The sequence below is a fragment of the Bradyrhizobium sp. B097 genome, assembly GCF_038957035.1.
Lineage (GTDB): Bacteria > Pseudomonadota > Alphaproteobacteria > Rhizobiales > Xanthobacteraceae > Bradyrhizobium.
Window position 1 is genome coordinate 6478825 of record NZ_CP152412.1, and the last position, 115343, is coordinate 6594167.

Consider the following 115343-nt stretch of genomic DNA (forward strand, 5'->3'; position numbering starts at 1 on the left):
GCACGAAGGCGGTCAAGTCAGGCAGATGGCTGCCGCCCTGATAGGGATCGTTGAGCAGGATGACGTCGCCGGGCGCGACATCCTTGAAGCGTTCCTCGACCGCGAGCGTCGCCCAGGGCAAGGCGCCGACATGGACCGGGATGTGATCGGCCTGCGCGATCAGCCGCCCGCTGGTGTCGCAGATCGCCAGCGAAAAATCGCGGCTGGAATTGAGGATCTGCGAATAGGAGGTGCGAAGCATGGCTTCGCCCATCTCCTTCACGATCGACGACAGGCGGTGCTGGACCACGGAGCGGGTGATTGGATCGATCTTGGCGGACATCTTGGCCTTGTTGGCGCGTGGGATTGCGCAGCGAGGATCGAGGAACCGGCCGAACGGAACCGGAATTCCCTCTTATAGCCAGTGGCTTGCCGATCGCAAATCGGCCGGTTCGGCCGGAACGGACCATTCGGCCGATCAGCAAGTCGTGATCGAGAAGAGACCACCCTGCGACGGAATAGAACTCACACTGCTGCGTCCCACCCATGCAAGCCACTGGATCGCGGAGGCCCTCCGCGACAACCTTCAGGGTGAAACATGATGATCCTGCGATTCCTCAGACCCGGCTTCAGTGCCGCGGTGTTCGGCATGCGTGTCCTGTTCACCGTCGCCGTTTCCCCGGTGGTCCTCGCCCAGGAAGCGCATCACCCGGCCGACACTGCGCAGACGGCCGAGGAGAGCGCCTTCCTCGCGGAAAACGATGCCGCGATGACCAAGATGATGAACGACATGGCCGCCAAGCCGAGCGGCGATATCGACCGCGACTTCGTCGCGATGATGACGCCGCATCATCAGGGCGCGATCGACATGGCCGTGATCGAGCTCCGCTACGGCAAGAACGAGCGCCTGCGCCGGATCGCGCAGGAGATCATCGTCGAGCAACGCCAGGAGATCGACGCCATGAAGCTCGCACTCGGCGAACAGGTCACGGACACGACGCCGGCCCCGACACAACAACCCGGCGCGAAACCCGGCCCGGCGGCGACCACCCACGATCACATGAACATGCACCACGACATGATGAAGCAGGAGACCAAGTAATGACGAGCCAATTCATGAAGGGCCTGTTGGCGACCAGCATGATCGCGCTGTCGACGTCGGCGTTTGCGGGACAGGCGCCGGGCGCTGTGTCCGCGCCCGACATTCCGATCAGCCATCACGACCGCGTCTACGCCGCCGAGCAGTTCTCGAACACGGTGTCGGTCACCGATCCCGTCGACAACAAGCTGCTCGGCGTGATCCGGCTCGGCGACCCGCAGCCCGGTAATTTCAGCCCGCTCTACAAGGGGCAGGTGCTGGTCCACGGCATGGGCTATTCGCCCGACCACCACACCCTCGCCATCGTCTCGATCGGCTCGAATTCGGTGACCTTCATTGACACGGCAACGAACGCGGTCAAGCATGTTACCTATGTCGGGCGGTCTCCGCACGAGGCGTTCTTCACGCCGGACGGCAAGGAGGTCTGGGTCACCGTGCGCGGCGAGAACTACATTTCGGTGATCGACGCGCAGAGCTTCAAGGAAACGATGCGGATCGAGGTGCCGGCGGGACCGGGAATGCAGATCTTCTCGCCCGACGGCAAGTACGGCTACATCTGCTCGTCGTTCAATCCGGAGACCGACGTGGTCTCGGTGGCCGACCATCAGATCGTGGCGAAGGTGAAGCAGGAAAGCCCGTTCTGCCCGAACATCGCAGCTACGCCGGACGGCGAGCAGGTGTGGTTCACGCTGAAGGATGTCGGCAGGACGCAGGTCTTCAACGCCAAGCCGCCGTTCAACCTGATCAAGACCATCGACACCGGCCCGATTACCAACCATGTCAATTTCGCGAAGACGGCCAAGGGGACCTTCGCCTATGTGACCATCGGCGGCACCAACGAGGTCAAGGTGTTTCGCACCGACGACTTCTCGCAAGTCGCGACCATTCCCGTCGGCAACCTCCCGCACGGCATCTGGCCGTCCGGCGACGGCACGCGGGTCTATGTCGGCCTGGAAAATGCCGATGCGCTGGCCGCGATCGACACCGCGACCAACAAGGTGATCGCCAACATCCCGATCGGCCAGGCGCCGCAGGCCATCGCCTACGTGCCGAACGCCGCGCCGAATCCCGATGATCGCCAGAACCTGCAGGCGCTTGGCGCTGCCGGCCAAGTCGCCCACCTCGCGCTCGCGCCGAAGAAGCAGGCCAAGGGCGACAAGCCGCCGACCGGCGTCTCGCTGTTCGATCAGGGGCTGATCCAAGTGCTGCAGGCATCGGTCACCGGGCTCGAACCCAAGCAGCACTATGTGCTAGGATTGGCCGAACGTGCCGACGGAACAGGCTCCGTGGAGCCTCTGGCAGCCTTCATGACCAATCCCGCCGGCTCCGCCATCGTCAACACCACCGGGCCGATCCGGCAGATCGTGCAGAGCGCGGCCAAGGCCGAACGACGCTATCTCGTCATCACGTCAGGCGACCCGGCCAAACTCGGTGCGGTCATTCAGGTGCAAACGCCATGAACGACATGCTGCGCCTCGTCGAACCGCTGATACCCGCCTTGCGGCGGTACGCGCGGGCCCTGGTCCGCGACCACGCGGCCGCCGACGATTTGGTGCAGGACTGCCTGGAGCGCGCCGTGATTCATTGGGAGCAGCGGCGGTCGGACAATCCGCGGCCGTGGCTGTTCGCTATCCTTCATAATCTCGCCATCAACCAGTTTCGTCGCGCAACGACGCGCGGCGTCCATGTCGCGATCGACGAAACCAACGAGGATGCATTCGGCCAGGACGCAGAGCAGGAGCACAAGGTGATGTATCGCGACGTCATGGCGAAGCTCGCAAGGCTTCCGCATGACCAGCGTGCGGTCCTCCTGCTCGTCGGCGTCGAGGACTTGTCCTATGCCGACGCCGCGAAGGTGCTCGGCGTGCCCATTGGCACGGTGATGTCGCGCCTGGCGCGCGCCCGCGAGCGGCTCCATCAAGAGTTGGAGGGCACTGCCGGCCAACTGGATAACAATGTCGTGCAATTGCGGAACAAGACATGAGCAATCGACCCATTACCGAAGACGATCTGCATGCCTATGTGGATCGCGCGCTGGAGCCGGAGCGCGAAGCGGAAATCACCGCCTATCTGGGAAAGCATCCGGACGTGGCCAAACGCATCGCCGCCTATTCCGATGAGCGTAACTTGCTGCGATCGGCATTGCTGCCGATTGCCGAGGAACCGCTGCCGCCGCAGCTCAACCTCGCCCGGATGATCGAGCGCCCGCGCCGCCGCCCCTCGTCTTTCCGCTGGGCGATCGCAGCGATGCTGATGCTCTCGATCGGCGGCCTCGGCGGATGGATGATCCGCGGCGCGGCACTGGCGCCGGCCGGCGGGATTGCGGCGCTGGCCGAGGAAGCAAGCGATTCCTACAAGGTCTACGCCTCGGATCACACCCGGCCGGTCGAGCTGCGCGACAGCACCGAGCTTGTGCAATGGGTCTCGAACCGGCTGCGTCAGCCGGTCAAGCTGCCGGATCTGAGCAAGTCGGGATATCGCTTGATGGGCGGACGGGTGGTGCCGACGCCGCACGGTCCCGCGGCCATGTTCATGTACGACGATGATCACGGCGAGCGGCTCGTGGTCCTCACCCGTCCGATGACGTCGGATCAGAACGCGCCGATGGCCGCGCATTCGGGCGGCGACGTCGCCGGCTTCTCCTGGGCGGACGGCGGCACGGGCTATAGCCTCGTCGGGCCGCGCGGGGTCGATTCCTTGCGGCCGCTTGCCAACGAAATCCGCAAGCAGGCGCAGGCGATCTAGGCGGCGAAAGGCCTGGTATAGATCAGGAACAGCACGATCCCGATCACCAGGGCGCCGGCGATGAACAGCAGCACCGCGGGCAGCCCGAACAGCGCCGCAACGCCGGCGGTGCTGAATTGCAGCAGCGCCGCGCCGAGGAAGAACGCGAGATTGACCGACGACAGCGCCTTGCCGGTGTTCTGGGCGTCGACGAGCTGCCGCGTCATGCCGTAGATCAGCGGTTGCGCCGAGGTCGCAAACCCGATCAGGATCAGCAGCACCAGATCATACTGCACCGGCATCACGGCGGCGCCGAGCAGGTTCGAGACCGCCAAATGCGGCGCGCCGGCCGCCATCAGCACCAGCAGCAGCGCGGCGACGGCATGGGTCGACGCCACCATGGTGCGGCGATGCCCGAACTTGCGATCGATCGCGCCGATACAGGCCGGGCCGATGATCATCGCCAGCGTGAACAGGCCGAGCACATTGCCGGCCTCGATGCGGCTCAGACCCTTCACATCCATCAGCCACGGCCCGCCCCACAGGCCGCGCAGCACCAGCGAGGCGCCGAGCGACACCAGCGACAGCGCGATCAATCCACGCAGGCCGCGCGACAGGCCGAGCCGCAGCACCTCGGCCATCTGCTGCAACGGCGAGGAATCGTCCGCATGCGCCGCCGGTTGCCGCGGCACCAGCGCGAACACCGCGATCAGGACGACAACACCGAAGCCGGCCGAGCCCCAGAAGCCGGCGCGCCAGCCGAACTGATCGACCACGAAGGCCAGCGGGCTTGCCGACAGCAACATGCCGATATTGCCGATCGAGAGGATCAGGCCGGACCACAGGCCGAACTTCGCCGCCGACATCTGCTTGGCCGCCAGCGTCATCGGGCACATCAGCATGCCCGAGGTGGCGATGCCGAGCATCAGTTGCCCGAGCACGAAGCTCGCGGGACCCGTGGCGAGCGCCGAGACCAGCGTCCCGACCACGGTACCTCCGAGCAGGCTCAGCGACACCGGCCGCACGCCGAAACGGTCCATCGCGGCGCCGACCGGGATTTGCGAGGCGGCAAAGGAGAAGTGATAGATCGAGGTGAGGCTCGCCAGCGCCTGCGGCGAGGTGCCGAAATCGCGCGCCATCAGATCGAGGCTGATCGCCGGGATCGTGCGCAGCAGCGTCGACAGCATGTGACCAGAGGCCAATGCCAGAAGCGCAAGAACCAGGGCGCGGAACCCGATCCCCGCTGCTTCCTTCGTCACCACGCCGTCCATGAATCGCCCTTTCCCCGAGCAGTTGGGGAACGGGCGTAACATTATTGAGCTGACGGTGCCAAGTTTGAGGGCAGAGCCGATGGTTCAGCCTATCCGCGGGCTCACCTTACCTCTCCCGCTTGCGGGGGAGGTCGGATCGCATCGAAGATACGATCCGGGTGGGGGCTCTCTCCACGATACGATTCGCGGAGAGAGCCCCCACCCGTAGCCGATGCGTTGCATCGGCGTGTTCTCAAGAACGGCGGCCGAGGGCCGCCTATGCCTCCCCCGCAAGCGGGAGAGGGAGCGCACCTACGACGCAGGAACGTTCTTCACCCTTACTGCTTGTGGAACACCAGCGTGCGCAGCTCGATGCTCTCGCGCGGCGCGGCATCCGCCGGCGTGGTCGGATCGATGAAGGCGGTATGCGGTCCAAAGCGGGTCCGGCCGTCGGTCGCCGAGTCGTAGCATTTCAGCAGGATCGCCTCGTCCGGCGTCATCTCGGGAATGTAGAACCAGCGATGGTTCGGATTGTACTTCACCGAATAGGTCTCGCCGCTGCGGTTCGGGTAGATCAGGTCGGAGGCGATCAGATCCTCAGGCGCAACCGTGGTGCCGTCGGCCATCGCAAGCGGCGAATCGCGCAGTGGACCGCGGATCGGGCGCCACAGATTGATCACCTGGACGCGGCCCTTGACGAGTTGCTCGGCTTCGTTTGGCAAGTGCTCGAACACCCGGTTGTGGCCGGAGACGGCGGTCTGGTCGACATGGACGCGAGTCGCGGGCTGGCGCGGACCGCCGCCGCGAATGTCCGCCGCACCCTCGACACGCTTGCGCACGGTGTGGTCGAAGATGAAAACGCGATCCGCCTTCAGCGTCGCCTTGAGGAAGGCTTCGACGGCCGGGTAGTAAACGTTGCGGACTTCGTTGTCGTCGTAATAGTCCTTCACGAAAGTCGGATGCTTGACCAGCGCAAAGCCCTCGCGGTCGAGCGAGAAGCTGTCGGCGATCAGACGCCCGTCAAAGATCGGGACATTGTGAGCTTCGGGCAGTGCGGTGGATTTGGGTTCGCCGGGCGGCGGATCGAAAGCGTAAGTCCGGGGCTTGCCCGGCGTCGGCGCGAGATAATTCAGTTCAGCGGTCACAAACGGCAGCGACTCGATGCGAGTTTCTTGAAGGCCCACGGTGATCTCCCGGACTCGATTGTTGGTGTGTTTGATCTTGGCAGCGCCCTTGGGTGCGGCAAGGCCGCGGCGAAAATAGCAACGTTGTGGTTTTGGAATGCGCGGAACGGGGAAAATCCTTGCCGCGCGGCAGCCTGCGGACGAATGGATGTTTTCGAGATCACGGGTTCGTTAGCGATGCAATCGCGCGACGTTGAACCGCTTCCGCGCAGATGGTCCACATCTCCCGCTTGCAGCGGTCGCCTCTTCAGAAGTTGTGTAAGCCCTCGACGCCCGTCGTCCTGGCGAAAGCCAGGACCCATTACCACCGAATTTGATGGTGAGCAGGATCGCGGCCCAAGCGTCGTACAACAACTGCCATCCGGGGTAATGGGTCCTGGCTTTCGCCAGGACGACGCTGAATGCTTGGCGTCGTTTGCAAATTGCCTACAGCCCCGCGCCCTTCTCCACCGCCGCGCCAAACGATCGGTCGACGATCTCGGCGGCGTTGATCTTCTGCCGGATCAGGCCCCAGCGGTCGTAGAGATCGATGGTCTTCTGCTCGTCGGCCACCACGCTGTCGTCGATCGGTGCGATGCGGATCCTGGCCCGCGTCAGCCAGTTCAGCGGCACCGCGGGCGGGACGTTCATCAGCCTGCCCCAGGTCGCAGCGTAGCCTTCGACATTGTTCTGCGACCAGGCGCGCGCGGCCGCGAGGCGACGCACGAAATCCTCGAGCTCGGCACGCTTGTCCTTGATCGCGTCGGGCGTCGCGACCTGGAAGCCGAGGCCGGGCGTGATGCCGTCGGCCGTGATGACGCGACGCGACTTGAACAGCACCTCCTCCTGGCTGACATAGGGCTCCCAGGTCGACCAGGCATCGACCGCGCCTTGCGTGTAGGCGACCTTGGCATCCGACGGCGCGAGGAACACGATCTGGACGTCGCTCGCCTGCCAGCCTTTCGATTCCAGCGCCGCCAGGATCAGCTGATGGCCGATCGAGCCGCGGCCGGTTGCGATCTTCTTGCCGCGCAGATCGTCAAAGCTCTTGATGGCGGAATTCTCCGGCACGACGATCGCGAGCCCGTCGCGCGACCGCCGCACGGCCGCGATCGCCTTCACCGGAATTTTGGCGGCGGCCGCGAACGTGAATGGCGCATCGCCGACCAGGCCGGTGTCGATAGCACCCGCGCCCAAGGCCTCCAGCAGCGGCGCTGCGGCGGCGAATTCCTTCCATTCGATCTTGTAGGGAACGTCCTTGAGCACGCCCGCCGCTTCCATCACGGCCTGCGAATTGCCCTTCTGGTCGCCGACGCGCAGCGTGGTCTGCGCGACGGCCGCGTCGATGGCGGCGAGCGCAAGCGCCGCCGCAACAATGAGACGGATCATTCGGCAGCGATCCCCCGCTGCTGGTCGCGTGCTTCGATCAGCTTGCGGGTCAGCGGGATCAGCTCACGGCCATAGTCGATGGCATCGACCAGCGGATCGAAGCCGCGGATCAGGAAATGGCTGACGCCGAGATCGTAGTAATCGGCGAACACTTCGGCGACCTGCTCGGGCGTGCCGACCAGCGCGGTGGTGTTGCTGTTGGCGCCGGTGAGCTTTGCGATCTCGGTCCACAGCCGCTTGTCGATGCGCGTGCCCTGATCGGCTAGCGCCAACAGCCGCTTGGCGCCGTCGGTCGCGTGATTGGGCCGCCGGTACCCGGTCTGGTCCTGCAACGCGGTGGCACGCGCGAGGATATGCTCCGCCTTCGCCCACGCCTTCTCCTCGGTGTCGGCCAGGATCGGCCGCACCGAGAGGCTGAAACGCGGCGTCGGCCGGCCGTGCTTCGCCGCTGCCGCGCGCACCCGCGCGGTGACGTCGCGCACCTGGGTATAGGATTCACCCCACAGCGCGAAGGTATCGGCGTGCTTGCCGGCGACCTCGACCGCGGCATCCGAGCCGCCGCCGACAAAGGTGTAGATGCCGCCCTTCTGCAACGGCTTCACCTGCGAGAAGCCGTTCTCGACGTTGTAATACTTGCCGCTGTAGTTGAACGGCTTCTCACTGGTCCATTCCAGCCGCACCACGTCGAGGAATTCGCTGGTACGGGCGTAGCGCTCGTCCTTGTCGTCGAGCGTGTTGCCGTCCTGGCGCAGCTCGATGGCGTTGCCGCCGGTGATGACATGCAGCGAGACCCGCCCGCCATAGAACTGGTCGAGCGTCGCAAGCTGGCGCGCCAGCAGCGTCGGCGCGGTGAAGCCCGGCCGCTGCGCGATCATCACCTTGAGCTGCTTGGTAATGGTCAGGACATGCTGCGCGACCTGCAGCGCGTCCGGCGTGGTCGAGTGGAACGCCAGCAGCGCGCGATCGAAGCCGGCCAGCTCATGGGCCTTGGCGACGGTCTCGATATAGGGCGGATCGAGCACCGGGCCTGAGCGGACGATGGTCTCGGAGGCATTGTTGTTGGTGATGAAGCCGATGAACTCGACCGGCATGACTGACAACTCCGTTGTTGTTGGCTGTTGTTTTCAGACGCCCAGCGCGGAGCGTCCGGCGGAGACACGGGTGGCATCGTCTTGCGGGGTATGGACGCGGCCGCACAGAACGTCGCGATAATGCCGCTCCAGGGGATTGGTTCGCGACAGGCCGTGGTTGCTGGTCAGCGACAAGGCATCCTCCACCACTGCTGCGGCGTTATTGGTCACCGTCAGCTTGATGATGTTAGACTCGATCGCGGACAGCGGGAAGCCGTTATCGAAATCGGCGGCGAAGCTGTCGATCAGGCGGGCATTGACCGCAAGCCGGGCCTCGATGCCGCCGACGACCTCCTGCATGCGCGGCAGCGTCGCCAGTGGCGCGCCGAGATTGGCGGGCACCCGCTCCTTCAGGAACTTGATCAGCCAGTCGCGCGCAGCGCGGGCGATGCCGTCGTAAATCGCGGCGACGAAGATCGCGTGCACGGTCGCCTGGGTGACGTCAGGAACCTTCCAGTCGTCGGGCCTGCGGACGTCGATCTCATAGTCCAGCGGAAACACCACGTCGTCGAAGATCACGGTGTGGCTGCCGCTGGCGCGCAGGCCGAGATGATCCCAGGTCTCCTCGATCCGCGTTCCCGGCAGACCGGCGGGAACCAGAAACAAACCGACACGGGTCTCCGGCTCGTCGGTTTTCGCCCAGACCGAATACCATCTCAGGATCGGCGCACCGGTCGAATAGATCTTGCGGCCGGTCAGCCGCCAGCCGGTTTCGGTGCGCCGCGCCGTGGTCGCCGGCAGGCCGCCGCGCGCGGGCGAGCCGAGCTCGGGTTCGACACGCAACGCGTTGATCAGCGCCACGCCCTCGACCGTCTCCTTCGCGAGCTTGCGCGCCAGACGGCCGGGCCAGCGCGTGCTGCGCGCCATCACCAGATGCTGGATGTAATGCATCGACAGCACCAGCGCGGTCGATGGATCGGCCTTGCCGATGATGCCGAGCACGCGCGTGGCATCGCGGGCGCCGGCGCCGCCACCGCCAAGCGCCACGGGCACGGTCAGCGCCAGCAGGCCTTCGCGCGACAGGTCAGCGAAATTCTCGAAGGGAAAGCTGGCGTCGCGATCATGCGCGGGCGCACGCGCGGCAAACACCTCGGCAAGCCGCAACGCGCGCGCGATGTGCTCGGGCCCGTTCGCTTGCGGCAGCTCCCTCGCCGCGGTCGTCACCATGTCGCCTCCAGTCCGAGCAGGCCGAGGATCTGCTTGCGCAGCTCGGCCAAATAAGGATCGCCGCGATGCCGCGGGTATGGCCGCCCGACTGCGATATCGGCCGTGATCCGCGCCGGCCGGTCGGAGAGCACGATGACGCGGTTGGCCAGCACCAGCGCCTCCTCGACGTCATGGGTGACGAGCAGCGTGGTGAAGCCTTTGCGCTGCCACAGCGCCACGAGCTCGGCCTGCATCGCGATCCGCGTCAGCGAGTCGAGCTTGCCGAGCGGCTCGTCGAGCACCAGGATCTTCGGATCGTTGACCAGCGCGCGCGCCAGCGCCACGCGCTGCGCCATTCCGCCGGAGAGCTGGTGCGGATAGGCATTGCGGAACGAGGACAGGCCGACCAGCTCGATCACCGCATCGACCCGGTGCCGCTGCGCCTTCAGGACGCCCTGCGCTTCCAGCCCGAGCGCGACATTGTCCCACACCGAGCGCCAGGGAAACAGCGTCGGGTCCTGGAACACGACGACACGCGACGGATGTGGGCCACTGATGCGGACTTCATCCTCGCGCAGTGCGCCGGTGCGCGGCTTCTCCAGCCCAGCGACCAGCCGCAGCAGGGTCGACTTGCCGCAGCCGGACGGGCCGAGCAGCGCGACGAACTCGCCGGGTGCGATCGAAAGGTTGACATTGTCGAGCACCGGAAGCACCGCGCCGTCGATATCGAAGGCGTGGCTGACGCCTTCGATGTCGAGCTCGGCGCCGACGGCGGGATAGGTGATCGCCTCGGCGGCGGACTGCACTACCATTTGACGACACCCTTCTGCCAGACCAGCAGGCGGTCACGGGTCCGGAACAGCAGCGTGATCGCGCCGGAGCAGAGCAGCGACATCACGATCAGCGCCGCATACATGTTGGCATAGGCTGCCCAGCCCTGCGCCCATTGCAGATACCAGCCGAGCCCCGCCTTGACGCCGATCATCTCGGCGACCACGAGCACCGCAAAAGACGAACCAAGCCCCATGAACAGGCCGACGAACACGTGCGGCAGCGCGGCGGGAATCGCGACCTTCAGCACCAGGAATGACGGCTTGGCGCCGAGCGTGCGCGCGACGTCGTAATAGGCGGTGCTGACGCTCGCCACGCCCGACCAGGTCAAGACCGTCACCGGGAAGCCGGTGGCAAGCGCGATCAGGAAGGTCGAGGCGCTCCAGCTCGAGGGAAAGGTGAAGAACGCGATCGGCAGCCAGGCCGTGGCCGGCAGCGGGCCGATGAAGCGCAGCACCGGGTGCACCCAGTAGCCGATCTTCTGCGACCAGCCGATCGAGACGCCGGTGATGAAGCCGATCGTCGCGCCGATGATGTAGCCGCCGAGTTGCAGCTTGATCGAGGCGAACACGCTGTCGAGCAGTTTTGGCAGGTCGTCGGTATAGACCTCCAGGATCGACTGCGGCGGCGGGAAGAACGGCAGCGGCAGCCAGGCGAATTTCGCGGTGGCGACCTCCCACAGCGTGACGAAGGCGCCGAACGCCACCAGCCAAGGCGCACGCTTGCGCAACGCCTGCCCGGCACTGCCGAGATAATCCGCGCTGAACGTACCGAACAGGATGAAGGCCGCGATGACGATCGCGCCGATGCCGAGCGATTCCGTCCGCGACCAGTCGCCGACATCGGGCCAATAGAGGCATGACAGCCCGAACGCGAGCCAGGCAAAGGTTGCCGCGAGGCCAACGCCATAGCTGCCGGAGAGGTTCGAGAACGTGACCGCGGCGCGCGGCGCAGCCGCGGCCGTCGTATCAGACACTGAATACGTCGACATAGATCCGCTCCGCGAATTTGGCCGTGTCGGTGCTCTGCTTGAACACCTGCACCGATTTCAGGTCGTCGGCGTAGCCCTTGAGCTCGCGCTTCAGCGCTTCGCCGGTGGGGTGATGGTGATGGGTGTGGTACCGCGCCATCGCCTCGAGATCGGCGAGGCTCGCCGCCTTCGGCGCGTAGGGCTGGAACGACTTCGCCGCCTTGTCCGGATTCTGCGAGGTGAACATCGCGGCATCGAGCAGCGCCTGGGTGATGGCGCGCGCGACGTGAGGCTCTTCCCGTACCAAACTGCCGCGCAGGCCGACGATGCAGCAGCTCTTGTCGCGGTATTCGCCGTCGAGATTGGAGGCGACCTCCTTGTACTGCGCATCCTTCAGCCAGAGATAGGCCAGCGGATCCGACGACAGGAAGGCCTGCACCTCGCCCTTCTCGACCGCAACGTTCAGGAGATTGCCGGGATAGGCGCGCCAGTCGACGTCCTTGACTGGGTCGATGCCGAGCTTGGAGAGCTGGATCGAGAAGAAGTTCTTGTCGGGACCTGCGAGATCGCCGACCGCGACGATCTTGCCCTTGAGATCGGCGAGCTTGCCGACGCCGGAATTGGTGCGGGTCAAGACGCGCATGCAGCCGCCATGGGTGCCGGCGGCGATCTTGACGTCGAACCCCTGCTCCAAGGGCTTGAGCCAGCGCAGCGCCATGCCGAGCCCGGCGTCGCTCTTGCCGGTGGCAATCGCCTCCAGCAGCTGGTCGGTCGAACCTGAATAGTTGACAAGCTCGACGTCGAGATTCTGCTTCTGGAAGAAACCGTGGTCGATGGCGACCGGCAGCGGCGCGAGGCAGACCGCGCCGGCGTTCCAGGACAGTTTCAGCTTGCGCGGGCTGCCTGCCAGCGGCGGCGCATCGGAGGCGGTCTTGCAGATCGGGAACTCAGAGAAGTCGATCGCCGATGCGACCGGGCGCGGCGCGAAGGCCTGCGCGCTATAGCCGCCGATCGGCGCGGCAAAGGCTGCGGCGGCGCCCGCGCGCAGCAAGGTGCGGCGATCCATCACCGTCTTCTTGTTATCCGTCGACATCATCACTCCTGCATTTCGGCAAGGCTCCGCCCCGCGCGCAAAACGTCTCCGTCTGCACGCCCCGTCGTTCGAAGCTCATGGTTTAGAAAAAGCGGATTTCTCCGGCGCTATTGCCCTCAAAGCAACGCGCAAATGATGCGGCGCGACAAGTTCACCGTCAATGAAATGGAATTTCGAATGTAGTCGGCGCCGCAGCTGAACTCTCCACGATCGCAGCGCGCGACGATGAAAGGATTTTCGCTGCCGTCGCGGCGCAGACGTGCGACAGCACGGCATCGATTGCACCAAATTTGAGCGAAACATCGCCGCTTGCGCGATGTCTTCTACGCACAGGGGCTCGGTGAGATCATCCTTGCTGCGCGCGGGCTGATTTCAGTTTTCCGTTTCGTTGACGGCGAACGGCTTGCTCATAGACTTGGTCGAACGCTGCCGCGCTTCCCGACGAGCAGCGAATGAATCAGAAAGAAAATGCATATGCGCAAACTGACCCGCTCGGGTTCTCCCTATACCTTCACGCGTCGCACCGCGGCCGTGCTGATCACGGCCGTGATCACGCTGTCGACATCGGCAGCGGCTTTCGCCGCCGATGCGATCGTGCTGCGCGTCGGCGACCAGAAGGGCGGCAACCGCTCGCTGCTCGAGATCTCCGGCCTCGCCAAGGACCTGCCCTACAAGATCGAATGGTCGGAATTTCCGGCCGCAGCGCCGATCCTGGAGGCGATCAATGCCGGCGCGCTCGATGTCGGCTACACCGGCGACCTGTCCTTCCTCACGGTCTATGCGTCGGGCGCGCCGATCAAGGCGATCGGCGGCACACGTTCCGACGCGCGGACCCAGGCAATCCTGGTGCGCGGGGATTCGCCGATCAAGACGGCGGCCGATCTGAAGGGCAAGCGCCTCGCCGGCACGCGGGGCGGCTGGGGCCAGTTCCTGATCAATGCGACATTGGAAAAAGCCGGCAGCAGGATCGAGGACGCGACCTTCGCCCCGCTCGGCCCGGTCGACGCCAAGATCGCGCTGCTCGCCGGCTCGATCGACGCCTGGGCGGTGTGGGAGCCGTACATCTCCTACGCCAAGCTGAAGGACAATGCGCGCGTCGTCGCCGATGGCGAGGGCTTGACGCCGACCATCACCTTCATCGTCGCCTCCGACAACGCGATCGCGACCAAGCGCGCCGCGGTGCAGGATCTGGTGCAGCGGTTGAACAAGGCGCGGCTGTGGTCGCTCGACCATCTCGCGGAGTATGCCAAGAACACGGCCGAGCTGACCAAGCTGCCGGAAGACGTGCTGCTCGCCGCCTACACCGCGCAGAAGACGAGCCCGATCGCGATCGACGAGGCCGTGGTGAAGGAGGTGCAGGCCGCCTCCGACCGCGCCACGCGCTACGGCATCCTCGGCAAGACGCTGGACGTCGGCAAGGCCGTCGACCGCAGTTTTACGGCGAGCGCGAGCTTGAACTAGCAGTGCTCTTCCACCTCCCCTTGAAAAGGGGAGGTCGGTTTGCGCGCAAGCGCAAATCGGGTGGGGATCCTGCCTCCGCAGACGCCGGCGTCCGCGGAGAGCAACCCCCGCCCTCCCCCTTTCAGGGGGAGGGCGACAGACGGCGGTGCTCGCCTCACGGGATGCGTGCCGCGCACCACAATGGAGACATCCGATGTCCGGCCCGCTCCATCTAGCACTGATTGTCACAGCACACCTGCTCTGCATGACCTTGTTGGTCGCGCTGTCGGTTTGATAGCGTTCTCTCAGGGCGAGCCCCAGGGAGAACAACAATGAACCTATCCATGAAAGACCGCGTCGCGGTGGTCACCGGCGGCAGCAAGGGCATCGGGATCGCGGTGGCGCGGCGGTTTGCGGAATCCGGCGCCAAGGTCGCGATCCTCGCCCGCGGCGCGGCCGACCTCGCGGCGGCGCGCGAGGCGCTCGCCAGGGACGGCCTCGTGGTGCGCGACTACGTCTGCGACGTCGCGAAGGCCGCCGACATCGCCAAGGCCCACGACCAGATCGTCGCGGATCTCGGCAAGATCGACGTGCTGGTCAACAACGCGGGCACCGCGCGCACGCTGGCCTTCGAGAACATCAGCGACGAGGCCTGGCAGGAGGACCTCGACCTGAAACTGTTCGCCGCGATCCGCTTCAGCCGGCTGGTGTGGCCGGGCATGAAGCAGCGCAAATGGGGCCGCATTATCAACGTGCTCAACACCTTTGCGAAGGCGCCGGCCGGCAATTCCGCGCCGACCTCGGTGTCGCGCGCCGCCGGCATGGCGCTGACCAAGGTGATGGCCAATGAAGGCGGCGAGCACAACATCCTGGTGAATGCGCTCCTGGTCGGCCTGATCATGAGCGATCAATGGGTCAAGCGGCACGCGGCCCAGGCGCCGAACACGGATTTCGGGGAATTCGCCAAAGGCCTTGCCAAGGGCACGCCGCTCGGCCGCATCGGCACGGCGGAGGAGTTCGCGAACCTCGCCTGCTTCCTGGCCTCGGAGCAAGGCTCCTACATCACCGGGACCGCCATCAATGTCGATGGTGGCCGGTCGCCGGTGGTCTAGAGCCCCGGTCCCGGTTCAACCGGGCCGGAGCTCGAGACTTTGCATTGGCGCGTTTTCTTCACGCGAACCGGTGTCCACTGCGCTCGAAAACGCTCAAGCGGGCAACCAACGGCAGGAAGCGACGGCTCAAAAGCAAAAGGCCTCCGTCACCGGAGGCCTTCTATTCTTAAACCGCGTCCTTGGCGGCCTTCACCGGCCGTGCGCGGACGATCTTCCGGGCCGGCTTGGCCTTGAACATCATCTCTTCGCCGGTGAAGGGGTTGGTGCCCTTGCGCGCCTTGGTCGCCGGCTTCTTGACCACAACGAACTTGGCGAAGCCGGGGACGAGGAACACCCCGGCCTTCTTCAGCTCCTTGTGGCCGACATCGACGAGCGAGTCCAAAACGTTCTTGACGTCGCGCTTGGAGAGTTCGGTGGTGGTCGCGATCTTCTCGATCACTTGCGACTTCGACAGTTGGGTAGCCATGGTTGCTCCATTGATTCTGGAGTGGGCACGATATGGCGGAAAACGCCGAGAAAAACAGTGTTTTCTGCACTCACCACAGCAATATCGCTGTGGACAGCCCCCGAATCAGGGTTTTTTCCAGTGTTTTTTCCGGTCAAGTCGCTTCCGACCCCTAAAATTACAGCGTTTGCGCGGCTTCGGGGCTCCCGAAGCCGGCCAGAAAGAGAATCACTCGACGCATCGCGCGCCGCCTGTGTGCGACAATGTTGCCCGCAATTCGGGTTGCGATGCGCTGCGGCGCGCCACTTCAGGTTTCGGAAACGATCCTCCAAAAGGCCGAGGCATTAGAAAATGACTCGGGTTCCCATTCCATCGTAACATCGCAAACGGGCGCCACGGCCGATCGGCTGGCCGCCCGATGCAAGCCTTTATGTATGTTCCGGAGACCCCGCGTATGGATTTGTCCCGCCTTGAGATCAACCGCCGCACGGCCCTTCTGACCTCGGCCGCGATTGCGGCCAACGTCATCAATCCGATGCGGGCATTCGCGCAGGAAACCCCGCGCAAGGGCGGCGTGTTCAACGTCCATTACGGCGCCGAGCAGCGCCAGCTCAACCCGAGCATCCAGGCCTCGACCGGCGTCTACATCATCGGCGGCAAAATCCAGGAGAATCTGGTCGACCTCGACGCCCAGGGACAGCCGGTCGGCGTGCTCGCCGAGAGTTGGGAAGCGACGCCGGACGGCAAGACCGTCACCTTCAAGCTGCGCAAGGGCGTCACCTGGCACGACGGCAAGCCGTTCACCTCGGAGGACGTCGCCTTCACCGCGATGAACATGTGGAAGAAGATCCTCAACTACGGATCGACGCTGCAGCTGTTCCTGACATCGGTCGATACGCCCGATCCGCAGACCGCGATCTTCCGCTACGAGCGGCCGATGCCGCTGAACCTGTTGCTCCGCGCCCTGCCCGACCTCGGCTACGTCTCCGCCAAGCATCTCTATGAGAGCGGCGACATCAGGCAGAACCCAACCAATCTGGCGCCGGTCGGCACTGGCCCGTTCAAATTCGTCAAATACGAGCGCGGGCAATACATCATCGCCGACCGCAATCCGGATTACTGGCGGCCGAACGCGCCCTATCTCGACCGCATCGTCTGGAAGGTGATCACCGACCGCGCCGCCGCGGCCGCCCAGATGGAGGCCGGCGAGCTGCACTACAGCCCGTTCTCGGGGCTGACAATCTCGGACATGGCGCGGCTCGGCAAGGACAAGCGCTTCATCGTCCAGACCAAAGGCAATGAAGGCAACGCCCGCACCAACACCATCGAGTTCAACTTCCGCCGCAAGGAATTGTCCGACATCCGAGTCCGCCGCGCCATCGCGCATGCGATCAACGTGCCGTTCTTCATCGACAACTTTTTGGGCGATTTCGCCAAGCTCGGCACCGGCCCGATCCCCTCAACCTCGACCGACTTCTATCCCGGGCCGAACACGCCGCAATACGCTTACGACAAGGCCAAGGCGATCGCACTGCTCGACGAGGCCGGCTTCAAGGCCTCCGGCGGCAACCGCTTCTCGCTGAAACTGCTGCCGGCGCCGTGGGGCGAGGACATCTCGCTGTGGTCGACCTTCATCCAGCAGTCGCTGGGAGAGGTCGGCATCCAGGTCGACATCGTGCGCAACGATGGCGGCGGCTTCCTCAAGCAGGTCTATGACGACCACGCCTTCGATCTCGCCACCGGCTGGCACCAGTATCGCAACGACCCCGCGGTCTCGACCACGGTGTGGTACCGCTCCGGCCAGCCCAAGGGCGCGCCGTGGACCAACCAGTGGGGCTGGGAGGACAAGACCGTCGACAAGACCATCGACGATGCCGCGACCGAGGTCGATCCCGCCAAGCGGAAGGCGCTCTATGCCGATTTCGTCAAGGAGGTGAACACCGAGCTGCCGGTCTGGATGCCGATCGAGCAGATCTTCGTCACCGTGATCACGGCCAAGGCGCGCAACCACTCCAACACGCCGCGCTGGGGCTCGGCGAGCTGGCACGATCTTTGGCTTTCGGCTTGAGGCGGCGCGCCTTGCTTCTCCCTCGCCCCGCTCTTGCGGGGAGAGGGCTGGGGTGAGGGGCTCTCTCCGCCGGATTAATCTGTCGATGGACCCGTCCCCCCTCCCCCGGATCGCATCTCGCGATGCGATCCGACCTCTCCCCGCAAGCGGGGCGAGGTAAGAAGAGGCCGGTGTCCACTTCGTTCGAAAACGCTATAGATAACCGATGCGTATCCTGAGCCTTGCGGGGCGGCGGCTGGCCGCCTCGATCCCGACCCTGTTCCTGATCCTGATCGGCGTGTTCCTGCTGTTGCAGCTCGCGCCGGGCGACACCGTCGATGCGCTGATGGCGCAGATGGGCGGCGGCGATGCCGCGACCGCCCAACAGCTGCGCAAGTTCTACGGGCTCGACCTCTCGGTTCCGGCGCAACTCGGCAACTATCTGTGGCACCTGGTGCGGCTCGATCTCGGCTTCTCCTCGATCTACGGCAAGCCGGTGGCGACCGTGATCCTGGAACGGCTGCCGCCGACCATCCTGCTGATGACCGCGTCGCTGTCGTTCGCATTCTTCTTCGGCCTCGTGTTCGGCGTGATCGCCGCGCGCGGCGTCAACCGCTGGCCGGACACGTTGATCTCGACGCTTGGCCTGATCTTCTACGCCACCCCTTCGTTCTGGTTCGGGCTGATGGCGATCGTGGTGTTCTCGGTCTATCTGCAATGGCTGCCATCCGGCGGTTTCCAGGACATCGGAACGGTGCAGACCGGCATCCGGGGCGTGCTCGATATCGCGGCCCACCTCGTGCTGCCGACGCTGACGCTTGGGCTGATCTTCCTTGCGATCTATCTGCGCATCATGCGCGCCTCGATGCTCGAGGTCTTGAACCTCGATTTCGTCCGCACCGCCCGCGCCAAGGGGCTGGACGAGACCCGTGTCATCACCCGCCACGTGCTGCGCAACGCGCTGCTGCCGATGGTGACGCTGATCGGCTTGCAGGCCGGCACCATGCTCGGCGGCTCGGTGGTGGTCGAGAGCGTGTTCTCGCTGCCCGGCCTCGGCCGCCTCGCCTATGAATCGGTGGTGCAGCGCGACCTCAACACCCTGCTCGGCATCGTGTTCGTGTCCGCCCTGCTCGTCATTGTCGTGAACTTCGTCGTCGACCTGCTCTACGCACGGCTCGATCCGCGCATCGCGGCGGAGGGCTGACCATGGACGCGGTGAAACGCTATTTCCGCAGCCCGGCGGCGGTGATCGGCCTGATCCTGCTGCTGCTGGTGATCGCGATGGCTGTTAGCGCCGGCTTCCTCTATCCGCGCGATCCGCTGGCGCTGGCCGGACGGCCGCTGGTCTGGCCGTTCTCCAATCCGCGCTTCCTGCTCGGCACCGACAATTCCGGCCGCGACATCGCCGCCCAGATCTTCTACGGCGCGCGGATCTCGCTTCTGATCGGCGGCGTCGCCACCGTGATCGCGATCCTGATCGGCATCCTGGTCGGTGCCTTCGCCGGCTATTACGGCGGCTGGGTCGACAATGTGCTGATGCGGATCACCGAGGCGTTCCAGACGCTGCCGAACTTCGTGCTGCTGCTGGTTTTGGTCGCGGTGTTCGGCTCGACCCTGACCACGGTGACGATTGCGGTCGGCGTGGTGTCATGGCCCGCGCCGGCGCGGCTGACCCGCGCCGAGTTCCTGTCGCTGCGCAACCGCGAATTCGTGCAAGCCGGCAAGACGCTCGGCATGAAGGACGTCCAGCTGATCCTCGGCGAGATCCTGCCCAACGCGCTGCCGCCGGTGATCGTCTATGCCAGCGTGGTGATGGCGGTCGCGATCCTCTTGGAAAGCGCGCTCGCATTCCTGCGGCTGTCCGATCCCAACGTCGCCTCCTGGGGCAATCTGATCGGGCTCGGCCGCGATGTGCTCCGGGTGCAATGGTACGTCTCGGCAATCCCCGGCATTGCGATCCTCGTCACCGTGCTCGCGGTGTCGCTGGTCGGCCAGGGCCTCAACGATGCGCTCAATCCGAGGCTGAAGAGCCGATGAGCGACACCGTCCTTTCGCTCGACGCCCTGACGGTGCGCCTGCCCAAGGGCGCCGACCGGCCGCATGCGCTGTCCGATGTCTCCCTGTCAGTCGCCTCGAACGAGATCCTCTGCGTGGTCGGCGAATCCGGCTCCGGCAAGTCGATGATGGCGAACGCCATCATGCGGCTGCTGCCGAACGAGGTGACCATCGAACAGGGCCGCATGATGTTCGACGGCCGCGACCTCTGCGCCGCCGATCCGGCCGAAATGCGCGAGGTGCGCGGCGCCGGGATCGCGATGATCTTCCAGGAGCCGATGACCGCGCTCAATCCGCTGCGCACCATCGGCGACCAGATCGGCGAGATGTTTGCGATCCACACCTCGCTCTCGAAGGTCGAGATCGACGCACGGGTGCTCGCGCTGCTCGAGGACGTCCGCATCCCCGATCCGAAGGCCGCCGCAAAAGCCTATCCGCACGAACTCTCCGGCGGCCAGCGCCAGCGCGCCATGATCGCGATGGCGCTCGCGCTCGACCCGAAGCTTTTGATCGCGGACGAGCCGACCACCGCGCTCGACGTCACGACGCAGGCGCAGATCCTGAAGCTGATCCGCGATCTGCAGCAGCGCAAGAAGACCGCAGTGCTGTTCATCACCCATGATTTCGGCGTGGTCGCCGAGATCGCCGACCGCGTCGTGGTGATGCAGCACGGCACGATCGTCGAACAAGGCGCGGCCGACAAGGTGCTGAACGACCCGCAGCATGCCTACACCAGGCAGCTGATCGCGGCGGTCCCGCCGCTGAAGGCACCGCCGCCGCGCATCCTCTCCGGCAAGGACATTCTGACCATCGACGGCGTGTCCAAGACCTACCGCACCGGCGGCTTCCTCGGACGCGGCGCGCGAGTGACCGAGGCGGTCAAGAACGTCTCGCTGCGGCTGCCGCGCGGCGCGACGCTCGGCATCGTCGGCGAATCCGGCTCAGGCAAATCGACGCTCGCGCGCTGCATTGTCCGGCTGATCGATCCCGACAGCGGATCGATCGTGCTCGACGGCAAGGACTGGGCGAAGCTCGGCCGCGAGGAGATCAGGCGCGAGACCCGCCACATCCAGATGGTGTTCCAGGATCCCTTCGCCTCGCTCAACCCGCGCCGCAAGGCGGCCGAGTTGGTGGCGCAGGGACCGATCGTGCACGGCACCGACCGCGCCACCGCGATTGCGGAAGCGCGAAAACTGTTCGAGCTGGTCGGCCTCGATCCGTCCGCCGGCGACCGCTTTCCGCATGAATTCTCCGGCGGCCAGCGCCAGCGCATTGGGCTGGCGCGCGCACTGGCGCTGAAGCCGGATGTGCTGGTCGCCGACGAGCCGGTCTCGGCGCTCGACGTCTCGGTGCAGGCCCAAGTGCTGAAGCTGCTCGCTGCCTTACGTCAACAACTCGGCCTCTCCATCATCTTCATCACCCACGATCTGCGCGTCGCCGCCCAGATCTGCGACCTCGTCGCCGTGATGAAGGATGGCGCCGTGGTCGAGCAAGGGCTGACCGCCGAGGTGTTCGGCAGGCCGCAGCATCCCTATACACAGGCGCTGCTCGCAGCGATCCCCGGCGGCGCATTCGCGCGCGAGCACGACACCGCAACCGTGTAGCCGGGCACGCGCGGCTCTACTCCGCCGCTTGTGGCTTGGATTCCTCGCGCAGCCGGAAGCGCTTCAGCAATCCGGATACCGTGTCGCGGAAGCCGCCATATTCCAGCTCGGAATAGGGTAGCATCGCAGCGCCGGACCAACCCTGGCTGCGCATCTCGATCGCCTTGCGCTGGGCGCGCTGGCGGACCTCGTCCCACGCAAGGTTGTCAAAGAAATCGGTGTAGGACTCCGAAAACTTCCCGTCCCGGTCGATCGAGAAGCCGACGCAGGAAACGATCGGCAGGCAGTACATCCCCGTCACCGGGGTGTTGAGCGGCACCGGCATGAGCGGCATCACATGCGAGCCGCGCGCATCGCCGCCCACGAAGTGCGCCTTGACGAAGGGCGAGATGATTTCTTCGGGCGCCGCGAAAATGCCCTGGTTCCTGACGATCGCGACCGGATCATCCTTGCCGGTGTACTTGCCTGCGATGGAGTGAAGGCGCTGCGCCGAAACGGCGACGGCGACCTCGCCATAGGTTTTCGAGACGATGCGATCAATGCCGAAGCGCTCGTTGTCGCGAAGCAGCGCCGCAATGTGGTAGCCGTCCGCGGGCGCATCGAGTTCGATCACGCTGTCGCCGGCCGTGTTGTCCATATCGATGATATGGAAACGGAAGCCCTTGATCATCGGGGGCAGCATCAGCCCGGCGCAATACATGGGATCGGCAAAGGCCAGATAGAGCGGCAGATTGTAGGCGCCGGGACCGCATTTGTCGGCGGCGAACACCATGAAGGACTCCGCGGGTCTCGCGCCCGAGAGGCTGTGGTCAAAGCTGAGTTCGGCGACGGCCGGACCCGCGCCGCGAACGTTTCCGGAGGGGGCGTCGACGAGAAGATCCTGGCCGGCGCCGTAGAGCCCGCAGGTCTTCGCAACCGCGGTGGCCGCCAGAAACGTCTTCCAGGCGAATTGGTGGACCTCGAAGCTCCCTTCGCCCCGCGTGTGCGTCATGATGATCGCAATATCGTCGCCCGTATGGCGGACGAAACCGTCGATCAGGAGACCGTTGTCGATCGCTTTCGCGACCTCCCCTTCGACAGCCGCCATCATGCGCGCAGATGGCTTCGTATGGCCCCCAACGGAGCCAATGTCAGCCTTGATGACCGAAATGGTGAGTTTCATAAGCATCCCTCCGACCCACAGCTCAGCACCTTCGCCTCGGCGCTCGCTGCGCCAGGGGCGACGGCGCGCTCATTCTCGAAAAGAACGTTGTGTGATACGATGGGTTCCCTGTGTAGGATCCACGCGGAATTATGGCCCCGCTACCGGCTCGTGTCGATACGCGCCAACGACACATTCGGAATGGCCAGCCAGGCTCGATGGGGTTACCACCTCCCGCGCTAGAAGGCGCGGTTGAGAAAGATCGGCAAGCCCCGCTTGTTGGAATAGAGAGGACGGTAGCGCTCCTTGTTGTACGCGCTTGCGACGTCCAACTTGCGCGGCCCGAGCTTGGCGTCGGGGATCGGCACGAGGTCGTAGCGACCCTCGACCAGCGCCGACATTAGCCCGGTTTTGCCTTCCAGGATTGCATCGTAGGCCAAGTTGCCGAACGTCAACGCCACAAGCTTGTCGATGAAGTCCGGATCGCCTGACCGCAGGTCGTAGGTGAGGTCAGAGACGATGGTCTCCTCGCCGGTGCGCCGCTTGATCTCGTCCGCGAACGCTTCGGCCACGCTCGCCTTCCTGCGGTGACCGTAGGCGTCAGGCTCGCCGAATTCCTGCACCTTGTAGCCCTCCCACTCGGCGCCCTCGCTGAGCACGATCAGCGCGTAGTTGCTTGGGTTGCCGTGCTTATCATCGAGGAGAAGCTGGATCAGCTTGTCGAGATTGACCTTGTGCTCCGGTATGGCGCATCGGATCGAGGTTGCGTATGCGGTATAGAGTGCCGTAAAGCCGGCATCGCGACCAAAGACGCGGAAAATGCCAATTCGCTCGTGCGAGCCGACGGTGGTGCGCTGGCGCTGGATGGCATCGCTGGCACGGGTGATCGCGGTCGAGAAGCCGATGCAGTATTCGGTGTTGCGAACGTCGTTGTCCATCGTCTTCGGGATGGCAATGATCTTGACGCCTCGCCTGTTGAGCTTGTCCGCGTAGCTGAGAGTATCGTCACCGCCGATGGCGATCAGATGTTCGATACCGAGCCCTGCGAGGTTCGCCATCACCTCGCTGGTGAGGTCCCACGTCGTGGTTGCGATGCCCCCCTTGGTGCTCTGGGAAACCGGAAAGTCGTGGCCGGCGAGATGATCAGGCAACTTCTTCATTTTGGAGGGATTGGTGCGGCTCGAGTGCAGCACGGTGCCGCCGCGCCGATCGATGACGCGCGTGTTTTCGCGGTTCAGCGGGATGATGTAATGGGACTTGCTGGCCGGATCGTCGAGGTTCAGGTGTGTGAGGGCCTCCCAGCCGCGGCGGAGACCGACAACCTCGATGTCATCCTCGCTGCCGCGATAAGTCACGCTCTTGATCACCGCGTTGAGGCCGGGGACGTCGCCGCCGCCCGTGAGAATACCAATGCGCTTCCTCGCCATGCCCACCTCCCAGGATTGCTATGTGGCAATAACGCCTGCGTCCCGTCGGGGTTTCCTCGACAACACTATCCGCCAACGGCGGCATCCTCGTGACCGCGGCGCTCCACCGGACCAGTTTGGGCTCCCACTCTTCGGAGCACGACGTTGCCTGACCAGTCCTCATCTCGGGCGGCTGGCCCCTCCACGCTCTATATCTCGCGTGCGCGGCGCGAGGTTGCGCCGCGTTCACCGTGAGCGGCGCGACGCGAGCAAATGCTCCGCCCAGCGCAGCAACTCGAAGCGATCGCCCTTGACCAGCTCCTGTGCATCGCGGCGGCGATAGAGCACCAGCATCCAGGGCGCGAGCTTGCGCAGCAATCCATGCGCCATGTACTGCACCGGCTCGGTGAACGGCAGCGCCAGCTCGCTTTCCGGCACGCCCTGCACTGCCTTTGCCAATTCGCCGCCGAGCGGGATGGTCAGCGCGACGGCGCGGCCGTTGCAGCCGGTCCAGCCGTAGGCGTTCGGTCCGAGGCGATGCATGCGCGGCAGGAAATCCGCGGTCATCCCGACATAACCGTTCCAGACATAGTCGAAGGAGACGTCGCCGATCTGCGGCCATATCAGCTGCAACCGCTCGGTCACCCGCGCCTTCAGCCGCGCGGTCTTGTCGCCCGGGCCGAGCACGGCGCCGCCGGTGACGAGGCGATTGCGGGCGTCATAGCGCGCGAAATACAGCTCGCCATGGGTGTCCGACATCGCCTGCCGGCCGGGAATGATGGTCTTGCGGACATTGTCCGACAGCGGCTGCGTCGCCATCTGCCACGACAGCACCGGCATCACCTCGGTCGCGATCTCTGGCACCAGCGATTTCGCGAACTCGCCGCTATAGGCATTGGTCGCGACCACCAGCGCGCGGCCGGAGATCTCGCCCTTCTCGGTCTTCACCACCCAGCGATCGCCGCGGCGCTCGAAGCACAGCGCGGGGGAACGGGCATAGATCCGCGCGCCGAGGCCGAGCACGGTCCGCGCCAGGCCTCGCGCCAGCGCCAGCGGATTGACGTGGCCGCCGGTCCTGTTCCAGAAGCCGCCGTACCACGCGTCCGAGCCGAGCATGTCCCGGGTCTGGTCGCGCGACAGCAATTCGACCGACGCGCCGAATTTCGACCATTGCTGCACCCGCCGCTCCGCGATCTTGATCCGGCCGGGCGAATGCACCGGCTGCACCCAGCCGGCCTGCTCCTGCTCGGCCTCGATGTTGTAGCGCTTGACGACGTCGAACAGCATTGCCGCGCTGTCGCGCAGCATCGCGACGAAGCGCTCGCCGGCCGCGCCGTGCCTCTTGATGATGTCCTCGGGATCGGGGCGCGACAGCGTCGGGATCACCTGGCCGTTGTTGCGGCCCGAGGCGCCCCAGCCCGGCTCGGCGGCCTCGACGATCGCGACGTCGACATCGGCCTCGCGCAGATGCAGCGCGGTCGACAGACCGGTGAAGCCGCCGCCGATGATGACGACATCGGCCTGCTGCGCGCCCGTCAATTCGGGACAATCGGGGCCGGGTGGCGTCACTGCTGCCCAGAGCGAATCGGGCCAGCGCACGGCATTGCTGCTCATCATGATCCTTTCTTGCGGGGGCCTGCGCGTTCTGGTTAGCTTTACTCTACTCTCTCATTCCAGCCGGGAAGACAAGAAGTGGCACTCAAGAACGTCATCGGAATCGATCACGCCGTGGTCATGGTGAAAGACCTCGACAAGGCGGCCGAGAATTACAAGCGGCTCGGCTTCACCGTGTCGCCGCGCGGCACCCACAGCGCGCATATGGGATCGGGCAATTACACCATCATGTTCGACCCCGACTACATGGAATTGCTCGGCGTGCTGACGCCGACCGAACACAATGCGCCGGCGCGCGCCTTCCTCGAGAAGCGCGGCGAAGGCATCGAACGGATCGCGTTCACCGCCGTCGATTCCACCGCCGGCGCAGAGGAGATCCGCGCGCGCGGCTATCCGCCGATCGGGCCGACCGATTTCGAACGCCCGGTGACCTTGCCGAACGGCACGGTCTCCGCCGCAAAATTCCGCACCTTCCAGTGGCCAACCGCTGAGGCGCCCGGCGGCGTCCGCATCTTCGCCTGCCAACACAAGACCCGCGAGACGGTGTGGATCCCTGAATTGATGACGCACGCCAATGGGGCAAAACGTCTCAAGCAGGTGCTGATCGTCTCGCCCGATCCCGCGATCGATGCCGCGCATCTCTCCAGGATGATCGATATCGCCATTAGAAACGATCCCGACGGTGCGGTTGCTGTGCCGTCCGGCGGCGATCGCGCCGACTTCGTGTTCTTGACCAGGGATCAGCTCGGCAAGCGTTATCCCGGCGTATCGCTGGATGGCCTGTCCGATCGCGGTGGCGCCGGCCTCGTGATCGCGGCCGACCTCGCCGCAACCGAGAAGGTGCTCGGCACGACCGGCGTCAAGAGCGGCAGCGGAATCACCGTGCCGCCGGCTGCTGCGAACGGCACCCTGCTCGCCTTCGTCAAGGCATAACTGCCATACCATGCGCGGCGCGGCGTTATGTGGCGGTGCCGCGCATGTGGGACTAGGCAGATCGAGTTGAGACGCTAGTATCTCTCCCAAACAAGAACCGTCCCAGGGAGAGAAACATGTCGCATCACCTGATCTCGCGCCGGCAGATGCTGGCCGGCACCGCTGCCGCCGGCGCGGTTGGATTGATCGGATTTCCGGCCCGCGCCGAGGTCAACTGGAAGAAATACTCCGGCACCACGCTCGAGGTGATCCTCGCCAAGGGGCCGCGCGGCGACAATCTGCAGAAGTACATCAAGGAATTCACCGAGCTCTCCGGCATCAAGGTCGAATCGGAGCAGATTCCCGAGCAGCAGCAGCGCCAGAAATGCGTGATCGAGCTGTCGTCGGGCAAGCCGAGCTTCGACGTCGTGCATCTCAGCTATCACGTGCAAAAGCGGCAATTCGAGAAGGCCGGCTGGCTCGCCGACATGTCGGGCTTCCTCAAGGACCCGAGCCTGACGCCGCCCGACCTCGTCGAGAGCGATTTTTCGGCCGCCGGTCTGCAATATGCGCGCAACGACAAGGGCCAGATGCTGTCGCTCCCGTGGTCGGTCGACTATTTCATCCTCTACTACAACAAGGAGTTGTTCCAGAAGAAGGGCGTCGAGGTCCCGAAGACGCTAGAGGAGATGGCGGTCGCCGCCGAGAAGCTGACCGATCCGAAGGAAGGCATCTACGGCTTCGTCGGCCGTGGCCTGCGCAACGCCAACATGGCGATGTGGACCAACTTCTATCTGAACTATGGCGGCGAATTCCTCGATGCCAAGGGCAACATCCTGACCGACGGCCCTGAGGCGATCGAGGCCACCAAGCTCTATCAGCGGCTGCTGACGAAATGCGCGCCTCCCGGCGTCGCCGGCTTCAACTGGATGGAGTCGATGGCCTCGTTCACGCAAGGCCGCGCCGCGATGTGGATCGACGCCGACGGCTGGGCGCCGCCGCTGGAGGATCCCGCCGCCTCGCGCGTGGTCGGCAAGGTCGGCTACACGCTGGTGCCGGCCGGACCCAAGGGCAAATTCTCGTCGACCTATGGCGACGGCGTCGGCATTCCCGCCGCGAGCAAGAACAAGGAAGCCGCCTACCTGCTCTGCCAATGGGTGGTCTCGCGGGGACAGGGCGCCCGCCTGCTGCAGGCCGGCGGCGGCGTGCCGTTCCGCAACTCCATCGTCGACGACCCCGAGGTCGCCAAGGGCGTGAAGACCAAGGAATGGCTGCAATCGGTGGTCGACTCCGCCAAGATCTCGAAGCTCGGCCTGCCGGTCATCATCCCGGTCGCCGAATTCCGCGACATCGTCGGTGCGGCGCTGACCGCGACGCTGTCGGGCGCCGATCCCGCCACCGAATTGAAGAAGGCGCACGAGCAATTCCGCCCCATCCTGGAGCGTAGTGAAAAAGCGTGAGCGTGGTGACACAGGCTTCGCCGGCGGCGGCCGAGAACAACGCCGCGCCGGCGCGTGAATGGCGGCCGCCGTCCTACTGGCCGTTCGTGATCCCGGCGCTCGTCGTGGTGCTGGCGGTGATCGTCTTTCCATGGGTGTTCACGATCTGGATGAGCATGCAGGAATGGAAGGTCGGCTCGCCGACCGTCTTCGTCGGGCTCGCCAACTATCTGCGGCTGCCGACCGATCCGCGCTTCGTCGAGGCGGTCGGGCACACGCTGTCCTACACCGCGCTGTCGGTGGTGCTGCCGCTGGTGTTCGGCACGCTGGCGGCGGTGGTGTTTCACCAGAAATTCGCCGCACGCGGTTTTCTGCGCGGCATCTTCATCATGCCGATGATGGCGACGCCGGTGGCGATCGCGCTGGTGTGGACCATGATGTTCCACCCGCAGCTTGGCGTGCTGAACTATCTGCTGTCGCTGGTCGGCCTGCCGCCGCAGCTCTGGGTGTTCAACCCGACCACGGTGATCCCGTCGCTGGTGCTGGTCGAGACCTGGCAATGGACGCCGCTGGTGATGCTGATCGTGCTCGGCGGCCTCGCCGCGATCCCGACCGAGCCCTATGAGAGCGCGCAGATCGACGGCGCCAATTTCTGGCAGGTGTTCCGCTTCATCACGCTCCCCCTGATCATGCCGTTCCTGTTCATCGCCGGAATGATCCGCATGATCGACGCGGTGAAGAGCTTCGACATCATCTTCGCGATCACGCAAGGCGGGCCGGGCTCGGCGTCGGAGACCATCAACGTCTATCTCTACAGCGTCGCCTTCGTCTATTACGACCTCGGCTACGGCTCGGCGATCGCGGTGGTGTTCTTCCTCTTGATCGTGGCGCTGGCGGCGCTGTTGCTTTACTTGCGCAAGCGCCTGCTGTGGACGTCTCAGCTTGGGAGCGAGGCATGAGCCCGCGTCAGATTCTGGGCCGGATCGGGCTGTGGCTGTCGGTGTTCGTCATCGTCTCGCCGGCGATCCTGTTCTTCCTCTGGATGGCCTCGCTGTCGCTGAAGTTCGAGATCGACAACGCCTCCTATCCGCCGGTGTTCATCCCGGAGCATTTCGCCTGGAAGAACTATGCCGACGTGTTCGCCTCCAACCGCTTCCTGACCTATTTCAGCAACAGCCTTGTCGTCACCGGCTGCGCAACGGGGCTTGCGATGCTGGTCGGCGTGCCCGCCGGCTACGGCATTGCGCGGATGGCCGCGCATAAATCGGCGATCGTGATCCTGATCGCGCGCATCACGCCGGGCCTGTCGTATCTGATCCCGCTGTTCCTGCTGTTCCAGTGGCTCGGCCTGCTCGGCACGCTGGTGCCGCAGATCATCATCCACCTCGTGGTCACAGTGCCGATCGTGATCTGGATCATGATCGGCTATTTCGAGACCACGCCGCTGGAGCTCGAGGAAGCCGCGCTGATCGACGGCGCCACCCGCTGGCAGGTATTCCGCCATGTCGCGCTGCCGATCGCGAGGCCCGGGCTCGCGGTCGCCTTCATCCTCGCGGTGATCTTCTCCTGGAACAACTTCGTGTTCGGCATCGTGCTGGCCGGGCGCGAGACGCGCACGCTGCCGGTCGCGGTCTACAACATGATCTCGTTCGACCAGCTGAGCTGGGGCCCGCTCGCCGCCGCCGCGCTGATCGTGACCGCACCAGTGCTGCTGCTCACCGTGCTGGCGCAGCGGCAGATCGTGGCGGGGCTGACGGCGGGCGCGGTGAAGGGCGGCTAGGGCAACATGAGGTGATGGGGGCCGTCGCAGGCGCGCTGCCAAAATATCGAAAACAACCCCATGCAAAGTAGCCGGCGGCGGCCGGCGTTCGACCAAGCAACTTGACACGTCGGGCAACTCAGGGATATTCTTCTAATATTCCGAAATTGTGCAAACGTCCTCTCGCCCGTTCGTGTGAGGCATTAGAATTTCCAGTTGATCTCGCCCTTGGCGGTGTGATTGCGCGAATCACGCGCAAGCTGTCCCGAATAGATGAGGCCAACGCTGGCGCTGCGCGCCAGGTTGAAGCCGAGACCCGCTTCGACCAGCAACGCATCGCGCGCGATCGGTACGCCGGCAACCGTGAACGGTGTCCCGTCGCCGGAAAACGCCAGCAGCGTTTCCGGCCTCACATCGCCGAACGCGTGCCGCCAGCCGAGCGTGCCGCGCACCGTCAGCGGCTTGCCGTCAGCCAGCGCTACCGCGCCCTCGCTGCGCAGCCCGAGCGTGGTGAAGGCGGTAGCCAAGGTATCGCCGCCGCCGCTGAGCGCCGCGCTGCCGGTCTCGGCAAAATGGCCGGTGTCGAGATGCACGTAGGCAAGCCCCGCGAACGGTTCGAGCGCGACTGGGCCGAGTGCGAAACCGCGGCCGATCTCGCCGAACACCTGGGCGGTGTGGGCATCGTAGCTCGCCTTGGCGGCGTCGAAGAAGCCGGGAAACACGATCGCGCGATTGGTATCGATGCTGTGCGCGGTGAAGGCGGCGCCGCCGCGCAGAGCCCAGGCGTCGAGCTGACCACCACCATAGAGCGCGAGGTGATAATTGTTGATGGTGGCGCCGGAGCGGCGGTCATCGACATGCAGCAAGGACTGGGTGTAGCCGCCGGCAAAGCCGGCCCGCCAGCGCGCGTCGAAGGTGGCGTCGACGCCGGATATGACGCCGCCGGTCTCGCGCCTGAGCGCGGCGGCATTGCCGTCGCTGCCCGTGTGTCCCCAATCGCCGACGGCTTGCGCCCAGGCGGTCATCACCCGCTCCTGCGGCAGAAATTTCGGCGCGGCCTTGAAGGCCGGTTCGGCCGCGTAGGCCAAAGCGCCGCTGCCGTCGATCGCGACGGCCTGAGGACCGATGCCGGCGAGCGCCGCAGACGGTCCGTCCGCGCTGCCGAAAGGCTGCCGCAGTCGGCCGATCACGGCGTCACGGACGTCACGCGACTCATCGAGCATTGCGCCCGCCGCGCTCGCGTGCAGCTCGCCGGAGAGCTGGTCGAACGCAAAGCGCGCCTGCGCCGGCGTCGTACTGGCGGCGAGCGCGTTGAACGCCGGCCCGCGGCCGAGGCCGTCTAACCCGGTCCCCGTCGCGATCTGGTTGCGCGTTTGCGCTGCGCTCGCAAAGCGCACATTGTTGCGCGCAAACGTCAGGAACACGTCGTTTGCATCATAGGTCAGGCTGGGCGCGATGAAGGCAAAGCTGCTGGTGCCGGACATTAAGCCCGAGAACGTGCCGGTCCTTCCTCCCGCTGCTGTCAGAATCATGTAGGGCGTGTTGAGGAGGAAACCGTTCAGCGACGTCAACCGGACGGTTCCGCCGGAAAGATTGGCTGCTCCACTCGCAACGATCCTGTCGCTCCGTCCGGCCGCGTTAACGTCGAGGGCGTAGACGGCGCCCGGCAGCATAGCCATGCTGCCGGCAATATGGAGCGCGCCGATCGCGCCAATCGCGCCACTGCCAGGCGAGACCGTGCCGCCGCCGGCGATCGTGGTCGCGCCGACGGTGCCGGCGCCGGCGAGCGTGCCGCCGCTGTTGACGCTCACCGCGGATTGCGCGATCGAGCCGTTGACGGCGAGCGTTCCGGCATTGATCGTGGTGGCGCCCGTGAACGTGTTGACGCCGGAGAGCGTCAGCGTGCCGGTGCCGACCTTGACCAGGCCGCCGCCGGTGCCGCTGATGACGCCGGACACCTCGGTGGAGAGATTGTTGGAGCCGACCGTCAGCGTTTTTGCGCCGAACACGTAAGACCCCGCTCCCTCGATCGAGCCCGCCGTCGTGCCGGCGCTTGTCAAATGCGACATATCGAACACGCCGCCGGCGTTGTTGATGAAACGCGCATTCCCGCCGGTGGCTTGAGCACTAAAGAATGTCTGCCCACCGGCGTTGTTGATGATCGTCGCATTTCCGGCGCTGCTGGCATCACTAAAAGAGAGCTTGCTGTTGCCGAAGTTCGTGATGCTGGCGTTGGCGGCGGTACTGGAAAATTCAAAATTCACAATACTGTTGTTCGTGATGTTTGCGTTGGCAGCCGTGCTGCTGCCGGCGAAAATCACGTCACCGCCAGGGTTGGCAATGACCGCGTTAGCCGCCGTGCTGATGTCCTGAAAGGTCAGAGAGAAGCCGTTGGTGATACGGGCGTTGCCAGCCGCGCTGGTGTTGAAAAAAAATATCTCGGAAATAGTAGAATTGAGACTGTTGATGGTGGCGTTGCCGGCCGAGCTGCTGTCCGCAAAGTGAACTGTGCTGCCGTTGTTGATCGTGGCATTGCCCGCGGTGCTGGTGTTGCTGAAGAATGCCCCGCCAGAAGTCGTGTTGATGATGGCGTTGCCGGCCGAACTGGCGTTACTAAAACTGACCCCGCTATCGAAAACCGGAGCAAAGTTTGAATTGTTGACGATTCCCCGGTCGGTAAAATTCAAGCCCACACTGAATCTGTAGGCCGGCGCATCGCGGTTCAGCTGGATCGTCCCGATCGAGGTTATTCCCACGGACCTGATCGCGGTCTGGCTGGAGGCGCCGAAAATAGCGGTCCCCGTCGGCGGGAAGTTGGAATTCCAGTTGGCGGAATCGGTCCAGTCATTCGAGACAGGATGGGCGCTCCATGTCGCGTCCTGCGCCTCGCCCGTCCGCGGCATCAGGATTGCGCCGAGCAGCAACGCCCAGACCGTGACGCGCGCCATCGAACCCGCGCGCGCGCCGAACCGGCATGGACCAGCCGCGCCGGTCGGCGCCCTGTCCTGTTCCGAGACCCGCATCCCAAACTCCCTCGTCGACTCCTAGGGATACGACGTGTAGGGATGGCCGGATGAGCCCGCTTGGGCTGCCGCGTCACGGACTTGGGACTGAGACGCCAGCCTTGATTTTTGAACCTGGTGCTACAACAGAGCAACACAGATCAGAGCACATACGCCGACGAGCCCATGATGTCAGAGTCCCCAGAACCCACGACGCTCCGATTCTCGACCGCCGAATGGCCGGCGCAGAACCGGCTCGCGATATGGCGCGAAGCGATCGGACGCCGCGTCTTTCAGTTCGACACGATGCCGTTGCATGACGGGCCGTTCCATGCCGAGGCGACGGCGCAGGCCCTGCCCGAGCTGTGCTTTGGATCCTGGACCCTCGGCAATCTACGCACTGCCGTGACGCACGACCTGCTCGACGGCACCGACCACCTCATGCTCCGCATCTCGCTGAGCGGCACGCCCGTCCTATCGCACCGGGGTCGCGAAGTCATCGGCGCTGCCGGCGATGCCATCCTGATGTCGACCACGGAGCCGTGGGTGAGCATCTCTCCGTCGCTGACGCGATTCCTCAGCCTGCGGCTGCGGCGCAACGCGCTAACGCCGCTCGTGTCGTATCCCGAAGATGCGCTGATGCGCCCGGTGCCGCGCGATACCGCAGCCTTAAAACTGCTGACCTTCTATCTCCAAAAGCTGATCCGCATGGAGCCGATGTCGACGCCCGAACTGCGGCAGGCCGTCGTCACCCATATCTACGACCTCGCGGCGTTGGTGATCGGCGCCACCCGCGACGGGGCGGCTATGGCGAAGGACCGAGGCTTGCGCGCCGCGCGGCTTGCCGCCGCCAAAGCCGACATCCATGCGCATTTCTCTGATCTCGACCTCACGCTGATCACCGTCGCGGCGCGTCAGAATCTCTCGCCGCGCAGTCTTCAGCGCCTGTTCGCCGACGAAGGAACGACCTTCACCGAATTCGTCCTCAACGCCCGCCTGACGCAGAGCCATCGGCGGCTGACCGATCCGCGCTGGGGCGATCGCAACATCAGCAGCCTCGCATTCGAAGCCGGCTTCGGCGATCTGTCCTACTTCAACCGCGCGTTCCGCCGCCGCTACGGCGCGTCCCCCTCCGACATCCGCGCCACGATGCGGCGTCGAGCGCGCTAGGCACGTGAGGCCCACTCTTATGCGAACTTGGGGATCATGGAGCGCTAACTAGCCAGCGAGCGCCGTCAGCACCGCGGCGATCGGCGGCATCGTGCTGGCCGGGCGCGAGACCCGCACCTGCCAGTCGCGGTCTACAACATGATCTCGTTCGACCAGCTGAGCTGGGGCCCCGCTCGCCGCCGCCGCGCTGATCGTGACCGCGCCGGTGCTGCTGCTCACCGTGCTGGCACAGCGGCAGATCGTGGCGGGGCTGACGGCCGGCGCGGTGAAGGGCGGCTAGAGCGTGTACCCATAATCCGCCCGCCAAACGACGCCCGCATTACCGTTAAAAGCGGACAAAAGAGGCGCGCTTGGCCATGTCGGCTAAGGGCCAAGGGAGACAGCACGACGTCTTCTATGTAGAATACTCTGGATGTCCAAGTTTCGGGTAACCGATGCCTTCGCTCTTGAGCGTCGCCGACTGTTTGTTCTGGCCGGCGCCATAGCAGAAGGGCAGATTCAAGTCGGCATGATTGTGAACGTGCCGCTAAACTCTTCGCTGTCTGTCTCTGGACAAATTCACAGCATCGAATACTGCCGGCGAACCAATGGTCGAGAGGACGTCTGCCTCTGCATTGCGTACGAAAGCTCGGATGATCTCGACACATGGAATGGCCTAGATCTCCGAAACGAGACGTTGGACGTAGTGCCAGCGACGTAGCATCCATCTAACCTTCTTGCTGGCGGTTCTTGAGTGACCGCTTCCAATCACAAGGCGATATCCTCGACGTTGGGTCGCGTACATCGCGGAAGCCCGGGTCGGGCCAATAGACGACATCGCCCCTTTTCCAAGTTTCAACTAGATCAGCGAATGCAAGGCCCTGACCGCAGCCTCGCGGCTCTCCGTCGGAACAAAGAAACTCACCGAATGCGATGACAAGATATACTTGTCGGCGATGATCCCGTGACGTTGCAGAATCTGAACCGCCTTGTATGGCAGATCCGAAGAAATACCGCCGAAGCAAGTGAGGCTCACCGAACTGAGAGTCTCGCGCTGTTTGCGGAGGTCTTTGCTCCTCTCCAGCGTACGCAGCAACGCGTCGAGCGTCTCCGAATCGGAAGTCATCATGATGCGGGTTTTTTCGGCGGCGAAAGCCGAGGCGAGGAGTTGCGGCCAAGGCAAGGCGTTTTGCTCGAGATGCTGCGCGAACTTCTCGAAGCCTTGATTGAGGTCCGCCGAATCGATTTCCACATGCTCAATGCGAGTCATCGAGTTGACGGCCAGGATTCTTCCGTTCTCCATGTCCGCGACCTCCTTCATCACTTGCGTGCTATGTCGAGCGCCGCCCCACTTTCTCAAGACCAAGGGCACGTTTCGGCTGTGGGCCAGCTCCACGCTGCGAAAATGCAGCACCTTGGCGCCCCAGAAGCACATTTCGGATAGGGATGCGAAATCCAGCTGAGGCAAGGTTTTTGCATTTGCGACGATGCGCGGATCAGCCGAGCAAACTCCGTCGACCTCCTTGATAATCTCGCAGCACTCCGCTTGGAGTGCCGCAGCCATGGCGACCGCGGTAGTATCGCTGCCACCCCGGCCAAGCGTCGTGATTTCCTTGGTGAGCGGATTCACGCCCTGAAAGCCCGCCAGAACCACGATGCGTCCGCGATCGAGCTCTTCACGCACGCGAATCGGCCGCACATCCAGAATGCGTGCGGAGGAATGGGATCCATCGGTCATCACGCCGGCCTGACTGCCGGTAAAGCTGATCGCCGGCACGCCGAGATCAGACAGCGCCATGCTCATCAGGGACATGCTGATGCGCTCGCCGGTGGTCAATAACATATCGAGTTCGCGGCGATTGGGATGCGGGCTGATCTGATAGGCCATCCTGACGAGTTCGTCGGTGGTCTTGCCCATCGCTGAAACGATCGCCACGACACGATGGCCACGGCCATGCAAGTCGGCGACGCTGCTCGCGACTGCGCGGATCTTTGCCGGTGTTTCGAGACAGGCGCCGCCGTATTTTTGCACGATGGTGGTATTGCTAGGCATTCTTGCCCGCGTCGTGTTGAAAGGCGCAGCTGAACCGGATCAGATCGTTCTCCCCTTCGACGCTTTTGCGGTTTTTGATCGTTTCGCCACGACCTGCAGAGCGCCCCGGTTGCGCTTCTTGATATCCGCTTCCGCGCGCTGAGCTTTCGTCCCGCCGCGGTGAGCGGCGTATTCCTTGCCGTCTATCGGCGCGACATGCGGCGGATCTCGATCGAGATACGGTCGCCCGATTCCAAAATCCGGTCCGCGCGCATCGATCCATTTCCAAAGGGCCTCGGTGGAGACCCAACGCTCCGCTCGCGTCGCGCCTTTGACGCTCACGACATCAGCGGCAAGCCCGTGGCCATAGCCGCCGCGGAAGCTCCCTCCGTGGTATGACTTGTCGGACGCCGCCTTCAGGCCGCTCGCGATCGATTGACGGTAGTCATCGCGGAACGCGCTGGTTATCCCGGGCGACAACCCGGCCTGCTCGGCCGCGTAAAGCGCGTGAAACAGCTTGAGCCTGAAGCTCCGGTCCACCCCTCCAATCACGTAGTCGATCAACGGCATGGACATTCTTTCCGCCGCCTTCGGATCCTTCCACGTGAAATCGTTATCGACGCGCCTGGTGAACGTCCTGGTGACGGTCACCATCTTGCGCTTCCTTTTGACCGTCACTTTCCGCTGCTCTTGTACGCTGATGGTGTCTTCCTTGGGCGTCCGCTCGTAGAGGGCCCACAAGTACTGGTCGATGCACACATCAACGACGAGGCACTCTTCGAAAATATCCAGGGGTCTCGTGGCCTCCTTGGTGTCGCTCGACACTGGAGCCGTGCTCGCTATCGCCGTTTGCTCCGGCGATGTTTCGACCGGCAGCATCTGCGACGAATCCGGCAACGCAGCCACGACGATTGATTTCGGTTCGCTCAAGGTCGCTGTCGCGTCAGGGGCCGGCGGCGCCGGCATCGATTCAACCGCCATCGCCGCATCGGCGTCAGCGACAGCGCTGCCCATGACGCCTGCCTGCGGCGTGACCGTCGCGTCGGAGGCCGGCCGCGTCACGGGTTCGGCAGCCATCGCCACATCGGCGTTCACGTTGGCGACTGCAGCTGCCTGTCGCGTATCAGCCGGTTCGGCATTGGCGGCGAGAGATGATGCGAGTCCCTCGACGGGCACTGCTCCGGTGTTCCCGATGCCGGCAGAGCCGGCAAGCCAGGCAAAGAGCCAACCTGCGAGAACGACCGTCCCGCACAACTCCGGCGTCACCGTCGCAATTCGCCGCGGGTTCATCATCCCGAAGCCTCCAAAGGCTCGATCCGAGCCCTGTTGCACAGCCAAGCACCTGACGGCTTCGATCATTCGGATCAAATGGAAACGCGCAATGGGCGGAAGCCGTTAGGCCAACGCTTTTCCAAGAAGTGTTGCTCGGCCGCAACGCGCGGTCGCTAGCAATCTGGCACGGAGGGAACGCGCCTTATTCGCGGCCGCAGCCCAGGTCGTGTACCCATAAAATGGGAAGCCGAGAAAGGCGCGGATGATGTCTCATCCAGCTGCCCAAGAGCGCACTTCGCGGAAGGTCCGAGCCGAGCCATGAGCGGACATCTGGGCCAAGGTCATCCGGCAACTGCTGCTTCCTGAACGTCCCCTTGCCTTCCTCCGCCATCAGATCGTCGAGCCGCTCGGTACCGGCCAGGCGATAGGCCGTGATGCCGGTGGAACAGTTTCGAAAACGCCGCCGCGGTCTCGTAACCGACCCGGCTTGCAATTCGTGCGATCGGCTCGTCGCTGGTTTCGAGCAGGAACGCCGCCTCTGCCATCCGGCGTTCGATCACATAACGATGCATGGACTGGCCGACGAGCTTGGTAAAGCGCGCCGAAAATACCGAGCGGCCGAGCCCCACGCGCTGGCCGAGGTCGCTCAGGGCCCAGGGCCGCTCCGGGTTTTCGTGGATCAGCTTGAGTGCGGGCCCGATGTGCGGGTCCGATATCGCCCCGAGCCACCCGCCTTCTCCGGGACCGAGGGACTTGATCCAGTTTCGCAATACCTCGACAAAGAGCACTTCCGTCAGTCGTGAGAGCGCGACGCGTTGGCCAGGACGCTCGAGCGCGGACTCGCTGACCATGCGACGCAGGATCGCTTCAAGCCACTCACTGTCCGCCGTTGGCTTCAGCAGGAGCACGGGCGGAAGTAGCTCCAGCACGCTGCCGAACAGCGGCCGCGAGACGGTGAAATTGCCGCAGATCATGGTCGAGAGCGGCTTGGCACGGCCGCCGTGACGAACGACGCCAAGACGCGGCGAAGATCGATCGATATCGATGATCTGCAAAGGCTTGGCTCGGCGATCCGAATAGAACACATGCGGCTCGCCGCGGGTGATCACGACAAGATCGCCCTCCGTCATCTGGATTTCCTGTCCCTGTCCGAGCGCAAGGGTCGCCGAGCCGCGGCTGAGATAGTGAAACAGGGCGTAGGGGCGCGCCGGCAACTCCAGATTCCAGGGATGGCCGAGCTCGAAGTGAAAGAGCAGCGTCCCGCCGAGACGAACGCGATCGAGCACCTGGGCGAGAATATCCATGCCGCCGAGATTAGACCGGCGGACGATCCGACACAACATACGGACGATTGATCCCTATCGTCCGAAAGACCGGCGGAATAGGTCACGTCGCGGCGGGCCGACGGCACGTACGGCAACCATTTCGCCGATGGCAGATGGAAGAACCGCGACCTTGCTGGAAACGCCTGTCCATTCCTCCGGACCGTGCTCGTCCGTTACGCCAACAGGAACAATCAATGCGAAATATCTTCCTCTCAGCCGCCGCCCTACTTCTGGCCGGAACGACATTGGTCGGCTCCGTCCATTCCGCCGAGCTGCCCAAGGGAGCAGCCCACAACATCGTACTCGTGCACGGCGCTTTCGTGGACCAGACGAGCTGGCAGCCCGTTGCCGATATTCTCACGAAGAAAGGCTACAACGTCACGCTCGTCGAAAATCCGCTCACCTCCCTTGCCGCTGACGTCGATGCCACCAAGCAGGCGCTCGCGAAGCAGGACGGCAAGACCGTCCTCGTCGGCCATTCCTGGGGTGGCGTGGTCATCACGCAGGCCGGTAACGATCCGAAGGTCTCGGCGCTCGTCTACGTCTCCGCTTTCGCGCCAGAGGTCGGTGAATCCCTGGCGTCGCTGGCAAAGGCCGGCCCGCCGACCGAAGGCGGCAACGCGATCCATCCCGATGCGAAGGGCAATTTGTACATCGATCCCAAGGTGTTTCCGTCAGCCGTGGCGGCCGACCTTCCTCCGGAAATCGCTGCGCACCTGGCCAACACGCAGCTTCCGTTGAACCACGTTGCGTTCGAAGCCCCCGTCGACATTGCAGCCTGGCATGACAAGCCGACGTTCTACGTCATCAGCACCAAGGACAAGGTCCTCGCGCCCGAGGCCCAGAAGTCGTTCGCAGCCAGGATGAAGGCGCAGACGACGGAAGTCGCCGGCAGCCATGCCTCGCTCGTCGTCCATGCGAAGCAAGTTGCCGGGGTGATCGAAAAGGCAACGCTCGTGAAGTGACGGTACCGCTCCCGGCGCGTTCGCGGCGGGAGCCCGCACCTCGCTCGGAGCAGTGCAGAACGCATCGGACCGCGATGGCGAAAACCAGGCAAAGCCGCAGAACGTCGCCCAAGATCTTGATGCGCAAATCACAGCCTTGCTACGCGAATGCGCAAGCTAAAGCGTCCTGATAACGCCTTCGGCCGATGGAAGTCGCAACTCATACCAATCGTAGAACGCAACGGGCATTGTCATGACGCGAGCCAGGCGTTCGAAGGGAAATTCCTGCATGTACAAGACACTTCTTGTCACTATCGCTGCCTCAGCTCTTGCCGCCGAGGCTGTCGCGTCTACTCCTGCCGTCAGGAAAGAGCCGCTGGATGCTGCGACCCTCATTGCGATAAAATCGAAGTTCGGCAAGCTGATGGAATTGGCCAACAACCACGATTTCAAGGCTCTGCATGGGATGTTCTGGCAATCGCCCTCGACCCTGTTGGTGGCCAAGAGCGCGATCCAGTCCGAAGGGAATTGGGCCGGTTTTTGGGGTAACGAGGCGATTGATCAAAAGCTGCACGATATCGGTAGCTCCGGTCCGGTCGTGCTCGAGCCAGATTATTCGAAGCTCAGGGTTGTCGGCCTGACGCGCGACGTCGCCGAGTCCTACGTGCCGATGAACATCACGGTCTCTTATGCTGGGCAGGATGGAACAGCCAGGCCGTTTCTCATGATCATCAATTGGCTTCGCGTCGGGAAGGACTGGAAGATTGCTTCCGAAATCATTCTGCCGGTGCCGCCCGTCCCCGCCGCGAAGGGCTAGGCGCTTCGATCCGGCTATGGCTGCGCGTTGATGAGTGTGCGTCCTGATCTCATCACGCTCTACGCAGCGAGCGCCTCCAGTACCGCGGCTGAATCGGTAACCCAACCAAAGATGCCGCCCTGGGCCTTGATCATCTTCAGGCCCATCTCGTGGAATTCCGGAAAATACGACGCGCAGCCGTCTGATATCACGACGCAGCGATAGCCGCGGTCGTTGGCCTCGCGCACCGTGGTGTTGACGCAGACTTCGGTGGTGACGCCGCAGACCAAGAGATTCTCGATGCCGTATTTCTGCAGGATGTCACCGAATTCGGTGGCGTAGAACGCGCCCTTGCCGGGTTTGTCGATCACGATCTCGCTGCCCAGCGGATAAAGCTCGGGGATGATGTCGTGCCCTGCTTCGCCGCGGATCAGGATCCGACCCATCGGCCCGGGATCGCCGATCCGCAATGACGGCGCACCGCGCTCGAGCTTCGCTGGCGGCGCGTCGGAGAGATCGGGCAGATGGCCCTCGCGGGTATGGACCACGAGCAGCCCGGCATCGCGCACCGCGGCGAGGACGGCGGCGATCGGTTGCACCGCGCGGGCGAGCTGGCTGACGTCGTTGCCGAGCGTCTCGCCGAAGCCCCCTCGCTCCATGAAATCGCGCTGCATGTCGATGATGACGAGCGCGGTCTTGCTCCAGTCGAGCGTGATCGGCGCCGGCTCCGCCGCGATTGTCCCGCTTGAATTCGCCATGACGCACGCCCCGAATGCGAGAAGACCTGCACCTGATCAAGCAAACCGCGTGCCATTGCGCAATGATGCGGCTTGTGCCCTCAACCGCCCGAAACGTCCGGCATCTCAATCTGTTGGGACACGCTCGGCCGTTCTCCGCGCCATCGTCCCCGGTTCTCACCGGCACCTGATTTGCCGGTCGTTCGATCTTGCTGGCATGATCGTTGCTAGCTAAGGGCCGGACGGGAGCCGGACCGAACGACGACAATCGTTCGCGAAATGACAGCCCAATTCAAACAGGCGGGAGGACAGGCATGAATGGACTTGGCGGTCTCAACAAGTCACCCAATGGCGTCGTGATCGGACTGGTGCAGCTGCAGCTGCCCGTGGTGGCGACCAAGGCCGATCTGGCGCGGCAGACCGAGCGCATCGTCTGGATGGTCGGCAAGGCACGGCGCAATCTCGGCACCATGGATCTGGTCGTATTCCCGGAATATTCGCTGCACGGTCTCTCGATGGATACCAATCCGGAGATCATGTGCCGGCTCGACGGCCCCGAAGTCGCGGCCTTCAAGCAGGCCTGCATCGACAACAAGATCTGGGGCTGCTTCTCCATCATGGAGTTCAACCCGCACGGCAACCCCTACAATTCAGGGCTGATCATCGACGATCACGGCGAGATCAAGCTCTATTACCGCAAATTCCATCCCTGGATTCCGGTCGAGCCGTGGGAGCCGGGCGATGTCGGCATTCCCGTGATCGACGGACCGAAAGGCGCGAAGATCGCACTGATCATCTGCCATGACGGCATGTTCCCGGAGATGGCGCGCGAATGTGCCTACAAGGGCGCGGAGATCATGATCCGCACCGCAGGCTACACTGCGCCGATCCGCGACAGCTGGCGCTTCACCAACCAGGCCAACGCCTTCCAGAACCTGATGGTGACGGCCAATGTCTGCATGTGCGGCTCGGACGGGTCGTTCGACTCGATGGGCGAAGGCATGATCGTCAATTTCGACGGCAGCATCATCGCGCACGGCACCACGGGGCGCGCCGACGAGATCATCACCGCCGAGGTGCGGCCCGACCTCGTGCGCGAGGCGCGGATCAACTGGGGCGTCGAGAACAACATCTATCAGCTCTGGCACCGCGGCTATGTCGCGGTGAAGGGCGGCGCGATGGATTGCCCCTACACCTTCATGCAGGACATGGTGTCCGGCCGCTTCCGCCTGCCCTGGGAAGATCAGGTCAAGATCACCGACGGCACGTCCTGCGGTTTTCCCGCACCGACACGGATGTTCGGCAAGACCGCGAAGGCCGCCGAGTAGCCGCTAGAGCGGTATGAGTTTTGGTTGACTCGCCTTGCCGCGCTTTCGGTTCACCTCTTCCCATCGGGGAGAGGTGAACTTTCGATGCCGGTCCGGCTCAACCCAATCTCATCATGCTCTAGTTGAAGAAGTGCACGAGGCCGATGCTCAAGCCCAGGAGCAGCATCAGCGACAGCGTGACCGCTGCCGTCACGCGGCCGCCGACGGTCGAGAGCACGCGAACATCGACGCCGAGCCCAAGTGCTGCCATCGACACCACGGTGAGGATCGCCGCCGTCCTGGTCACCGGCGCGATCGCGATGTCAGGCACGAGCTGGAACGAGCGCAGCGCGGCCAGCACCAGGAAGCCGATGATGAACCAGGGTACCAGCTTGAACGGGCTGATCGAGGCACCTGCTTTGGCGGTGCCGGCGGCCTTGCGCCGCCGCGCGACCAACAACGAAAGGGCGACCACGATCGGGCCCAACATCAGGACCCGCACCAGCTTCACCAGCGTGCCGATCTGGGTGCTCACAATGCCGGCCGGCACGGTCGCCGCCAGCACCTGCGGCACGGCATAGACCGTGAGGCCGGCGAGGATGCCGTATTGCGTCGCCGTCAGCTTCAAGAGCGGGATCAGCAGCGGCAGGCCGAGCACCATCAGCACGCCGAGAATGGCGGTGAACGAGATCGACGAGGCGATGTCGTCGCCATCGGCCTCGATCACGGGCGCCACCGCGGCAATCGCGGAGTTGCCGCAGATCGAATTGCCGCAGGCGATCAGGATCGCGAGTTTGGTCTTGAGCCCGAGGATCCGGCTGAGACCATAGGTCACCGCCAGCATGATCACGACGGTGACAGCGATCGCGCCGATCAGGAGCCCGCCCGACGCCACGATGGCGGCGAAGCTGATGGACGCGCCCAGCAGCATCACCGCAACCTCGAGCAGCTGCTTGGCGCTGAAGGCAATGCCCGAGCGCCAGCGCTCCGGCGGCTCCCAGGCGGTACGGACCGCCATGCCGAGCAGGATCGCGACGACCAGGGCCTCGATATAGGGGTGGTCGAAGACCCGCTCTTCGGCGGCCTGGATACCGAGCGAGATGACCGTGACCACCCCGCAGAGCAGAATGCCCGGAATGAGCAGGAAAATGCGCTTCAGCGCGCCCTGCTTCTGCCCCTGATCTTGCTCTTGTTGCGGCACGACATCCTCTTTTCGGAGAAGATTTTATGCGCCAGGGCGCCGCGCTTGGCTAATATCTTTTCGGACTGCCCCGATAGAGAGAAGTTATGTCCCTTAACCTGCATCTGCTCCGCCTGTTCGCGGCCGTGGCGAGAACCGGAAGTTTCTCGCGCGCCGCCGACCTCCTGCACATCAGCCAGCCCGCGATCTCCAAGGGCGTGCGGGATTTCGAGCTGCAGGTCGGCTGCCGGCTGCTCGACCGCACGCCGAAGGGGGTGCGGCCGACCCGGGAGGGCGCGGCGCTGGCTCGCCATGCCGAGACGCTGTTCGCGGCCGAGCGCGCCGCCGAGGACGAGTTGCAGTCATTGCGCAACCTCGACAGCGGCTCGCTGCGCATCGGCGCCAGCACGACGATCGCGACCTACATGATCCCGGAATATCTCGGCGTGTTTCACCGCGCCTTTCCCGGCATCGACCTGCATGTGGTGAGCGCCAACACCTCTGATATCGCCGCGCTGATGCTGGGGCACGAGATCGAAATCGCGCTGGTCGAGGGGCCAGTCGAGGACGAGAATTTGATCAGCGCAGCCTGGCGTACCGACGTGATGGTGCTGATCGCGGCTCCGGATCATCGCTTCGCAGCCGCCGCGGGCGCGATCGACGTCCGCCTGCTCAACGACGAGATCCTGATCGTGCGCGAGCCCGGCTCAGGCACGCGCGAGGTGGTTGCACAGGCACTCGCCGCCCACCGCGTCGAGCCGCAGCGCACGCTCGAGATCGGCAGCACCGAGGCGATCAAGCAGGCGGTGGCGGCCGGTGTCGGCGTCGCCATCGTGTCGGTCGCGACGATCGACGATCAGGTGAAGCTGGGGAAACTCAAGGTGATCCCGATCAAGGGCGTCCATATCGAGCGCACGCTGTGGCAATTGAAGTCGCCCGGCCGGCTCGACGTGCCGGCAGCGGTCGCGTTCGAGGGGATCATTCGGGAGACAAAGGGCGCGAAGACGGTGCCGCGCACGCCGTCGGTTAAAGCGCGGCGAACAGACCCTGCGCCCACGCAACGGCATGCTCGAAGCTGAACACGCCGGGCTCGAAATAGACCGCGCGCGCCAGCACGATGCCGACCACCAGCACCCAGAACACGCTGGTGCCCGCGGTCTTCAGCCATTTCGACACGCCTTCGCTCGCGGCCGAAGAATCGACCGCGGGGACCGGCTCGCCGAAGGGATCGAATGCGGATTGGCTCATCGTCTTGACCATCTGGAATACCCTGACAATGTCGCGATGACGGGGGCGGAAGCAAGGGTCGTGGAATGCCTTTTGCGGCGCCGACCTGGAAGGACGTTTCGTTCGAGTGGGGGCGAGGAGAGTTTTCTTCTCCAGCGGCTAAAAATAGCCTCGCGGCCACCTTGCCGAGATCGCACGCCACAAACTCCGTGTCGTCCCTGCGAAAGCAGGGACCCATACTCCGCGGCGGATGTTGTGAGCGGAATTCGTCGTTCCGGCGTCAGCTACAATCGGCATTCGTGGTTATGGGTCCCTGCTTTCGCAGGGACGACAATCTTGGCAATCAACTATCGGTTCCGCGCTGCGGCGCCAGGCGCGGCAGCGTGATCCGCACGTTGGTCCCGATGCCCGGGGCACTGTCCAGATGGAGCTCTCCGCCCAGCCGGTTCGTGACGATGTTGTGAACGATGTGAAGGCCGAGCCCGATACGGCCGATGTCGCGGCGCGTGGTGAAAAATGGATCAAAGGCCTGCCGCAGCACGTCGCGGCTCATCCCGCAGCCATCGTCGGCGAACAGGATTTCCACCTGGTCCGCGCCCGAGGCGCGCAGCCGGATCGTGATGGTGCCGCCCTTGCCGTCCGGAAACGCATGCGCGACCGAATTGACGAAGAGATTGGTCAGCGCCTGGCCGTAGGGACCGGGATAGCTGTTCATCGCAAGACCGGACGGGCAATCGACCTCGAGCGCCAGATTGTTCTTCGGCAACGCCGGACGCAGGTTCGAGAGCACCTGCTCGGTCACCTCGCCGAGATCGAACTGGCTGCGGTCGAAATAGCTGCGATCGACGGCGACCTGCTTGAATGATTGCACCAGATCGGCTGCGCGCTTGAGGTTGCCGACCAGCAGCGACGAGGCACTCTCGACGACCTCGATGAAATCGCTGAGGCTCGAGCGCTTCAGCTTGCCGCGCGCCGCCTCGGCGGCGAAGTCGGCGCATTTCTGCTCCAGCACCGAGGCGACCGTGAGGCTGGTGCCGACCGGACTGTTGATCTCATGTGCGACGCCGGCCACCAGCCGGCCCAGCGCCGCAAGCTTCTCCGCCTCGATCAGCGACGCCTGGGTCTCCTGCAGATGATGCAAGGCCTTCTCGGCCGCATCGCGCGCGGCGCGGATCTCGCGTTCGCTGCGCTTGCGATCGGTGATCTCTTCGGCGGCAACGTTGACGCCGACGATGCTCCCGTTCGGCTCGCGCTGCGGGTGCCAATGCGTGATCCAGCATCGCTCGTCATTGTGGCCCGGGCGCTGGCCGTAAACCTCCACGCCGGTGACAGGCTCTCCGGTCTCCATGATCGAGCGAACGATGCCTTCGACCGCCGTGGCGAGTCCGGGCACGCAATCATGCACCGTTCGTCCGAGATGGCCCTCGACCGAGATGCCGCAGATTTCGGTGAGGCGCTGATTGATCTGAAGGTAACGGCAATCGGGAGAGAGGTAGGCAAGACCGATCGGTGCAGTGTCATAGATCAGCTGCAGCGCCGGTTGTTTTGGGAACTGAACGTCCTCGACGACGGACGAGCGCATGTCCTTCCCCCCGATGGGTAAGTCTAACGCTTCACGGGTGGCGTGCAATAGCCTCAACTGGGAGCGGTCCAGTGGCAATTCTGTCCAAATTCGGCACGGCGGAAAACGGACCGTCGGCCGCCCGAAGCGCGGCAGCTTCAGATATGCACTGCAACGTGCGGACGAAAACTCTCGACGAAGCGCAGCAGCACCCGCGCGCCGGTGTCGGCGTCGGCGAGCTCAACATGCTCGGCCGGATTGTGGCTGATCCCGCCGCGGCAGCGCACGAAGATCATGCCGATGTCAGCGACGTCGACCATCGCCATGCCGTCATGGCCGGCCCCGCTCGGCAGGTCGAATACGGCATGGCCCTCGGCTGCGACCGCCTCGGCGATCTGCGCTTTCAGCCATGGCGCGCAGGGCACGCTGCGGTTCTCGTGGGTGACGTCGATCTGCAAGGCCAGCTCGCGGCGCTTTGCGATCGCCTCGATCTGCCGCACGATGTCGGCGACGGCGCGCTTGCGATGCATGTCGCTCTGCGAGCGGATGTCCATCGTGAACGACACCTTGCCTGGGATTACGTTGGTGGCACCCGGCATGGCGCTGATGTAGCCGACGGTGCCGACGAGGCCGGCTTCATCGCTCCTGCAGAATTGCTCGATCGCAACGATGCATTCGGCGGCGCCGGTCAGCGCATCGCGCCGCAGCGGCATTGGCACCGTGCCGGCATGGCCGGCGACGCCGGTGAGATTGGCGGCAAGCCGGGTCGCGCCTGAAATCGCGGTGACGACGCCGACCGGCAGCGCCTTCTGTTCCAGCACGGGGCCCTGCTCGATGTGCAGCTCGACATAGCCGAGCAGCTCGCGGCGGGCGCGCGCCGCCTTGCCGATATGATCGGGATCGAGCCCGAAGGCGACCAGCGCATCGCGCATCGACGTGCCGGCGCGATCGCGGGTGTTGAGCACGCTCTCGTCGAACGTGCCGGCCACCGCGCGGCTGCCGAGCAGGGTCGACGCAAAGCGCACGCCCTCCTCGTCGGCAAAGCCCACGATCTCGATCGCGAACGGCAACCGCTTACCGCGCCGGTTCAGATCGGCGACACAGGCGATCGCGGTGATGACGCCGAGCGGACCGTCCCATCTGCCGGCATCGCGCACGGTGTCGTAATGCGAGCCGAGCATCAGGGCCGGCAGGCCCGGCCGCTCGCCCTCGTAGCGGCCGCAGACATTGCCGATCGCATCGAGGTGCGCGCTCATGCCGGCCTCGCGCATCCAGGACAGGATGAGATCGGCCGCCCTGCGATGCTCGTCGGTGAGGAAGACGCGCGCCAGATGCTCGGGCGTCTCCGAGATCGCCGCGAGCTGATCGATCCGCGCCACGATCTCGTCGCCAAGGGAAGATGGATTCGAGGACGATTTCTTCTCGCTCATGCTGTTTCCCATCGGTCCAGCCCGGCGCCTGGGCCCGCTTCACTCGTAGCAGGCCCGGTCCGATTCACCAGCCGGCAAATGGCCCGCCCCCGCCGGGGCTCGCATCGGCCGTCCAGGGGTTAGCGACTGCTTAACGGCATTGCATACAACGACGATCGATCGCTCACCAAATAGGCAATCCGGAATCTGCCGATTCCGAAGGCCGCCCATGTTGATTACTATTCACATTCATATTCAGTCACTTACAGAACCATGACCGCCAAATGTGCTCTGGCACGAAGCTTGCGACACTCCGTCACGCGCCGCTGTTACGGCGGCTGCGACAAGGACAGGCGGGTCGGCCCCGCCGGAGGGAGCAGGCGATGGATTTTGGCAGGATTTCAAGAAGGCATTTATTGCAGGGAAGCGCGGCATTGGCGCTCGGCAGCACGCTCGGCGTTCGCGGCGCGGCGGCAGCGGAAACCACGGTCGGCTTCATCTATGTCGGGTCGCGCGACGACTATGGCTACAACCAGGCCCACGCCCAGGGCGCGGCGGCGCTGAAGAAGCTTCCCGGCATCAAGGTGGTCGAGGAAGAGAAGGTGCCGGAGACCGACGCGGTCGAGAAGACCATCGAGTCCATGATCAATCTCGATGGCGCCACGCTGCTGTTTCCGACCTCGTTCGGCTACTACAACCCACACGTCGTCAAGATGGCGGGCAAGTTTCCGAAGATGCATTTCGAGCATTGCGGCGGCCTGTGGTCCGACAAGGACCCGAAGAACGCCGGCAGCTATTTCGGCTACATCGACGAGGCGCAATATATCTCCGGCATCGTCGCCGGCTATTCGACCAAGAGCGGCAAGCTCGGCTTCGTCGCGGCCAAGCCGATCCCGCAGGTGCTGCGCAACATCAACGCGTTCACGCTCGGCGCCCGGCTCGCCAATCCGAAGGCGACGACGCAGGTGATCTTCACCGGCGACTGGTCGATGCCGGTCAAGGAAGCCGAGGCGACCAACAGCCTGATCGACCAGGACGTCGATGTGCTGACCTGCCATGTCGACGGACCGAAGACGATGGTCGAGAACGCCGCGCGCCGTGGCGCGATGGTATGCGGCTATCACGTCAATCAGTCGCCGCTGGCGCCGAAGGCCTATCTCACCGGCGCCGAGTGGAACTGGGAAGCGCTCTATCCGAAGTTCGTCAAGATGATCACCGCGGGCGAAGCGATCCCGAACTTCTACCGCGGCGGCCTGAAGGAAGAGATTGTCAAGGTCTCGCCCTATGGCGAGATGGTCTCTGCGGAAGCCCGCAAGCATGCCGACGACGTCAAGGCCAAGTTCATGTCCGGCGAGTACGCGATCTTCAAGGGCCCGCTGGTGGACAACAAGGGCAAGACGGTGATCGCTTCCGGCACCGACCGCGGCCAGCAGGATCCCGAGCTCGAAAAGATGGACTATCTGGTCGAGGGCGTGATCGGAGCCACCGCGTGACGACCGAGGCGGCGGAATCGGTGGAAGCGGCCGGCGGCGTCGCTCCGGCCGCCGATCCCGGCTTCCTCCAGCGCTACGGCACGAGCATCGAATACATCCTGATCCCGGGCGCGGCGCTGGTCGGCGCGCTCGCGGTGTTCGGCGGGTTCATCGCGCTTTACGGCAAGAACCCGCTCGACCTCTATTTCTACATGTATTACGGCGCCTTCGGCACCTGGTTCTCCTGGCAGAACACGCTGACCCGCGCAGCACCGCTGATCCTGACCGCGCTGTGCACGGCGCTGCCGGCGCAGCTCGGCATGGTGATCATCGGCGGCGAAGGCGCGCTTCTGATCGGCGCGCTGTCGGCGACGTCAGCGGCGCTGGCGTTGCAGGGCGCAGCACCAATCGTCGTGCAGACCGCGATGGTGATCGCGGGCATGATCGGCGGCGGTCTCTGGATCACGCTGTCCGGCGGCCTCCGGCAATATCGCGGGGTCAACGAGACGATCTCGAGCCTGCTGCTGGTCTATATCGCGCTTGCGATCCTCAACCATCTGGTCGAGGGGCCGATGCGCGATCCGGCGAGCCTCAACAAGCCGTCGACGCGCGAGATCGGCGCCGCCAACATGATCGGCAGCATTCCCGGCACCGATGTGCATTGGGGCCTGGTGTTCGGCCTCGTCGCGGCCGTTGCCGCCTACATCCTGATCTATCACACCACTTTCGGCTTCGCCGCGCGCGTTGCCGGCGGCAACATCCGCGCCGCCAAAATCGTGGGGCTTGGCGTCGGCAAGCTGATCCTGACCGTCTGCTTCCTCGCCGGCAGCAGCGCCGGGCTAGCCGGCATGATCGAGGTCGCGGCTGTGCAGGGCCGCACCAATGCCAACCTCGCCGCGGGCTACGGCTTCACCGGCATCCTGGTCGCATTCCTGGCGCGGCAGAACCCGCTCGCGATCATTCCGGTCGCGATCCTGCTCGGCGGCATCTCGGCCTCCGGCGGCCTGTTGCAGCGGCGGCTCGGCCTGCCTGACGCCTCGGTGCTGGTCTTGCAAGGCATCATCTTCGTGTTCGTGCTGGCAAGCGATGCGCTCTACGGGCGGATCGGCTTCCTGAAGGGAAAGTCCTGACATGGCAGATAGCTCGCTCGGGCTCTGGACCGTCCCGCTCGCCGTGTTCGGCGGCGCCATCCGCGTCTCCACGCCGTTCCTGTTCGTCAGCCTCGGCGAATGCATCACCGAACGAAGTGGCCGCATCAATCTCGGCCTCGAAGGCACGCTGGTGATGGGCGCGATGAGCGCCTACGGCATCTCCTATCTCTCCGGCTCGCCATGGCTTGGCGTGCTCGCGGCGGGGATCACCGGCGCCTTGTTCGGCGCGCTGCATGCCGGTATCTGCTCGCTGCCGCGGGTCAACGACATCGCGGTCGGCATCGCGCTGATGCTGCTCGGCACTGGCCTCGCCTTCTTCCTCGGCAAGCCGCTGATCGAGCCGACGGCGGCAAGGCTGCCGGCGATCGATTTCGGCTGGTGGAGCGACGTGCCGCAGGTGCGCGCGGCGCTGCGCATCAACGTGCTGTTCTTGATCGGCGTTGCCATTGCGCCGCTGCTGTACTGGGCTTTCAGAACCACGCGCTGGGGCCTGTTGATCCGCACCGCCGGCGAAAGCGCGGACGCGGCCCGCGCGATGGGCCATTCCGTGCTGCTGATCCGGTTGCGCGCCACCATGGTCGGCGGCTTCCTCGCCGGCATCGGCGGCTCGTTCCTGTCACTGTTCTATCCCGGCAGCTGGAACGAAGGGCTCTCCTCGGGACAAGGCATCACCGCGGTCGCGCTGGTGATCTTCGCGCGCTGGGACCCGATGCTGTGCCTGTGGGCCTCGCTCGCGTTCGGCGGCGCCGCGGCGCTCGGGCCTGCGCTGCAATCGGTCGGCATCACCTCCGGCTATCATTTGTTCAACGCCGCGCCGTACATCTTAACCCTGGCGATCATGATCATCACCTGCTCGCCGAAGCGCACGCTGACCGGCGCGCCCGCCGAATTGTCCATCACCCGATAGACGAGCGAGATCATTCCATGCCCGAGCGCTTCATCAAATCCGAGCCCTACGCCTGGCCCTACAATGGCGACCTGCGACCGCAGAATACCGCGCTCATCATCATCGACATGCAGACCGATTTCTGCGGCGTCGGCGGCTATGTCGACAAGATTGGCTACGATCTGTCGCTGACGCGGGCGCCGATCGAGCCGATCAAGAAGCTGCTCGCGGTGATGCGCGCGCAGGGTTTTCACATCATCCACACCCGCGAAGGCCACCGCCCTGATTTGGCCGACCTGCCCGCCAACAAGCGCTGGCGCTCGCGCCAGATCGGCGCCGGCATCGGCGATCCCGGCCCGTGCGGCCGCATCCTGGTGCGCGGCGAGCCCGGCTGGGACATCATCCCCGATCTCGCGCCGCTGCCGGGCGAACCGATCATCGACAAGCCCGGCAAGGGCTCGTTCTGCGCCACCGACCTCGAGCTGATGCTGCGGCTGCGCGGCATCGAGAACATCGTGCTGACCGGCATCACCACCGACGTCTGCGTCCACACCACGATGCGCGAGGCCAATGACCGCGGCTTCGAATGCGTGCTGGTCGAGGATTGCTGCGGCGCGACCGACAGGAGCAACCACGACCACGCGCTGAAGATGATCAAGATGCAGGGCGGCGTGTTCGGCGCGGTGGCGAAATCCGCCGACCTGATCGGAGCGCTGTCGTGATCATCGGCGAACCGCCCGCCCCATCAGGCGCGTTCGGCGTCGACGCCATCGCAATGACGATGCGGTTCGGCGACTTCACAGCGCTCGACAATGTCGAGCTCAAGGTGCGTCCCGGCTCGTTCCACGCCTTGCTCGGCGAGAACGGCGCGGGCAAGAGCACGCTCGTGAAATGCATCATGGGCTATTACCACGCCACCGAAGGGGACATCCTGGTCGGCGGCCGCCAGCAGACCATCGCCAATCCCAAGAACGCGCATGCGCTCGGGCTCGGCATGGTCTACCAGCATTTTACGCTGGTGCCGGCGATGACGGTTGCCGAGAACCTGGTGCTGGCGCGCGACGATGTGCCTGCCATGGTCGACTGGCGCAAGGAGAAGAAAGAGCTCGAGGCGTTCCTGGCGCGGATGCCGTTCAAGGTGCCGCTCGATGCAAAGGTCTCCGACATCTCCGCCGGCGAACGGCAGAAATGCGAGATCCTCAAGCAGCTCTATCTGAAGCGCCGCTTCCTGATCCTGGACGAGCCGACCTCGGTGCTGACTCCGGGCGAAGCCGACGAGGTGCTCGGCATGCTGCGCGCGATGGTGGTCGCGGGTGAACTGACCATCCTGATGATCACGCACAAGTTCCGCGAGGTGATGGCGTTTGCCGATGACGTGACGATCCTGCGCCGCGGCAAGCTCGCCGGCACCGGCCGGGTCGCCGATCTCACGCCGGACGAGATGGCCCGCACCATGATCGGCGCCGAGCAGCTGACGGTGCAGCCGCCGCGCACCGGCGAGACCGGCGCGCCCCGGCTCGAGCTCGACAAGCTCACCGCGCTCGACGACGCCGGGGCGATTGCCGTGCACGGCGTGTCGCTGACGGTGAAGAGCGGCGAGATCGTCGGCATCGCCGGCGTCTCCGGCAACGGCCAACGCCAGCTGGTCGAGGTGCTGGCCGGCCAGCGCGAAGCCGAGGGCGGCGCGATCCGCGTCCAGGGCGAGGCCTATGCGGCAAGCCGCGAGGAGATGCGCCGCCACAAGATGTCGCTGCTGCCGGAGGAGCCGCTGAAGAACGCCTGCGTCGGCGGCATGAGTGTCGCCGACAACATCGCGTTCCGCGAGTTCGATCGCGCCCCGTTCGCGCGCGGCGGCTGGTGGCTGAACCGCTCGGCGTTCCGCGAGGACGCCGAGCGCAAGATCAATCGCTACAAGATCAAGACCCGCACGCCGGATACGCCGATCGCGGCACTGTCGGGCGGCAATGTGCAGCGCGCGGTGCTGGCGCGCGAGCTCTCGGGCGACGTCGAGGTGCTGATCGCCGCCAATCCGTGCTTCGGGCTCGACTTTGCCGCGGTGGCGCAGATCCACGCCGAGATCATGGCCGCCCGCAACCGCGGCGCGGCGGTGCTGCTGGTCAGCGAGGACCTCGATGAGCTGCTGGAGCTGTCAGATCGGCTGGTCGTGATGTTCCACGGCGCGTTCGTCCATGAGGCCCGCGCCAGCGAGGCCGACCTCACCGAGATCGGCCGCCACATGGCCGGGCACTGACGCGCGCTTGCCCAGGATGAATTTTGATTGAATCAGCCGAGCCGCAGACTCGTTTCGCCTCTCCCGCTTGCGGGGGAGGCCGACGCGCGACGAGCGACGCGAAGCGTCGTCCGTAGCGCGGCGGGTGGGGGCTCTCTCTGCGATGGGATTCGCGGCAATACCCCCACCCCAGCCCTCCCCCGCAAGCGGGAGAGGGAGCGCAGTGTCCTTGCGGTCGCCAGCTCAACCTGACTTCATCTTGCTCTACCCGATCTCGAACGCCTGCGCGGCGAGATGCTTCAGATTGGCGTGCCAGTGCTCGGCGATCTGAAGCCGGGTCGGCACCCAGACCCGTTCGTGCTTCTGGATGTAGTCGAGGAAGCGCATCAGCGCGGCGGCGCGGCCGGGACGGCCGACGACGCGGCAATGCAGGCCGACCGACATCATCTTGGGTGACGTCGCGCCCTCGGCGTAGAGCACGTCGAAGCTGTCCTTCAGATAGGCGTAGAACTCATCGCCACCGCCAAAACCCTGCGGGTTGATGAAGCGCATGTCGTTGGCATCGAGCGCGTAGGGGATCACGAGATGCGGCTCGGTGCCGGCTGCCTTGATCCAGTACGGCAGATCGTCGGCATAGGAATCGCAGAGATAGCGCAGGCCGCCCGCCTGCATCAGGAGCCGCAGCGTGTTGATCGAGGAACGGCCGGTGTACCAGCCGAGCGGCCGCGCGCCGGTCGCCTCGGTATGCACGGCGATGGCGCGAGCGATCTCCGCGCGCTCCTCGTCCTCCGACATGTCCTTGTGCTCGACCCAGCGCAGGCTGTGGCTTGCGATATCCCAGCCCGCCTCCTGCATCGCCGCGACCACATCCGGATTGCGCTTCAGCGCCATCGCGACGCCGAACACCGTGGCTGGCAGCTTGCGCTCGGTGAACATCCGCCACAGCCGCCAGAAGCCGGCGCGCGAGCCATATTCGAACATGGTTTCGATATTGGCGTGACGCTGGCCGACCCAGGGCTGCGCACCCAGCACATCGGACAGGAACGCTTCCGAGGCACGATCGCCGTGCAGGATGTTGTTCTCGCCGCCCTCCTCGAAATTGACCACGAACTGCACGGCGACGCGTGCGGCGTCGGGCCATTTCGGATCGGGCGGCGTGCGGCCGTAGCCGCGGAGATCGCGCGGATAGCGGGCCTCGGTCACATCAGATTTCCTCGAAGCGGATGTTCTGCGCGCCCTTCCACAACACGGTCTTACCGAACGCGGTGAGGTTCTCCAGCCCCGAGGTCAGCGTGATGAAATGATTGCCGGCGAGCTGACCCATCTTGCTGGCGAAGTGCACGCCGCCATAGGCGAGCAGGATTTCGGTCTCGCTGATGCCGCCCGGGTAAAGGATGATCTGGCCCGGCGCCGGATAGCTGGTGTGGTTCTCGTAGGAGACGCCGAAATCGAGATCGCCGAGCGGCATCCAGACGCCCTCGCCGCTCCAGCGCACATGGATCGCCTGGCTCTCGAACGGCATCGCCTTGCGGAAGGCGGCGACCGTCTTCGGCGCGAGCTGCTCCTCGAAACGGGCGTCAAAGGTGAACTCGCCGGCGCGGACAATCAGTTTGCTCATCGAACTCTCGTGGGTGGGCTGGACGGAATGATGCCCCAACCATTGCCGCCGGCCCGCGCCGGACGCAAGGCCGATTCCGGCTCCAGATGCCGGTTTTTTGCTGCAATGGCGGCCGCGGCAACGCAGATTTGAGCAGGGTTGCATTGCACCCCGGCTCCCGCTTTGCGAACCTCTCTGCTCTCGCAAAGGAGGACGGCCGATGACGACAAACAGCCTGCACCGACATGTGGCGCTGGTGACCGGCGGATCTCGCGGCATTGGCGCGGCCATCGTCAAGATGCTGGCGGAAGCCGGCGCTGCCGTCGCCGTCAATTATCGCGAGCGCTCGGCTGAAGCGGAGACGCTGGCAAAGGGCATCACCGCCGCCGGCGGCCGCGCCGTCGCTGTCGGCGCCGACGTCTCGGAAGCCGCCGACGTCACCAGCCTGGTCGAACGCGCCAAATCCGAGCTCGGTCCGATCGACATCCTCGTCAACAATGCCGGGATCGCGATCGTCAGGGGTGTCGACGACCTCACCGAAGAGGATTTCGACCGCACCATCACGGTCAACCTCAAATCGGCGTTTCTCTGCACGCAAGCGGTGCTGCCGATGATGCGCACCCGAAAATGGGGCCGCATCGTCAACATCTCCTCCGGCGCTGCACGCGGCGGCGGCGCGATCGGGCCGCACTACAACGCATCGAAGGCGGCGATGGAGGGACTGACCCGGGGCTATGCCGCGCGCCTCGTCAAGGAGGGCATCACCGTCAACGCCGTCGCGCCGTCGCTGATCGAGACCGACATGATGAAGGGACAGAGCGGCCTCGTCAGCCGGATCCCGATCGGCCGCTTCGGCACCGCCGAGGAAGTCGCACAGGCGGTGATGCTGCTGGTCAACAATCCCTACATGACCGGGCAGACCATCGCGATGAGTGGCGGCATGGCGTTCAACTAGGTTCCGGACTGGCGTCGACACATCGGACGATCGAGTTGCGGCGCTTCGGTTCCGCGCCGTCATCAAAGCGTGGCAGGAACTGTGCTTGGCTATGACAGTTGTCCGTTTGGCGAAACCGGATTTGGAGCCTGTCGTGATCGATCCGAAAACGCTTCTCGAACGTGCCGCGCAGCTGGCTGATCAGGCCAAGGGCGAGGAAGATACCAGCATCCGCGAGCGGCTGCTGCGCATGGCCGAGCACTACCGCGATCTGGCCGCACATGAGGCCTGGGCGCATGAAAATCCGCCATCGGTGGGTGCGCTCACGGGTGCGCTCGGCAGCCGCGCGCAGTGACCTGATCCTCGATCAGCTCACGCGAATGCGATAGCCCAGCGACTGACGTGCGCCCGGCGCGATGTGCATCAGGCCCGGCTTGTCGGCGAACTCGCCATCGAACTCCGCGGGGCTGGCAAATCCGTGCCATGGCTCGATGCAGAGGAACGGCGCGCCGCCAGGCTTCGACCAGATGCCGAGTTCGCGGAAGCCGCGCCAGGACATTTCGATCGCCCGGCCTTGCGTGGCTGCTGCCGGGCCTAGTGTCGCCGTGAAGCGGACCGATGTACTCGCGACCTGATCGAAGACCATCGCGTCGTCATCGAACAGCTCCTCCGACAGCGCAACCGTTCTGCCCTTGACCGGATTGGGTTCAGGCTGCGGCCGCATCAATCCATCCTTCAGCCGCCGGATCGGCGCCGGTTCAGTCTTGCCGAAGGTCAGCGTGTAAGCCTCCTTCGGCAGCCCCGGCACCAGCGGCCAGTTGAAGGCGGGATGACCGCCGAGCGAGGCCGGTAGCATCTCGTCGCCGGTGTTGATGACGTCGAAGGCGACATCGAGATCGGTGCCATCGACCGCATAGGTGACCTCGAGCCTGAACGCGAAGGGGTAGCGCGTACGAGTCTCCGCATCGTCGGTGAGCGCGAGCTTGCATGATCGCGGCCCCCGCTCCAGCCAGGCAAAGCGGCGGTCCCGCGCAAAGCCGTGCTGCGTCATCGGATAGGTTTTGCCATGGTGGCGCAGCGTGTCGTTCCTCAACCGGCCGACGATCGGGAACAGGATTGGCGCATGGCGCGGCCATTGCGGGCCGGCCTGCCACAGCAGTTCCATCCCTTCGGCATTGCTGAGCGACGACAATTCGGCGCCTTGCGCCAGGATGGTTGCGGCGATTCCATCGCCACGCAGCGTGTGACTGTCGCTCATGCCTCGCCTCGCCGGTTGCGCCATGCCCTGACACGAGATGTTCGATGCCGGCGAAGCCGTCAACCCCAAAGCGATGGGGCCGCCCGCGCGTGGCGGCCCCTAGCCTCAAGCCTAACCGGCGATCTTGGAGAAATCGGGCTGCCGCCGCTCGGCAAAGGCGGCAAAGGCCTCGCGCGCTTCCGCGCTCATCAGTCGCTGCTGGAAGATTTCGCCCTCGCGCGCCATTTGCGCACTGATCCCAGCGGGATCGCGCATCAGCGCCTTGGTGTGCTGGAGCGAGCCGAACGGCCGCTTCGCCAGCGCGTCCGCCGCCGCGCGCGCCTTGGCGCGGAGATCCGCAAGCGGCACCACGGCATTGGCAAGGCCGATGGAGACCGCGGTCTCCGCCTCGACCGGCTCGCCGAGCGCGAACATCGCATAGGCCCGCGCATAGCCAATGCGCTGCGGCAGCAGATAGGTCGACGCCGCCTCCGGCACCAGCGCCAGATTGACGAACGGCGTGATCAGCCGCGCAGTCGGCGCGAGGTAGACGAGGTCGCAATGCAGCAGCATGGTGGTGCCGATGCCGACCGCATTGCCCTGCACCGCGGCAACCAGCGGCCGCGTCGCCTTGGCAAGGCCGGCAAGGAAGCGCGTCACGTGACGCTCGCCCTGCACGCCGCGCGACACCGCCGCGAAATCAGCGAGGTCATTGCCCGCGGTAAAGCTGTCGCCGTCGCCCTGCAACAGCACGGCGCGGATTGCAGAATCGCTTTCCGCGCGTTCGAGCGCGTCGGCCATCGCGCCATACATCGCGTTGGTGATCGCGTTCTTCTTGTCCGGACGCGCCATTGTCACGGTGAGAACGCCACCGTCCAGCGCTACGACCACTTCACTCATGTCTCACTCCTGTTGCTTGCTTCGTGTTTGACGCGTTCTCTTGACGCGAACCGGTGCCCACTTCCGCTTTGAAAACGCTCTAGCCGTCTTTGTCCTTCGGAAACTTCTCTTGCAGGCTGGTCAGCCAGCGCGCCACCACGTCGATCTCCGCTTCCGAAAATCCGTCCATCAGGCGGTTGTTGATCACCCTGGTCCGCGCCGCGGCGCGCCTGCCGAGCTCCTGCCCCGCCGCGGTCAGATGGAGCCGCTGGCTGCGCCCGTCCTCACCGTCGCGCCGGCGCTTCACGAGGCCCGCACGCTCCATCCGGTCGGCGAGCCCGGACATTGCCGACGGCACGATGTCGACCGCCTGCGAGACGTCGCCGATCAGCGCGCCGTCATTGCGCCCGAGGAAGAACAGCACGCCGGCCTGCGCCGACGTCAGGTCGTGCGCGGCCGTCTCCTGCTCGATGGCGCGCTGCAGCCGCCGATAGGCCACGGTCAGAAGAAAGATCAGCCGGTGTTCCGCTCTCATGCCGCCGTTATATATTTCGCACGCGAAATATCAAGATATTTCGCGCACGAAATATCTTCCGATTTGATGCTCCCCGACGAGCCTTGCCAATTGGCTGGATTGAGCCTCCGCAACCAGGTTGATTGCGGCATTTTGATCGCGTCGCCTTATCGCTGCACTGCGCTCCAGCAGAAAACCCTTGATCGACAACGATCAAACGGGAAATCTTCGATCCGGGGGCCGTGGTTTGCATTGCGGCCCGGGCGGGTCACGAGAGTGTCATGACGTCAGCGGCAAGTTCGGACAGGGAGCGCGTTGTCCGCCCAAAGCGGCTGCGCCATCTCAGCGAAGCCATGCGTTGTGAGACCGCGTTTCGCCTGATCGTGTCCGAATGCCTCGAGGAAGTCGCAACCAATCACGAGGCGCTGAGCTCCGGCGATCCCACAGCGCTCCACCAGACCCGCATTGCACTCACGCGGCTGAAGGCGGCGATCGCCTTCTACGGACCGATGGTGGCGGACACCGAATGGACGCGGCTGAAATCCGAGTTGAAATGGCTGAGCGCTTATCTCAGCGCAACGCGCGACCTCGACGTTGCGATCGACAACAGCAAAGGGCTGCCGGAAGAGCGCATGCTCCAGACTGCGCGAACCGATGCGTTCGAAGCCCTCAAGGAAGCCTTGCAAGGCGACCGTTACTGGCGATGGTTCGACGGCATGTGGGACTGGGTCGGCAGCGGCCCCTGGAGCACGCGGCAGAACCGCCGTGCCGCGCAACGGCGCGCGGTGCCGGTCTCGGTCTTTCACGCGCGCCGGCTGGCGCGGTGGCATGGCAAGTTGTGCCAGAAGAGCCGCGGGCTGCAAGGCATGGGCAAGAACAAGCGCCACCGCGTCCGTCTCGCCAGCAAGCGGCTGCGCTACGCCATCGAGTTCTCGGAAGGCGGATTGCCCCCCGACGAATACGCGTCATGGCGGACGGTCCTCAAGCATCTGCGCAAGGGACAACAACTGCTCGGCGAATTGAACGATGACGAGGTCCGTCGCGCGTTGCTCGAAAGTGCCGATGCCCTCGCGCGCCGCGCCGACGAGCGCAAGGCCAAGCATCAGCGCGTGCATGAGCGCAAGCGCAAGAGCCGCCTGCTGCGCCGCGCTGCAGACATCTACCGGAAGATCTCCAACTAAAGCGCGCATCAGCGCATCGTCGTCGGCGCGGATGCGGGCCCGAATTGGGTCACGCCAGAATTGATGTACAAAACATCATTTATTGGACTTGTCGCATCACTACTTGATGTGCATAAATGACATTCAAACAGACCCGACTCTCAATCGACGGCTTCGATCGATGATCACCGCGGCGCAGCTACGGGCTGCCAGAGCCTTGCTTGGTATCGACCAAAGACAGCTCGCCGAGCTGTCCGGACTTTCGGTGCCGACCATCCAGCGCATGGAGGCGAGCGAGGGCACCATTCGCGGCAATGTCGACTCGCTTGTGAAACTGATCGACGCGCTCGGCACCGCCGGCGTCGAAGTCATCAACGAGGGTGCCGTCAGCAGCGGCGGCGGCCGCGGCGTGCGATTGAAGGCCGGATCCGGCTCGCCGAAGGTGCAGACATGATCCCGGCGGTCACTCAGCAGGTCTGGTGTGTCGCCGCACTGCTGGGAACGACCGCCCTCGCGATCGCAACGAGCCGATCGCGCCGATCGACGGCCATTGTCTACGGCGCGACCTTTGCGATTTCGCTGGTCGCATTGGCCGGAGCCCTGTTCGCGCTCATCGCCCACGCCAGTGCGACGGAACTGATGCTGCCGGTCGGCTTGCCGTGGCTGGGATCGCATTTCCGCCTCGACGCGCTCGCGGCATTCTTTCTCGCCGTGGTCAATCTCGGCGGCGCGGCCGCAAGTCTTTATGGCCTCGGCTATGGCAGTCACGAATCCGCGCCACAGCGCATCCTGCCCTTCTTCCCGGCATTCCTGGCCGGGATGAACCTCGTTGTGCTGGCCGACGATGCGTTCACCTACCTCTTGTGCTGGGAATTCATGTCGCTCGCGTCCTGGGCGCTCGTGATGGCGCACCACCGCGATGCGGACAATGCGCGCGCGGGCTACGTCTATCTCGTCATGGCAAGCTTCGGAACGCTGGCTTTGTTGCTCGCTTTCGGCCTGCTGTCGGGAGCTGGCGGCAGCTACAGTTTTGCGGCCATCCGCAGCGCCCAGCACACCCCGTCCGAAGCCGCCCTGGTGCTCGCGCTGATGCTGCTCGGCGCCGGATCGAAAGCCGGCCTGGTTCCGTTGCACGTGTGGCTGCCGCTGGCCCATCCCGCAGCACCGAGCCATGTCTCGGCGCTGATGAGCGGAGTGATGACGAAGGTCGCAATCTACGGCTTCATCCGGGTCGTGTTCGATCTGCTCGGGCCGCCAAGCTGGTCGGCGGGTGTCGTGGTGCTGGTGCTCGGCGGCGCGACCGCCGTGATGGGGATCCTCTATGCGCTGATGGAAAAGGATCTCAAGCGCCTGCTCGCCTACAGCACGATCGAGAACATCGGCGTCATCTTCGCAAGCCTCGGCCTGGCGCTGGCATTTCAGGCGAACGGCCTCGGCCTGGCAGCGGCCCTCGCCTTCACGGCCGCGCTGTTCCACGTGCTCAACCATTCGTTCTTCAAGAGCCTGCTGTTCTTCGGCGCCGGCGCCGTGCTGACGTCGACCGGCGAACGCGACATGGAGAAGCTGGGCGGCCTGATCCACCGCATGCCGCTCACCAGCTTCGTCTTTCTCGTCGGCTGCGTTGCGATCTCGGCGCTTCCGCCGTTCAACGGGTTCGTCTCCGAATGGCTGATGTTTCAGGCCGTCCTGCAGAGCCCCGATCTGCCGCAATGGCTACTGAAGATCATGGTGCCCGCAGTCGGCGCCCTGTTGGCGCTGGCGGCGGCGCTCGCCGCCGCATGCTTCGTCAAGGCCTTCGGCATCACGTTCCTCGGCCGCGCGCGGAGCCCGGCCGCGCAAGCCGCAGGCGAGGTCGATCGCTATTCGCTTGCCGCGATGTTCAGCCTCGCCGCGCTCTGCTTCCTCGCCGGCATTCTGCCGGGCGTTGTGATCGACGCGCTCTCGCCCGTCGCGCAGGCCATGATCGGCCACCGGATGCCGGTTCAGGCGAACGACCCCTGGCTCTCGATCGTGCCGATCGAGGAGAGCCGTAGTTCCTACAACGGATTGCTCGTCTTCGTTTTCATCACGGCCGCGGCGTCGCTCGCGGTGTATTTCATCCATCGCTTTGCGTCGCGCGCGATCCGGCGCGGACCGGCCTGGGGTTGTGGCTTCACCGATCCGACGCCGGCGGCGCAGTATTCCGGAGCGAGCTTCGTCCAGCCGATCCGCCGGGTGTTCGGCACGTTGGTTTTCCAGGCCCGCGAGCACGTCGACATGCCTTCGCCGGGCGAATTGCGGCCGGCCCGCTTCAGGGTCGATATGCACGATCTGGTCTGGGAGCGGTTGTATACGCCCGTGACTGACGTCGTTTGGTTTTTCGCCGATCGGCTGAACCAGCTCCAGTTCCTGACCATCCGCCGCTACCTCAGTCTGGTCTTCGCAACCCTCATCACATTGCTGCTGGCGCTCGCGATATGGTCGTGATCTCGGACATCCTCGTTCAGTTGGGCCAGATGACGCTCGTGCTGCTGCTCGCGCCGCTCCTGACCGGCGTCGTGCGCAAGGTCAAGGCCCGCCTGTTGCGCCGGAAAGGTGCGTCGATCTTCCAACCCTACCGCGACCTGCTGCGGCTGCTTCGCAAGGAGGTCGTGCTCGCCGAAAACGCGTCCTGGCTGTTCCGTGTCACGCCCTACATAACGTTCGCGGCGATCTGGGTCGCCGCGGCGCTGGTCCCGACATTTGCGACCGGCTTGCAATTCAACTGGAGCGCTGACCTGATCGCGATCGTCGCCCTGCTCGGCAGCGCGCGCTTCTTCCTCGCACTTGCCGGCATGGATGTCGGCACCAGCTTCGGCGGCATCGGCTCCAGCCGCGAGGTGATGATCGCAGCGTTGGCCGAGCCGGCCATGTTGTTGATGGTGTTCTGCGTCGCGCTCATTGCCGGCTCGACCCAGCTGTCGACGGTCGCAACCTTCATGGCGTCGTCCGAAGTGGGATTGCGCGTCTCGCTCGGCATGGCGATGATTGCCCTCATCATGGTGGCGCTTGCCGAAAACGCGCGCATCCCGGTCGACAACCCGGCGACGCATCTGGAGCTGACCATGGTGCACGAGGCGATGATCCTCGAGTATTCCGGGCGTCACCTTGCCATGATCGAGTTCGGCGCCTTTCTCAAGCTGCTGCTCTACATCTCCCTGATCATCTGCGTGTTCTTCCCGTGGCAGATCACCACCGAGGGTGCGGGTCCACTGTCCTATCTGGTGAGCGTCGCCGCCTACATCCTCAAGCTTGCGGTCGCAAGCTTCCTGCTTGCCGTGTTCGAGACCGCGACGGCGAAGGTGCGGGTTTTCCGTGTCCCCGAGTTCCTCGGCGCCGCGCTCATGCTCGGCCTGCTCGGCACGCTGCTTCGGTTCGTGTCACGGAGCTTCTGATGCACAACCTCGCCTTTGACATCGCCCATCTGCTTGCCGGCGGGCTCGTGCTGATCAGCTTCATGATGCTGTACCAGGACCGCCTGTATGCGCTGCTGAACATCTTCGCACTTCATGCAGTGGTGCTCGCGCTTTCCGTCGCCTGGCAGGCCTACGTGCAGAACGCACCGCATCTCTACGTGACGGCGGTGATCGCGCTGGTCTTCAAGGCGACCATCATCCCGGTGGCGCTGCACCGGATCGTCAAACAGCTCGGCATTCATCGCGATATCGAGACCTCGGTAGGTATCGGCCTGACCATGCTGGCGGGCATGGGGCTCGTCGCCCTCTCCATGATGGTGATGCTCCGCGTGACCGGCGCCGCCGATCCGCTGGCGCGGGAAGACCTCGCCTTCGCGCTGTCGGTGGTGCTGCTGGGATTGCTCGTCATGGTGACCCGGCGCAACGCCGTGAGCCAGGTCGTCGGCTTCATGTCGCTGGAGAACGGATTGGTGCTGGCCGCCACCGGCGCCAAGGGCATGCCGCTCGTCGTGGAAATCAGCGTCGCGTTTTCGATCCTGATCGCATTCATCGTCATCGGCGTGTTCCTGTTCCGGATTCGGGAGCGGTTCGACACCGTCGACGTCGGCGCACTCGATGAATTCAGGGGAGAGCGGCGATGACTGCGGCGTCGGATGCCGTCGCCTGGGTTCTACTGATACCGATCTGTGCCGCGGCGGTGCTTGCGGTGCTGCCCGGCTACCGGCTGACCGCGGGGCTCAATATCCTCGCCAGTCTCGGCACCTTGCTGGCCGCGCTTTCGCTGCTCGTCATCGAGCGCCCGCAGCCCAGCCCGTACCTGCTGATTGACGATCTCAATATCGTCTTCATCGTGCTCAACACCTTCGTGGGCTTCACCACGAGCGTGTTCAGCGCGAGCTATATCGCCCACGAACTCGAGACCGGGAGGCTGACGCCGGGCTATCTGCGATTCTACCATGCCATGTATCAGGTCATGATGTTCGGCATGAACCTCGCATTCGTGTCGAACAATATCGGCCTGATGTGGGTCGCAGTCGAGATCGCCACACTGACCACCGTCCTGATGGTCGGCATCTACCGGACCCATGCGGCGCTGGAAGCCGCCTGGAAGTATTTCATCCTCGGCAGCGTCGGTATCGCGCTCGCGCTGTTCGGCACGATCCTGGTGTACATGGCGGCCCGGCCGGTCATCGGCGAGGGCCAGGACGCCATGGTATGGACGGTGTTGATCAGCCGCGCGGCGACGTTCGACCCGGCATTGCTCAACGTCGCCTTCATCTTCCTGCTGCTCGGATACGGCACCAAGGTCGGCCTGGCGCCGCTGCACGCCTGGCTTCCGGATGCCCATGCCGAGGGCCCGACCCCGATCTCCGCCGTGCTCTCCGGCCTCTTGCTCAACGTTGCGCTCTACGCTGTGCTCCGCTTCAAGATCCTGCTCGCCGCCAATCCGGATGCGATATCGCCGGGCCCGCTGATGGTGACGATGGGGCTGACCTCGCTGCTGTTCGCAGCCTTCATGCTTTACCGCCGCCGCGACATCAAACGGCTGTTCGCCTATTCCTCGATCGAGCACATGGGCATCATCGTGTTTGCGTTCGGGATGGGTGGCCCGCTCGCCAACTTTGCCGGCCTGCTGCACATGGTGATGCACAGCCTCACCAAGTCGGGGATCTTCTACGCCGTCGGCCACATCGCACAGGTAAAGGGCACGCAGCGGATCGCCAACATTCGCGGCCTGACTGAAACCCATCCAGCCCTCGGCTGGAGTCTCGTGATCGGCGTGGTCGCGATCGCCGGCCTGCCGCCGCTTGGCATCTTCATGAGCGAATTTCTCATCGTCAGTTCCACCTTCGCGCGCCAGCCGCTGCTTGCCATCCCGCTGGTCTTCGGCCTGCTGCTTGCCCTCGGCGCGCTGATCCTGCGCCTGACCAGCCTTGCTTTCGGCGAGCCGCGCGGCAATGCCGCTCCGGCGGATGCATCCTATTTGCCGATGTTCGCGCATTTCGCGCTGGTGCTGACTGCCGGCATCTACCTTCCGGGACCGCTGGTCGTCTGGTTCCAGCACGTCGCCAACCTCCTGGGCTAGCGCGAGGGAGAACGGGATATGCCGAAATTGATCGATCTGATCCAGGCGGGCCGCAAGGTCGAACGGCACCATCCATGGCCGCGCGCAGTGGTGGACGACGATGCCTGGCGCTCCGCCGCCAGCGCCCTCGCCGATGGCGGCTTGAGCCTGCTCGGGCTATGGGGCGAAGCATCGTGCGTGCATATGGCCATCCTCGACGACCGCACCTCCGATATCGGCGTGATCAGCCTGGATTGTCCCGATCGCCAATTTCCGTCGGTCGCGGCCTATCATCCTCCGGCGCTTCGATTGGAGCGCGCCGTCCACGACCTGTTCGGGCTTCAGGCCGCGGGCACGCCGGATCCCCGTCCCTGGCTCGATCACGGCCGATGGCAAATGCGGTTCCCGCTGGGCGAACGTCTCGATGCATCACCGGATGCGGCGCCTTATCAATTCCTTCCGGTTGAAGGGGACAACCTGCATCAGATTCCGGTCGGCCCCGTGCACGCCGGCATCATCGAACCCGGACATTTCCGCTTTACGGCGAGCGGCGAGACCGTGGTCCGCCTGGAGCAGCGGCTCGGCTACACCCATAAGGGCATCGAAGGGCTGATGGCGGGGAGCACGGTCGAGCAGGCCGCGCGGCTCGCCGGCCGGGTCTCCGGCGACAGTACGGTCGCCTATGGACTGGCATTCGCGCAAGCCGTCGAGGCCGCGCAGCAGATTGCCGTGCCGCCCCGCGCGCTCTTGCTGCGTGCGCTGATGGCCGAGCTCGAGCGACTGGCCAATCATCTCGGTGACATCGGAGCGATCTGCAACGATGCGTCATTTGCGCTGATGCAGGCACATTGTGCCGTGCTGCGCGAGTGCGTGCTGCGCGCTGCCGACGCTGCATTCGGCCACCGCCTGATGCGCGACCTTGTCGTTCCCGGCGGCGTCGCGCGCGACATCGCCGGCGACGGACCCAGCGCAATCCGGGCCGCGCTCGACCAGATCCGCCGGCATTTTCCTGCGCTGGTCGAACTCTACGACAACACCGCCTCGTTGCAGGATCGTACCGTCACCACCGGCATCGTGACCCCGGCGCTCGCCCGGCAATTCGCGGCCGGTGGCTATGTCGGGCGCGCAAGCGGCCGCAACCATGACGCCCGACGCAGGCCCGGCTATCTCCCCTATGATGGTCTGCGTTTCGACGTCCCCGTTCTCAGCGATGGCGACGTCAACGCCCGCGTCTGGATCCGGATCCGGGAAGTCGAGCAGAGCCTTGCGCTGACGGACCAGATCCTGATCGGCCTCGAGGCCGGCCCGGTCAGAGTGTCGCTGCAAGGTGCGACCGAGCCTTGCGAAGGCATCGCGCTGGTCGAAGGTTTCCGGGGCGACATCCTGGCCTGGCTGCGCCTCGACGGCGATCGGATCGAGCGATGTCATCTGCGCGATCCGTCGTGGTTTCAGTGGCCCCTGCTCGAGGCAGCGATCGAAGGCAACATCGTGGCGGACTTCCCACTCTGCAACAAGTCGTTCAACTGCTCCTATTCGGGGCAGGACCTCTGAGGACCGCAGGCGATGCGCAAACTTTTGTTCCAGAGCCTGTTTCGCCAGCCATTGACCGAGCAAGCGCCGCGTCCGGACGACGCCGCGCTCGCGGAGCTCGCGGCCACGGTCGGCCGCACCGCACGACGACGCCTCGGCCGCAGCCTCTCGATCCGCGAGGTCGATGCGGGCTCGTGCAACGGATGCGAGCTGGAAATTCACGCGCTCAGCAATGCGTATTACGATGTCGAACGGTTTGGAATCCGGTTCGTCGCCTCGCCCCGTCACGCCGATGTCCTGCTCGTCACAGGTCCGGTCACGACCAACATGCGCGAGGCGCTGGAGCGCACATACCTCGCGACCCCCGATCCCAAATGGGTCGTCGCTGTGGGCGATTGCGCCAGGGATGGCGGATGTTTTGCCGGCAGCTATGCGGTGGTTGGCGGGGTCTCGGCGGTTGTCCCTGTCGATCTCCATATTCCAGGTTGCCCTCCTTCGCCGATGGCCATTCTGCGTGGCCTCATCGGCTTGCTCGAGGCTGTGGACGCCGACGTCGCGGCAAGGTGAGGGCACGCAGAGAGATGCGTTAGCCACCTGCGTCCGCCCGGTGGCGGCGATTGCCAAAGCAGGATGAGATTAGGTCGAATAACACCGCAAAGGCGGTTCGCTCCCTCTCCCGCTTGCGGGGGAGGGCTGGGGTGGGGGCTCTCTCCGCGGGTCACATCGCGGAGAGAGCCCCCACCCGCATCGCATCTTCGATGCGACGCGACCTCCCCCGCAAGCGGGAGAGGTGAGCCAGTCCGCCGTGAGACCGATTCAATCTGACGTCATCCCGCCCTAGCCGCTGTCGCGCAGCACCAGCTCGAAGCCGAGATCGATGCGGCGCTCGCCGCCGCGCTCCAGCATCAGCGTCGCCGCGGTGCGGCCGATCGCATCGCCATGCACGCTGATCGTGCTCAATGTCGGCGAGATCAGCTGGCCCATTTCGAGATCGCCGAGCCCGATCACGGCGACCGGCTGCGCCGATGCGGGGCCCTCGCGCAGCAGGCCGGCCTTGCGCAGCCCCGACATGAAGCCGATCGCATGCGCATCGTTGGCGGCGAACACCGCGTCGACATCTGGCAGGCGCGCATGCGCCGCCACGCTGCCGGAGTCCTTGCGGTCGAGGATCAGCCGGCGCGGCTCGGCGAGGCCGCTTGCCAGCGCCTCGTCCCTGAAGCCGAACCAGCGGCGCGTGCCGCGCGGATCATCGCCGCCGATGAAGGCGAGCTGCTTGCGCCCTTGCGCAACCAGATGCTTCGCGACGGCGACACCGGCCTTGTAATTGTCGAAGCCCGCGACCGCGTCGATCGGGTTTGCCGGCAGATCCCAGGTCTCGACGATCGGAATCCGCGCATTGCGCAGCAGGCGGCTGCCCTCCTCGGTCGCCGGCGAGCCGACCATGATGATCGCCTCCGGACGCCGCGACAGCAGCGCCGCCAGCACGCGATCCTCGCGCACCGCATCGTAGCGCGACTGCGCCAGGATCACGGAGAAGCCGAGCGGCTCGAGCTTGTCGGACAGGCCTTGCACCGTGTCGGCGAAGATCGAGTTGGCGATGGTCGGCACCAAGACGCCTACCGAATTGGTCCGCGCGCTCGCCAGCGCGCCTGCGACCAGGTTCGGGACATAGCCGAGGTCACGCATCGCCCGCTCGACCCGCGCCCGGGTCTCCGGGGCGACGAGGTCAGGCATCCGCACCACCCGGCTCACCGTGATCGAGGAAACGCCGGCGCGCTTGGCTACCTCTGAGAGGGTGGGCGCGGCACCGGTCGGGCCGGTCCCGGGTTCGGTCAGGTCGGAGTTCATGGGCCGGACCCTGCACGATTCCGGGTTGCCAAGCCATGATGTTAGCGCTAGCATCGCATCATGTTAGCGCTAACATGGAACAAAATGGGAGAAACGGCATGATTTCAGACGAGCAGGCCCAAGCCTACAAGCGCGACGGGGTGATCGTGGTCCCCGAGGTGCTCAACCAGGAGACCCTCGGCAAGGTACGCACGGTGCTCGCAGAGCTGGTCGCGGGCGCCGCCGCGGTGAGCGAGCACACCGACGTCTACGACCTCGAGCCGGGCCATACGCCGGAGACCCCGCGCGTCCGCCGCATCAAGGCGCCGCACAAGGTGCACCCGATCTTCGACGAGATCGTCCGCAGCCCCGCCGTGATCTCGATCCTGACCAAGCTGATCGGCCCCGGCCTTCGCCTGCACGGCTCCAAGCTCAACATGAAGTCGGCGCAATACGGCTCGCCGGTCGAGTGGCATCAGGACTGGGCATTCTATCCGCACACCAATGACGACATCCTCGCGATCGGCGTGCTGCTCGACGACTGCGATATCGAAAACGGCCCAATGCTGGTGACGCCGGGGTCGCACACCGGGGCTACGATGTGGGATCATCACGGCGAGGACGGCTGCTTCGCCGGCCTGATCGATCCGGACCAGATCCAGGACGACATCAAGCGCGCGGTGCCGTGCATGGGCAAGGCCGGCAGCATGTCGTTCCACCACGTGCGCGCGCTGCACGGCTCGGCGACCAACACATCGAACCGGCCGCGCAACCTGCTGCTCTACGAAGTGGCCGCCAGCGACGCCTGGCCGCTGATGGGCGTGAAGGACTTTGACGAATTCAACAGCCGCCTGCTGGCGGGTCCGCCGGTGGTCGCACCGCGGCTGACCAACGTGCCGGTGCGGATGCCGTTGCCGCCGGCCAAACGGCAGGGATCGATCTACGAGACCCAGTCGGCGGCGAAGAAATCCTACTTCACACGCGCTGCCTGAGACCTGAGACAATGCCCGCGGCAAGCCGCGGGCATTGCTGCTTTCAAGACATAAAAATCAAAATAACGGGGAAACGAATGACCGAGATGGCAAGAGATGGCGCTCGCACATCGCGCCTGCGTGTGATCCTGGCCGCAAGCATCGGCTCCGCGCTCGAATGGTACGACTTCTTCCTCTACGGCACCGCGGCCGCGCTGGTGTTCGGCGAGCTGTTCTTTCCAAAGAGCGATCCGGTGGTCGGGACACTGCTGTCGTTCCTGACGTTCGGCGTCGGCTTCGTGGTGCGGCCGTTCGGCGGCCTGCTGTTCGGTATCCTCGGCGATCGCTATGGCCGCAAGCCGGTGCTGGTCGCAACGCTGTTGATGATCGGCATCGGCACTACCGCGATCGGCTTCCTGCCGACTTATGCGCAGATCGGCGTCTGGGCGCCGATCCTTCTGGTTGCGATGCGCGTGATCCAAGGCCTCGGCGCCGGTGCCGAGTATGGTGGCGCGGTGATCTACCTCGTGGAGAACGCGCCGCCGAAGCATCGCGGCTTCTGGGGCGGCTTCGCGCCGCTCGGCGTCTCCGTCGGCAATCTGCTCGCCGCCGCCGCCTTCGCGCTGGTGACGATGCTGCCGCGCGAGGCGCTGATGAGCTGGGGCTGGCGCCTGCCCTTCCTGGCAAGCTTCCTCCTGATCGTCGTCGGCATCTTCGTCCGCATGCGGATCACCGAGACACCGGTCTACACCCAGGCGGTGGTGGCGCGCGGCAAGGTCGAGAGCAACCCGGCGATGGAGGCGCTGCGCCGGCACCCGCGCAACTTCTTCGTCGTACTCGGCGCCCGGATGGCCGAGAACGGGCTTGGCTATTTCTTCCCGGTGTTTGGTCTGAGCTACGTCATCACCACGCTCGGCGTGCCGAAAGCGGAGGCGCTCAGCGCGCTGATGCTGGCCTTCGCGATCGAGCTGTTTGCGATCCTCGGCTTCGCGGCATTGTCGGACCGGATCGGACGGCGGCCGGTCTACATGTTCGGCGCGCTGGCCGGCGTGGCGCTTTCCTTCCCGTTCTTCTGGATGGTCGGCACCAAGGAATGGATCATGATCGCGCTCGCCTTCATCCTGGCGCGCGCCGTGGTGACGGCGGCGATGTTCGGGCCGCAGGCGGCGTATTTCGCCGAACTATTCCCGCCGCAACGCCGCTTCGCCGGCTTTGCCTTCGCGCGCGAGCTCGGCTCGCTGCTGTCAGGCGGCCCGGCACCGTTCGTCGCCACCGCACTGGTGGCGGCTTACGGCACCTGGTGGCCGGTCGCCTGCTACGCGATGTTCCTGTCGGCCTGCACGGTGGTTGCGATCTGGATCGGACCAGAAACCTATCAGGAGAACATCGCCGAGGACGCGAGCGAACAGGCCGAATTGCCGACGGCGATTCCGGCACGGGCCTGATCGGTGGCGCAGCAGCTGCGCGTCCTGCAGTCACTCTGGGCGATGGAGCGGCGACGGGCGGATGAGGACGAATGGCCGCTGCAAACCCAGCTCGCAATGATCCGCGATGCCGGGTTTGACGGCGCCGGCGTGCGCTTCATCGATCCTGCCTTCGCGCGCGAGGTGACGAACTTCCTTCGCGCGCATGGCATGATCTGGCAGGCGCAATGCTATCCGAAGAGTGTCGACGATCTGAAGCCGGTGCTCGAGCTGGTGGTGCAGCTCGGCGCCGATCACGTCAACCTGCAGCCGGATATTCGGCCGCGCCGGCTTGCCGATTGCATTCCCCTGCTCGAAGGCTGGCGGCGGCTTGCCGCGGAGGCCGGCGTCGCCGTGCATGTCGAGACCCATCGCGACCGCATGACGACCGACCTGTTCTTCATGCTCGATCTGCTCGACTGCTTTCCCGATCTGCGGCTGACCGCCGATCTCTCGCATTACCTGGTCGGACGTGAGTTCGCCTGGCCGGTCGACGACGTCAATCATGCGATGATCCATCGCATCCTCGACAATGCCTGGGGCATCCACGGCCGCATCGCCAGCCGCGAGCAGGTACAGATCTCGCTCGGCTTTCCGCAGCACCAGGGCTGGGTGTCGTTGTACATGGGCTGGTGGGACTACGGCATCCGCTCCTGGCGGAAGCGTGCCGGGCCCGATGCGACCCTGACCTTCCTGTGCGAACTCGGTCCCGCGCCATATGCCATCACCGGACCCGACGGCAGGGAATTGTCCGACCGCTGGCAGGACGCGCTGGTCATGAAGGACATGATCCGCGCACTGTGGGACCGCATCGCGAACGAACCGCACGGCCCACCATCGAGTTGATCCAGAGCAGCTGCAGCGGCATGCTGCGGCGAAGCGCCATTCAGAACGCCACGAAGCCCTTATGCGCGACCATCGGGTCCTTGCTCGTCGACGCCTCGCATGCGTCGTTGTCCTTGCCATTGCGGCCTTTGCCCAGGCGAAGGCTGCCGCGGCAGAGCTGATGCTTGATGTCGCCTCCATGCCGCGGGTCGCGACCATCGACCCGCGCTTCCAGTCCTACAACATCGAGATGGTCGAGGTGACCGGCGGGCGGTTCTGGAAGCCCTATGCGGCCACCGCACGGACCGGTGCGAACGCGGAACGGTTCGCCGCGCGCACGCCGATCAATCTGCACGACGACAGGCTACGCACACTCGCAGCGGCACTCGCTCCCGCCTACCTTCGCGTGAGCGGGACCTGGGCCAACAGCACGTTCTTTGCGGATTCCGACGCGCCGCCATCCGCGCCACCGGCCGGCTTCAAGGGCGTGCTGACGCGACAGCGGTGGCGGGACGTCATCGACTTCTCACACGCCGTAGACGCTCCCATTGTCACGTCCCTTGCGATCAGCGCCGGCACGCGCGACGCCGAAGGCCGATGGACCTCCGAACAGGCCCGGCAGCTTCTCGCTTTCACGAAATCGACCGGCGGCCGGATCGCCGCGGCAGAATTCATGAACGAGCCCGATCTGCAGGCCATCGGCGGCGCCCCGGAGCATTACGATGCCGCAGCTTACGGCCGCGATTTTGCAACCTTCCGCGCATTCATGAAGGACGCCGCACCCGACGTGACGATCCTCGGCCCAGGCACGATCGGCACCGGCGCGGATGCGAAAGCCCTCTTTGCGGTTTCAGCGGCGGGTATCGACGCGGTCTCCTACCATCATTATGGCGCGCTCTCGACGCGGTGCTCCGGCGATCGCACGGCACGGCAGGCCTTGTCAGACCAATGGCTGGCACGAGCCGGCAAGACATTCGCCTTCTACCGGACGCTGCGCGACCGGCTCGCACCGGGCAAGCCGATCTGGCTGACCGAGACCGCGGAGACCGCATGCGGCGGCAACCGCTGGGCCGCGACCTTCACCGATACGTTCCGCTATCTCGATCAGCTCGGGCGGCTCGCCAAAGCGGGCGTTCAGGTGGTGATGCACAACACGCTGGCCGCGAGCGACTACGGGCTGCTCGACGAGCGAACCCATCTGCCGCGGCCGAACTACTGGGCCGCGCTGCTATGGCGACGGCTGATGGGAACCACCGTGCTCGATGCCGGTGTCGGCGAGCAACCCGGTCTCCACGTCTATGCGCATTGCGCGCGCGATATGCCTGATGGAATAGCCCTGCTCGTCATCAACAATGATCGGCAGACGCGGCGCAAGCTGACGCTGCCGGCGGCATCGCAACGCTACACATTGGCGAACGAAAGGCCGGTCGACGGCAATGTTCAGCTCAATGGCAGCACGCTTGTGCTCGGAGCTTCCGACCAGATGCCCGCCCTGAACGGCGAGCCGGCCCCGGCGGGAGCAATCGTCTTCGCTCCCGCAACGATCACGTTCCTGACCGTCGCCAATGCGAGCAACACCAACTGCCGGTAGCGACCTGACCTCGCCTACGCCGCGTCGCGGCTGACGTCGGAGGATTCCGCCGGGCGCGACACCAGATGACCCAGCATAATGGCGGTCATCAACCGCTCCATCTCAAGCCATGCGGTGACATGCGACATGGTCGGCCGGCCACCGAGCGCGAGCTGACTGACATCATCGACCGCCGTCAATCCGCGCGGATAGAATTCGCGGAAGATCACGCGCTCGGCCAGGCCGTCGACCAGGCGGAAATTCAGCGTCTTCGATAGTTCGTTGAGGGCTTCGCCGACCAGCCGCTTGTTGCGTGAACCGATCGTCGAGAGGCGGTTGCGCAGCACCACCCATTCGAATGCCGGCTGATCCTGCGCGCGGCGCTCGCGCCGCGCTTCCTCCACCATCTTCGAATAGTGGCTGATGCCGGTCACCTTGAAGTCGTTCGGATCGACGGTGCCGAGCACGTCGAAGTCGAGGAAGCTGTCGTTCAGCGGCGTAATCAGCGTGTTCGCCAGCGAATGCGTGAACGTCGTCAGATAGGTATCGTGGCCGGGGCAGTCGATGACGACGAAATCGTGCGACCGGCCGAGCCGCTCGACGATCTCGGCAAGCGCGCTGCGGCCGAGCGTCTCGACCTCACTGCTTCGGCCGCTGACCGTCTCGAAGCACATATGCGCGGGGATACCGAGATCCAGCGAGGTTTCCCGCGCCCAATCCCGCCGGTTATCGACGTAGTGCGTCAGCGATTTCTGCTTATTGTCGAGATCGATGGTGGCGACACGCTGACCCGCCTTGATCAGCGCGATGGCGACGTGCATGGCAATTGTCGACTTGCCTGAGCCGCCCTTGTTATTTCCGACAACCATTACTCGTGCGTTTGTCATGGGAATCCATACCGGACGCTTGAGTGAAAGCAGGACGAAATAGAATTTAATGAATGGATTCGAATCTCCCTGATTCGACGAATCTCGACAAGAGTCGTCGCACGATCATTGTGATCGAAATTGATGCGGCTGCGACAACATTGTCACAACCGCCATTCGAGCACGTATCGTGAACGCAGCTAAGCATGATGAGAATAGGTTAGGCTGGTTCGGCATCGGAGGTTCACCTCTCCCTTTGGAGAGGTCGATTTGCGTAGCAAATCGGGTGAGGGGTTACGGTCCATCGAGAGAGTAAGAGCCCTCACCCGGATTGCTTCGCAATCCGACCTCTCCCCGGCGGGGAGAGGTGAACCGAAATCGCCGTGAGCCGATTCAACCAAATCTCATCCCGCTCTAGCGCCCCTGGAACACCGCGGCGCGGCGCTCGACGAACGACTTGATGCCCTCGGCAGCGTCGGCCGTGTTCAGCACGCGTTCGCGGATCTGCGGAATGATCGCAATCGCCGCCTGCTCGCCGGCTTCGATGAACTTGCGGCCCGCCTCTTTCGTCACCTGGATCCCGAGCGGCGCGTTGCGCGCGATGATCTCCGCAAGCGCCATCGCGCGCTCGATCTGCTGACCGGCCGGCACGACTTCCTGCACGAGGCCGATCCGGTGCGCTTCTGCGGCACTGAACTCGTCGCACAGCAAGAGATGATACATCGCATCACCCCACCCGGCGCGGCTGATGTAGCGGAAATGCGCACCGGCCAGCGGCGCGATGCCGCGCTTGGCTTCCATCTGACAGAACCGGCTGTCGTCGGCGGCAACGACGATATCGCCGGCCAGCATCATCTCGATGCCGACGGTGAACACGACGCCCTGCACTGCCGTGATGATCGGCTTCCGGCACCGCTTCGACAGTCCAAAGGGATCGACGTTGCCCTCCGGCAGCGGCTTGCGGCTCGCCGTCGGACCAAAGAATTTCGGCATGTCGAGACCCGCGGTGAAACTGCCGCCGGCGGCGCACAGCACGCCGACCCAGAGGCCATCGTCATTGTCGAGCAGCGTCAGCGCGTCGGACAGTTCAGCCATCATCTCCGGACTGAAGGCGTTCTTCTTCGCCGGATTGTCGATGATGATCTTCAGGATGTGATCATGCCGCTCGTGGCGGACCCGCCCTTCGCTCGCGCTGCCGGACATCCGTTCCTCCCTGCTTTGTGACTGAAAACTTTCTGGATGATGGTTGTCATCTAGATGCATGATGGTCATAATCCAGATGGAGAGTCAAACAGGGGTACTGCGAAATGGGCCATTCCCAGGCCGACAAGGCCAGGAGCCGTGAGCGCATTCTGAACGAGGCTGCGACGCAGATCCGCGACAAGGGGCTCGACGCGCTCAGCATCGGAAGTCTGATGCAGCAGGTGAAGCTGACCCATGGCGGCTTCTATGGCCACTTCGCCTCGCGTTCCGACCTGATCGCCGCCGCGCTGGAACAGGCGCTGACCTTGGGTGAGGCGTCGGCGCGCGCATCGCGCGATCCCGACAAGCCGGTCAGCGTCAACTCCTTGGTGCGAAGCTATCTCAGCCGCAGCCATCGCGACTCGCCGAAGTCGGGCTGCGCGATCGGCGCGCTGATCTCCGATGTCGGCCGCGCCGACGAGCAGTGCCGCGCGGTGATGGAACCGCACATCGAATCCTTCATCGCCAAGGTCGCCGAGACGCTTGGCGACGACGACGATAACAGCGCGATCGTCGCGGTCAGTGCGATGGTCGGCGCACTCGCGATCTCGCGCGTCATCACTGATCCGAAGCGATCCGATGCCATTCTGCGCACGGTGCGCGATGCCATCGTCGCGATGGCGTCCGACCAATGATTTCGCCCGCGCCGCGGGCGGCTTGATGGAGTAAGCCATGAACGACCGATCCGCCCTCGAGCCGACCGCTGTGCAGGGAAGCGTGCTGATTGCCGGCGTCGGCGCATCCAACGGCCTCGGCGCCGCGATCGCGCGCCGCTTTGCGGCCGGCGGCTATCCCGTCGCGATCGCCGGGCGCAACGCCGAGAAGCTCGCCGCGACCGCGGCCGAACTCGCAGCTACCGGCGCCAGGGTCACCCATGTCGTCGGCGATGCCTCAAGTGCCGCGGATGTCGCCCGCTTCGTCGAGGCTGCCGGGAAGCTCGCGCCGCTGGCGATGGCCGTGCACAATGCAGGTTCCAACCGGCCGGCGCCGTTTCTGAAGGTGACTGAACAGCGCTTCGAGGAGCACTGGCGCGAACACGCGCTCGGCGGATTCCAGCTCGCCCAGGCCGCGATCCCTGCCCTACTCGCGCGCGGCGGCGGCACGCTGGTGTTCACCGGCGCCAGCGGCTCGCTGCGCGGCAAGGCCAACTACGCGCCATTCGCCTCCGCCAAGGCCGCGCTGCGCGCGCTGGCGCAGAGCGTGGCGCGGGAATTCGGGCCGCAGGGCATTCATGTCGGCCATGTCGTGGTCGACGGCGGCATCGAGGGCGATCGCCTGCTGAGCATGCGTCCGCAATTGAAGGACGACCGCGGGCCGGACGGGCTGCTCAACATCGCAGCGATCGCGGACGCCTATTGGGTGCTGCATCACCAGCATCGCAGCGCATGGACGCTGGAGCTCGACCTGCGGCCATGGGCGGAGTCGTTCTGACGGCACGGCGCCGTCGTCGTTCACCAGAGGAAATGGGTTGCGATCCGCTGAAATCTTGTCAGGCTGTGCGACAAGGTCCGAGGAGATCGCAGCCCTATCCCGGGAGAAGGCCATGTCGCAGCCCACGCCGATCCTGCATCATTTCGATCAATCGCCGTTCTCCGAGAAAATCCGCATCATCTTCGGATTCAAGAAGCTCGCCTGGAACTCGGTACGGATTTCCCGGATCATGCCGCGGCCGGACCTGATGCCGATGACCGGCGGCTATCGCCGTACGCCGACGATGCAGATCGGCGCGGACATCTATTGCGACACCCAGGTCATCATCCGCGAGCTGGAGCGGCGCTATCCGGCGCCGACGCTGTTTCCCGCAGGCAATGCCGGGATGCCCTGGGCACTCGGCATGTGGGCCGACCGGCCGTTCTTCCAGAACACGGTCACCCTCGCGTTCGGCTTCATCGGCGACAAGGTCCCGCAGGATTTCATCGAGGATCGCGAGAAGCTGCGCGGCGCCAAGTTCGACGTCGCCGCCATGGCCGCGGCGCTGCCGCAGATGCGCGACCAGTTCCGAGCCAATGTCGACTGGATCGAGGCGCAACTCGGTGACGGCCGACAGTGGCTGTTCGGCGAGTTCAGCCTCGCCGACGTCAGCGCCTACATGAACGTATGGTACGCACGGCAGAGCGTCGCCACGATCGACGAGATCGTGAAGCCCTTGCCGCGCCTTGCGACCTGGGAGGAGCGCGTCCGCGCGATCGGCCACGGCGCGCGCACCGAGATGTCGTCAGCCGACGCGCTCGAGATCGCGGCGAAGGCGCGGCCGGAGTCGCCTGTTTTCGGTGACCCTTTGGATCCGAACGGCCGCAAGCCCGGCGACATCGTCAGCGTGATGCCGGATGACTACGGCAAGATCCCGGTCCGCGGCGAGATCGTCTCGCTGTCCGCGCAGCACATCGCGATCCGCCGGTCCGACGAACGCACCGGCGAGGTCGTGGTGCATTTCCCGCGGGCCGGTTTCCTGGTCATCCCGGGCTGATCGCCGCTGGCCCGGCGGCAGGCCGGGATACAAGCGACCTGGAAACGCTGCGTTTCGCGGCGTGACCTTGCCTGCCGGCGAACAGGCAATACCTCCACTGGATCTCCAACCGAAGGCTCCACAGCGCAGGCTTGCGGACATCTCCGCAGCAATACGACCTTTCGGCCTGCGTGCGATGGGTGGCCCGTGGCGGATGCTCCGCCACGCCGACAACTGGACTATGTGATGACGACCTCTCTCGAATTCGGGCTCGACACATTCGGCGACGTCACCAAGGACGCTGCCGGCGCGCCGCTGCCCCACGCCCAGGTGATCCGCAACGTCGTCGACGAGGCGGTGCTGGCCGATCAGCTCGGGATCGATTTCATCGGGCTCGGCGAGCACCACCGGGCCGACTTTGCGATCTCCTCCCCCGAGACGGTGCTGGCGGCAATCGCCGCGCGCACCCAGAACATCCGCCTCGGCTCGGCGGTGACCGTGCTGAGCTCGGACGATCCGATCCGCGTCTTCCAGCGCTTCGCAACCGTCGACGCGGTCTCCAACGGCCGCGCCGAGGTGATCCTCGGCCGCGGCTCGTTCACCGAGTCGTTCCCGCTGTTCGGCTTCGACCTCAAGCAATACAGCGAGCTGTTCGAGGAGAAGCTCGACCTGTTTACCGAGCTCCTGAAGCAGGAGCCGGTGAGCTGGGAAGGCAAGCTGCGGCCGCCGCTCAAGGGCCAGTCAGTGTATCCGCCGGTCGAGCACGGCCGGCTGAAGACCTGGATCGGCGTCGGCGGCAGCCCCGAATCGGTGGTGCGCGCGGCGCATTATGACCTGCCGCTGATGCTCGCGATCATCGGCGGCGATCCCAAGCGCTTTGCACCCTATGTCGACCTGCACCAGCGGGCCTACCAGCAGTTCGGCCGGACGCCGAAGCCGATCGGCGTGCATTCGCCGGGCTACATTGCCGAGACCGACGCGCAAGCTCGGGAAGAGCTGTGGCCCGACTACAAGGTCATGCGTGACCGGATCGGCAAGGAGCGCGGCTGGCCGTCGATGAGCCGCGACGAGTTCGTGGCTGAGGCCGAACACGGCTCGCTCTATGTCGGTGGACCGGAAACCGTCGCCCGCAAGATCGCGGCGACCGTGAAGGCGCTCGGCGCGGCGCGCTTCCAGCTGAAATATTCGGCGGGCCCGCTGCCGCATGAGAAGCTGATGAAGAGCATCGAGCTCTATGGCCGCAAGGTGGTGCCGCTGGTGCGCGACATGCTCGCCGCCTGATCGGCGAGAGCGAGCTCACCAAAGCAAAACCCCCGGCGTTTTGGCGCCGGGGGCTCTGTTAGATCTCAGTCAGATCAACGGGATCACCAGTTGCGCTGGACTTTGAGAATCAGGAGCAGGGTGTTCTGATCCTTCAGCTCGTACAGGGCAAGCGGCTTGCCGACGCTGCGCGATGAAATATCTCCACTGCGCGCGTGATGCACTCACATGACGCGAAACAGCCCGATGCAGTCACAAGATTCGCATCGGACGAGAGTCAGGCGGCGCCGTGAAGCGGCGGCGCGACCGGTCGCATCGGGGAATGCCGACGGCGAAGGCTTGGCCAGGAGTAACGTCGTACTCACTCGTCCAGGATGTCGAGCAGATCATCGATCCGCTCGAACGGCGGTTCGTTTGTCCTATCTGAGTAAAAGACGCGATCGCCGTCGCGTTGTAGCGACCGTGCTCTGGATTTAGGCAACCGCCCCGGCAGGAACGTCGCTGCGACGGCCTCCGGCCCGACGTCGAGCCTCACGATACCTCGCCGCTTGCAGTCGATCCTGAGCCTTGCCGCTGTGAAGAAATCCCGGCCGGCCGGCGGCAGCTTGCCGAAGCGGCGAGAGGTCTCTTCCTCCAGATCTTCCAGATCGTCTTCGCTCCGGCACCTCGCGACGCGGCCATAGATTTCGAGGCGCATGGATTCCGATTGCACATAACTCCTGGGCAGCAGGTCGGCGAGTGGAAGGTTGAGATCGGGCACCCAAAGATCCGCGGCCCGATCGTTGGTCTTCTCCGAAGCCTGTTTCAGAAGGTGGCTATAGAGCACCGGCCCGAAAACCTGCACGTGGCCGGATTGCCGCTCGGAAAGCAGATCTCCGGCACCTCTGAGGTCCAGATCGCGCTCGCTGATTGCGAAACCGGCGCCCGGTCGGCTGAACTCCTCGAGAACGGCCAAACGCTTGCCGGATTGCTCCGAGTTCGATTCCGTCAGCATGAACGCGAAGGCGCGCGTGCCACCACGTCCCACCCGCCCTCTGAGTTGGTGGAGCTGTGCCAGACCAAACTTTTCCGGCCAACAGACCACGATGGTGTTCGCCCGGGGAATGTCGAGACCGCTTTCCACGATGTTGGTCGCCAGCAACACGTCGGCCTCGCCTTCGACGAAGCTCATCATTCGATCGTCAATCTCGTCGGCCGGTAGCTTGCCATGCAGGCAAACGATGCGCAGCTCCGGGGCCACCGCCTGCACGCGCGCCAACAGCGGATCCAGATCCTGGATGCGCGGACAGATCAGGAAACTTTGCCCGTGACGTCGCTGCTCGCGCAGCAGTGCAGCGGCAATGGCGGCGTCCGAAAGTGGCGCGATCTTGGTCACGACTGGAAGCCGATGGACCGGCGGGGATGCGATCACGCTCAGGTCCCTAAATCCGGCGAGACCTGCCGCAAGCGTGCGCGGGATCGGCGTGGCGCTCATCCAAAGCGTATGGACGCTCTTCGCCAGGCCCGAAAGCTTCGCCTTCTCCGCCGCCCCGAAGTGCTGCTCTTCGTCGACAACGACCAGGCTCAGCTTGGCGAATTTCACGTCCTTCGATGCGATCGCCTGCGTGCCGACCACGATCTTCATCTTTCCGCTCCGCAGGCCTTCCTTGGTCTGCTTCATCTCCGCAGACGACGTCGCGCGCGACAAGCTGCCGACTTCGATGCCGAGCGGAGCGAACCGTTTGCGGAACGTCGCGACGTGCTGTCTTGCCAGGACGGTCGTCGGTACGACGACGGCAACCTGCTTGCCTGACAGGGCAACGGCCGCCGCCGCGCGCAAGGCAACCTCGGTCTTGCCAAACCCGACGTCGCCGCAGACGACGCGGTCCATCGGATGACCCGAGGCAAGATCATCCAGGACGTCGCGAATCGCCTTTGCCTGGTCGACTGTCGTGAAATATGGAAAGCGCGCGACGAACCGCTCATATGCGGGACCGGGAGCGACCAGCTTGGGAGCGCGCCGGCGACGCCGCTGCGCGATGTGTTTGGCGAGCGCCTTGGCGGCAAGCTGAATCTCCTGCTCCGCCTTGGTCCGGCGCGCCCACCACGTGCTTCCGTCCGCCTTGTCCAAGGTCAGCTTGCCGCGCTCCGCCGCATACGGCCAGATCAGCGCAAGGTCGGCGGGCGGAACGAGCACGGCATCATCTCCGGCAAATCCCAGCCGGATCATCTCGCGCGATGATCCCTTTCCCATGTCGAGGGTTTGCAAGCCATCGAGCACGGCCAGCCCGCGCGGCAGATGAACGACGACCGCGCCGCGCTCCGGCACGTCGGGATGATCGAAAGCCGCACCCCAGGCTCTGGCCATGGGCTGCGGATGATGCGCGCGGCTGCCGAGCACGTCGGTCGCCGTCACGACGACAAGCGGCTTGCGGCCCGAACCGATGAAGCCGGCATCGAAGTCAGCCAGCAGCGCCGCTTCGCCACCCCGGCCCTTCGCCGCCTCGCTCCAACCTTCGACGCGCTCTGCCTTGATCCCACTCATGCGCTCGATCGCGCGCAGGTCGTCCTCCACCGCCGCAACAAACAGCAGCCGCGATCCGGCGCGCTGCGTGTCGGCGACAAAGGCGCGGAGCGCCTTTCGCGACGAGGCGACCTTCGAGAAATCGGGCGTCGGGGTGAACGCCGCCTTGCGAGGCAGCGCACTCATGCGCTTGGTCAGCCGCTTCCAATCGACGGGGCCGAAATACTCGCGCTCCGTCTCTCTGCGGCCGGCCGCCTCCTTGATCGTGCTCAGCCAGCTATCGGCATGACCCGCAACTCCGGCGTCCGCGATCCAGTGGGCGCGCTCACAATAATCCGGCAGCGCCGCCCGCTGTGCCCGCTTGCCTCCCAACGCGATCCGTTCCGACATCGGATCGATCAGCAGTTCCTGGGTATCGAACACGACGTCGTGTTCGTTGGGATCGACCCCGGCGATCCTGCGGATCACGCCACCGGAATGCTCGATTCTGTACGGCCCGAGGGCGCCGGCAGGAAACACTTCGAACGTCATTCCGTGGAACAGGACGCTTCCGGGATAGTCCGCCTCTTCGTCGAGATCGTATCCCAGGGCTTCCAGACGATCCTTGAGATCCTGCTCGGAATAGCGTGCACCGACCTTCAGGCTGATGCTGAGGCGGCCCCAGCTGGCGGGCAGCGGCAATCGTTCCATGATCGCCTCTGCCGTCGATACCAGGAAGACCGGCTTCCTGCTCTTCGCGAGACGCCGCAACACCGAGCTCCGCCTGCCGGCGATCTCGTGCGACGGCTCCAGCCCGTCAAACGGCAAGGTATTCAGCCTCGGGAACACCAGCACCTCGAGCGAAGGATCGAGCGAATGCAGCACGCCGCCGAGGCGCTCCGCCCTGTTCTCGCTTTCCGCAAGGAAGACGATGCCGTCTCGCCCGGACTTCTTCCATTGCTCGAGAAGATGCAGCGCCAGCATGCCGAGTGGCGAGGAGGATGAGATCCCGGAACGCGTCGATCCCTTGCTTTTCTTCTTCGCGCCAGCAGCCGCGCGGGCCTTCTTGGTATTCGCCACGTCAAATCCATCGTTATTGCGCAAGTTCGATCGCCCGGAGACAAGCATCTCCGGTCGATCGCCGGCCGCCGGCGCCCCCCGACGCACACGGCCAGCGCCCTCATTACAGCCTCGCACCCGCGTTGGATAGCGGCGGGTTCGGGATCAATTGCGGCATCGGGGGATGCCTCGGTCCGCGCCACCATTCTGATTGTAGTCCAGCCTTCACATCGGATCGCGCCGCCCGGGCATCCGAGAATTCACCGGCCCGAAAAATCACCGCAAGCCAGCTGCGCGTCGCGCCAGCTCGAATTGTCTTAGGGGTGTGAGCCACATCGGCGCCGATGCCGACGACGACGCGCAGGGCTGTTCGCCCTGCACGGCGAACAGCTTCGATTGTCTTGAGACGTTCCTGCAAGGTCTTCTTCATCGCCGTCCCATTCACAAGCCATCGAACAAGACGTTCTGGACATCACGAGGCCGTCAGGCGGTCGCGCGGCGCTGCCGTGTCACGCAACAAAAACAGGGAAGGTTATCATGAAGACGAAATCGTTCGCCGAACGCGTGCTGGGCACGACCTCGCTGGTCGTGTTGTCGGCCGCCGCCATGATCGGAGCCCAGCAACCGGCTGCGGCCCAAACCGGCATCTACGGCGGCGGCAGCACGCTGTCGTCGCTGGCGCTGCGGCAGATCTTCGACTGCTATGCAGGCTCGACGCTGGCCAATGACGGCCAGGCGTTCTCGCCAAGCTTCTCGACCGCAACCCCGAGCCCGAACCTGCTGCCGACCAGCTGCACCCTCGTCTCGACCTCGGTCGAGGGCCTGTTCGCCGCCGTCGGCTCCGGCAACGGCCAGCGCGCCTACATCGCCGACGATGCGCGGCAGCTGTTCCGCGGCAGCCCGGACTCCGCGCCGGCCGTGGTGCGCAAGCCATCCGCCAAGCCGCCGTTCCGCGACACCGCCAATGCGGCCTTCAAGAGCTATCCCTATCCGCGGCTCGACTTTGCCGCCAGCGACGCGCCGCTCGCCAGCTCGATTGCAAGCCTGACCACCATCTCGTTCAGCAACTTCGTCCCGTCGACCAATTGGCAGAACACGCTGCTGATCGGCGCCCTCAGCAAATCGAACACCAGCTTCAACACCGCGGCCGTCGGCGCGCCGATCCAGGTCCCGGCCATGGAGGTCCCGGTTGCGATTGCGGTCAACACCGCCAATTCCGCCTCGGGCGTGACCTGGACCAACCAGTCGGCGCTGTCGCCGAACAGCCAGGCCGGCGGAGCGATCCAGCTCTCGGCCGCCCAGCTCTGCGCGATCTTCTCCGCGACCGTGACGGACTGGCACGACACCTCGACGCTGATCCCCGCGCTCGACGCCAACGGCGTGCAGCAATTCCAGCACTTCTACGACGCCAACACCAACGGCTCGCTGACCCCGGTCGCCTATACCAGCGGCCGGCTGCCGATCAAGGTGGTCTACCGTGCGGATGATGCCGGCGCGAGCTACATCCTCACCAACTACCTCGCCAGCCTCTGCCCGCTGCTCGACCCGACCGGCACCTACAACTACAAGAAGATCTTCACCGGCGTCGGCGTCGGCGGCAGCACCACCGCCAACCTGCCGGCGGGCAAATTCTCCCGCCTGCTCGACAACATCAGGGCGGTGAAGAGCTCCGACCAGAGCGACCCCTATGACGTGGATGACGACGAGGAACGTCCGGATCCGCACTGGATCAGCGCCTCGGGCAGCAACCACGAAGCGCTCAAGATCGGCACCGACCCGCGCTTCGCCGGCCGCATCGGCTATCTCAGCGCCGACTACACCCAGCCCTATGCGCAGACCGTGACCGAGGAAATCGCCGGGACCACGATCTCCGCGGCGGCTCCGCTGTCGGCCAGCATCCAGAACGAACGGCAGCGCCTGCTCGGCGTCTATCATCCGGGCCAGGTCGGCAGCAACGGCAGGGCGCAGAACTTCGTCCCGCCGACGCCGAACAATGCCCAGCTGGCGTTTGCCAACCTGACCGCCCCGGACATCTCCAGCAGCTATGATGCCTGGAACCTGTATGCCCAGGTCTATCCCGCCGGCACCGTCGTTGGCGGCGTGACCTATGACGGCCTGTCTGTCATCGGCATCCCGCTGCAGTCGCAGAGCGACTATCCGATCACCGGCGCGAGCTTCCTCAACGTGTATAGCTGCTACAGCGACACGGCCGGGACGCGGGTGCCCGCCGTGAAGAACTGGCTTGCCTGGTACTTCGGCGGATCGGTCACCGGGCTGCCGAACTACAATCCGGCGGCCTCGAACTCCGACAACCCCGGCTATGATCCGAATGTCGCCCGGGTCATTCGCAACAACGGCTTCCACGAGCTCGACGGCGTGTGGGCCACCAACATCCTCAATGCCTATCTGATCTCAAGCGCGGCCAGCGGCCTGCCGAGCGCGATCGCGGCCTACAGCACGTCGGGCACCCAGACCGACGGCTGCACGGGCGTCACCGGCGGCGCGAAGTAACGCCAACATGAGATCGTGATCCGGAACGATCCGGATCACGATTTTACGGGAAGACATCAGCAGCCGGGCTCTTGATCGTTCTTGACGTCTCAGCCGGTCTCTCAGCTGGTCTTGGCGGCAGCGCGGTGCGCCGCGGCGAGCTCGAAATAGCGGCTTCCCGCATCGGAGACGATCGCAGCGCGGTTGAGCAAATGCTGGATGCAGAGCGCCGCGAGATCGTAGGAGCCGTAGCAGTGATGGGCGACCAGCGCGAGATGCTTGAGCTGCTCAGAGCTCATCGCGTCGGCCTTGGTGAAATCGCGGACATAGACGGCGTCGGCCTCGACCAGCTGGTTGAACGCCTCATAGGGATTCGTGCCGCGCATCGGCCAGATCATGCGCTTGTCGATCGCCATCAGGGCATGGGGAATGAAGCCCTGGCTGCGCAGCTCGAGGTCGATCTCGCCGAACACCGGCTGCTGCTTGTACAGCGGGAGAAACGAGACCTCGGTCTGGATGACGACCGCGTTCGCGAGCTGCCGCCGCCCATTCTGGAAGATCGCAAGCTCCGAGCCCTGCACGTCGATCTTGAGATAGTCCAGCGCATCGATCTCGCCGATGTCATCGAGCCTGTGGGTCGCGATCTTGCTGTCGGCGATGATGCGGCCCCATTCGCTGAAGCCCTGAAAGTGCTTCAGCATCACGGGATCAGGCTCCAGCAGGCTGGTCATCCCGGGCGCGGCACAGACGCGTAGGCGGGCCTGCTCGCCGTTGCCGATGACATAGGGCAGATAGGTTTCGAGCTCGCTCTTGCGGGCATTGAGCTCGGCCAACGCGTTGGGCTGCGGCTCGAAGCCGAACAGCCGGCACAGGCGCTTCTGCAGCAGCGGCAGATAGGGCGGGACGTCGATCGGGTTGGCGCCGATATCGACCACCGCGGTGAGACGTTCGGGTACAAGCAGAGCGCCCAGGGGATCCGCATCGGCAGCTGGGGCCACGGTTGACGGGGATGACATCATAGGGACCTCACGGAGCGGCACGAGGCGCGTCGAACCTTGAGGTCGGAGCGCGCAGCTCTATCCCCGTCATTGCGAGCAAAGCGAAGCAATCCATCCCACCACACACGCGGAACCATGGATTGCTTCGTCGCTTCGCTCCTCGCAATGACGAGGTTGCATACATTCACGGGCCTTCAACGTGAGAAGGGCAGTGCGCAATCCGGATCAGCGCAGCCATGACACCAACGACCGGTTACTGCCCACCGCCGCGGCGACGGCGCTCGTCGTCGTTGCCGTTCGGCTTCTGGTTATTGCCACTGCCGCTGTTGCTCGGCGCCGCGTCATCGCCGCCGCTGCCGCCATAGCCCAGCACCTCGACAATTACGATCGAGGGCTGGTCATTGGGCTTGTTCGGCGCCGGCTGCCCCGCCTGCTGGGTCGCAGCGGTTGCGTTGTTGTTGACCGCGGATAGCGTGGTGCTCGGCGTCGGCACAGTGGGCAGCCCTGCCACCGTGGTGGCCTGAACGTTGTAGGCATTGAGCACGACCGGCGCCACCAGCAAGACTTCGTTGCCGGCGCGAATGCCCGCGGAGCCGAGGTCGATGGTGCCGCGCGGCGCAACCAAGGCGACGTTGCTCCTGGTCGGATCCTGCCCGGGCAGCGTGACCAGCGCGGCGATGCCGGCGCCGGTGACCAGCCCCTGCGGGTTGATATAGCAATAGCCGTCAACAGTGCAGATCTCGCTGAGCGCGGGGCTCGAGACATAGGTCTTCGGTCCCGCGCCGGCGCTGATGTCGCCATTGGCGGTGAACAGGCCGATGTCGCCGCCCTGCTGAGTCATGATGCGGCTCTGGTTGACCAGGATCGAGTCGTTGGCAAAGGCACGGATGGTGCCGCCGCCGAGCGTCAGGATGCCCTCCTGGCTCGGGCTCAAGGTATCGAGCGAGGAGTGGCCGACGGTGATGCCGCCGCCCGGCCCGAGGATGTTGATGTCGCCACCCATCTGGGTCTCGAGCACGGAGGCCGCGACGTTGAACCTGCCGGTCGCGATCTTCGGCGCGGCCTTGCCGTCGACGCCCAGGCTGTTGTCGGTGTAACCGTGGCCGGCCGGGAACAGAGTGGCGATCGCGGTGTAGGCCCGTGCATTCTGCCCAAAATAGGGGCTCGCCGGATTCTTGAAGTCCTTCCCGACCTGGATCAGAAAATCGAGGAAGGCGTGATCGACCATCAAGGCCTGCCCGGAAGACGACAGGCCGCCCAGGAACATCGGCCATACCCGACTTTCTGTAAGGCTGAATGGTGCGACGGTCGGATCGACCAGTCCGGTCGCCGTGAACTGGACGTTCGAGATACCCGCGGCGTTCAGCAGCACCTTGAGCTCGGCCGCGGACCGGACGCTGGTCTTCCCTGCGGCGATCAATTGACCGAGCAGCGTATTCATCTGCTGCGTGATCGACGGCAGGAAGTCGATGCCATTGGCGGCGGGGTCCAGTTTTGGATCGGCAGCTCGCGCCGCCACCACCAGCGGATCGACGAATCGCAAGATCGCCGGCACGTAGTCGATGCCCGGTTTCACACCGAATAGCAGATCGACCTCGGCTCCCTGGGACGGCAGATACGGCTTGAGAGGGTTCGTCGGCAGACCGGCGAACGCACCGCCAACCGCGCTGCCGTTGCCGAGCGTCGCGATACCACGGGTCGACGTATCGGATGCCGAGAACGGACCCAGATCGTGCCCGGCCTGCAGCACGAAGGTGCCGGGGCCATAGAGAAGATAGGAGCCGCCGACCAGATCGTTGCCGGCAACGATGCTGGTGATGTCGGCCGCGTTGTTGTTCTGGCCGATGAAGGTCAAACTGATATTGGCCTGCGGCGTGCCGTTGCTGGTCGTCGAAACGCCGCCGCCCTGGGCTATCCCCGCGTAGATGTTGTTGCCCGCCTCGATCCGCGCCGGCTTGATCAGTGTCACGCTGGTGGTGACACTTCCATCGATGTTAACGGCATAGATGTCCTTGCCGGCAGCGATGACGACGGGCACCGGATCGTTCGCATGCAGCGCCTGGGTCAGGGTCGCCCACGGCAGCCCGAGCGGGTTGACGGAGTTGCCGGCCAAGTTGATGGTTCGGTCATTTGAACCGATATATCGCGTGATGCCGCTATCAAGATCGGGCATCGAAAGACCTGCTCCCAGATCGATAGAGCCGGCCGCGACGAGATTGACAGTGCCGGTGTTACTCGGCACCAGGTTGCTTACGTCCGTCTTGCTGAGGGTCAGATTTCCGTTAAGTGCGGCGAGGTCGAGCGTAGCGGGAAGGAGCAATCCGACGGTCGCGGGGTCTGCCTGCCCGCCGAGGAAAACGCCGCCCGCATTGTGCACAAAAAGCCCCGGAATCGATACCTGAGAAACAGTTGGGGCGGTTACGTCGCCGGTGAGACTCGTCAGCGAAACGCCGCTGCTTGGGCCATAGCTGGTGAAATAATTGCTCCAAGAGACGTTGCCAGAGTTGAAGGGATCTGGAGATGCGCCAGGCAAATATTTCGCAGGATCGGCCTGTATCCCGAGATTAACCGGCAACGCGGCGGGATCGTAGACGTTGCCGAGCGTCACCGAACCGCGCGCGGCCAAACTAATGAATCCGTCCTGCACCGCCAGCAACAACGGCAGCGCATAGGTGCCGGCGACGGAGTTCGCGCCGAGTGTAACTCCGAGAGTCGGAAGGCCCTGGTTTAGCGGATTGCTGGTGGTGGCCTGCACCGAGCCACCGACCCGGATCAGGCCGGCGCCGCGGCCGACCAGGAAATCGCTGCTCAGGAGGTTACCGCCGGCCGTCACACTGAGATTGCCGCCGCCGTAATACGTCACCTTGGGCGGATTGGCCGACGTGAAACCGCCGCCGACGACGAGCGTCTCCGGCAACGACGCGCCGATATCGATGATATCGGCGCCGGCCGACAGCGTGACGTTGCCGCCACCCAGCGCGCCGAAGCCCTGGAAGAAGGTGGCGTAGTTGATCCAGGCCGCGGTTTGGCAGGCAACCGCGCCCGCCGCCGCGCACGCTGCGAACGGCGTCGATGTGCCGTTTGAGAGGCCGTAATGGATGTACCAGTCGCTCCACATCTGGCCGGTCGAGCCACCCTGCACGCCGAACCGACTGCCGTCAGAATCGGTCGGCATCTCGATGCCGATGATCGAGCCGCCAGCGGTGATGGTGACCGCGCCGCCGCCCGTTGCCCAGGCTGGCGTGCTGACCAGCCCGTTCGGGTTAAAGCTGTAGCCAATGGGCAACGTCGGTGCATTGAAATCCACGGGCGTGGCTATGGCGGCGCCGGCCGTGTAGACCGTGCCGGGAGCGAGTTGGTCGCGCAGTTCGACGTTACCGGCCGCAGCGATGGTGATGGAGCCGGTGCCGGTGCGCACGATCGTCGGGACGTAGATGGTGCCTCCACCTGCGAGGTTTGGCTCGGAGTTCAGATAAGAAGTATGCCCGTCGACGGCGACGGTGCCCGTGACGGTCGGGGGCAACGACGACAGGGCGGCCACGGCGTTGGGATCGACCTGCTGTGTGGTGCCGGTGAAGGCCGCGCCGGCAACGATATCGTAGGAAAAGCTCCCCTTGCCGCTCACGGCCGCCGACATCAATTGCGACGCCGCCGTGGCGTTAAAGACGACGACAGGACTTCCACCAGGCGCGTTGTAGACCGCCGGGTTGTTGGCGATCCGGTCGGCGGGAGGCGTCTGGTCGCCCGACGGCACGTAGGTCCCCTGCACGGTCGTGTAGGCTGGCGGCGGGGCCGGTGGCGTCACCGCGATGGCGGCAAGGACTCCGTTACTGAAGTCAAGTCCGGCCGCAGAGTCCAGCCCCGCTGGCAGGTTCGTTCGGGGAAGGAAATTGGACAGCCTGCCCTTAGCGCTGCCTAACAGGTTGGTGTTGATGACACTGAGGAAATAGGCCGTCCACTTTGTGGCATAGTCTTGCGCAGTGGTGACCACGTTGCCGTTCCCTGAAAACAGCAACCTGCCGATGCCGGTGGTCAGATTGTAGTACTGTGTCCCTGTGGTGGGCGCCGCGGGGATCACGTTGACTGACGGATCCAGCAGACCGGTGACGTTTCTGGCCTGAGCGTATGCCACGAAGTCTGCGTAGGACAGCACGATCCCGCCGCGCGCCGAAACGCCGGTCGACGGGTTGATCCCATTGACGTTGACGCCGATCAATTCGGTCTCGTAGGCGCGGAACATCCGCAGGTACTGGGAATAATATTGATTGTATTGATCGATCACCGCCGGATCGCTGGAGGAAATGACGACCGGCTGCGCCAACTTGAACTGCAGCGTGAGCGCGTTATAGGCGGCATCCGACAGCCCGAAGAATGCGGCACTGGGTGAGGCCGTGGGCGATGAGGGGCCCGGCCACGAGCCGTTGGTCTTCACCAGATAATCGACGATCCCGCTTGAATTGTAGACCAGGTTGTTGCCGTCCGGGAACATGCCGAGATAGGCTTGATAGAGGCTCGAATTGAGTTCGCTCGCATAGAGGGCGGACGCGTCGCCGCCGCGCGGCGTATAGTTGACAAAGAAGCCGTCGGTCACCGTCGCGTTGATGTTGATGTTGTTCCTCACTTGCAGGACCAGCGACCCGGGCTCGCCGCCGGTCGCGGTGCGATACACCAGCGAGACGTGGCCGGATGCATCGACACTGCCTGCGCCCAGATTCCAGTTGCTGGCGACCGTGATGTTGCCCTTGTTGATGTCGAGGCTCGGATTAATCAGATCGATCTCGGGCCGCACGTGCATATTGGCGAAGCTCGCTCCGCCGCCTGCAGGCGTCACGGCAAGGTTCTGCACGAAGCTCGCCAGCGTGTTCTGATAGAAGCCGACGTGATCGGCATTCGGCGCGGTGACGATGAAGATCGTACCGGTCGCGAGCGGCGCCTGCGGCGTCGGCGCCACGATCGTATTGCCGTTCTGATCGGTCGTGTTGCCGTTCTGGTCGGTGCCCGGCAGCGGATTGCCGGCGGCATCGAACCATCCGGCCGGATCGATGATGCCGTCGAAATGCTGCGCGCCGGTCGAGCTGTCGGTGGTGCTCCACACCGCGTAGGGGTTGAGCACGACACCCTTGCCGATCGGGTTGCCGCCACCATCGACCACGCCGATGACGGTGCCGCGGAAATCGACGTTGACGGTGTTGTTGGTGAGGATCGGCGCGCGGATGATGACCGCTCCGCCGGCATTGTTGATGTTCGGCCCGCCCGGGCCGCCGCTGACGTCGAACATGGCGCCCGAGGCGACGCTGATCGCCCCCGAGGTCGACATGTTCTGGTAGCCGTAGGTGGCGTTGACGGCGCCGTTCGCGTCGGGCGTGCCGGTGGTGCCCAGCGTGATGGTGCCGCCGGTCTGCACCAGGCTGGCGGCGGCGTAGGCCGGATCGGACGGATCGCCTGCGGCGTAGGACGCCTTGAGCACGGCGCTGCCTCCGATGCTGACGCCGCCGGTGGTCACGCCGCCCGCGGTGACGCCGGCGCCATAGAGCGAGATCTGGCCGCCGCTCGGCCCGCTCGCATCGATGGTGCCGTTGACGACCACGCTGCCATTGTTGGCAACCAGCAGCACCTTGCCGGAGTTGAGCGTCTGGCCAGCCTCAATGCGGATGTCACCATTGCCGAGCCGGACCGAGAAGCCGCCGCTGAATGCGGTCAGCGGCAGGCCGGCCGCCCCGCCGAGGCTTCCGGCCTGCAAGGTGAAACTGCCGCCGAGATCCTTGAACGCGGCGCTGCCGTCGAGGGTGCCGTCGAGCGACGCGGCATTCGCAGCCAGGATCGACAACGATCCTGCAAAGCCGCGGCCTGCCCCGGCGACGCTGACAGTGGCGCCCTGCCCGACGATCACATTGCCGTTGGTCGACGCGAGTTGCACATCGCCGCCCGGTGCGTCCTGGACCACGTCGAGGATCGTGATGCGCGAACCGGACGCATCGATGAGGGCGCCGCTGCCGAGCACAACGTCGCCGGCGGTCGCGGTCAGGCTGACCTTGCTGGACAGCGCCTGGATCGTCGCGCTGTCCGTAATCGACCCGCCCGCGACGGCGAGAATGCCGCCGATATTGCTGGCGACACTGGCGGGCTTGGTGCCCGCGCCGGTGACCAGGCTGATGTTGCCCAGCGTGCTCAGCGATTGCGTCGCGCCGCTATTGACCACGATCGCCGGCGCGGACAGCACCATGTTCGCGGCACCAGCGCCGCCGCCTGAGAACGTCACCGTCGGCAGGCTCGAATAGCCGGTACCGGCATTGGTCAGCGTCACTCCGGTGACGGCGCCGCCGGACACGGTGGCGGTCGCCGTCGTGCCGGATCCGCTGATCTTGATGGTCGGGGTGCCGAGGTAACCGTCACCCGGATTGGTCAGATTGATTCCCGTCACGTTGACGACGGCCTGCGCCGTCGTCGCCACGCCTCCCCCGCCGTTCGCGAAGGAGAAGGTCGGCATGCTGGTGTAACCGGAGCCCGGATTGGTGACGGTCACGCCGACCACGCCCAGCGACGCGGTCAACTGGGCGCCGCCGTCCCCGGTGGCGCTATCGACCGAGATGAAGTCGACAAAACCGGGGAAGCCGGAGCCGGCCGAGGTGAGCTTGACGCCGGTGACCGCACCGTTGGCATCGACGATGGCCGTGCCGGTCGCCGTGACCGGGTTGCCATTATTGTCGGTTCCGGACACCGTGACCGGATCGCCATTGCTGTAGCCCGAACCGCCGCTGACAACGGCAAAGCTGACCACGCCAAGCAACGCGGTGGCTTGGGCGCCCGATCCACCGCCGCCCGAGATGGTCACATCAGGGATGCTGGTATAGCCAGTGCCTGGGTTCGCGATCGTGACTCCGCCGATATCGAACAGCAGCGCTGCAGCCGCAACCGATCCTGTATCGAGCGTGCCATTGCCGCTGAATGCAATCGCCCTGCCGGCGTTGAAATAGATCTGGCTGAAGCCGCCGAGGTGCTTGGTGCCGACGTCCTCGGTGATGACCTGCGAAGCATTGAGCGTGAGAATGCCGCCGGCGCCGGTGATGCCCGTGCCGGTCGCGCCACTAGTGTTAGCGAGGTCGATGTTGGTGGCATTGACGGTGGTGTTGCCACCCTGGCTGTAGAGCCCCGCGCTGTCGAAGGTCAGCGTGCCGATCGGATTCGCGGCATCGCCGATTTGCAATCCGCTGGCGTCGTACAGATTGATCACGGTCGCGCTGCGCAGCCGGACCGAGACCGCATCGTTGAAATTCGCCAGTACCGCAGGGTTCAGCACGATGCCGGTGCTGCCGCCGCCGATGTTGATGACCGATCCGGCGATGTCATAGTTCCTGGCGTTCAGGATGGCGTTGGAGGCGAGCGTGCCGCTGCCGCTGGTGTCGAGCGTCAGCGCATTGCCGCCGTCGATGACCGCGCCGGCGCCGACCGAGAAGGCGCCGAGCGGTGTCTGGCTGCTCGGCAGCGGACCGGGCCCGCTGTATTGGCCGGGCACATAGACGCGGCTGACGTTCACCGTGTTGCCATTCGAGACACGCAGCAGCGCGCCGTCGCCGCTGGCGAAGACATAGCGGCCATTGGACTGTTGGACCGGCAGCGCGCCGATCGTGATGTCACGGTCGGTACCGCTGGGCACTGCGCCGATTGCCCTGACAACGCTGCCGTCACCGATGACAAGACCCCTGCCGGTAACAAGAGCTCCATCACCGGCAAGCGAGACAAGAAGCAGCTCGGGCCCGGTCAACGGATGCGCTGCGTCGGTCAGGACCTCGAGATTGAGCGCGCTAGCGGTGATGTTCTGGACGCCGTTGACGACTTGAGCGGTGCCGCCGATCAGCACCGAGGACGCCCCGAGGCGGCTGATCTGATCGGCATCGAGCACGAGGTAGTCGATGGAACCGGTGCAGCCCGGCGCGCTCAGGCAATCGCCCGCCGGCACCGCCTGGTCGGCGGCGCGGATCAGGATGTTGCTGCCACCGATCTGCACCTGGCCGCCGCCGCCGACGAGGCCGGGCGCGAGATCGCTGGTGCCCGGCGCGAAGCGATTGGTGCCGGCAAGGTCGAGCGAGTTGATGGCGCCGAGCACCAGCACACCGCCGTCGATCGGCAGCGGCGGCGGTGCCTTGCCCGCGGCGAGCGCCTGGTTGCGGAAGAAGGTGGTGCCCGAGGTGATGTCGATGCGGGAGTATCGCGACCACACCGCTTGCGACTGCAACTGGAAGGCCGCCGATTGCGACGAGCGCGCGCCAGTCAACGAGTTGCCGAGCGTGCCGGTGACGTATTGCGAGCCGTCGGCACTGGAGGTGCTCGCGACTGTATTCGGATTGACGTTGTTGGCGACCTGGACAACGCGGTAGGCGCCGGGCAGCGTTGCGTACATTCCCGGCAGCAGCGTGTAGGTGCCTGCGGGGATGCCGCTGCCGGCACCGATGGTCACCGACTGACCCGGTGCGATCCCGTTCGCGAACGGCTGCGAATTCCCGGTCGCCGATGCGCCGAAGGTGGTGCCGGCCGGCACCACCAAGCCTGAGTAATATGGAGAGAAGGCGAAGTTGGGATCGAAGGCCGCCACAGCCGACGAGTACGTCGGGACCAACGCGTAGACCTGGCGGCCGTCAGCATAGGTCGGCGTGATGCTGCCGTTGGCGGGGTTCTGCTGGTAGGTCGTCAGCACATTGCGGCTGCCACCGGTTCCCGCCACGAACTCTGTCGCGTAGATGTCGCCGCCACCGTTCAAGTCGAGCACGGCGCCGGACTGGGTCGCCACATCAGTGCCGAACAGGCTGATCGACTTGCTCGGCGGCGCAGTGAGCACCTGAGGCACGATACGGTTGGAGTTAGGGGCGCCCTGATACCAGGTGGTGCCGTCGACGGTGTAGCCGTCGGGCACGACTAGACCGGCTGCCGAAACGGAGGTCAGGCTGCCCGCGGCCAGCGTCACGCTCGCCGTCGGCACGAAGGTGCCCGAGGCAAAGTTGATGCCCCCCTCGTTGGCAATCGCCTTGATGAACTGGGCCGACACGTCGCTGCCGGTCCGCACGCCCAGGACTATGTTGCCAAGCGGCGCCCACAGCGTGCCGCCCTGCACGATGGTCTGCGCGCTGAGCACGATACCTCCGCCGACCGAGAACGGCGCCGTCGGCACGCCGTTCTGTGCGATCGTGATCGCGCTCGACGGGCCGGTCGACATCAGCAGGAAATCGGTGTTGCTGACCGGATAGATCTCGGCCGCGCGCAGCGTGAGATTGCCGGGAACCAGCAGCGCGCCGCCGAACACCGTCTCTCCCGAGCTCAAGCCGCCGTCGATGAAACCATAGTATTGCGGCAGCAGCCGGATGGGGCCGGCGCTGGTGAGGTTGACGCTGCCGGCGTTGTCGAGCCCAATGCCGCGCTCGAGGTCGATCCATTGCGCCGTCACGCTCAACGTGCCGGCGCCGGCGGTCGGGACGATTGACACGCCGCCGACCCCGACCCCGACCATGCGAACGTAGCCGGCGTTCAGATTGACGACGGACCCATCCGCAATCGCAACATGCCCATTGCGCGCATAAAGGGTCAGCGCGCCGGGGATCGTGACGTTGAGCGAACCGTCGAACGCAATGGTTTGAGCATTGAGCGTCACGGAATCGAAGCCGCTGTTGCTCAACGTATCGGCCCCGATGAATGCGCCCGGTGTGGCCGTCGCGCCCGAAGCCGGCAGGTTCGTTGCGACCACGCCGGGCTGCTCCACGACGATGGTGTCCGGCGTCGGCGGGGCTCCAACCGCATTGTTGTTGATAACGCCGATGGTCAGGCTGCCGCCGGCTGCAAGCGGCGCACCGCCGGCCGCATCGACGGTGCCGGCAAAATAGACCGTCGTGCCGGAGAGCTGCAGGCTGCCGCCGTTGCTCCAGGCTGCTTGCCCGACGAAGTGCGGTCCGAAACCAGCCTGCGGCACCTGGATCAGGTTGCTGTCCGCGGTCACGGCTGCGCCCTGCAGATTGAACTGCGCGCCCGGCTCCGCCACCACGGTGGTGGCCAACAGCGAGATGGTGCCGCCATCGCGCACCGTACCGGTGGAATAGGTTTTCACCTGCGGATTGGGTACGAATACGCCGCTGACATCGAGCACGGCGGTGGCGCCGACGCGCACCTCCTGGCCCGTTGCGGTAATGGTTCCTGCGGGCGCAATGATGCTGCCGAGAATATCGGCCGTCGCAATCGGATTCAGTGTGACCGTGGCCAGCGGATCGGCGACGACGGCAGCGCCGCGATCAACCAGCACATTCGTCCCGCCCAACGTCAGGCTGACCGGCTTGCGCAGGCCGTCCGGCAGCAGCCCCAACGATGCGAAGTCGCGCACGCGGGCCCCGGTCGGAATCTGCACCTCGCGGCCCGAGAGCAGTGCGGTCGGCTGCCGTTGCAGTAGCAGCTGCGTGCCGGCGGTCACCGTCGTGCCGCCATAGATGTCGCTCAGGGTGTATTGGGAGAACCCGCCGCTGGTGAAGAACGAGGACGGCAGAACGAGCTGACCGGCCTTCGCGTCCGAAACGATGAAACCGGTGACCGAAGATCCGGTGTAGTTCGCGATGGCGCTGGCTGTCGCACTCGAAGCGTATGACGTCACCTCTGCAATCCCGCCATCGACCACGATGGTTGAGGCCTTCAGCGTAAGCGTCCCTCCGCCATCGAAGCCGCCCGCGTAGATCGTACCACCCAGTAGCACACTAGCCTGATCCGGATGGTTGACGGTGCCGTCGGGATTGGTGCCGTGAGGGAGAACATTGAAACCGTTGTTGCCGCCACTGTTAGGATCGACGATTTTCCCACCGAAGTCGCCGAAATAGGTGACAATCGTCAGGCTGCCGCCCTTGCCAACCGGCAGACCATCCGAGCCGATCTTGATCTTTCCGGTGCTGTCGACATAACCACCGCCAGACAGATCGATTACGCTACCAGGCGATAGCACAATGCTTTGGGTGACGTCGGTGAAGACGCCATCGGTCTGGGACGGTCCATTGCTGGCGGCGACGGTCATGATGCTCACACTGCCGCCGTTGACGTAGGCGCGCCCCTCGAGCTGATCCGCCGATAGACCGATGTCGTTGACCCAGCGCCCGCGCACGTCGAGCACCGCATGCGGCCCGATGACCACCGCGGGTGTCGACGGCACCTGCGGCAGTTGGCTGGCATACATGAAGCCGGTGAGGCTGATCTGGCCGGCGGGCGCGCTGAGCGTACCGTCAATGGTAGCAACGCCGTCCAGCGTGATGCTGCCGCCGGGCCGGACCGACAGGACGGCGTTCGTCGCCATGTCGAGCCGGCGCGCACCTTTGATCGAGACCGCGCCGAGTGACGCATTGGACAGCACATCGGTGAAGATCGGAAAAACGCCGTTGGCGAGCGTCGGCGACCAATTGGATGCGTTGGCGAAATTCAAGCCGTTCAGGCCGTATGGGTCCGATCCGGCATCGGCCTGTGGAGTAAGCACCGCATGTTGCGTGCTGTCGCTCTGCGGCGGAACAGCGAACGTAATGCTCAGCGACGCGCCTTTCGGCATTTGGTCAGCGGGCGAGAGATTCGACGATCCCGCCAGCGCGCGCTGGCGGCTGCCCGCCACCACATTGCCGATGATGTCGTTGACGATCGGATTGATGGCCGCGACGGTGACCGAGCCGGCATTGGCGCCGGTGATGTAGCTCGCCTCATAGTGCGTATTGCTGCCGCCGCCCCATGGACTGAGAAAGATTTCGGTCAGCTTCGTATCGACGACGCCGTTGACCTTGTGCAGCACCGTGAAGCCGTTGCCGACGCCGACATAGGCGATGGTGGGATCGGCGCGGCCGATGTCGTAGATGCGCCCGTCGGCACCCAGCAGGCGGGTGGTGCTGATCATGCCGCCGGTGTACTGCACATAGCCGGCCGACACGTTGATGGTGGCGCCCGGCTGCTGCACGACATTCTTTCCCGACGTCGTGAAATTGCCGCCGACAGTGAGAATCTGGTCGATGCTCTGCGGAATCAGGCCGACATAGCCGGCCGCGTTGAGCAGCGGCGAGCCGACCCATTGCACGCCGTCGGCGCGTGTCCCGCTGAGCCGTGCGTCGATGGTCACGGTCTTGCCGATCAGGGCCTGGGCGAGCGGGCTGTCGGCCACCTCGGCCGCAGTGACGAGGATGCTGATCTGGTTGACTGACATCGGCAGCGTCACGCCGGCGATGCCGGAGAGATCGATGGTGCTGCCCCGCTCGAGCAGGACCGTGCCGATAACACTGTCGGCGCCGATCGTCAGCGCGGCGCCCGGCGCCTTGATCAAGGCACCGGCGCCGCCCGCGCCGCTGCCCTGCACGTCGACACTGCCCACCGCCGTGATATTGATCTGCGGCTGCAGCACCGTCTGGAAGTACGGCGCGTTGCTGGCGCCGTTCGCCGACGTCGGTGTATTGAGCGTCGCGGTCGGCAGGGTTCCGCTGGTTTCGTCCGGCAGGATCGACGTGAGGCTTGCTGCCCCCAGCACGATATTGCCGTTGGTGCCGGCCGCGCAGCCGCCCTGCACGCAGGTCGTACTCAGGCTGATTGAGCCTGTACGCGTCGTGCTGGTGGTGGCGACGATGCCGCCGAGCTGATTGATCGATCCGCCCGCCAGCGTGACCGCGCCGGAACTGGACGAAAGCAAGCCGGAAGCTTCGTTGGTGACCACGCCGCCGCCAGCCAGGACCCGCATCGCGGTCTGGACGCCAACCGCTGTCGACAGCGGCGTTGCGAGGGTGACGGAGCTGTCGGCGGCCAGGATGATCTGACCATTCCTGGTGATAATCGCACCGGCGTTGCTGACACCGCCATCCGCGAGCAGCGCCACATAACCGCCGTCGCCATTCGCGCTCAGCTTGCCCGTGGTATCAATGATCGCGCCAGGCTGGACCACGACCTTTCCGCCGCTACCCTGGTTGAAGATCGCGGCTCCCGATGCATTCGTTGGCGTGACCGTCGGGTTCGTCGGGACATCGCCGATCAGCGAGAACAGCCCGCTCTGCAGATAACCCTGATAGTTGCTGCCGCTCAGCTTGGACGGCAGATCCAGCGTCGACGCAATCAGGGTATGAACGTTGATCTGGCTGGTGCCGCCGAAGATGATGCCGTTCTGGTTGATCACGTAGACCGCGCCGTCGGCCCTGATCGATCCCAGGATCTGGCTCGGCACGCCGGTCGACGCGATCTTGTTCAACGCTGCCCAGTTCGCGTTGCCCTGCTGGTTGAAATTGACTGTGGTGTCCCTGCCGACGTTGAACGATTGCCAGTTCAACACCGCCTGGGCCTGGGTCTGGTTGATGTTGACCGTGGTCTGGCCGCCGCTGCTGGTCTGCGTCGGCGTGCTAGCGCCGACCCAGTTGGTGACGGGATTGGCGACGCCGGACGCGGCGAGGCCGCTGTTCGGCACCAGGCCGCCGGCATTGAGACCGTTGGGCACCGTACTCGGCGCGCTCGCAGCAAGCCCGCGCGCGGCGCTCTGGGCCGCCTGCAATGCCTGGATCGCCTGCGCGGCGCGCGTCATCGACGCTTGCGAGTTCTGTGCGGCCTGCTGCGCCTGCTGTGCCGCTGCCTGCGCCGCGCTGACCGCCGCCTGCGTGGCCGCGGTGCTGACGCCACCCCACGTGCCGAACGGGCGCGCTGCCGCAGGCGAGCCCATTGCAATCGCGATCGAACTTACACCTGCGAGCAACAGGCCACGGCGCGAGGTCGAGCGAGGAAGCGAATGCATGCGGGCCTTCCAAATGCAGCAGGCGATGCGAACGATCGCGACGCAACAAGGCACCGGCCAGCCTGCAATCAGTTGGCCCGATGCCGACAACTCAATGAAAAGCGCGCAACCTAACCGGCGCAGCCGCCCCCGAGCGGACACGCCCGACAGTTCGGGACGCCTCTCCTGTTCCTAAGACAGTTTGAGAGGGGCTAACGCGAAGCGATTTCGCAAAAAAGTTTTAACCCTGCGGTGGAACTCAACCTCGGCGCGAACCTGCGCATTCGCCGAGCCGGCCAAAAATAGCGGCGCGTCAATTGGTTGGCGCTGCGGTCTTGGTCTGCCGGATCGGCCGCTCGGCAGGCTTCGGAGGCTTCGCCGCACCGGTGAACAGGGCGAAGTCCACCGAGCGCTCCCCCTGTTTGAGCACAAGCCGGCGCGGCTCGATCCGCTCGACCTTCCAGCCGCTCACGTCGTCACCCGTGCGGACGCGCAGCACCTTATCGCCTTTGCTCGCCGCCCGGATCGCGGCGTGGCCATCGCCGTTCTCGCTGACGATGCCGAGCACCACCACGCTCGGCGGCGGCGGTGGCGGTGGCGGCGGTTCCTGCCGTGCCACCGGTGCGACCGGCTTCGCTGGCGGCCGCCGCGCGGCCGAGAACAGCGGCTTGTCCCTGGTCGCACTCAGCTGTTGCAGCGGCTGGAGCTCCACCGGATTGTCGGCGACGACCTCGCCACCCGCAGGAGATTCCGCTGCGCGCGCAAACGACGCGCAAAGACAAAGCACAGCGACCATCAACGATTGCAATGCGATCGACATCTGTCGGCTGCCCATTTGCCGCGTGTACTTGCGTGCGTACTTGTCTACGTGCACCAGCGTCGACGGATCGTCATCCGCGCGTGCAACTATCAACCTGCGCCAGCAGCGTGCATGTTGCAAGCCTTCTCGTTGCACGCGGCGCGCAAGGTGTCGCGCATCGCAGCGTGTATGCGTCAAATCTGTGAAGGTGAATCACAGCCGGGCATTGTCGCCATGCGCGTCGCGCGAGAGCTGCTGTAACGACGGCGTCATCCAAGCCGCACACACTCAAGACGTGCAGCAGGCGGCATCCAGCCGACGCTGCGGCTTCCATCGACATCAAGATCGTCGAGACGAAACACCGGTATCAAAGACGTAGCGTCATGCGTTCGAGTCGCATCCGTGCCGGCCTCACGCCGCTGCTGCTCGGCGCCCTGTTCCTGGCGCTGGATTGCATTGTGACGTGCAGCACTGGAGCCGGACAGGCGCTCGCAGCGTGCGAGCTGCGCTCGCGCGGCGGCGTGATCAAGCGCGTCGTGCAGATCGAGCTCGACAACGTTCACCTGCGCCGCGACAACCCGAACGTTCCGTCGGACCTCGAGCAGATGCCGCATTTGCGCGATTTCATCACGCGCGGCGGAATCATCGGAAGCAATCACCAGACCTCGCCGCTGGCCGAGACGGCCACGGATACGCTCACGATCCTGACCGGTTTGCATGGCGACCGCATGGGCGTGCCGATCGGCGACAACAGCGCTGCGTTCCGCAGCGACGGCAGCGTTGGCTATGCTAGCGCCTTCGCCTACTGGACCACGAATAGCAGCGACGGCAAGCCGCTGATGCTGGCCGACACCGGCAAGACCGTGCCCGCGCCATGGGTGCCGTTCACATCAGCCGGCTGCGACGTCGGCGCGTTCGCAACGACTGGTCTGACGCTGCAGGAGATCGGCCCCGAGGTCGCGGCCACGCTCGGCGCCTCCGACGTGCGCGCTGCTGGCGGCGATCCACTCAAGGCGCGCGCCGACCTCCTCGGCATCGCCATCCATTGCGCCCGCGGCAGTGCATTGTGCAGCAATACCAATGCGCGTCCCGATCTGTTGCCCGATGAACCTGGCGGCTACGTCGGCTTCAGCGCGTTGTTCGGCAACCGCAATGTGCAGCCGGCGATCTCGCCGGACGGCCCGGTCAAGGATCTTGGCGGCGATGTTATCGACGACGACGCAGGCCACCCCGGCTTTCCCGGTGCGTCGGAGACAACGGCCGCCCAATCGCTCGGCTATGCCGCGGCGATGCTGGAGGCCGGCGTCCCGGTGGTCTATGTCGGAATCGGCAATGCGCACCGGCCGGCCCCCGCGCGCCGGCGCGCCCTCGGCCCCGGCGAACGCGACCATGTCGCAAGGCTCGCGGCTGACGATGCGGCCTTCAAGGCCTTTATCGACCGGCTCGCCGCAAGCGGGATCTCGACGCGTAACACGCTGTTCGTCGTGGTGCCCACGGGCAACGACCGCTTTGTCGGCGGCCCACCCAGCCCGCCGGCGTGCGACGGCCTTGCGGTGCCGTGCAGCTACGGGCCGACCGGCGCGATCGGCATCGCCATCGATCGCTTGCTCGCGACCGAACGGCGCAACGTCACGGCGTTCGATGTTCAAGCCGGCAACACGCCGCCGTTCTACATCCGCGGCAATCCGCTATCCACCGATCCGCTGACGCGCACGCTCGCGCAGGATGTCGGCAAGCTTGGCGTCGTCAACCCGATCACCGGCAAGGGCGATCGCCTGACATCGATGGTCGCGGACCGCGCCCAGATGCAGCTCATGCACATGGTCACGGCAAGCCCCGCGCGCACACCGCATGTCCTGATGTTCGCCGATCCCGATTACGTCATCCGGACGGCCGCCAGCCGCGCCGACTGCGCACAGCCGCCAGCCTGCATTGCGGTCAATCCCGACACGGCGTGGGTGCGCGGCGACATCGCGCAAATTCTCGGCGGCAGCTGGTTCGGCATGGCTGGGCCAGGCATCGCTCATCGTGGCGAGACACCGGACATCCTCTCGCACCACGCGGACCTGCGGCCCACCTTGCTGGCATTGCTGGGCCTGACCGACCGCTACATCCACGACGGCGTCGTGCTTGTGGATGCGCTCGAAGCGAACGCGCTGCCAGCGGAGCTCGCAAACGATCGCGAGACCTATATGGATCTGGCGCGCGCCGCCAAGACGATCAACGATCCGCTCGGCCAACTCGGACGCAACGGCCTTGCCCTTGCAACCCAGGCCATCAAGGGCGGCGACGTCGGCTATCAGCGCTATCTCGACACGATCGGCGCGATCACCGTGAGGCGGGGCGGCCTGACGCGCGAGATCAACACGCAACTCGATGGCGCGGCTTTCGGGCATCGGCCGATCAATCCGTCTTACGCCCGCGCACTGATCGGTCGCGCCGAGGCGCTGGTCAACGAGGTCGAGGATCTTGCCGGCAGCAGCCTGGCTCCTGCCGATCGTCCCTGGAAGGCAGCAAGCGATGCGCATTGACAACCGATCTGCCGGTGACACCGCGGCATCCCCGCGAGGCGGACAAGAGGGACCAGTCGAGCAACGTCTCCCGCCGTTCCGCCTCCCGCGCATGGCGTCGGTTGGCGCCGTGACCGGCACCTGGCTTGCGCTCGCCGGCCTGCTCGGCGGCTGCATGATGGACAAGGGCATCGACTTGCCTGGCCGCGACCTGGTTACCGATCCGATCCGCGATGCCGACTTGCGCGCGCGCTGGAACGGCCCGGTCGGCGGGACCTCCTCCGCCGCAACGGCATCCGCGCGCACGCAGCCGATGGTGTTTCCCGGCGCCGATCAGGATCTCGCGCCGGCACCGACGCACCGCGACGCCGCCACAAATGCGACGACCCGGTTGGCTAACGCCGTCGACAGCGACGTCGTCAGCGAGGGCGGCGGCATCGAGCTGAACTTTGACAATGCCGATATTCCAACTGTGGTGAAATCCGTTGTCGGTGACAGCCTCGGAATGAACTACGTCGTCGACCCGCGGGTGCAGGGCACGATCACGCTGGCCTCCGCGCAGCGGATTCCGCGCAAGGACGTGTTGCCGATCTTCGAGAGCGTGCTGCGAATGTCGAACGCGGCGCTGCTGCGCGAAGACAATCTGGTCCGCATCGTGCCGCTGCCGGAGGCCGCTGGCGCCGGCGTCTCGGTCGTCGGCGCCGGACAGCCCGGCTATGGCGTCTCGATCGTACCATTGCGCTTTGTCTCTGCCGCCGCGATCGGCAAGACCGCGGAAAGCTTCCTGTCGCGACCCGGCGCCGTGCGCGTCGATCAGGCTCGCAACGTGCTGTTGATCCAGGGCACCGCCTCCGAGCGTCAGGCGGCGCTCGGCGTCATCGGTACGCTCGATGTGGAGTGGCTGCGCAATCAATCAGTCGGGCTCTATCCGCTGAAGTCGACCGCGCCCGAGACCATGATCCGCGAGCTCGAGAAAGTGTTCGACACCGCCGACGGCGGACAGGGACAAGGCGTGATCAAGTTTCAGCCGGTATCGCGCATGAACGCGGTGCTGGCGGTGAGCAAGAACAGCAAGGTGCTGGAACGTGCCACCCAATGGGTGCGGCGACTGGACCGCTCCGATCCCACCGGCACGACGGTGCGGGTCTACAGCCTGCGCTTCGGCAACGCGCGCAGCATTGCCCGCATCCTCAACGAGATGTTCGTCGGCCGCAGCTCGCAATCGGCCGGTGACGGCCAGACCAGTCCGACCGCGCCCGGTCAGAGCGGAACGACATCACGTATCGACTCGCTCGGTGCCGGCACGCTGAGCAGCAGCAACAATCCGGCGACGACCACGCAGGGCGGCACCGACAATTCCGGCACCGCCAATCGCAGCGGCGCGGCCCAGGTCGGATTCTCCGATCGCAAGGACGACGATCAGGATATTGCGGGACCGGGCGGCGGCGGGACCGGGCCGGGCTCGCTTCCGCGCGGCATATTTCAGAATGTTCGTGTCACCGCCGACAAATCGACCAACGCGATCATGGTCTATTCCAACCAGGAAGATTACCTCGTGATCGAGCGGGCGATCGAGTCACTGGATCGGCCGCGGCTGCAAGTTGCCGTCGATGCCATGGTCGCCGAGGTCACGCTCACCGACCAGCTGCAGTATGGCGTGCAGGCTTATCTGACCAGCGCCAACGCCGGCGCCGGCCCCGACAAGGGATCGGTCGGCCTGTTCGGCGCCGCGCAATCCGCCGCCCAGACCGCCCTGCTCGCACGCGTGCTGCCCGGCTTCAACCTGCTGCTCGGTGCCGAGGCCAACCCCAAGCTGGTGCTCAACGCGCTGTCCACCCTGACCACCGTCAAGGTGCTGTCGGCTCCGTCGCTCGTGGTCTCCGACAACGAGCCGGCGATCCTCGAGGTCGGTGACCAGGTGCCGATCTCGACCGGCAGCACCGTCACCGGCCTCAATGTGGTGAGCAGCATCAGCCGGCAGAACACCGGCATCATCCTGAAGGTGCTGCCGCATGTGCATCCGAACGGATCGATCGAGCTCGAGATCGAGCAGGAGGTCTCCAACGTCGTCAATCCGGGCGGCGCGAGCGCCCAGAACCTGACGCCGACCATCTCGCAGCGGCGGATCCACTCGACGGTCGGCACCAGCAGCGGCCAGACCGTGCTGCTCGGCGGTCTCATCAAGGAGGACGACGAGCGTTCGGTCGCCGGACTGCCGGGCCTCAACCAGATCAAATATCTCGGCGACCTGCTCAGCCAGAAGAGCGACACTAAGCTTCGCTCCGAGATCATCGTGTTCGTCACGACGAAGCTGGTGCGCAACGGCCACGACGCCCAGGTGGTTGCCGAGGAATTCCGCGAGCGCCTCGACAGCATGCGGCGCGCACCGTCGACCTTCGATGCGCCGGGCGTGGCACCTCCGTCCGTCGCGCGCAAATGAGACCGAGGCCGCCGATGGCGATGGCGTCATCCATGCTGCGGGTCCTGGGAGCGGCCATCTTCAGCACGGCCGCGACCGCCGCCGAGCTGAGCAGCGTGACTCTCAAGGGCGATGTCACCATCATCGCGCTCAGCGGCGACGTCGCCCAAGGCGACACGGAGACTGCGGAAACACTGATCAAGGCAGCCAATGACGGCAACCGCCTGATCTCGGCCGTACGGCTCGATTCACCGGGCGGCAGCCTCGCCGAGGCGGTCAAGCTCGCCGGCCTGATCCGCAGGGCGAAGCTGCCGACCATCGTCGCGGCCGGATCGCGCTGCGCGTCGGCCTGCTTCATCGTGTTCGCGGCGGGAAACGAGAAATTCGCAAGCTATGAGGCCGCGATCGGCGTCCACGGCGTGTCCGATAAATTCGGCCACGAGACTGCGCAAACTGAAGAGGCGACGATTGCCATGGCACGCATCGCAAGCGGATTCGGCGTGCCGCCGCGCATCATCGGACAGATGCTGGCGACGCACGCCCACGAGATCGCGTGGCTGACGCCCGATGATCTGCGCGCCATGGGCGCCATCATGACCGATCGGCCAGGACGCCACGCCCCGCCCCCAACGTCGCCTGACGATCGTTGGCTTGCCGGGCTCGATCATCAACCGGAAGACGGAACGACGAGATCGCAAGGGGCCGATCAGCGCGCGCGCGAGGCCGCGGGCAAGCCGGTCCAACGCGCATTGCCCTGGCAGAAGAGGTAAGGCGGTTTCCGCGGAAGAGTTCGTCGAGCGCGCCGATATGGCGTGCATCGAGACCAGACTACGCCCGCTTCTCGGCCGCCCGATCGCGAACAGTCACGATGCCCTCGCTCACGAGGTTCACGCGTGATCGCAGGCAACGTCATTGCTCGTTGCTGGCGGCGCTGGTCAGCTTCTCCAACGAGATGTCTCCGGCAGTCCCGCTGCCTCCCTCCTGGCCATCGGAGCCATAAGAGAGGATATCGTAGGCGTCATGTTCGCCGGGCGCCCGATAGATATAAGGATGGCTCCATGGGTCATTTGGAACCATACCGCCCTTGAGGTAAGGACCGTTCCAGTTGGCCGCGCCTGACGTCCGCTGCACCAGCGCCGTGAGCCCCTCCGCAGTCGACGGGTAACGGCCGGTATCGAGCTGGAGCAGGTCGAGCGCGCTCGCAAAGCTCCGCATCTGGATCTTGGCGGCCTTGACCTTCGATTCACTCAGGTAACTCAGCACGCGTGGGCCGACCAATCCCATGATCAAGCCGATGATGGCGATGACAACCAGCATCTCGACAAGCGTGAATCCCCGCTCGCTCTGCCGCGTCGTGTCTCGCTCGATACGCCCGGAAGTAAGGATGGAGTTGTGCTTCGACATCGCGGTTCGTCCAATGAGCTGCAAGGCAGAGAGCCTTGATGGGTCCTGTCGACGCGCTCGGAATAATTCCGGGCGCCTCGATTGAGGCGCCCGGCCGTGTCGCGTGCGTGTCGCGATCTCGGTGCGGCGCAATCGGAATTGCGCCGTCCGCAATGCGTCGGCTTACTTGGCGCCGCCGCTGGCTCCGTTGGCGACATTCAAGCAGCCGTTTGCCTGAGTGGCGGCCGCGGCGCTGATGGCGGTCGTCCGCGTACCCCAGTACTGGCTCTTGATGTTCTTCGCGTAGCTGGCCGGCACGGGATGGAAGCCGGCATTTTCGATCACCGCGGAGACGTCCGGATCGAAGTTCGGATCGGTCGAGTCGGCACCAGCGATGTACCACATCAGGAAGCCGACTGAGCTGGTAGAGCCGACGAGGTTAGTCACGCGGTTGGCGTCGGCCTGGACGTTGTAGCAGCTATACAGATCGAGGAACGTCGTGCCGCTGAGCGGATAGGCGTTCAGCCTGTTCGTGAGCGGCAGCACCGGCAGGCCCGTCACGGTCACGCCGGACTGGGTGACGGCGCCGAACACGTTGGCGTAGATGTTGTAGTCGTTCCAGGTCCAGGTCGTGGACGGCGTCTTGAGCCTGGTGTCACCCCACGCGGCGGCGGCACCATCCGGCGTCGGTGCAATGAACGCCAGCGTCGTCGATCCCCCGTTGTTCGGGATATAGGTGCCGGCACCGCGCAGCTGCTCGTTCTGCAGAGCCGCCGAACGCGGCGCGGCGATGGTCCCAACCTGGGTGGTGTAGGGCTGGGTGAAGTCGGCACTGACGTATCCGATGCGGCCCGCCTTGCTGCTATCGGTGCTGATCGCGGATGCCACACCGCCGCTTCCGGTTGCGCTGATCCACGCATTGGTCGTGACCGTCGTGGTGACCGACCACGGACCGGCGCCGCGGACGGCGTCGATACGGGCGATCAGGTTGGTGAAGGAGGTGCTCGGCAGGGTCGTGGTGTTGAAGATCGACTTGTAGCCGTAGGTACCGGTCGGCGTGTCAAGGAGCGGGCAGACCGCCTTGAGATAGTTGGTCAGAATGAAGCTCGTGCCGCTGCCATCGCCGCGATACACGATCCTGATCGGCAGCGACGAAGTCGAGTAAGCCTGCGCCGTGCCCGAGCTGTTGGGGTTAGTGTAGTCGAAAGCGGCGAGCTGCTGCGCGCCGGTCTTGTCGAGATACGGGATGTTGTTGGGGGTCGTGTTGTTCCAGTCGGTCACGAGGCCGGTGAAGATCGCGCACATCTGCGCCGTGCTGAGCTGGATGGCGGCGCCCTGGTTGGCCTGGGTGCCGGGCGTGGTGCCCGCGCCCGCGACTGACGAGTTCACCGTCATCGTGCTGGTGTTGACGCCGATCGCGACGTTGACCTCGAAAGCCGGGATCTGGATCGGATTGCCGTAGACCGTGGTGTTGTAGGCGACCGACGCCGTCGAGGTGCTGTTCAGCGTGATCTGGGTCAGCGCGCCGCCGGTGGTGGTCCAGGCCTGCGTCGGGTTGAAGCTGACGGACGACGTCGTGAGCGCCGCCAGGGTGCTGCCGAGCGGCGAGTCCGACAGGCCGATATCGACGCGCGGATAGGGATAGCTGCCGAACTTGGTCGCCGGGCTTCCCGGATTGGCGAGGTCGATCATCGCGGGCTGGTTCGCGGGCAGCGGCGTGGCGATCGAAATGTTGGCCGACGCGTTCGGCGTGACCGTGCCGTTGTACCACTGCTGCGGATTGTTGGTGATGAAGCCGCGGACGCCGTTGCCGCTGCCGACACCGGCATACATGCCTTGCACCGGCACGCTCACCAGCGTGCAGGTGGTCGGCAGTTTGCCGCGGGCCGGGAAGCTGGAATCGAACGCGAAGCCGTCGGGATAGGTCGTGCCGGAGCCGACGATGCCGCCCATGTAACAGTCGAAGATCTGCCGGAAGGCTTCCGAGGCGAGCGTGCTGCCGCCCGCGTAGATGCCGGCCGTGGCGGTGGAGGCCTGCGCGTTCGCGGGCGTGATGGTCGAGGACGCGAGCAAGGCGAGCACCGAGGCGGTGCCGAGCATGTATCTGGACGATTGCATTTTCATTGCGCTGTTCCTGTGGGGTTGATCACCACCGGCACATCGTCATCGCGTCGTCATCAGAGCGCAAAGTAATCTTCAAACAAGAAGAAGTTTATTTTGCCACCCAATCAAGATTTGATGGAACAAATCTACGATTGAGAAAGTATCTCTTCCGTCGACGTCATGTCTCCGTCGCCGATGATTGACTTCACGTCTGATAGACAATTCGGCGATCGGCTTAGCGCAGGGATTATTTTCGATGAGCATCCGAAAAACATCTTGGCAATACCACATCGGATGCTCTATGGACTCCTCGTCCGATGGCTCGCCGTCTGATCGAATACTCTCTACAGAGCAATCTCCGCGGGCTTTCATTCAAGCGAGGCCTCCCACATGGAAGACAACTCGAGCGGACGTCTTGCGATTCGTGTGGGGCATGGCGGCCATGCAATTTTGGCGCGCCCGCTGACTAATTATCCATCAACCGACCTGAAGCGGGCGCAAGCTCTGCATCAAGAGGGCGTGGCGCACGCGCGACAGGATCGCTGGCGCCAGGCACTGCGCGCATTCAACGAAGCCGCGCGGCTCGCGCCCGACCAGTCCGGCTTCAACTATTGCAAGGGCGTTGCGCTGTGCCGGTTCGATCGTTTCGATGACGCGCGCGAGGCATTCGCCGCGGAACTCAGGGTGACACCGACGCATGCGCCGGCGCTTGCCGAGATCGGCACCTGCCTTGCCCGCACCGGACGCACCCGGGACGGCATTCCCTATCTCCAGGATGGGCTGCGCCTGCTGTCGAACATGCCGCTCGCGCAATACAGTCTCGGTCTCGCGCTCCTGACCGAGAACCGGCGCAGCGAGGCGCTCGCGGCACTCGACAAGGCGATCGAGCTCGATGCCGGGTATGGCGAAGCCTACCGTACGCGCGGCCTCGCCTATGTGATGGACGGACAGTTCGACAAGGCGGTCGACGATCTCCGCGCCGCCTCGACGATCGACAGCGACAATTACAAGGCGATCATCGAACTCGGCATGAACTTCGGCATCGCCGCGCGCGACCAGCAGGCGGCGCGGTTGTTCGAGATCGCCGCCGAGAGCGCGCCGACCGTCGCGCTGCCGCAATATCTCTATGGTCACTTCCTGATCAATCATCGCGCGTTCGAGCGCGGGCTCGCCTATGTCGATCGCGCGCTCGCAATCGATCCGCTGCAGGCGGAGCATCATGTCGGCCGCGGCTTCGGATTGCTCGGACAGGGTCGCATCGAGGAGGCCGTCGCAGCCTATCGGCGCGCAGGCGAGCTCGATCCCGGTAGCGCCGGTATCGCCGGAACCCTGCTGTTCGCACTTCAGCACAAACCAGGCGTGACCCGCAACGAGCTGCTGCGCGAGCACAAGCGATGGGCGGTGCTCTACCGGCCGAGCGCGCCGCTCAGTCGTCTTACATTCGCCAACGCGCCGGATCCGGCGCGCAAGCCGCGGCTCGGCCTGGTGTCGGCGGACCTGCATCGCCACGCCGTCTCGTTCCTCGTCCTGCGCGCCTTCGAGGCGCTCGCCGCACTCGGCTACGAGATCTTCTGCTACAAGACCGACAGCAAGCGGCAAGACGACGACTTCAGCGAACGCTACAAGGAGATCTCGCTCTCCTGGCGCGACGTATCCGGGATGGACGACCCGGCGCTGGGACGGCAGATTGCCGAGGACCGTATCGACGTCCTGTTCGATCTCGCCGGCCACACCGCAGGCAACCGCCTTTCGCTGTTCGCAATGCGCGCGGCGCCGATCCAGCTCAGCTGGGCCGGCTATGTCGGCACGGTCGGGCTCGATACCTATGACGGCCTGATCGCCGATCCGGTGGAGATTCCGCCGGAGCATGACGCGAGTTACATCGAGCGCCCGGTCCGGCTGCCCGACTGCTATGTCTGTTATCACCCGCCGGCGAAAGCCCCTGAGGTGCCGCCGCTGCCAAGCTTGAGCGGCGGTCGCTTCACTTTTGGCTGCTTCAATCGCCCGGCCAAACTCAACAGCGAGCTCGGCAAGGCCTGGGCGCGCATTCTCGCGCAGGTGCCGGACTCGCGCATCCTGATGGTCTATGGCGGCCTCGGCGAGACCAGCACGCGCGACGCGGTCTACAACGTGCTCGGCCAGGGCGGCGTTCCGCGCGATCGGGTCGAATTGGTCGGCGAAACCGAGCAGGACAAGCTGCTGGTGGCCTATGGCGAGGTCGATATCGCGCTCGATCCATTTCCCTATTCTGCGGGCGTCACGACGCTCGAGGCGATGTGGATGGGCGTTCCGACCGTGACTTTCGTCGGCGACACCTTCGCCGGCCGTCACTCGGCGGCCCACCTCACCGCAGCGGGGCTGGGTAGCTTTTGCGCCGACAGCATCGACGACTACGTCGCGATGGCAATTGGCTGGACGCGCCGGCGCGATGAGCTCGCCGAGTTGCGCCGCACCCTGCGCGACCGCGTAGCCGCCTCGCCGCTCTGCGACGCCCCGCGTTTCGCCGACAATCTCTCCCGCGAATTGATGAAACTCTGGGCGGAGTGGTGCGAGGCCCGCTCGAACGCGGCGACCTAGCCGCAATCGCAGGCGAAGCGGACAAAGGTGCGGTCCTCCGCAGTATCGCGAAGGACACGCAGGTCGACAGTCAAAGGGTGCGTCGATGTCGAAAGCAGGGTTCAGCGAAGCGCAGACGATGCGTGCAGGGCTGGCGATGCTCAATCAGGCTTCGTCCGAGCGGCGCGCGGAATTCATCCAGACTGTCATGGACCGCGCCGTCGCGCTGTTTCGTGACGGCCAGCTGGACAGCGCCGATCTGCTGCTCGAGACCATGGAGCAGGAACCCGAAGTGCGGTCACACGTCCTGCATATCCGCGGCGTGATCGCGCTGCAGCGGGACGAGGACGAGCGCGCGCTGGAGCTTATCGAGGAAGCGGTCAGGCTCAATCCCGCCGACGGCGAGGCGCATGGCAATCTCGGCGTTCTGCTGCTGAAGAGCCGCCAGTACCCGCAGGCGCTGGCCGCCTACACCGCCGCGCTGACGCTGCGGCCGGACAATGCGGCGGCGCAGCTCGGCCTCGCCCGCGCGCTGGCGATGCTCGAGCTGAGCGATTTCGCCGACGACGTATTCCGCGACCTGATCGCGAGCTCCCCCGATTATGTCGATGCGATCGTCGATTTCGGATGGCTGCTCAGCGACACCAACCGGCACGACGCGGGCATCGCGTTGTTGCACGACGCGCTGGAACGATACCCCACCCGCACAGAACTGCGCACCGTGCTTGCGGTCTGCCTGTTCGGCGTCGGCAACTGGTCGGCGGCCTGGGCGGAATATGAGGGGCGGCTGTCGGATCCGCGTGTCAACAGGCATCTGATCTCGACCGACCGGCCACGCTGGCAGGGTGAAGATCTTGCGGGCAGGACCATCCTGCTGCAATCCGAGCAAGGCTTTGGCGACACCCTCCAGTTCGTGCGCTACGCGCCGATGGTGAAAGCGCGGGGCGGCCGCGTGATCCTGCGAACGCCGGCAGTCCTGCTGTCGTTGATGCAAACCGTCGCCGGCGTCGATGCTGTCGTCAGCGACGCGACCGCGGCGCCGGCATTCGACGTCCACCTGCCGCTGCTGTCCTTGCCGCTGATCTTCGATACCCAGATCGACACGGTTCCGGCGGCTACTCCCTATGTCACCCCCGATCCGGATCTGGTCACGCGATGGCGCGAGCGCCTCGGCCGCAACTCCGGCCACGGCATATCTGTCGGCTTGGTGTGGCAAGGCAATCCCGGCCATCTCAATGATCCGCGCCGCTCGATCCGGCTCGATCTGCTGCGCCCCTTGCTCGACTGTCCGGGCGCGCGATTTGTCAGCCTGCAGATCGGCCGCGGGCGTGAGCAGCTCGCCGACTTCGACGATCGCATCCTCGATACCGGCGCGCAGATCGACGCGGCGTCCTTCGCCGATGCGGCCGCGATCATCGGCAATCTCGACCTCGTCATCTCGATCGACAGTGCCATCGCGCATCTGGCCGGTGCGATGGGCAAGCCGGTCTGGATCCTGCTCGCCAATGGCGGCGATTGGCGTTGGCTCCGGGATCGCAACGATACCCCGTGGTATCCACAAGCCCGGCTATTCCGGCAAACAAGACCGGGCGATTGGGCTGAAGTGATCGGACGGTTGAACTGCGAACTCAGGTCCCTCGCCGGGGCCGGGTCTGAGTTGCCGGCGAAACCGATCGCGGACCCGATCACGAGCTCCGCGCTCAAGATGACGGTGCCCCATGACGAGGGCGACGCGCTGATATGCGATGCCCTGTTCGTCGAGGCGTGCCGCCAGCATCGTGCAGGAAAACTGGAGCGCGCGGCGAAGCTATTCGAGCATGTCCTTTCCCTCGACCACGGACACGTCAACACGCTGTGCAATCTCGGTGCGATCGAGCTCGGCTTCGGCCATCATGAGCGCGCGTACACGCTGTTGCAGACCGCGGTGACGGCGGCGCCCAATCTGGCGCCGGCGCGCATCGCGCTCGCCGACGTGCTGATCGCGACGCACAGGACGGAACAAGCGGTTGCTCAATACCGCAAGGCAATCGAACTTGCGCCAACGAGCGTCGACGCTCACGCGGTATACGCAAATGCGCTGCGGAAGCTTGGCCGTGATGAGCAGGCAAGCGGCATGCATGCCGATATGGTGAAGCGCCAGCTTCATCAGCACTACCGCAAGGCGCTGGAACTCGCCCCCGCCAGTGACACACTGCACGCGCAATATGCACTGGCATTGTGCGAACTTGGCGATCTCGACAACGCCATGCTGCATTTCCTGGCAGCGACGAAGATCAATCAGCAGCAATCTTCGGAATTCTACGAAGCGCTTGGCCGCGCATGCGCCGCACGCGGCAATTCGCAGGGCGCCGAAATCAGCCTGAAACACGCAGTTGCACTCGATCCGCGCCGCGTAACCGCCCATTGCGCACTTGCCGACGTCTATCTCATGCTCGAACGACCCGATGAAGCATCGACAAGTTTCCATGAGGCGCTGGCGATCGATGCCGGAAGTGCGGCGGCCCTGCACGGAATTGAACGGACGCTCACGGCGCAGCGGAACACAGTCATCAGCGGGCTATCGTGACATGCGTTGCGTTGCCGGTAATCGCGCTGTTGCTCGCGTCGCAGCCGATGTCTGCGATAGACCGCGCGGGTGCGCAATCACAGCCCTGACGCGCGCAGCATTTGTCCCGGACACAAATCAATTCTGCATCATCGACTGTGGCGCGGCATGTCGCGACGTGAGCACTCGTTGTGGTTTCATTTCCATGTCACCAACCACAGATAGAAGTGTCGCGACCGACTTGAAATGTGACGATTGCCGCGGTTGGGGATGGGGCCCCTGCAATGAGCGACACCAATCGAACGGCGTTGCTCGCGCTCCTCGTCACAAGCTACGACGATCTCAAACAACGTTTGACGCGCCGGACCGGGTCCGCCGATCTCGCCGACGAGGCCTTGCAGGATACGTTTCTGCGCTTGAGCAAGGCAGACGGCATCGGGCCCGTTCGCGATTTGCCTGCATATCTGTTCCGCGTGGCGATGAGCGCCATCAGCAATCGGCGCGTTGCCGAACGGCGCCGTCGCACGGTGCCGCAAGCGGATGCGCTGTTCGATCTACCGGACGATACTCCCGGCCCGGACCGCATCATCGAGGCGCGATCCGAGATCGGTGCGCTGCGGCGCGCCATCCAGGAACTACCGACCCGTCGCCGGGAGATCTTCATGGCGATATGTGTTGAAGAGGTACCGTTGCAGCAAGTTGCAAAACGGTTCGGCATCAGCGTGCGCACGGTCCAGGTCGAGATCAAGCAGGCGCTGGTGCATTGCGCAGTGTGCATCGATCGGAACGCGCACATGCCAAGGGCTGCGTTTCGGCGCCGAATTCCATTCACCGAGCGGGAGCGCGCGGCGCTGCATCCAGCCGGCGACGGCGATACGGTGCTCGACCGACGATTGCCCTTGGGCGGCAGCAGGTGACGCGCAATGGCACGACAAACCGAACGGCATAGTCGACCAGCTGTGCAGGCTGGGTCGATCGGAGCTGTGCGATGCTAGCGCGCGAAAGCGATCGGCCGG

At 65.0% G+C, this 115343-nt stretch carries 89 protein-coding genes and 1 pseudogene (2 of these 90 only partly in view); 53 read left to right on the forward strand and 37 right to left on the reverse strand.

What is annotated here, in order from left to right:
• A protein-coding gene (locus AAFG07_RS30040; protein ID WP_342723376.1) for a hydantoinase B/oxoprolinase family protein crosses the window boundary here: on the reverse strand, positions 1 to 322 show its 5' portion. It extends 1331 nt beyond the left edge of the window; only the first 322 of its 1653 coding nucleotides appear in the window; the start codon lies at positions 320 to 322; the stop codon falls past the left edge of the window.
• A 258-nt stretch (positions 323 to 580) separates the two neighbouring features.
• Between AAFG07_RS30040 and AAFG07_RS30045 the strand changes: the two genes are divergently transcribed.
• From AAFG07_RS30045 to AAFG07_RS30060, 4 genes are read left to right on the forward strand one after another with little or no spacing between them, the layout of a single operon-like run.
• Positions 581 to 1081, forward strand: coding sequence for a DUF305 domain-containing protein (locus tag AAFG07_RS30045; RefSeq protein ID WP_342723377.1), 501 nt, complete (start codon positions 581 to 583; stop codon positions 1079 to 1081).
• Positions 1081 to 2538 carry a YncE family protein gene (locus AAFG07_RS30050; RefSeq protein WP_342723378.1) on the forward strand — a complete coding sequence of 486 codons (1458 nt, stop codon included), beginning with the start codon at positions 1081 to 1083 and terminating at the stop codon, positions 2536 to 2538. Before AAFG07_RS30045 ends, AAFG07_RS30050 begins: the two co-directional genes overlap by 1 nt.
• Entirely contained in the window at positions 2535 to 3062 is a 528-nt protein-coding gene (locus AAFG07_RS30055) for an RNA polymerase sigma factor (protein WP_342723379.1), read from the forward strand. Before AAFG07_RS30050 ends, AAFG07_RS30055 begins: the two co-directional genes overlap by 4 nt.
• Complete coding sequence (locus tag AAFG07_RS30060) at positions 3059 to 3823, forward strand: anti-sigma factor (RefSeq protein ID WP_342723380.1); 765 nt, start codon at positions 3059 to 3061, stop codon at positions 3821 to 3823. The genes AAFG07_RS30055 and AAFG07_RS30060 overlap by 4 nt, the downstream gene beginning before the upstream one ends.
• On the opposite strand, the gene AAFG07_RS30065 is transcribed toward AAFG07_RS30060, so the two are convergent.
• The 8 genes from AAFG07_RS30065 to AAFG07_RS30100 all read right to left on the reverse strand — a co-directional run bounded on the left by AAFG07_RS30065 (position 3820) and on the right by AAFG07_RS30100 (position 12774).
• Positions 3820 to 5073: an MFS transporter gene (locus tag AAFG07_RS30065; RefSeq protein ID WP_342723381.1), complete on the reverse strand. Its 1254-nt coding sequence runs from the start codon at positions 5071 to 5073 to the stop codon at positions 3820 to 3822. The two genes, AAFG07_RS30060 and AAFG07_RS30065, sit on opposite strands and share 4 nt — an antisense overlap.
• A gap of 317 nt (positions 5074 to 5390) precedes the next feature.
• The gene (locus AAFG07_RS30070; RefSeq protein ID WP_342723382.1) at positions 5391 to 6236 is read right to left on the reverse strand and encodes a CmcJ/NvfI family oxidoreductase; all 846 of its coding nucleotides are present in this window, start codon (positions 6234 to 6236) and stop codon (positions 5391 to 5393) included.
• A 426-nt stretch (positions 6237 to 6662) separates the two neighbouring features.
• On the reverse strand, positions 6663 to 7604 hold the full coding sequence (locus AAFG07_RS30075; RefSeq protein ID WP_342723383.1) for an ABC transporter substrate-binding protein: 942 nt from the start codon (positions 7602 to 7604) through the stop codon (positions 6663 to 6665).
• The gene (locus AAFG07_RS30080; protein WP_342723384.1) at positions 7601 to 8695 is read right to left on the reverse strand and encodes an LLM class flavin-dependent oxidoreductase; all 1095 of its coding nucleotides are present in this window, start codon (positions 8693 to 8695) and stop codon (positions 7601 to 7603) included. The genes AAFG07_RS30075 and AAFG07_RS30080 overlap by 4 nt, the downstream gene beginning before the upstream one ends.
• A 33-nt stretch (positions 8696 to 8728) precedes the next feature.
• Positions 8729 to 9901: an acyl-CoA dehydrogenase family protein gene (locus AAFG07_RS30085; protein WP_342723385.1), complete on the reverse strand. Its 1173-nt coding sequence runs from the start codon at positions 9899 to 9901 to the stop codon at positions 8729 to 8731.
• On the reverse strand, positions 9895 to 10692 hold the full coding sequence (locus AAFG07_RS30090) for an ABC transporter ATP-binding protein (protein ID WP_342723386.1): 798 nt from the start codon (positions 10690 to 10692) through the stop codon (positions 9895 to 9897). The genes AAFG07_RS30085 and AAFG07_RS30090 overlap by 7 nt, the downstream gene beginning before the upstream one ends.
• Positions 10686 to 11702 (reverse strand): ABC transporter permease subunit, encoded by a 1017-nt coding sequence (locus AAFG07_RS30095; RefSeq protein ID WP_342723387.1) that lies wholly within the window; start codon positions 11700 to 11702, stop codon positions 10686 to 10688. The genes AAFG07_RS30090 and AAFG07_RS30095 overlap by 7 nt, the downstream gene beginning before the upstream one ends.
• Positions 11680 to 12774: an ABC transporter substrate-binding protein gene (locus AAFG07_RS30100; protein WP_342723388.1), complete on the reverse strand. Its 1095-nt coding sequence runs from the start codon at positions 12772 to 12774 to the stop codon at positions 11680 to 11682. The genes AAFG07_RS30095 and AAFG07_RS30100 overlap by 23 nt, the downstream gene beginning before the upstream one ends.
• Before the next feature lie 474 nt (positions 12775 to 13248).
• Between AAFG07_RS30100 and AAFG07_RS30105 the strand changes: the two genes are divergently transcribed.
• The gene (locus AAFG07_RS30105) at positions 13249 to 14235 is read left to right on the forward strand and encodes an ABC transporter substrate-binding protein (RefSeq protein ID WP_342723389.1); all 987 of its coding nucleotides are present in this window, start codon (positions 13249 to 13251) and stop codon (positions 14233 to 14235) included.
• Between the two features lie 311 nt (positions 14236 to 14546).
• Entirely contained in the window at positions 14547 to 15326 is a 780-nt protein-coding gene (locus tag AAFG07_RS30110; RefSeq protein WP_342723390.1) for an SDR family oxidoreductase, read from the forward strand.
• 166 nt (positions 15327 to 15492) lie between these two features.
• On the opposite strand, the gene AAFG07_RS30115 is transcribed toward AAFG07_RS30110, so the two are convergent.
• The gene (locus AAFG07_RS30115) at positions 15493 to 15792 is read right to left on the reverse strand and encodes an HU family DNA-binding protein (protein WP_021077434.1); all 300 of its coding nucleotides are present in this window, start codon (positions 15790 to 15792) and stop codon (positions 15493 to 15495) included.
• Between the two features lie 433 nt (positions 15793 to 16225).
• Between AAFG07_RS30115 and AAFG07_RS30120 the strand changes: the two genes are divergently transcribed.
• The 4 genes from AAFG07_RS30120 to AAFG07_RS30135 all read left to right on the forward strand — a co-directional run bounded on the left by AAFG07_RS30120 (position 16226) and on the right by AAFG07_RS30135 (position 21477).
• Positions 16226 to 17839 carry an ABC transporter substrate-binding protein gene (locus AAFG07_RS30120; protein ID WP_342723391.1) on the forward strand — a complete coding sequence of 538 codons (1614 nt, stop codon included), beginning with the start codon at positions 16226 to 16228 and terminating at the stop codon, positions 17837 to 17839.
• Between the two features lie 205 nt (positions 17840 to 18044).
• Positions 18045 to 19022 (forward strand): ABC transporter permease, encoded by a 978-nt coding sequence (locus AAFG07_RS30125; protein WP_342723392.1) that lies wholly within the window; start codon positions 18045 to 18047, stop codon positions 19020 to 19022.
• Positions 19023 to 19024: 2 nt separating this feature from the next.
• Positions 19025 to 19855, forward strand: a complete 831-nt coding sequence (locus AAFG07_RS30130) for an ABC transporter permease (RefSeq protein ID WP_342723393.1) — start codon at positions 19025 to 19027, stop codon at positions 19853 to 19855.
• Entirely contained in the window at positions 19852 to 21477 is a 1626-nt protein-coding gene (locus AAFG07_RS30135) for an ABC transporter ATP-binding protein (RefSeq protein WP_342723394.1), read from the forward strand. Before AAFG07_RS30130 ends, AAFG07_RS30135 begins: the two co-directional genes overlap by 4 nt.
• A 16-nt stretch (positions 21478 to 21493) precedes the next feature.
• Here the strand turns inward: AAFG07_RS30135 and AAFG07_RS30140 are convergent, their stop codons facing one another.
• The 3 genes from AAFG07_RS30140 to AAFG07_RS30150 all read right to left on the reverse strand — a co-directional run bounded on the left by AAFG07_RS30140 (position 21494) and on the right by AAFG07_RS30150 (position 25638).
• The gene (locus AAFG07_RS30140; protein ID WP_342723395.1) at positions 21494 to 22639 is read right to left on the reverse strand and encodes a fructose 1,6-bisphosphatase; all 1146 of its coding nucleotides are present in this window, start codon (positions 22637 to 22639) and stop codon (positions 21494 to 21496) included.
• Positions 22640 to 22857: 218 nt separating this feature from the next.
• A complete protein-coding gene (locus AAFG07_RS30145; protein WP_342723396.1) occupies positions 22858 to 24045 on the reverse strand; it encodes a 6-phosphofructokinase in 1188 nt (395 codons plus the stop codon).
• Between the two features lie 225 nt (positions 24046 to 24270).
• On the reverse strand, positions 24271 to 25638 hold the full coding sequence (locus AAFG07_RS30150; protein WP_342729280.1) for an FAD-dependent oxidoreductase: 1368 nt from the start codon (positions 25636 to 25638) through the stop codon (positions 24271 to 24273).
• 78 nt (positions 25639 to 25716) lie between these two features.
• On the opposite strand from AAFG07_RS30150, the gene AAFG07_RS30155 reads away from it, so the two are divergent.
• The 4 genes from AAFG07_RS30155 (at position 25717) to AAFG07_RS30170 (ending at position 29769) form a co-directional block, all read left to right on the forward strand.
• Positions 25717 to 26571 (forward strand): VOC family protein, encoded by an 855-nt coding sequence (locus AAFG07_RS30155; protein WP_342723397.1) that lies wholly within the window; start codon positions 25717 to 25719, stop codon positions 26569 to 26571.
• Positions 26572 to 26687: 116 nt separating this feature from the next.
• Positions 26688 to 28010, forward strand: coding sequence for a sugar ABC transporter substrate-binding protein (locus tag AAFG07_RS30160; RefSeq protein WP_342723399.1), 1323 nt, complete (start codon positions 26688 to 26690; stop codon positions 28008 to 28010).
• Positions 28007 to 28948: a sugar ABC transporter permease gene (locus AAFG07_RS30165; RefSeq protein ID WP_342723400.1), complete on the forward strand. Its 942-nt coding sequence runs from the start codon at positions 28007 to 28009 to the stop codon at positions 28946 to 28948. Before AAFG07_RS30160 ends, AAFG07_RS30165 begins: the two co-directional genes overlap by 4 nt.
• Positions 28945 to 29769 carry a carbohydrate ABC transporter permease gene (locus AAFG07_RS30170; protein ID WP_342723401.1) on the forward strand — a complete coding sequence of 275 codons (825 nt, stop codon included), beginning with the start codon at positions 28945 to 28947 and terminating at the stop codon, positions 29767 to 29769. The genes AAFG07_RS30165 and AAFG07_RS30170 overlap by 4 nt, the downstream gene beginning before the upstream one ends.
• A 182-nt stretch (positions 29770 to 29951) precedes the next feature.
• On the opposite strand, the gene AAFG07_RS30175 is transcribed toward AAFG07_RS30170, so the two are convergent.
• Positions 29952 to 31817 (reverse strand): autotransporter domain-containing protein, encoded by a 1866-nt coding sequence (locus tag AAFG07_RS30175; RefSeq protein WP_342723402.1) that lies wholly within the window; start codon positions 31815 to 31817, stop codon positions 29952 to 29954.
• Here AAFG07_RS30175 and AAFG07_RS30180 point away from each other — a divergent pair.
• The 3 genes and pseudogenes from AAFG07_RS30180 to AAFG07_RS30190 all read left to right on the forward strand — a co-directional run.
• Entirely contained in the window at positions 31809 to 32402 is a 594-nt protein-coding gene (locus tag AAFG07_RS30180; protein ID WP_342723403.1) for a hypothetical protein, read from the forward strand. The two genes, AAFG07_RS30175 and AAFG07_RS30180, sit on opposite strands and share 9 nt — an antisense overlap.
• 486 nt (positions 32403 to 32888) lie before the next feature.
• Positions 32889 to 33920 carry a helix-turn-helix domain-containing protein gene (locus tag AAFG07_RS30185; RefSeq protein ID WP_342729281.1) on the forward strand — a complete coding sequence of 344 codons (1032 nt, stop codon included), beginning with the start codon at positions 32889 to 32891 and terminating at the stop codon, positions 33918 to 33920.
• An 85-nt stretch (positions 33921 to 34005) separates the two neighbouring features.
• Positions 34006 to 34200 (forward strand): annotated as a pseudogene (locus AAFG07_RS30190) (carbohydrate ABC transporter permease); the annotation flags it as partial.
• A gap of 558 nt (positions 34201 to 34758) precedes the next feature.
• Here AAFG07_RS30190 and AAFG07_RS30195 read toward each other — a convergent pair.
• The 3 genes from AAFG07_RS30195 to AAFG07_RS30205 form a co-directional block, all read right to left on the reverse strand.
• Positions 34759 to 35952, reverse strand: a complete 1194-nt coding sequence (locus AAFG07_RS30195; protein WP_342723404.1) for an aspartate kinase — start codon at positions 35950 to 35952, stop codon at positions 34759 to 34761.
• Between the two features lie 39 nt (positions 35953 to 35991).
• Positions 35992 to 37224, reverse strand: a complete 1233-nt coding sequence (locus tag AAFG07_RS30200) for a peptidase M15 (RefSeq protein WP_342723405.1) — start codon at positions 37222 to 37224, stop codon at positions 35992 to 35994.
• Between the two features lie 320 nt (positions 37225 to 37544).
• Positions 37545 to 38489, reverse strand: a complete 945-nt coding sequence (locus AAFG07_RS30205) for an AraC family transcriptional regulator (protein ID WP_342729282.1) — start codon at positions 38487 to 38489, stop codon at positions 37545 to 37547.
• On the opposite strand from AAFG07_RS30205, the gene AAFG07_RS30210 reads away from it, so the two are divergent.
• From AAFG07_RS30210 to AAFG07_RS30220, 3 genes are all read left to right on the forward strand, one after another.
• Positions 38433 to 38558 carry a hypothetical protein gene (locus AAFG07_RS30210; protein WP_342729442.1) on the forward strand — a complete coding sequence of 42 codons (126 nt, stop codon included), beginning with the start codon at positions 38433 to 38435 and terminating at the stop codon, positions 38556 to 38558. The two genes, AAFG07_RS30205 and AAFG07_RS30210, sit on opposite strands and share 57 nt — an antisense overlap.
• 164 nt (positions 38559 to 38722) lie before the next feature.
• The gene (locus tag AAFG07_RS30215; RefSeq protein WP_342729283.1) at positions 38723 to 39493 is read left to right on the forward strand and encodes an alpha/beta hydrolase; all 771 of its coding nucleotides are present in this window, start codon (positions 38723 to 38725) and stop codon (positions 39491 to 39493) included.
• A 268-nt stretch (positions 39494 to 39761) separates the two neighbouring features.
• Positions 39762 to 40289, forward strand: a complete 528-nt coding sequence (locus AAFG07_RS30220) for a hypothetical protein (RefSeq protein ID WP_342723406.1) — start codon at positions 39762 to 39764, stop codon at positions 40287 to 40289.
• A gap of 59 nt (positions 40290 to 40348) precedes the next feature.
• Here AAFG07_RS30220 and AAFG07_RS30225 read toward each other — a convergent pair whose 3' ends face one another.
• On the reverse strand, positions 40349 to 41026 hold the full coding sequence (locus AAFG07_RS30225; RefSeq protein WP_342723407.1) for an isochorismatase family cysteine hydrolase: 678 nt from the start codon (positions 41024 to 41026) through the stop codon (positions 40349 to 40351).
• A 293-nt stretch (positions 41027 to 41319) separates the two neighbouring features.
• Between AAFG07_RS30225 and AAFG07_RS30230 the strand changes: the two genes are divergently transcribed.
• Positions 41320 to 42333 (forward strand): formamidase, encoded by a 1014-nt coding sequence (locus tag AAFG07_RS30230; RefSeq protein ID WP_342723408.1) that lies wholly within the window; start codon positions 41320 to 41322, stop codon positions 42331 to 42333.
• 118 nt (positions 42334 to 42451) lie between these two features.
• On the opposite strand, the gene AAFG07_RS30235 is transcribed toward AAFG07_RS30230, so the two are convergent.
• The gene (locus tag AAFG07_RS30235; RefSeq protein WP_342723409.1) at positions 42452 to 43513 is read right to left on the reverse strand and encodes a putative sulfate exporter family transporter; all 1062 of its coding nucleotides are present in this window, start codon (positions 43511 to 43513) and stop codon (positions 42452 to 42454) included.
• Between the two features lie 86 nt (positions 43514 to 43599).
• Between AAFG07_RS30235 and AAFG07_RS30240 the strand changes: the two genes are divergently transcribed.
• Positions 43600 to 44571: a LysR family transcriptional regulator gene (locus AAFG07_RS30240; RefSeq protein WP_342723410.1), complete on the forward strand. Its 972-nt coding sequence runs from the start codon at positions 43600 to 43602 to the stop codon at positions 44569 to 44571.
• Here AAFG07_RS30240 and AAFG07_RS30245 read toward each other — a convergent pair.
• The 3 genes from AAFG07_RS30245 to AAFG07_RS30255 all read right to left on the reverse strand — a co-directional run bounded on the left by AAFG07_RS30245 (position 44519) and on the right by AAFG07_RS30255 (position 47710).
• Entirely contained in the window at positions 44519 to 44752 is a 234-nt protein-coding gene (locus AAFG07_RS30245; protein ID WP_092124848.1) for a hypothetical protein, read from the reverse strand. The two genes, AAFG07_RS30240 and AAFG07_RS30245, sit on opposite strands and share 53 nt — an antisense overlap.
• Positions 44753 to 45062: 310 nt before the next feature.
• On the reverse strand, positions 45063 to 46301 hold the full coding sequence (locus AAFG07_RS30250; protein ID WP_342723411.1) for an ATP-binding protein: 1239 nt from the start codon (positions 46299 to 46301) through the stop codon (positions 45063 to 45065).
• 137 nt (positions 46302 to 46438) lie between these two features.
• Positions 46439 to 47710, reverse strand: a complete 1272-nt coding sequence (locus AAFG07_RS30255) for an allantoate amidohydrolase (protein ID WP_342723412.1) — start codon at positions 47708 to 47710, stop codon at positions 46439 to 46441.
• A 362-nt stretch (positions 47711 to 48072) separates the two neighbouring features.
• Here AAFG07_RS30255 and AAFG07_RS30260 point away from each other — a divergent pair, with 362 nt between their 5' ends.
• Genes AAFG07_RS30260 through AAFG07_RS30280 form a run of 5 tightly spaced genes read left to right on the forward strand, consistent with a single transcriptional unit; the run spans position 48073 to position 53449 of the window.
• Positions 48073 to 49182, forward strand: coding sequence for a BMP family ABC transporter substrate-binding protein (locus AAFG07_RS30260; RefSeq protein WP_342723413.1), 1110 nt, complete (start codon positions 48073 to 48075; stop codon positions 49180 to 49182).
• The gene (locus tag AAFG07_RS30265) at positions 49179 to 50291 is read left to right on the forward strand and encodes an ABC transporter permease (RefSeq protein ID WP_342723414.1); all 1113 of its coding nucleotides are present in this window, start codon (positions 49179 to 49181) and stop codon (positions 50289 to 50291) included. The genes AAFG07_RS30260 and AAFG07_RS30265 overlap by 4 nt, the downstream gene beginning before the upstream one ends.
• A 1-nt stretch (position 50292) precedes the next feature.
• A complete protein-coding gene (locus AAFG07_RS30270; RefSeq protein ID WP_212311395.1) occupies positions 50293 to 51219 on the forward strand; it encodes an ABC transporter permease in 927 nt (308 codons plus the stop codon).
• A gap of 17 nt (positions 51220 to 51236) precedes the next feature.
• Positions 51237 to 51920, forward strand: a complete 684-nt coding sequence (locus tag AAFG07_RS30275) for an isochorismatase family cysteine hydrolase (RefSeq protein WP_342723415.1) — start codon at positions 51237 to 51239, stop codon at positions 51918 to 51920.
• On the forward strand, positions 51917 to 53449 hold the full coding sequence (locus AAFG07_RS30280; protein ID WP_342723416.1) for an ABC transporter ATP-binding protein: 1533 nt from the start codon (positions 51917 to 51919) through the stop codon (positions 53447 to 53449). The genes AAFG07_RS30275 and AAFG07_RS30280 overlap by 4 nt, the downstream gene beginning before the upstream one ends.
• Before the next feature lie 243 nt (positions 53450 to 53692).
• Here AAFG07_RS30280 and puuE read toward each other — a convergent pair whose 3' ends face one another.
• Entirely contained in the window at positions 53693 to 54631 is a 939-nt protein-coding gene (puuE, locus tag AAFG07_RS30285; RefSeq protein ID WP_342723417.1) for an allantoinase PuuE, read from the reverse strand.
• A gap of 1 nt (position 54632) precedes the next feature.
• Positions 54633 to 55046, reverse strand: a complete 414-nt coding sequence (locus AAFG07_RS30290; protein ID WP_016843084.1) for a DUF3830 family protein — start codon at positions 55044 to 55046, stop codon at positions 54633 to 54635.
• Between the two features lie 199 nt (positions 55047 to 55245).
• Here AAFG07_RS30290 and AAFG07_RS30295 point away from each other — a divergent pair, with 199 nt between their 5' ends.
• Both AAFG07_RS30295 and AAFG07_RS30300 read left to right on the forward strand, forming a co-directional pair.
• A complete protein-coding gene (locus AAFG07_RS30295; RefSeq protein WP_342723418.1) occupies positions 55246 to 55980 on the forward strand; it encodes a 3-oxoacyl-ACP reductase family protein in 735 nt (244 codons plus the stop codon).
• Between the two features lie 133 nt (positions 55981 to 56113).
• The gene (locus AAFG07_RS30300; protein WP_342723419.1) at positions 56114 to 56314 is read left to right on the forward strand and encodes a hypothetical protein; all 201 of its coding nucleotides are present in this window, start codon (positions 56114 to 56116) and stop codon (positions 56312 to 56314) included.
• Positions 56315 to 56326: 12 nt separating this feature from the next.
• Here AAFG07_RS30300 and AAFG07_RS30305 read toward each other — a convergent pair whose 3' ends face one another.
• From AAFG07_RS30305 to AAFG07_RS30315, 3 genes are all read right to left on the reverse strand, one after another.
• Entirely contained in the window at positions 56327 to 57217 is an 891-nt protein-coding gene (locus tag AAFG07_RS30305; RefSeq protein ID WP_342723420.1) for an aldose 1-epimerase family protein, read from the reverse strand.
• Between the two features lie 111 nt (positions 57218 to 57328).
• Complete coding sequence (locus AAFG07_RS30310; protein ID WP_342723421.1) at positions 57329 to 58096, reverse strand: enoyl-CoA hydratase-related protein; 768 nt, start codon at positions 58094 to 58096, stop codon at positions 57329 to 57331.
• 79 nt (positions 58097 to 58175) lie between these two features.
• Positions 58176 to 58610, reverse strand: a complete 435-nt coding sequence (locus AAFG07_RS30315; protein ID WP_342723422.1) for a MarR family transcriptional regulator — start codon at positions 58608 to 58610, stop codon at positions 58176 to 58178.
• A 260-nt stretch (positions 58611 to 58870) separates the two neighbouring features.
• On the opposite strand from AAFG07_RS30315, the gene AAFG07_RS30320 reads away from it, so the two are divergent.
• From AAFG07_RS30320 to nuoB, 8 genes are all read left to right on the forward strand, one after another.
• Positions 58871 to 59770 carry a CHAD domain-containing protein gene (locus tag AAFG07_RS30320; protein ID WP_342723423.1) on the forward strand — a complete coding sequence of 300 codons (900 nt, stop codon included), beginning with the start codon at positions 58871 to 58873 and terminating at the stop codon, positions 59768 to 59770.
• A 160-nt stretch (positions 59771 to 59930) separates the two neighbouring features.
• Entirely contained in the window at positions 59931 to 60203 is a 273-nt protein-coding gene (locus AAFG07_RS30325; RefSeq protein WP_028339461.1) for a helix-turn-helix transcriptional regulator, read from the forward strand.
• Positions 60200 to 62215, forward strand: coding sequence for a hydrogenase 4 subunit B (hyfB, locus tag AAFG07_RS30330; protein ID WP_342723424.1), 2016 nt, complete (start codon positions 60200 to 60202; stop codon positions 62213 to 62215). The genes AAFG07_RS30325 and hyfB overlap by 4 nt, the downstream gene beginning before the upstream one ends.
• Positions 62206 to 63162 carry an NADH-quinone oxidoreductase subunit H gene (locus tag AAFG07_RS30335; RefSeq protein WP_342723425.1) on the forward strand — a complete coding sequence of 319 codons (957 nt, stop codon included), beginning with the start codon at positions 62206 to 62208 and terminating at the stop codon, positions 63160 to 63162. Before hyfB ends, AAFG07_RS30335 begins: the two co-directional genes overlap by 10 nt.
• On the forward strand, positions 63162 to 63824 hold the full coding sequence (locus tag AAFG07_RS30340) for a hydrogenase-4 component E (RefSeq protein WP_212311406.1): 663 nt from the start codon (positions 63162 to 63164) through the stop codon (positions 63822 to 63824). Before AAFG07_RS30335 ends, AAFG07_RS30340 begins: the two co-directional genes overlap by 1 nt.
• Entirely contained in the window at positions 63821 to 65269 is a 1449-nt protein-coding gene (locus AAFG07_RS30345) for a hydrogenase 4 subunit F (RefSeq protein ID WP_342723426.1), read from the forward strand. The genes AAFG07_RS30340 and AAFG07_RS30345 overlap by 4 nt, the downstream gene beginning before the upstream one ends.
• Before the next feature lie 18 nt (positions 65270 to 65287).
• The gene (locus tag AAFG07_RS30350) at positions 65288 to 66799 is read left to right on the forward strand and encodes an NADH-quinone oxidoreductase subunit C (protein WP_342723427.1); all 1512 of its coding nucleotides are present in this window, start codon (positions 65288 to 65290) and stop codon (positions 66797 to 66799) included.
• 12 nt (positions 66800 to 66811) lie between these two features.
• The gene (nuoB, locus tag AAFG07_RS30355) at positions 66812 to 67345 is read left to right on the forward strand and encodes an NADH-quinone oxidoreductase subunit NuoB (protein WP_342723428.1); all 534 of its coding nucleotides are present in this window, start codon (positions 66812 to 66814) and stop codon (positions 67343 to 67345) included.
• A gap of 270 nt (positions 67346 to 67615) precedes the next feature.
• Here the strand turns inward: nuoB and AAFG07_RS30360 are convergent, their stop codons facing one another.
• On the reverse strand, positions 67616 to 68626 hold the full coding sequence (locus AAFG07_RS30360) for a LacI family DNA-binding transcriptional regulator (RefSeq protein ID WP_342723429.1): 1011 nt from the start codon (positions 68624 to 68626) through the stop codon (positions 67616 to 67618).
• Between the two features lie 98 nt (positions 68627 to 68724).
• Between AAFG07_RS30360 and AAFG07_RS30365 the strand changes: the two genes are divergently transcribed.
• The 4 genes from AAFG07_RS30365 (at position 68725) to AAFG07_RS30380 (ending at position 73455) form a co-directional block, all read left to right on the forward strand.
• A complete protein-coding gene (locus AAFG07_RS30365) occupies positions 68725 to 69597 on the forward strand; it encodes a phytanoyl-CoA dioxygenase family protein (protein WP_342723430.1) in 873 nt (290 codons plus the stop codon).
• Positions 69598 to 69674: 77 nt separating this feature from the next.
• Positions 69675 to 71021, forward strand: coding sequence for an MFS transporter (locus tag AAFG07_RS30370; RefSeq protein WP_342723431.1), 1347 nt, complete (start codon positions 69675 to 69677; stop codon positions 71019 to 71021).
• 3 nt (positions 71022 to 71024) lie between these two features.
• Positions 71025 to 71885 (forward strand): sugar phosphate isomerase/epimerase, encoded by an 861-nt coding sequence (locus tag AAFG07_RS30375; protein ID WP_342723432.1) that lies wholly within the window; start codon positions 71025 to 71027, stop codon positions 71883 to 71885.
• A gap of 160 nt (positions 71886 to 72045) precedes the next feature.
• On the forward strand, positions 72046 to 73455 hold the full coding sequence (locus AAFG07_RS30380; protein WP_342723433.1) for a hypothetical protein: 1410 nt from the start codon (positions 72046 to 72048) through the stop codon (positions 73453 to 73455).
• Positions 73456 to 73469: 14 nt separating this feature from the next.
• Here the strand turns inward: AAFG07_RS30380 and AAFG07_RS30385 are convergent, their stop codons facing one another.
• Both AAFG07_RS30385 and AAFG07_RS30390 read right to left on the reverse strand, forming a co-directional pair.
• A complete protein-coding gene (locus AAFG07_RS30385; protein WP_342723434.1) occupies positions 73470 to 74255 on the reverse strand; it encodes a division plane positioning ATPase MipZ in 786 nt (261 codons plus the stop codon).
• Positions 74256 to 74714: 459 nt separating this feature from the next.
• Positions 74715 to 75503 (reverse strand): crotonase/enoyl-CoA hydratase family protein, encoded by a 789-nt coding sequence (locus AAFG07_RS30390; RefSeq protein ID WP_342723435.1) that lies wholly within the window; start codon positions 75501 to 75503, stop codon positions 74715 to 74717.
• A 104-nt stretch (positions 75504 to 75607) separates the two neighbouring features.
• Here AAFG07_RS30390 and AAFG07_RS30395 point away from each other — a divergent pair, with 104 nt between their 5' ends.
• From AAFG07_RS30395 to AAFG07_RS30410, 4 genes are all read left to right on the forward strand, one after another.
• Positions 75608 to 76177 (forward strand): TetR/AcrR family transcriptional regulator, encoded by a 570-nt coding sequence (locus AAFG07_RS30395; protein WP_342723436.1) that lies wholly within the window; start codon positions 75608 to 75610, stop codon positions 76175 to 76177.
• Between the two features lie 37 nt (positions 76178 to 76214).
• The gene (locus tag AAFG07_RS30400) at positions 76215 to 76973 is read left to right on the forward strand and encodes an SDR family NAD(P)-dependent oxidoreductase (protein WP_342723437.1); all 759 of its coding nucleotides are present in this window, start codon (positions 76215 to 76217) and stop codon (positions 76971 to 76973) included.
• Between the two features lie 112 nt (positions 76974 to 77085).
• Positions 77086 to 78009 carry a glutathione S-transferase family protein gene (locus AAFG07_RS30405; RefSeq protein WP_342723438.1) on the forward strand — a complete coding sequence of 308 codons (924 nt, stop codon included), beginning with the start codon at positions 77086 to 77088 and terminating at the stop codon, positions 78007 to 78009.
• Between the two features lie 225 nt (positions 78010 to 78234).
• The gene (locus AAFG07_RS30410; RefSeq protein WP_342723439.1) at positions 78235 to 79269 is read left to right on the forward strand and encodes an LLM class flavin-dependent oxidoreductase; all 1035 of its coding nucleotides are present in this window, start codon (positions 78235 to 78237) and stop codon (positions 79267 to 79269) included.
• A gap of 340 nt (positions 79270 to 79609) precedes the next feature.
• On the opposite strand, the gene AAFG07_RS30415 is transcribed toward AAFG07_RS30410, so the two are convergent.
• Both AAFG07_RS30415 and AAFG07_RS30420 read right to left on the reverse strand, forming a co-directional pair.
• Positions 79610 to 82714 carry a DEAD/DEAH box helicase gene (locus tag AAFG07_RS30415; protein ID WP_342729284.1) on the reverse strand — a complete coding sequence of 1035 codons (3105 nt, stop codon included), beginning with the start codon at positions 82712 to 82714 and terminating at the stop codon, positions 79610 to 79612.
• Positions 82715 to 82913: 199 nt separating this feature from the next.
• Entirely contained in the window at positions 82914 to 83219 is a 306-nt protein-coding gene (locus tag AAFG07_RS30420; RefSeq protein WP_342723440.1) for a hypothetical protein, read from the reverse strand.
• 107 nt (positions 83220 to 83326) lie between these two features.
• Here AAFG07_RS30420 and AAFG07_RS30425 point away from each other — a divergent pair, with 107 nt between their 5' ends.
• Positions 83327 to 85300 carry a substrate-binding domain-containing protein gene (locus AAFG07_RS30425; RefSeq protein ID WP_342723441.1) on the forward strand — a complete coding sequence of 658 codons (1974 nt, stop codon included), beginning with the start codon at positions 83327 to 83329 and terminating at the stop codon, positions 85298 to 85300.
• A gap of 101 nt (positions 85301 to 85401) precedes the next feature.
• Here AAFG07_RS30425 and AAFG07_RS30430 read toward each other — a convergent pair whose 3' ends face one another.
• The 3 genes from AAFG07_RS30430 to AAFG07_RS30440 form a co-directional block, all read right to left on the reverse strand.
• On the reverse strand, positions 85402 to 86295 hold the full coding sequence (locus tag AAFG07_RS30430; RefSeq protein WP_342723442.1) for an FkbM family methyltransferase: 894 nt from the start codon (positions 86293 to 86295) through the stop codon (positions 85402 to 85404).
• A 235-nt stretch (positions 86296 to 86530) separates the two neighbouring features.
• A complete protein-coding gene (locus tag AAFG07_RS30435; protein ID WP_342723443.1) occupies positions 86531 to 100033 on the reverse strand; it encodes a filamentous haemagglutinin family protein in 13503 nt (4500 codons plus the stop codon).
• Between the two features lie 292 nt (positions 100034 to 100325).
• Entirely contained in the window at positions 100326 to 100832 is a 507-nt protein-coding gene (locus AAFG07_RS30440; RefSeq protein ID WP_342723444.1) for a hypothetical protein, read from the reverse strand.
• Positions 100833 to 101194: 362 nt separating this feature from the next.
• Here AAFG07_RS30440 and AAFG07_RS30445 point away from each other — a divergent pair, with 362 nt between their 5' ends.
• The 3 genes from AAFG07_RS30445 (at position 101195) to AAFG07_RS30455 (ending at position 106510) form a co-directional block, all read left to right on the forward strand.
• Positions 101195 to 103342 (forward strand): hypothetical protein, encoded by a 2148-nt coding sequence (locus AAFG07_RS30445; RefSeq protein ID WP_342723445.1) that lies wholly within the window; start codon positions 101195 to 101197, stop codon positions 103340 to 103342.
• Positions 103343 to 103433: 91 nt separating this feature from the next.
• Entirely contained in the window at positions 103434 to 105761 is a 2328-nt protein-coding gene (gene gspD, locus AAFG07_RS30450) for a type II secretion system secretin GspD (protein ID WP_342723446.1), read from the forward strand.
• Between the two features lie 32 nt (positions 105762 to 105793).
• Entirely contained in the window at positions 105794 to 106510 is a 717-nt protein-coding gene (locus AAFG07_RS30455; protein WP_342723447.1) for a hypothetical protein, read from the forward strand.
• A 139-nt stretch (positions 106511 to 106649) separates the two neighbouring features.
• Here the strand turns inward: AAFG07_RS30455 and gspG are convergent, their stop codons facing one another.
• On the reverse strand, positions 106650 to 107144 hold the full coding sequence (gene gspG, locus AAFG07_RS30460; RefSeq protein WP_342723449.1) for a type II secretion system major pseudopilin GspG: 495 nt from the start codon (positions 107142 to 107144) through the stop codon (positions 106650 to 106652).
• Positions 107145 to 107306: 162 nt separating this feature from the next.
• Positions 107307 to 109247: a substrate-binding domain-containing protein gene (locus AAFG07_RS30465; RefSeq protein WP_342723450.1), complete on the reverse strand. Its 1941-nt coding sequence runs from the start codon at positions 109245 to 109247 to the stop codon at positions 107307 to 107309.
• A 498-nt stretch (positions 109248 to 109745) separates the two neighbouring features.
• Between AAFG07_RS30465 and AAFG07_RS30470 the strand changes: the two genes are divergently transcribed.
• The 4 genes from AAFG07_RS30470 to AAFG07_RS30485 all read left to right on the forward strand — a co-directional run.
• On the forward strand, positions 109746 to 111803 hold the full coding sequence (locus AAFG07_RS30470; protein ID WP_342723451.1) for a tetratricopeptide repeat protein: 2058 nt from the start codon (positions 109746 to 109748) through the stop codon (positions 111801 to 111803).
• An 85-nt stretch (positions 111804 to 111888) separates the two neighbouring features.
• A complete protein-coding gene (locus tag AAFG07_RS30475; RefSeq protein WP_342723452.1) occupies positions 111889 to 114348 on the forward strand; it encodes a tetratricopeptide repeat protein in 2460 nt (819 codons plus the stop codon).
• A 263-nt stretch (positions 114349 to 114611) separates the two neighbouring features.
• The gene (locus AAFG07_RS30480) at positions 114612 to 115244 is read left to right on the forward strand and encodes a sigma-70 family RNA polymerase sigma factor (RefSeq protein ID WP_092124807.1); all 633 of its coding nucleotides are present in this window, start codon (positions 114612 to 114614) and stop codon (positions 115242 to 115244) included.
• A gap of 71 nt (positions 115245 to 115315) precedes the next feature.
• Positions 115316 to 115343: the start of a GspE/PulE family protein gene (locus AAFG07_RS30485; protein WP_342723453.1), read on the forward strand. The gene runs 1679 nt beyond the window's last position; the window shows 28 of its 1707 coding nt (coding positions 1-28); it begins with the start codon at positions 115316 to 115318; the stop codon falls past the right edge of the window.

Excerpts from the sequence above, each read along its gene's own strand:
- AAFG07_RS30175 (WP_342723402.1), bottom strand. The coding sequence starts at position 31,817 with ATGTCGCATTTGACAAGCGCCGGCACGACGGCGGGCTCGATCGAGGGA.
- AAFG07_RS30465 (WP_342723450.1), bottom strand. The coding sequence starts at position 109,247 with ATGAAAATGCAATCGTCCAGATACATGCTCGGCACCGCCTCGGTGCTC.
- AAFG07_RS30130 (WP_342723393.1), top strand. The coding sequence starts at position 19,025 with ATGGACGCGGTGAAACGCTATTTCCGCAGCCCGGCGGCGGTGATCGGC.
- AAFG07_RS30080 (WP_342723384.1), bottom strand. The coding sequence starts at position 8,695 with ATGCCGGTCGAGTTCATCGGCTTCATCACCAACAACAATGCCTCCGAG.
- AAFG07_RS30085 (WP_342723385.1), bottom strand. The coding sequence starts at position 9,901 with ATGGTGACGACCGCGGCGAGGGAGCTGCCGCAAGCGAACGGGCCCGAG.
- AAFG07_RS30350 (WP_342723427.1), top strand. The coding sequence starts at position 65,288 with ATGCCGAAATTGATCGATCTGATCCAGGCGGGCCGCAAGGTCGAACGG.
- AAFG07_RS30325 (WP_028339461.1), top strand. The coding sequence starts at position 59,931 with ATGATCACCGCGGCGCAGCTACGGGCTGCCAGAGCCTTGCTTGGTATC.
- AAFG07_RS30360 (WP_342723429.1), bottom strand. The coding sequence starts at position 68,626 with ATGAACTCCGACCTGACCGAACCCGGGACCGGCCCGACCGGTGCCGCG.
- AAFG07_RS30115 (WP_021077434.1), bottom strand. The coding sequence starts at position 15,792 with ATGGCTACCCAACTGTCGAAGTCGCAAGTGATCGAGAAGATCGCGACC.
- AAFG07_RS30370 (WP_342723431.1), top strand. The coding sequence starts at position 69,675 with ATGACCGAGATGGCAAGAGATGGCGCTCGCACATCGCGCCTGCGTGTG.
- AAFG07_RS30170 (WP_342723401.1), top strand. The coding sequence starts at position 28,945 with ATGAGCCCGCGTCAGATTCTGGGCCGGATCGGGCTGTGGCTGTCGGTG.
- AAFG07_RS30055 (WP_342723379.1), top strand. The coding sequence starts at position 2,535 with ATGAACGACATGCTGCGCCTCGTCGAACCGCTGATACCCGCCTTGCGG.
- AAFG07_RS30335 (WP_342723425.1), top strand. The coding sequence starts at position 62,206 with ATGGTCGTGATCTCGGACATCCTCGTTCAGTTGGGCCAGATGACGCTC.
- AAFG07_RS30295 (WP_342723418.1), top strand. The coding sequence starts at position 55,246 with ATGACGACAAACAGCCTGCACCGACATGTGGCGCTGGTGACCGGCGGA.
- AAFG07_RS30480 (WP_092124807.1), top strand. The coding sequence starts at position 114,612 with ATGAGCGACACCAATCGAACGGCGTTGCTCGCGCTCCTCGTCACAAGC.
- nuoB (WP_342723428.1), top strand. The coding sequence starts at position 66,812 with ATGCGCAAACTTTTGTTCCAGAGCCTGTTTCGCCAGCCATTGACCGAG.
- AAFG07_RS30045 (WP_342723377.1), top strand. The coding sequence starts at position 581 with ATGATCCTGCGATTCCTCAGACCCGGCTTCAGTGCCGCGGTGTTCGGC.
- AAFG07_RS30135 (WP_342723394.1), top strand. The coding sequence starts at position 19,852 with ATGAGCGACACCGTCCTTTCGCTCGACGCCCTGACGGTGCGCCTGCCC.
- AAFG07_RS30380 (WP_342723433.1), top strand. The coding sequence starts at position 72,046 with ATGCTTGATGTCGCCTCCATGCCGCGGGTCGCGACCATCGACCCGCGC.
- AAFG07_RS30405 (WP_342723438.1), top strand. The coding sequence starts at position 77,086 with ATGTCGCAGCCCACGCCGATCCTGCATCATTTCGATCAATCGCCGTTC.
- gspG (WP_342723449.1), bottom strand. The coding sequence starts at position 107,144 with ATGTCGAAGCACAACTCCATCCTTACTTCCGGGCGTATCGAGCGAGAC.
- AAFG07_RS30245 (WP_092124848.1), bottom strand. The coding sequence starts at position 44,752 with ATGGTCAAGACGATGAGCCAATCCGCATTCGATCCCTTCGGCGAGCCG.
- AAFG07_RS30415 (WP_342729284.1), bottom strand. The coding sequence starts at position 82,714 with ATGCTGGCGCTGCATCTTCTCGAGCAATGGAAGAAGTCCGGGCGAGAC.
- AAFG07_RS30440 (WP_342723444.1), bottom strand. The coding sequence starts at position 100,832 with ATGTCGATCGCATTGCAATCGTTGATGGTCGCTGTGCTTTGTCTTTGC.
- AAFG07_RS30225 (WP_342723407.1), bottom strand. The coding sequence starts at position 41,026 with ATGGCGAATTCAAGCGGGACAATCGCGGCGGAGCCGGCGCCGATCACG.
- AAFG07_RS30455 (WP_342723447.1), top strand. The coding sequence starts at position 105,794 with ATGCTGCGGGTCCTGGGAGCGGCCATCTTCAGCACGGCCGCGACCGCC.
- AAFG07_RS30445 (WP_342723445.1), top strand. The coding sequence starts at position 101,195 with ATGCGTTCGAGTCGCATCCGTGCCGGCCTCACGCCGCTGCTGCTCGGC.
- AAFG07_RS30215 (WP_342729283.1), top strand. The coding sequence starts at position 38,723 with ATGCGAAATATCTTCCTCTCAGCCGCCGCCCTACTTCTGGCCGGAACG.
- AAFG07_RS30150 (WP_342729280.1), bottom strand. The coding sequence starts at position 25,638 with ATGAGCAGCAATGCCGTGCGCTGGCCCGATTCGCTCTGGGCAGCAGTG.
- AAFG07_RS30340 (WP_212311406.1), top strand. The coding sequence starts at position 63,162 with ATGCACAACCTCGCCTTTGACATCGCCCATCTGCTTGCCGGCGGGCTC.
- AAFG07_RS30420 (WP_342723440.1), bottom strand. The coding sequence starts at position 83,219 with ATGAAGAAGACCTTGCAGGAACGTCTCAAGACAATCGAAGCTGTTCGC.
- AAFG07_RS30160 (WP_342723399.1), top strand. The coding sequence starts at position 26,688 with ATGTCGCATCACCTGATCTCGCGCCGGCAGATGCTGGCCGGCACCGCT.
- AAFG07_RS30230 (WP_342723408.1), top strand. The coding sequence starts at position 41,320 with ATGAATGGACTTGGCGGTCTCAACAAGTCACCCAATGGCGTCGTGATC.
- AAFG07_RS30385 (WP_342723434.1), bottom strand. The coding sequence starts at position 74,255 with ATGCACGTCGCCATCGCGCTGATCAAGGCGGGTCAGCGTGTCGCCACC.
- AAFG07_RS30090 (WP_342723386.1), bottom strand. The coding sequence starts at position 10,692 with ATGGTAGTGCAGTCCGCCGCCGAGGCGATCACCTATCCCGCCGTCGGC.
- AAFG07_RS30290 (WP_016843084.1), bottom strand. The coding sequence starts at position 55,046 with ATGAGCAAACTGATTGTCCGCGCCGGCGAGTTCACCTTTGACGCCCGT.
- AAFG07_RS30095 (WP_342723387.1), bottom strand. The coding sequence starts at position 11,702 with ATGTCGACGTATTCAGTGTCTGATACGACGGCCGCGGCTGCGCCGCGC.
- AAFG07_RS30425 (WP_342723441.1), top strand. The coding sequence starts at position 83,327 with ATGAAGACGAAATCGTTCGCCGAACGCGTGCTGGGCACGACCTCGCTG.
- AAFG07_RS30400 (WP_342723437.1), top strand. The coding sequence starts at position 76,215 with ATGAACGACCGATCCGCCCTCGAGCCGACCGCTGTGCAGGGAAGCGTG.
- AAFG07_RS30410 (WP_342723439.1), top strand. The coding sequence starts at position 78,235 with ATGACGACCTCTCTCGAATTCGGGCTCGACACATTCGGCGACGTCACC.
- AAFG07_RS30125 (WP_342723392.1), top strand. The coding sequence starts at position 18,045 with ATGCGTATCCTGAGCCTTGCGGGGCGGCGGCTGGCCGCCTCGATCCCG.
- AAFG07_RS30435 (WP_342723443.1), bottom strand. The coding sequence starts at position 100,033 with ATGCATTCGCTTCCTCGCTCGACCTCGCGCCGTGGCCTGTTGCTCGCA.
- AAFG07_RS30430 (WP_342723442.1), bottom strand. The coding sequence starts at position 86,295 with ATGTCATCCCCGTCAACCGTGGCCCCAGCTGCCGATGCGGATCCCCTG.
- AAFG07_RS30320 (WP_342723423.1), top strand. The coding sequence starts at position 58,871 with ATGACGTCAGCGGCAAGTTCGGACAGGGAGCGCGTTGTCCGCCCAAAG.
- AAFG07_RS30315 (WP_342723422.1), bottom strand. The coding sequence starts at position 58,610 with ATGAGAGCGGAACACCGGCTGATCTTTCTTCTGACCGTGGCCTATCGG.
- AAFG07_RS30275 (WP_342723415.1), top strand. The coding sequence starts at position 51,237 with ATGCCCGAGCGCTTCATCAAATCCGAGCCCTACGCCTGGCCCTACAAT.
- AAFG07_RS30390 (WP_342723435.1), bottom strand. The coding sequence starts at position 75,503 with ATGTCCGGCAGCGCGAGCGAAGGGCGGGTCCGCCACGAGCGGCATGAT.
- AAFG07_RS30310 (WP_342723421.1), bottom strand. The coding sequence starts at position 58,096 with ATGAGTGAAGTGGTCGTAGCGCTGGACGGTGGCGTTCTCACCGTGACA.
- AAFG07_RS30065 (WP_342723381.1), bottom strand. The coding sequence starts at position 5,073 with ATGGACGGCGTGGTGACGAAGGAAGCAGCGGGGATCGGGTTCCGCGCC.
- AAFG07_RS30395 (WP_342723436.1), top strand. The coding sequence starts at position 75,608 with ATGGGCCATTCCCAGGCCGACAAGGCCAGGAGCCGTGAGCGCATTCTG.
- AAFG07_RS30240 (WP_342723410.1), top strand. The coding sequence starts at position 43,600 with ATGTCCCTTAACCTGCATCTGCTCCGCCTGTTCGCGGCCGTGGCGAGA.
- AAFG07_RS30180 (WP_342723403.1), top strand. The coding sequence starts at position 31,809 with ATGCGACATATCGAACACGCCGCCGGCGTTGTTGATGAAACGCGCATT.
- AAFG07_RS30260 (WP_342723413.1), top strand. The coding sequence starts at position 48,073 with ATGGATTTTGGCAGGATTTCAAGAAGGCATTTATTGCAGGGAAGCGCG.
- AAFG07_RS30210 (WP_342729442.1), top strand. The coding sequence starts at position 38,433 with ATGGCCGAGCTCGAAGTGAAAGAGCAGCGTCCCGCCGAGACGAACGCG.
- AAFG07_RS30475 (WP_342723452.1), top strand. The coding sequence starts at position 111,889 with ATGTCGAAAGCAGGGTTCAGCGAAGCGCAGACGATGCGTGCAGGGCTG.
- AAFG07_RS30195 (WP_342723404.1), bottom strand. The coding sequence starts at position 35,952 with ATGCCTAGCAATACCACCATCGTGCAAAAATACGGCGGCGCCTGTCTC.
- AAFG07_RS30365 (WP_342723430.1), top strand. The coding sequence starts at position 68,725 with ATGATTTCAGACGAGCAGGCCCAAGCCTACAAGCGCGACGGGGTGATC.
- AAFG07_RS30250 (WP_342723411.1), bottom strand. The coding sequence starts at position 46,301 with ATGCGCTCGTCCGTCGTCGAGGACGTTCAGTTCCCAAAACAACCGGCG.
- AAFG07_RS30345 (WP_342723426.1), top strand. The coding sequence starts at position 63,821 with ATGACTGCGGCGTCGGATGCCGTCGCCTGGGTTCTACTGATACCGATC.
- AAFG07_RS30110 (WP_342723390.1), top strand. The coding sequence starts at position 14,547 with ATGAACCTATCCATGAAAGACCGCGTCGCGGTGGTCACCGGCGGCAGC.
- AAFG07_RS30270 (WP_212311395.1), top strand. The coding sequence starts at position 50,293 with ATGGCAGATAGCTCGCTCGGGCTCTGGACCGTCCCGCTCGCCGTGTTC.
- AAFG07_RS30140 (WP_342723395.1), bottom strand. The coding sequence starts at position 22,639 with ATGAAACTCACCATTTCGGTCATCAAGGCTGACATTGGCTCCGTTGGG.
- AAFG07_RS30120 (WP_342723391.1), top strand. The coding sequence starts at position 16,226 with ATGGATTTGTCCCGCCTTGAGATCAACCGCCGCACGGCCCTTCTGACC.
- AAFG07_RS30100 (WP_342723388.1), bottom strand. The coding sequence starts at position 12,774 with ATGTCGACGGATAACAAGAAGACGGTGATGGATCGCCGCACCTTGCTG.
- AAFG07_RS30060 (WP_342723380.1), top strand. The coding sequence starts at position 3,059 with ATGAGCAATCGACCCATTACCGAAGACGATCTGCATGCCTATGTGGAT.
- AAFG07_RS30305 (WP_342723420.1), bottom strand. The coding sequence starts at position 57,217 with ATGAGCGACAGTCACACGCTGCGTGGCGATGGAATCGCCGCAACCATC.
- hyfB (WP_342723424.1), top strand. The coding sequence starts at position 60,200 with ATGATCCCGGCGGTCACTCAGCAGGTCTGGTGTGTCGCCGCACTGCTG.
- AAFG07_RS30075 (WP_342723383.1), bottom strand. The coding sequence starts at position 7,604 with ATGATCCGTCTCATTGTTGCGGCGGCGCTTGCGCTCGCCGCCATCGAC.
- AAFG07_RS30220 (WP_342723406.1), top strand. The coding sequence starts at position 39,762 with ATGTACAAGACACTTCTTGTCACTATCGCTGCCTCAGCTCTTGCCGCC.
- AAFG07_RS30050 (WP_342723378.1), top strand. The coding sequence starts at position 1,081 with ATGACGAGCCAATTCATGAAGGGCCTGTTGGCGACCAGCATGATCGCG.
- AAFG07_RS30200 (WP_342723405.1), bottom strand. The coding sequence starts at position 37,224 with ATGATGAACCCGCGGCGAATTGCGACGGTGACGCCGGAGTTGTGCGGG.
- AAFG07_RS30255 (WP_342723412.1), bottom strand. The coding sequence starts at position 47,710 with ATGAGCGAGAAGAAATCGTCCTCGAATCCATCTTCCCTTGGCGACGAG.
- AAFG07_RS30145 (WP_342723396.1), bottom strand. The coding sequence starts at position 24,045 with ATGGCGAGGAAGCGCATTGGTATTCTCACGGGCGGCGGCGACGTCCCC.
- AAFG07_RS30105 (WP_342723389.1), top strand. The coding sequence starts at position 13,249 with ATGCGCAAACTGACCCGCTCGGGTTCTCCCTATACCTTCACGCGTCGC.
- gspD (WP_342723446.1), top strand. The coding sequence starts at position 103,434 with ATGGCGTCGGTTGGCGCCGTGACCGGCACCTGGCTTGCGCTCGCCGGC.